Source organism: Tannerella forsythia 92A2 (assembly GCF_000238215.1).
In the GTDB taxonomy this organism is placed as follows: domain Bacteria; phylum Bacteroidota; class Bacteroidia; order Bacteroidales; family Tannerellaceae; genus Tannerella; species Tannerella forsythia.
Genome location: NC_016610.1, coordinates 1786792 through 1902134 on the forward strand (window position 1 = coordinate 1786792; position 115343 = coordinate 1902134).

General features: G+C 46.7%; 92 protein-coding genes, 2 tRNA genes and 2 pseudogenes (2 of these 96 only partly in view). 43 read left to right on the plus strand and 53 right to left on the minus strand.

The window, feature by feature from the left end:
• Positions 1–871: the 3' portion of a Fe-S cluster assembly protein SufD gene (sufD, locus tag BFO_RS07310; protein ID WP_041590766.1), read on the plus strand. It extends 473 nt beyond the left edge of the window; 871 of the gene's 1344 nt are visible here — the last part of the coding sequence; its start codon lies off the left edge, out of view; the stop codon is at positions 869–871.
• Positions 872–968: 97 nt separating this feature from the next.
• The gene (locus tag BFO_RS07315; protein WP_014225021.1) at positions 969–1442 is read left to right on the plus strand and encodes a hypothetical protein; all 474 of its coding nucleotides are present in this window, start codon (positions 969–971) and stop codon (positions 1440–1442) included.
• A gap of 6 nt (positions 1443–1448) precedes the next feature.
• Here the strand turns inward: BFO_RS07315 and BFO_RS07320 are convergent, their stop codons facing one another.
• The 8 genes and pseudogenes from BFO_RS07320 to BFO_RS07355 all read right to left on the minus strand — a co-directional run bounded on the left by BFO_RS07320 (position 1449) and on the right by BFO_RS07355 (position 8679).
• The gene (locus BFO_RS07320; protein WP_041590768.1) at positions 1449–2468 is read right to left on the minus strand and encodes an AI-2E family transporter; all 1020 of its coding nucleotides are present in this window, start codon (positions 2466–2468) and stop codon (positions 1449–1451) included.
• A 70-nt stretch (positions 2469–2538) separates the two neighbouring features.
• Positions 2539–3300 (minus strand): annotated as a pseudogene (locus BFO_RS07325) (prephenate dehydrogenase); the annotation flags it as partial.
• Positions 3301–3312: 12 nt separating this feature from the next.
• The gene (locus BFO_RS07330) at positions 3313–4383 is read right to left on the minus strand and encodes a bifunctional 3-deoxy-7-phosphoheptulonate synthase/chorismate mutase type II (RefSeq protein ID WP_014225024.1); all 1071 of its coding nucleotides are present in this window, start codon (positions 4381–4383) and stop codon (positions 3313–3315) included.
• Positions 4384–4417: 34 nt separating this feature from the next.
• Positions 4418–5626 carry a pyridoxal phosphate-dependent aminotransferase gene (locus tag BFO_RS07335; protein WP_041590769.1) on the minus strand — a complete coding sequence of 403 codons (1209 nt, stop codon included), beginning with the start codon at positions 5624–5626 and terminating at the stop codon, positions 4418–4420.
• Positions 5601–6443: a prephenate dehydratase gene (locus BFO_RS07340; protein WP_014225026.1), complete on the minus strand. Its 843-nt coding sequence runs from the start codon at positions 6441–6443 to the stop codon at positions 5601–5603. The genes BFO_RS07335 and BFO_RS07340 overlap by 26 nt, the downstream gene beginning before the upstream one ends.
• Before the next feature lie 291 nt (positions 6444–6734).
• Positions 6735–7490: an SDR family NAD(P)-dependent oxidoreductase gene (locus BFO_RS07345; protein ID WP_041591200.1), complete on the minus strand. Its 756-nt coding sequence runs from the start codon at positions 7488–7490 to the stop codon at positions 6735–6737.
• 170 nt (positions 7491–7660) lie between these two features.
• Complete coding sequence (locus BFO_RS07350; RefSeq protein ID WP_014225029.1) at positions 7661–8095, minus strand: Hsp20/alpha crystallin family protein; 435 nt, start codon at positions 8093–8095, stop codon at positions 7661–7663.
• Positions 8096–8472: 377 nt separating this feature from the next.
• A complete protein-coding gene (locus BFO_RS07355) occupies positions 8473–8679 on the minus strand; it encodes a hypothetical protein (protein ID WP_014225030.1) in 207 nt (68 codons plus the stop codon).
• Between the two features lie 161 nt (positions 8680–8840).
• On the opposite strand from BFO_RS07355, the gene BFO_RS07360 reads away from it, so the two are divergent.
• From BFO_RS07360 to BFO_RS07370, 4 genes are all read left to right on the plus strand, one after another.
• A complete protein-coding gene (locus BFO_RS07360; RefSeq protein WP_014225031.1) occupies positions 8841–10043 on the plus strand; it encodes an aminotransferase class V-fold PLP-dependent enzyme in 1203 nt (400 codons plus the stop codon).
• A 116-nt stretch (positions 10044–10159) separates the two neighbouring features.
• Positions 10160–11857: an alpha/beta hydrolase-fold protein gene (locus BFO_RS07365; protein ID WP_014225032.1), complete on the plus strand. Its 1698-nt coding sequence runs from the start codon at positions 10160–10162 to the stop codon at positions 11855–11857.
• Positions 11858–12052: 195 nt separating this feature from the next.
• Complete coding sequence (locus tag BFO_RS14975; protein ID WP_014225034.1) at positions 12053–12226, plus strand: heavy metal-binding domain-containing protein; 174 nt, start codon at positions 12053–12055, stop codon at positions 12224–12226.
• Between the two features lies 1 nt (position 12227).
• Positions 12228–12830 (plus strand): ribonuclease HII, encoded by a 603-nt coding sequence (locus BFO_RS07370; RefSeq protein ID WP_014225035.1) that lies wholly within the window; start codon positions 12228–12230, stop codon positions 12828–12830.
• A 2-nt stretch (positions 12831–12832) separates the two neighbouring features.
• Here the strand turns inward: BFO_RS07370 and BFO_RS07375 are convergent, their stop codons facing one another.
• The 21 genes from BFO_RS07375 to BFO_RS07475 form a co-directional block, all read right to left on the minus strand.
• The gene (locus BFO_RS07375; RefSeq protein ID WP_041590770.1) at positions 12833–13261 is read right to left on the minus strand and encodes a SufE family protein; all 429 of its coding nucleotides are present in this window, start codon (positions 13259–13261) and stop codon (positions 12833–12835) included.
• A gap of 12 nt (positions 13262–13273) precedes the next feature.
• Entirely contained in the window at positions 13274–14275 is a 1002-nt protein-coding gene (locus tag BFO_RS07380) for a M20 family metallopeptidase (protein ID WP_014225037.1), read from the minus strand.
• A gap of 12 nt (positions 14276–14287) precedes the next feature.
• A complete protein-coding gene (locus tag BFO_RS07385) occupies positions 14288–16069 on the minus strand; it encodes a gamma-glutamyl-gamma-aminobutyrate hydrolase family protein (RefSeq protein ID WP_014225038.1) in 1782 nt (593 codons plus the stop codon).
• Between the two features lie 77 nt (positions 16070–16146).
• Positions 16147–18105, minus strand: coding sequence for a DNA topoisomerase (ATP-hydrolyzing) subunit B (gene gyrB / locus BFO_RS07390; protein WP_014225039.1), 1959 nt, complete (start codon positions 18103–18105; stop codon positions 16147–16149).
• A gap of 229 nt (positions 18106–18334) precedes the next feature.
• Positions 18335–20521 carry a peptidase domain-containing ABC transporter gene (locus tag BFO_RS07395; protein WP_014225041.1) on the minus strand — a complete coding sequence of 729 codons (2187 nt, stop codon included), beginning with the start codon at positions 20519–20521 and terminating at the stop codon, positions 18335–18337.
• Positions 20522–20525: 4 nt separating this feature from the next.
• On the minus strand, positions 20526–21761 hold the full coding sequence (locus tag BFO_RS07400) for an HlyD family efflux transporter periplasmic adaptor subunit (protein WP_157755349.1): 1236 nt from the start codon (positions 21759–21761) through the stop codon (positions 20526–20528).
• 139 nt (positions 21762–21900) lie between these two features.
• Complete coding sequence (locus tag BFO_RS16105) at positions 21901–22575, minus strand: glycosyltransferase family 25 protein (protein WP_014225043.1); 675 nt, start codon at positions 22573–22575, stop codon at positions 21901–21903.
• Positions 22565–23695 carry a glycosyltransferase family 4 protein gene (locus tag BFO_RS16110; RefSeq protein ID WP_231964436.1) on the minus strand — a complete coding sequence of 377 codons (1131 nt, stop codon included), beginning with the start codon at positions 23693–23695 and terminating at the stop codon, positions 22565–22567. Before BFO_RS16110 ends, BFO_RS16105 begins: the two co-directional genes overlap by 11 nt.
• A 126-nt stretch (positions 23696–23821) precedes the next feature.
• Positions 23822–24556: a hypothetical protein gene (locus tag BFO_RS07415; RefSeq protein WP_014225046.1), complete on the minus strand. Its 735-nt coding sequence runs from the start codon at positions 24554–24556 to the stop codon at positions 23822–23824.
• A 7-nt stretch (positions 24557–24563) separates the two neighbouring features.
• Positions 24564–25064 (minus strand): hypothetical protein, encoded by a 501-nt coding sequence (locus BFO_RS07420; RefSeq protein WP_046472585.1) that lies wholly within the window; start codon positions 25062–25064, stop codon positions 24564–24566.
• 37 nt (positions 25065–25101) lie between these two features.
• On the minus strand, positions 25102–25449 hold the full coding sequence (locus BFO_RS16115; RefSeq protein WP_244262894.1) for a hypothetical protein: 348 nt from the start codon (positions 25447–25449) through the stop codon (positions 25102–25104).
• Positions 25450–25456: 7 nt separating this feature from the next.
• A complete protein-coding gene (locus BFO_RS16120; RefSeq protein WP_244262895.1) occupies positions 25457–25981 on the minus strand; it encodes a glycosyltransferase family 2 protein in 525 nt (174 codons plus the stop codon).
• Complete coding sequence (locus tag BFO_RS14425; protein WP_014225047.1) at positions 25978–28194, minus strand: glycosyltransferase family 4 protein; 2217 nt, start codon at positions 28192–28194, stop codon at positions 25978–25980. The genes BFO_RS16120 and BFO_RS14425 overlap by 4 nt, the downstream gene beginning before the upstream one ends.
• 489 nt (positions 28195–28683) lie before the next feature.
• Positions 28684–28884, minus strand: coding sequence for a hypothetical protein (locus BFO_RS07445; RefSeq protein WP_041590772.1), 201 nt, complete (start codon positions 28882–28884; stop codon positions 28684–28686).
• A 217-nt stretch (positions 28885–29101) separates the two neighbouring features.
• Complete coding sequence (locus BFO_RS07450) at positions 29102–30847, minus strand: erythromycin esterase family protein (protein ID WP_014225049.1); 1746 nt, start codon at positions 30845–30847, stop codon at positions 29102–29104.
• Between the two features lie 159 nt (positions 30848–31006).
• Positions 31007–31576 carry a hypothetical protein gene (locus BFO_RS14980; RefSeq protein WP_014225050.1) on the minus strand — a complete coding sequence of 190 codons (570 nt, stop codon included), beginning with the start codon at positions 31574–31576 and terminating at the stop codon, positions 31007–31009.
• On the minus strand, positions 31573–32772 hold the full coding sequence (locus BFO_RS14060; protein WP_244262896.1) for an erythromycin esterase family protein: 1200 nt from the start codon (positions 32770–32772) through the stop codon (positions 31573–31575). Before BFO_RS14060 ends, BFO_RS14980 begins: the two co-directional genes overlap by 4 nt.
• A gap of 2 nt (positions 32773–32774) precedes the next feature.
• A complete protein-coding gene (locus BFO_RS16125) occupies positions 32775–33404 on the minus strand; it encodes a hypothetical protein (RefSeq protein WP_244262897.1) in 630 nt (209 codons plus the stop codon).
• A 124-nt stretch (positions 33405–33528) separates the two neighbouring features.
• Positions 33529–33600: transfer RNA gene (locus tag BFO_RS07465), tRNA-Glu, on the minus strand.
• 71 nt (positions 33601–33671) lie between these two features.
• Positions 33672–33926, minus strand: a complete 255-nt coding sequence (rpsT, locus tag BFO_RS07470) for a 30S ribosomal protein S20 (RefSeq protein WP_014225051.1) — start codon at positions 33924–33926, stop codon at positions 33672–33674.
• A gap of 39 nt (positions 33927–33965) precedes the next feature.
• Positions 33966–34037: transfer RNA gene (locus BFO_RS07475), tRNA-Glu, on the minus strand.
• 315 nt (positions 34038–34352) lie between these two features.
• Between BFO_RS07475 and BFO_RS07480 the strand changes: the two genes are divergently transcribed.
• The 6 genes and pseudogenes from BFO_RS07480 to BFO_RS07505 all read left to right on the plus strand — a co-directional run bounded on the left by BFO_RS07480 (position 34353) and on the right by BFO_RS07505 (position 46855).
• Positions 34353–35357, plus strand: coding sequence for a FecR domain-containing protein (locus BFO_RS07480; protein ID WP_161794934.1), 1005 nt, complete (start codon positions 34353–34355; stop codon positions 35355–35357).
• Positions 35358–35393: 36 nt separating this feature from the next.
• The gene (locus BFO_RS07485; protein ID WP_041590774.1) at positions 35394–38684 is read left to right on the plus strand and encodes a SusC/RagA family TonB-linked outer membrane protein; all 3291 of its coding nucleotides are present in this window, start codon (positions 35394–35396) and stop codon (positions 38682–38684) included.
• Between the two features lie 35 nt (positions 38685–38719).
• Positions 38720–40443 (plus strand): annotated as a pseudogene (locus BFO_RS16405) (RagB/SusD family nutrient uptake outer membrane protein).
• A gap of 150 nt (positions 40444–40593) precedes the next feature.
• The gene (locus BFO_RS07495; RefSeq protein WP_014225054.1) at positions 40594–44166 is read left to right on the plus strand and encodes a SusC/RagA family TonB-linked outer membrane protein; all 3573 of its coding nucleotides are present in this window, start codon (positions 40594–40596) and stop codon (positions 44164–44166) included.
• A gap of 35 nt (positions 44167–44201) precedes the next feature.
• Positions 44202–45689 (plus strand): RagB/SusD family nutrient uptake outer membrane protein, encoded by a 1488-nt coding sequence (locus tag BFO_RS07500; protein ID WP_080561794.1) that lies wholly within the window; start codon positions 44202–44204, stop codon positions 45687–45689.
• A gap of 32 nt (positions 45690–45721) precedes the next feature.
• Complete coding sequence (locus BFO_RS07505) at positions 45722–46855, plus strand: TlpA family protein disulfide reductase (protein WP_231964071.1); 1134 nt, start codon at positions 45722–45724, stop codon at positions 46853–46855.
• Positions 46856–47178: 323 nt separating this feature from the next.
• On the opposite strand, the gene BFO_RS07510 is transcribed toward BFO_RS07505, so the two are convergent.
• From BFO_RS07510 to dnaE, 3 genes are all read right to left on the minus strand, one after another.
• Positions 47179–47592, minus strand: coding sequence for a Fur family transcriptional regulator (locus tag BFO_RS07510; RefSeq protein WP_014225057.1), 414 nt, complete (start codon positions 47590–47592; stop codon positions 47179–47181).
• 157 nt (positions 47593–47749) lie between these two features.
• The gene (gene trxA, locus BFO_RS07515) at positions 47750–48064 is read right to left on the minus strand and encodes a thioredoxin (protein WP_014225058.1); all 315 of its coding nucleotides are present in this window, start codon (positions 48062–48064) and stop codon (positions 47750–47752) included.
• A gap of 29 nt (positions 48065–48093) precedes the next feature.
• A complete protein-coding gene (dnaE, locus tag BFO_RS07520) occupies positions 48094–51879 on the minus strand; it encodes a DNA polymerase III subunit alpha (RefSeq protein ID WP_014225059.1) in 3786 nt (1261 codons plus the stop codon).
• Positions 51880–52047: 168 nt separating this feature from the next.
• Between dnaE and BFO_RS07525 the strand changes: the two genes are divergently transcribed.
• The 3 genes from BFO_RS07525 to BFO_RS07535 all read left to right on the plus strand — a co-directional run bounded on the left by BFO_RS07525 (position 52048) and on the right by BFO_RS07535 (position 54367).
• Complete coding sequence (locus BFO_RS07525) at positions 52048–52647, plus strand: porin family protein (protein ID WP_041590775.1); 600 nt, start codon at positions 52048–52050, stop codon at positions 52645–52647.
• A gap of 92 nt (positions 52648–52739) precedes the next feature.
• The gene (locus BFO_RS07530) at positions 52740–53837 is read left to right on the plus strand and encodes a hypothetical protein (RefSeq protein ID WP_014225061.1); all 1098 of its coding nucleotides are present in this window, start codon (positions 52740–52742) and stop codon (positions 53835–53837) included.
• Between the two features lie 68 nt (positions 53838–53905).
• On the plus strand, positions 53906–54367 hold the full coding sequence (locus BFO_RS07535; RefSeq protein ID WP_041591207.1) for a methylglyoxal synthase: 462 nt from the start codon (positions 53906–53908) through the stop codon (positions 54365–54367).
• Positions 54368–54379: 12 nt separating this feature from the next.
• Here BFO_RS07535 and BFO_RS07540 read toward each other — a convergent pair whose 3' ends face one another.
• Positions 54380–55204, minus strand: a complete 825-nt coding sequence (locus BFO_RS07540; RefSeq protein ID WP_041591208.1) for a tetratricopeptide repeat protein — start codon at positions 55202–55204, stop codon at positions 54380–54382.
• 198 nt (positions 55205–55402) lie between these two features.
• On the opposite strand from BFO_RS07540, the gene BFO_RS07545 reads away from it, so the two are divergent.
• Positions 55403–55993: a 30S ribosomal protein S16 gene (locus tag BFO_RS07545; RefSeq protein ID WP_041591209.1), complete on the plus strand. Its 591-nt coding sequence runs from the start codon at positions 55403–55405 to the stop codon at positions 55991–55993.
• Between the two features lie 115 nt (positions 55994–56108).
• Here BFO_RS07545 and trxA (BFO_RS07550) read toward each other — a convergent pair whose 3' ends face one another.
• Positions 56109–56528 (minus strand): thioredoxin, encoded by a 420-nt coding sequence (trxA, locus tag BFO_RS07550; RefSeq protein WP_231964139.1) that lies wholly within the window; start codon positions 56526–56528, stop codon positions 56109–56111.
• A gap of 153 nt (positions 56529–56681) precedes the next feature.
• Here trxA (BFO_RS07550) and BFO_RS07555 point away from each other — a divergent pair, with 153 nt between their 5' ends.
• A complete protein-coding gene (locus BFO_RS07555; protein WP_041590777.1) occupies positions 56682–57881 on the plus strand; it encodes a THUMP-like domain-containing protein in 1200 nt (399 codons plus the stop codon).
• On the opposite strand, the gene BFO_RS07560 is transcribed toward BFO_RS07555, so the two are convergent.
• From BFO_RS07560 to BFO_RS07595, 8 genes are all read right to left on the minus strand, one after another.
• Positions 57865–59778 (minus strand): RecQ family ATP-dependent DNA helicase, encoded by a 1914-nt coding sequence (locus BFO_RS07560; protein WP_014225068.1) that lies wholly within the window; start codon positions 59776–59778, stop codon positions 57865–57867. The genes BFO_RS07555 and BFO_RS07560 overlap by 17 nt on opposite strands.
• A gap of 6 nt (positions 59779–59784) precedes the next feature.
• Positions 59785–61509, minus strand: a complete 1725-nt coding sequence (gene recJ / locus BFO_RS07565) for a single-stranded-DNA-specific exonuclease RecJ (protein ID WP_014225069.1) — start codon at positions 61507–61509, stop codon at positions 59785–59787.
• A gap of 230 nt (positions 61510–61739) precedes the next feature.
• Positions 61740–62228 (minus strand): DUF456 domain-containing protein, encoded by a 489-nt coding sequence (locus tag BFO_RS07570; protein ID WP_014225071.1) that lies wholly within the window; start codon positions 62226–62228, stop codon positions 61740–61742.
• A gap of 51 nt (positions 62229–62279) precedes the next feature.
• Complete coding sequence (fmt, locus tag BFO_RS07575; RefSeq protein ID WP_014225072.1) at positions 62280–63257, minus strand: methionyl-tRNA formyltransferase; 978 nt, start codon at positions 63255–63257, stop codon at positions 62280–62282.
• 1004 nt (positions 63258–64261) lie between these two features.
• A complete protein-coding gene (htpG, locus tag BFO_RS07580; protein WP_014225075.1) occupies positions 64262–66322 on the minus strand; it encodes a molecular chaperone HtpG in 2061 nt (686 codons plus the stop codon).
• A 119-nt stretch (positions 66323–66441) separates the two neighbouring features.
• Positions 66442–69006 carry an ATP-dependent Clp protease ATP-binding subunit gene (locus tag BFO_RS07585; RefSeq protein WP_014225076.1) on the minus strand — a complete coding sequence of 855 codons (2565 nt, stop codon included), beginning with the start codon at positions 69004–69006 and terminating at the stop codon, positions 66442–66444.
• A gap of 146 nt (positions 69007–69152) precedes the next feature.
• On the minus strand, positions 69153–70424 hold the full coding sequence (locus tag BFO_RS07590; protein WP_014225077.1) for a hemolysin family protein: 1272 nt from the start codon (positions 70422–70424) through the stop codon (positions 69153–69155).
• Entirely contained in the window at positions 70415–71623 is a 1209-nt protein-coding gene (locus BFO_RS07595; protein ID WP_014225078.1) for an L-serine ammonia-lyase, read from the minus strand. Before BFO_RS07595 ends, BFO_RS07590 begins: the two co-directional genes overlap by 10 nt.
• Before the next feature lie 78 nt (positions 71624–71701).
• Here BFO_RS07595 and pheS point away from each other — a divergent pair, with 78 nt between their 5' ends.
• The 6 genes from pheS (at position 71702) to BFO_RS07635 (ending at position 79379) form a co-directional block, all read left to right on the plus strand.
• Positions 71702–72724, plus strand: a complete 1023-nt coding sequence (gene pheS / locus BFO_RS07600) for a phenylalanine--tRNA ligase subunit alpha (protein WP_014225079.1) — start codon at positions 71702–71704, stop codon at positions 72722–72724.
• Positions 72725–72766: 42 nt separating this feature from the next.
• The gene (nth, locus tag BFO_RS07605; RefSeq protein ID WP_014225080.1) at positions 72767–73420 is read left to right on the plus strand and encodes an endonuclease III; all 654 of its coding nucleotides are present in this window, start codon (positions 72767–72769) and stop codon (positions 73418–73420) included.
• A 108-nt stretch (positions 73421–73528) separates the two neighbouring features.
• Entirely contained in the window at positions 73529–76357 is a 2829-nt protein-coding gene (locus tag BFO_RS07610; protein WP_014225081.1) for a M16 family metallopeptidase, read from the plus strand.
• Positions 76358–76958: 601 nt separating this feature from the next.
• Positions 76959–77954 (plus strand): STELLO glycosyltransferase family protein, encoded by a 996-nt coding sequence (locus BFO_RS07625; RefSeq protein ID WP_014225084.1) that lies wholly within the window; start codon positions 76959–76961, stop codon positions 77952–77954.
• Positions 77955–78148: 194 nt separating this feature from the next.
• Positions 78149–78244, plus strand: coding sequence for a hypothetical protein (locus tag BFO_RS16650; protein WP_394330005.1), 96 nt, complete (start codon positions 78149–78151; stop codon positions 78242–78244).
• Between the two features lie 133 nt (positions 78245–78377).
• Positions 78378–79379 (plus strand): hypothetical protein, encoded by a 1002-nt coding sequence (locus BFO_RS07635; protein WP_014225085.1) that lies wholly within the window; start codon positions 78378–78380, stop codon positions 79377–79379.
• A gap of 171 nt (positions 79380–79550) precedes the next feature.
• Here the strand turns inward: BFO_RS07635 and BFO_RS07640 are convergent, their stop codons facing one another.
• From BFO_RS07640 to BFO_RS07655, 5 genes are all read right to left on the minus strand, one after another.
• Entirely contained in the window at positions 79551–80759 is a 1209-nt protein-coding gene (locus tag BFO_RS07640; protein ID WP_014225086.1) for an ROK family transcriptional regulator, read from the minus strand.
• A gap of 242 nt (positions 80760–81001) precedes the next feature.
• A complete protein-coding gene (locus tag BFO_RS07645) occupies positions 81002–81355 on the minus strand; it encodes a MarR family transcriptional regulator (protein ID WP_041591212.1) in 354 nt (117 codons plus the stop codon).
• A 17-nt stretch (positions 81356–81372) separates the two neighbouring features.
• Entirely contained in the window at positions 81373–81831 is a 459-nt protein-coding gene (trxA, locus tag BFO_RS07650; protein ID WP_014225089.1) for a thioredoxin, read from the minus strand.
• Positions 81832–81839: 8 nt separating this feature from the next.
• Positions 81840–82040 (minus strand): hypothetical protein, encoded by a 201-nt coding sequence (locus tag BFO_RS14990; protein WP_014225090.1) that lies wholly within the window; start codon positions 82038–82040, stop codon positions 81840–81842.
• Between the two features lie 15 nt (positions 82041–82055).
• A complete protein-coding gene (locus tag BFO_RS07655) occupies positions 82056–84500 on the minus strand; it encodes an FAD-dependent oxidoreductase (protein ID WP_014225091.1) in 2445 nt (814 codons plus the stop codon).
• Between the two features lie 371 nt (positions 84501–84871).
• Here BFO_RS07655 and BFO_RS07660 point away from each other — a divergent pair, with 371 nt between their 5' ends.
• The 11 genes from BFO_RS07660 to folK all read left to right on the plus strand — a co-directional run bounded on the left by BFO_RS07660 (position 84872) and on the right by folK (position 95628).
• On the plus strand, positions 84872–85624 hold the full coding sequence (locus BFO_RS07660; protein ID WP_041590778.1) for a hypothetical protein: 753 nt from the start codon (positions 84872–84874) through the stop codon (positions 85622–85624).
• Entirely contained in the window at positions 85621–87369 is a 1749-nt protein-coding gene (locus BFO_RS14435) for a S8 family serine peptidase (RefSeq protein WP_014225093.1), read from the plus strand. Before BFO_RS07660 ends, BFO_RS14435 begins: the two co-directional genes overlap by 4 nt.
• A 235-nt stretch (positions 87370–87604) precedes the next feature.
• Positions 87605–88141 carry a shikimate kinase gene (locus tag BFO_RS07670; RefSeq protein WP_014225095.1) on the plus strand — a complete coding sequence of 179 codons (537 nt, stop codon included), beginning with the start codon at positions 87605–87607 and terminating at the stop codon, positions 88139–88141.
• Positions 88142–88200: 59 nt separating this feature from the next.
• A complete protein-coding gene (locus BFO_RS07675; RefSeq protein ID WP_014225096.1) occupies positions 88201–90060 on the plus strand; it encodes a 2-oxoacid:acceptor oxidoreductase subunit alpha in 1860 nt (619 codons plus the stop codon).
• Positions 90061–90064: 4 nt separating this feature from the next.
• A complete protein-coding gene (locus tag BFO_RS07680; RefSeq protein WP_014225097.1) occupies positions 90065–91078 on the plus strand; it encodes a 2-oxoacid:ferredoxin oxidoreductase subunit beta in 1014 nt (337 codons plus the stop codon).
• A 312-nt stretch (positions 91079–91390) separates the two neighbouring features.
• Entirely contained in the window at positions 91391–92269 is an 879-nt protein-coding gene (locus BFO_RS07685; RefSeq protein ID WP_014225098.1) for a cell division protein FtsX, read from the plus strand.
• 24 nt (positions 92270–92293) lie between these two features.
• Positions 92294–92548 carry a DUF3098 domain-containing protein gene (locus BFO_RS07690; RefSeq protein ID WP_014225099.1) on the plus strand — a complete coding sequence of 85 codons (255 nt, stop codon included), beginning with the start codon at positions 92294–92296 and terminating at the stop codon, positions 92546–92548.
• Positions 92545–93357: an undecaprenyl-diphosphate phosphatase gene (locus BFO_RS07695; protein ID WP_014225100.1), complete on the plus strand. Its 813-nt coding sequence runs from the start codon at positions 92545–92547 to the stop codon at positions 93355–93357. Before BFO_RS07690 ends, BFO_RS07695 begins: the two co-directional genes overlap by 4 nt.
• 11 nt (positions 93358–93368) lie before the next feature.
• Positions 93369–94088, plus strand: a complete 720-nt coding sequence (gene truB / locus BFO_RS07700; RefSeq protein WP_014225101.1) for a tRNA pseudouridine(55) synthase TruB — start codon at positions 93369–93371, stop codon at positions 94086–94088.
• A 14-nt stretch (positions 94089–94102) separates the two neighbouring features.
• Complete coding sequence (gene queA / locus BFO_RS07705) at positions 94103–95152, plus strand: tRNA preQ1(34) S-adenosylmethionine ribosyltransferase-isomerase QueA (protein WP_014225102.1); 1050 nt, start codon at positions 94103–94105, stop codon at positions 95150–95152.
• Positions 95149–95628, plus strand: a complete 480-nt coding sequence (folK, locus tag BFO_RS07710) for a 2-amino-4-hydroxy-6-hydroxymethyldihydropteridine diphosphokinase (protein WP_014225103.1) — start codon at positions 95149–95151, stop codon at positions 95626–95628. Before queA ends, folK begins: the two co-directional genes overlap by 4 nt.
• 22 nt (positions 95629–95650) lie before the next feature.
• Here the strand turns inward: folK and BFO_RS07715 are convergent, their stop codons facing one another.
• A complete protein-coding gene (locus BFO_RS07715) occupies positions 95651–97264 on the minus strand; it encodes a DUF4139 domain-containing protein (RefSeq protein WP_014225104.1) in 1614 nt (537 codons plus the stop codon).
• Positions 97265–97805: 541 nt separating this feature from the next.
• On the minus strand, positions 97806–100109 hold the full coding sequence (locus BFO_RS07720) for a TonB-dependent receptor (RefSeq protein ID WP_167536505.1): 2304 nt from the start codon (positions 100107–100109) through the stop codon (positions 97806–97808).
• Between the two features lie 481 nt (positions 100110–100590).
• Here BFO_RS07720 and BFO_RS07725 point away from each other — a divergent pair, with 481 nt between their 5' ends.
• The 3 genes from BFO_RS07725 (at position 100591) to BFO_RS07735 (ending at position 103265) form a co-directional block, all read left to right on the plus strand.
• Positions 100591–101841, plus strand: a complete 1251-nt coding sequence (locus BFO_RS07725) for an MFS transporter (RefSeq protein WP_014225108.1) — start codon at positions 100591–100593, stop codon at positions 101839–101841.
• A gap of 204 nt (positions 101842–102045) precedes the next feature.
• Positions 102046–102435: an Ig-like domain-containing protein gene (locus BFO_RS07730; RefSeq protein WP_014225109.1), complete on the plus strand. Its 390-nt coding sequence runs from the start codon at positions 102046–102048 to the stop codon at positions 102433–102435.
• Between the two features lie 53 nt (positions 102436–102488).
• Positions 102489–103265: a porin family protein gene (locus BFO_RS07735; protein WP_041590781.1), complete on the plus strand. Its 777-nt coding sequence runs from the start codon at positions 102489–102491 to the stop codon at positions 103263–103265.
• Here the strand turns inward: BFO_RS07735 and BFO_RS07740 are convergent, their stop codons facing one another.
• The gene (locus BFO_RS07740; RefSeq protein ID WP_140230695.1) at positions 103266–103949 is read right to left on the minus strand and encodes a hypothetical protein; all 684 of its coding nucleotides are present in this window, start codon (positions 103947–103949) and stop codon (positions 103266–103268) included.
• 75 nt (positions 103950–104024) lie between these two features.
• Here BFO_RS07740 and BFO_RS07745 point away from each other — a divergent pair, with 75 nt between their 5' ends.
• From BFO_RS07745 to BFO_RS07765, 5 genes are all read left to right on the plus strand, one after another.
• Positions 104025–105206, plus strand: a complete 1182-nt coding sequence (locus tag BFO_RS07745) for a MalY/PatB family protein (RefSeq protein ID WP_014225113.1) — start codon at positions 104025–104027, stop codon at positions 105204–105206.
• A 74-nt stretch (positions 105207–105280) separates the two neighbouring features.
• Positions 105281–105826, plus strand: a complete 546-nt coding sequence (locus tag BFO_RS07750) for an RNA polymerase sigma factor (RefSeq protein ID WP_041590783.1) — start codon at positions 105281–105283, stop codon at positions 105824–105826.
• 10 nt (positions 105827–105836) lie between these two features.
• A complete protein-coding gene (locus BFO_RS07755; protein WP_014225115.1) occupies positions 105837–106211 on the plus strand; it encodes a hypothetical protein in 375 nt (124 codons plus the stop codon).
• Positions 106212–106361: 150 nt separating this feature from the next.
• On the plus strand, positions 106362–108167 hold the full coding sequence (rpsA, locus tag BFO_RS07760) for a 30S ribosomal protein S1 (protein WP_014225116.1): 1806 nt from the start codon (positions 106362–106364) through the stop codon (positions 108165–108167).
• A gap of 249 nt (positions 108168–108416) precedes the next feature.
• Positions 108417–109274: an enoyl-ACP reductase FabI gene (locus BFO_RS07765; RefSeq protein WP_014225118.1), complete on the plus strand. Its 858-nt coding sequence runs from the start codon at positions 108417–108419 to the stop codon at positions 109272–109274.
• A 105-nt stretch (positions 109275–109379) separates the two neighbouring features.
• On the opposite strand, the gene hcp is transcribed toward BFO_RS07765, so the two are convergent.
• Both hcp and typA read right to left on the minus strand, forming a co-directional pair.
• Entirely contained in the window at positions 109380–111026 is a 1647-nt protein-coding gene (hcp, locus tag BFO_RS07770; RefSeq protein ID WP_014225119.1) for a hydroxylamine reductase, read from the minus strand.
• A 254-nt stretch (positions 111027–111280) separates the two neighbouring features.
• A complete protein-coding gene (typA, locus tag BFO_RS07775) occupies positions 111281–113089 on the minus strand; it encodes a translational GTPase TypA (RefSeq protein ID WP_014225121.1) in 1809 nt (602 codons plus the stop codon).
• Positions 113090–113238: 149 nt separating this feature from the next.
• On the opposite strand from typA, the gene rpsO reads away from it, so the two are divergent.
• Positions 113239–113508: a 30S ribosomal protein S15 gene (gene rpsO / locus BFO_RS07780; RefSeq protein ID WP_014225122.1), complete on the plus strand. Its 270-nt coding sequence runs from the start codon at positions 113239–113241 to the stop codon at positions 113506–113508.
• A 135-nt stretch (positions 113509–113643) separates the two neighbouring features.
• Here rpsO and BFO_RS07785 read toward each other — a convergent pair whose 3' ends face one another.
• Positions 113644–115343: the 3' portion of a KamA family radical SAM protein gene (locus tag BFO_RS07785; protein WP_014225123.1), read on the minus strand. It continues 391 nt past the right edge of the window; only the last 1700 of its 2091 coding nucleotides appear in the window; its start codon lies beyond the right edge, outside the window; the stop codon is at positions 113644–113646.

The following is a 115343-nucleotide window of genomic DNA, read 5'->3' on the forward strand; positions in this document are numbered from 1 at the left end:
TTATGTACCTCGGGGCGTCCACGTCGAACGCCCCGTACAGTTGATTAATATCTTCCGTAGTACGGTCGACCTGATGGCGAACCGTCGCGTGCTGATCATTATAGAGCCGCATGCATCGGCCAGATTGCTCGTCTGTGACCATAGCATGGATGATGTTAAATTCCTTGCTACTCAAGTGGTTGAAATCTTTGCTGAAGAAGGGGCATTCTTCGATTACTATGACTTGGAAGAAAGCTCGGCTTCGACTACGCGTTTTTCGTCGCTCTATGTCGAACAGGCTGCTTCGTCTAATGTCTTGGTTAACGGTATCACGCTGAATAACGGACTGACCCGTAATAATTACCGGATTCGTCTGAACGGCGAAGGAGCGGAAGCGACGCTTTGCGGAATGGCCATTGAAGATCGTGATCAACAGGTGGATACGTACACCCATATCACGCATGTTGTACCGCATTGCACCAGCAACGAGTTGTTTAAGAACGTCCTTGACGAGCGCGCAGTAGGTGTTTTCAGCGGGCGGATATTTGTGAATGAAGGCGCGCAGAAAACAGAGGCTTACCAGACGAACCGTAACATGTGTCTCACCTCCGATGCCCGTATGTACAGCAAGCCGCAGCTCGAGATTTATGCCGACGATGTGAAATGTTCGCATGGCATGACGACCGGTCAACTTGATGAACAGGCGCTCTTCTACATGCAAAGCCGTGGTCTTCCTTACGAAGAGGCGCGGATGATGCTCAGCGTCGCTTTTATGTCGGATGTGATCGATCATGTGCGTCTCGACGCCTTAAAAGACCGTCTGCACCTGCTTGTCGAAAAACGCTTCCGCGGCGAACTGGCCCGATGTGCCGGATGCAGATACGGAAACTGAAGCATTTATATTCTTTACTATTTTTACTTCTTCCCCCTTTGTCCGGATAATGACGTTCTGTATAGGGGGGGGGAGGATTACAAAACACAACGAACAGATGAAAACATTTTTTAAAACTACCTTTTTGCTTCTGCTCACTCTGGTATTGTTGATCCGTTGCGGAGGAAGCGAGCCGAAGCATTTTTCTTATACTTATGTGCTGGAGAGCACCCGAACGTACCGGCTGTCACTATCGATAGACAGCGAGAGGCATTACGTTGTAGAGAAGCAGAACATCCGTTTTGAACAGTACGAGCCTTACCATGCGGAAGGGACACTGACCGACGGGGAATATGCGCGATTTAAATCGTTACTGGCTAAAAGTAAACTTTTTGATATGAATGACTCATACGGATTCGAGAAAGAGCCGGATCAGCCTGTTGCCGATATGATTTACCAAATTGCCTGTCAGGCGGACGGACGCGAAAAATTTATTTCGATCCGTCATACCGAAACGATGACCTTTTCCCGTCATTTTACGGAGCTGCTGAAATATACGAATGAGTTTATCAGCAACCAAGTAAAAGAATAGCGGCTATTACATATTGCCTTTGTCCAGATACTCGGTTTTAAACATTTTGACAAGCAGGAAAAAGATAGAGAGCAGCAACGGGCCGAAAATGATTCCCCAGAATCCGAAAACCGACAGGCCGAAAATCACTCCGAAAACCGTGATGAGGGGGTGTGTATCGGCCAGTTTTTTCTGAAGGATAAAACGGATGACATTGTCGATGTTCGTGAGGATGATGGCGCAGAAAGCTCCCAGTCCGATAGCGTTCGTCCAGTCGCCGACCATCATCAGATATACCACGATCGGCACCCATACGATGCCGGTGCCGACGATAGGAATGATGGTTGAAAAGCATGTCAGAAAACCGAAAAGTAAAGCACTCGGCACACCGAATATCAGATATCCGATATAGGCGATGAGACCTTGTATGATAGCGAGTAGAGGAATGCCGATAGCATTCGACCGCACCATAACATATACTTCGCTGGTAATATTCTTCCTGTTTTCAGGGCTAAATGGCAGCAGTTCGTAAAAATACTGTTCGATCGTCCGGAAATTAAGCAGGATAAAATACAAGAGGAAGATCAGTACGACAACCGTCACAACCATACTGCTCATCTGGCTGATAAGGTATTGAATAACGGTGCTGATATAGCCCGTGGCTGTTGTCAGGTTTTCGGACGAGAACAAATCGTAGCCGAATCGTTGCCGGAGTTGAATCTCGAGGTTTTCAATCATCTTTTGCAGGGATGAAATATCCATGTCGATGTTTTGTACCTTTCCCAACAGTGCCCGGATCATAAAATAAAGCGGAACCGTAATGACAGCTGCCACTTCGAACAGAATAAGGATCGTGGCCAGCACATGATTCATCTTTTTCTTTTCCGTCAGGTAAATCATTTGCCGGCGCACCATCACAAAGATGGTAAAAGCTCCCAACAGTCCGTTTACAAACATCCACAGTTCCTTAATAATTACCCATCCCAATAACAGGATCAGGATACCAAGCGAATATTTCCAATATTTTTCTTTTCCTGTCGAAGCCATCTTTTTTTATAATGTTAAGCCGCATAAAGATAGAAAGTTTTTCCGGTTGCAGACTTTCTCTAGTCGATTTTTTGCGGAGACGCGCCAAATAGCCTCGCATCGCTTCCGTATCGCGTTCGGCAATGATTTTCTGTAATTCGTCCAGTTCGCGCTGAATACGGTCGATCTGTCCGGGTGTTCGCGGGTTAAACAGGATTTCAGTCAGCAGATAATCATCTTCGGACAGCACGCCTCGAGCAATCTTCATGTGGCGTCTGAAAGTCGTTCCCGGCGCATCCTGATGTACCATCGTTGCGACAAAAACAAACGTCGAAGCAAAAGGAATCCCCAACGAGTAAGCAACGACTTTATCATGTTCCTCAAACGTGTATTCAAAGATATTCAGTTTCAGTTTCTCATATAAGTCTTTGAAGAAAATTTTGCCAAGATGGTCGCCTTCGGAGATGATGATGGCATTCTCCTGCATCAGGTTACCAAGGTTCGCAAAGGTCGGCCCGAACATCGGGTGGGTAGAGACGTACGGAAAACCGCAGTCTTTGTAGAACTCCAGCAGGTTGGTTTTCACCGATGCGATGTCGGAGATGATACAATAGGGTCGGAGATGCGGCAATACGCTTCTGAATGCGTCGAGCGTGTGGGTCAGGGTGACGCAGTTGATGACCATCTCGGGGGCAAACGCGTCGATCTCGTCGACCGATTGCATACGCAGGGCATTGTAGATAAAACGCATCCGCTTCGGGTCTTGTTCGAGTACGGCCACCTCATGGTCGAAACTCAGCAGGTCGGTAAAGAAAGACCCCATCTTTCCCGCGCCTAAGATCAATATTTTCATTGTCTGTTCAGTCTATTCGTTCATGACAATCATTTGCTGACGTACCGATTCCTCATGAATTTCTTTCAGGACAGCCTGCACGAAATCAGGATTCAGATCCATTGCTACCCCGGCCTTGGTGCGATTCTCCAGAATCTCTCCGTAGCGCGGTGTTTGCAGTATCGGCATACGATGTTCTTTCTTATATACTCCAATCTCCCGGGAGATACGCATCCGTTTGGCCAACAGTTCGAGCAGATTCTCGTCGATCCCGTCGATTTGTCGGCGCAGTTCGTACAGGTTTTCGGTCGTTTGGTTTGACTCGCGGATGACGAGCAGGTTCAGCACATAATCCAGCACTTCGGGGGTAATCTGTTGTGCCGCATCGCTCCATGCATGGTCCGGGTTGCAGTGCGTTTCGATGATCAGTCCGTCGAAGTTCAGGTCCATCGCCTGCTGACAGAGCGATGCAATCAGTTCGCGTTTACCGCCGATATGGCTGGGGTCGCAAATGATGGGCAGGTTTGGCATACGGCGACGCAACTCGATAGCAATATGCCAGAGCGGGAGGTTACGATACATCTTCTTGTCGAACGAACTGAACCCGCGATGTACCGCTCCGATACGGTGGATACCTGCTCCGTAAAGGCGTTCGATGGCGCCGATCCAGAGCTCCAGATCGGGATTGACCGGGTTTTTAACCAGCACGGGGATGTCAACGCCTCGCAGCGCATCGGCCACATCCTGCATGGCAAACGGATTGACTGCCGTCCGTGCGCCGACCCATAAAACATCGACTCCAGCCTTTAAGGCTTCAAAAACATGGTCTCTCGTGGCCACCTCGGTAGCCACATACATGCCTGTCTCCTCCTTTACTCTCTTCAACCATGGCAGTCCAATGGTACCCACTCCTTCAAAGCCTCCCGGTTTGGTGCGGGGTTTCCAGATGCCTGCGCGAAAGATGCGAATACCGATCGCAGCTAATCCTTTAGCCGTAGTCAAGACCTGTTCTTCGGTCTCGGCGCTGCACGGCCCGGAAATCACGAGCGGACGCTTGTCTTCGATCCCCGGTAATAAAATAGATTGTAAATTTAATTCTTCCATATAGTTTATTTTTTTTGTTTATCTGTGTGTTATGTTATTGTTTCCATCTGTTGTTGATTCGTTCCAGCGCCTCAGTCAGCTGTTCCTCTTTACAGCAGAGCGAGAGCCGGACATAGCGTTTGCCTGCATTGCCGAAAATAAATCCGGGCGTGATAAATACGTTGGCTTCACGGAGCACACGATCCGCCAATGCTTCGCCGCTCATTTCCCTATCGGCTATCCGTCCCCAGAGGAACATACCAACCTGTTGCTCGTCGTATGTGCAATCCAGCGCCTGCATGATCTGTCCGGCCAGTTTGCGACGACCACGATAGATGCGGTTCATCTCAGCGTACCATGCCGGCGGTGCGTTCAACGCTTCGACTACGGCCGATTGCATCGGGCGGAACTGGCCTGAATCGACGTTGCTCTTCACTTTCAGAATCCATTGTACAAACTGCGCATTCGACATCAGCATGGCCATACGCCATCCGGGCATGTTGTGCGCTTTACTCATCGAGTTGAGCTCGATAGCGATTTCTTTGGCTCCTTTTACGCGCAGGATGCTGCGCGGATGATCGTTGAGGATGAAGCTATATGGATTATCATGGCAGATAACGATTCCGTGGCGACGGCCAAAAGCGATCAGCTGTTTGAACAGAGCCTCGTCTCCGTCGGCACCGGTCGGCATATTCGGGTAGTTTGTCCACATCAATTTAATGCGGGTGAGGCCGCTGGCTTGCCGCTCGGCCACGATCTGCTCCAGCGTGTCGAAGTCGGGCTGCCAGCCGTTCGACACTTGTAATTCGTAAGGGATCAGATCGGCTCCGACAAGCCGGCTCACCGAACGGTATGTCGGATAGCCGGGGTCAGGCACGAGCACACCGTCACCCGGATTGAGGAAAGCCATAGAGATATGCAGAATCCCTTCTTTCGAGCCGATAAGCGGCAGGATTTCCGTTTCCGGATCTGCCTCCACGTCGAACCATCGCCGATACCATCCGGCATAGCTGTGCCGCAGTTCGGGAATGCCTGTATAGGGCTGGTAACCGTGTACGTCCGGGCGGCATGCTTCGCGACAGAGCGTGGCGATCGCCCCGTCCGACGGTGGCAGGTCGGGGCTTCCCACGCCGAGGCTGATCACACGCATACCTGCGGCATTCATCGCGGCGACCTCTTTCAGTTTCTTTGAGAAATAATATTCCTGCACGCTGTCCACACGCGTGGCAGGCATAACATCATATACCTTGTTTTCCTTCTGCATATTCTCCTAAAATTTTCAAATCCTTCGTCAGCGGCATAATCGCATCCAGCGCCTGTTTGTAGCGTGGATAATCCGAGAACGTCAGATTGACGTAAAACAAATATTCCCATTCGCGCCCGATAATCGGCAACGACTGTATTTTCGACAGATTCATATCATAGAACGAGAGAATCGTCAGGACTTTCGAGAGGCTGCCGGCCGTATGTGGCAAAGAGAAAACGAGCGAAGCCTTGTTCTTCGTCACTCCTTCAAGGAGTTCGGAAGCCATCGGCGGGGTGGCCACGGCCAGAAAGCGCGTATAGTTGCGTTTGTTCGTCTCGATGCCTTCGGCCAGCACCTCCAGACCGTACATATCGGCTGCCCGACGCGCACAGATAGCGGCATGACCGTGCATTTTCTCCGCGGCGATCCGTCGTGCACTGCCCGCCGTGTCGTCCATCTCGACGAGCTTGACATGCGGAAGCGTCGCCAGAAAATCATCGCATTGCATCAGGGCGATCGGATGCGAATTGATTTCGGTAAGGTCGGACATGTTCGTCCCCGGAAGTGCGGCCAGTGAGTGCATAATACGTAATTTATACTCTCCCGTCACCACGCACCCGCTCTGTCGAATCAGATCGTGATTCTGCAACAAACTTCCGGCAATCGTGTTCTCGATCGCCATGATTCCGACCGTCCGTTCATCGGACGTGACTTTTCGCACAAGCTTCTTAAAGGTCTCGCACGGTACTAACTCGATCGGCTCGTCTTCGAAATATCGATGTGCCGCTACATCATGATACGAACCGGCTATTCCCTGTATGGCAATTTTTCTCATTCTTTATGTTTATTTTTTTCTTCATGTTCGCAACATCAAAAAAAAATCCCGCCACTCACATGGCAGGACCTTTTTCTAAATGGCAATACCCTAAGGTACTTTTTTCGTTTCTTACACACATCAAGTCCTGCCTTTATCTCTACCAAGATAAAAGTAATAATACTTGTGAGTGTAAAATCGTTTCATTTTTTTGTTCACATAATCATATCATGTGCAAAGATACGGCGTCTTTTTTAACATGCAAGAAAAAAATGCTTTTTTTTTGCTCGGATATCAAAATAGAGAAGAGGCCTACGTATGTCTTTGATCGGTTGACGAACGGTTGCTGATTCTTAACCGTTCCCAGATGCGTTGCGGAACAAGTCGCCAGAAGAAGACCAAAAGACGGTAGCGCCAGTCGATGACGACGACGCGTTTACGCTTTTCCAGCGTATGGACGATATGTCGGGCCACAGCTTCCGGTCGCATGAGCATCGGGTATTTCTTTGGGTCGTCGAGTATGGCCGTATCTACAAATCCGGGTCTTATATCCGTGAAGATAATGTTATCCTTTTGTAAATGCGTTAACTGTGCCAAAGCGTCAATATAGGTGTTTTGAAAACGTTTGGAGGCCGAATAAGCCGGTGCGCTCCCCAATCCTTTCGTTCCCGCAATCGAGCTGATGACAGCGATATGCCCACCGCCGTTGTTGCGAAAATAACGATAGGCCGCTGTAACCATACGGATAAATCCGGAGACGTTCGTCGCCGCCGTCCATAACTCGATATCTTCTTGCAGGGTCATGTTCTGTCGCCCGACGCCCGAAGAGAGAAAGAACAAATCCATTCCGCTCATTGCTTCGATCAGCCGATGTAAACGCTCCGGTGCGTCGTCGCGTGTGATATCGAGTATCTGTATTGTCACCCGTTCCGGATTCAGCGCTTGCAAACGCGCCAGCTCGGCCTCGCGACGGCCGGCCACGCCAAGTGACCAACCGCGAGCGAGCAAGAGTTTTGCCACCTCCAGTCCCATGCCGGAAGTGGCGCCTATCACAATCGCTCGTTTCACTTTTGATAAATAATAAATCATTTCCATGAATCCGCCCTGTCGGGCTGCGATTCATTTCATGCGGCTAAGTTAGTGAACTTTCAGCATAACATAAAAAAGCCAATGTGCGATTTTGCGCACATTGACTTTTATTAACTAATATCATGCTCCGTTATTCGACGGGGTTGCAATCAACCGATTTCGATTGTCCGCTCTACCTTGTGAGTCTCTTCGTGCGAGAGTTTGGGCAGATCGATATTCAGCACACCATTTTCTACTTTTGCACAGATTTTGTCTTTGTCCACATCGTCCGGCAGAATCATCGCCTGCTGGAACTTCGAGTACGAAAATTCGCGACGCAGATAGCGTGCATCCTTATTCTCTTCACTCTTTTCGCTCTTTTTCTCCATCGAGATCACCAAATGGTTGTCTGCATCAATATTGATGTGAAAGTCTTCCTTCGTCATGCCCGGGGCTGCTACTTCGACCGTATAACGGTCTTTCATTTCCTTTACGTTGATGGCAGGTGCCGTTGCGTTCGTACGTCCCATCCACTCATGTTCAAAAAAGTCATTGAAAATGGACGGTAACCAATCGTTCTGATTTCGTCTAATCAAAGTTGTCATTATTCAATCCTCCTATAATTTAATGTTCTTTTTTTTTGAAGTCCGGCTCATCATTCTTACTTATGATTCCCGACCTTTTTGGAGATCGTTGTCACCGTATCTGCTGAATCGACTTCATCAGATAAGACACAAAACGCATACCATCGTATGCTTTGTGTCAAAATGGCGCATTCTGCGCTAAATAAGTAATAGATATATGACAAAATGGCGCTTTGATTGGCTGCCCGTAATGCGTGTCAACATACTTGCATCCGCATCGCAGAGCGACCTCTTGCCATTCTTTCAAGGGAAAGAATATCAAGGGGGCCAGACACGAAGAAATAAAAAAAAAGAGTTGTCTCAGTATGAGACAACTCTTTTGATCTATGAGAAGATCATCACTTTGCTTCTTTTTTCTTGGAGCAGCATTCATCTTTCTTCTTGTCGCAAGCTTTATCTTTCTTGCAGGCTTCCTTGCCTTCCTTCTTGCAGCACTTCTGCTCTGTCTTTGTGCACTCTTTCTTTTCTTTCGTGTCCTGTGCATTGACAGAAACACCCAATGCCATGGCAGCAACAATGGCTGCGCTCAAAATCATTTTCTTCATCGTTCTGTTATTTTAAAAGATTAATACCGGGTGCAAAGAAAAAAGATTTTATGCTTCGTCCTACCTCAAGCGCTTAAAAATTAAATATCTTTATTTCATATACACACATTTTTCAAGGTTGGAGAGATACTGCTTTCAGCAGGGAATGCTATCTTTGCGTCATGTTAGAGACAGCATCCATCCGAAACGATTTTCCGATTCTGCAGCGCGAAGTATACGGCAAGCCGCTCGTCTATCTCGACAATGCGGCCACGACCCAAAAGCCTCGTTGTGTCGTTGATAGAATTACGGAAGAATATTATTCCGTGAATGCGAATATCCATCGCGGTGTTCATTTTCTCAGTCAGCAGGCTACCGAAGCGCATGAGGCGGCTCGCGAAACCGTACGGGCATTCTTGAATGCCCGTTCTTCGGCCGAAATTCTTTTTACACGAGGTACAACCGAAGCAATTAACCTTGTTGCATCAAGCTTTTCACGTGCTTTTGTAAAGCCCGGTGACGAGGTGATCGTCTCCGTCATGGAGCATCATGCCAATATTGTTCCCTGGCAATTAAACGGATTGAAAATAAAAGTGATACCGTTTAATGAGTGCGGTGAACTCGATCTGGAAGCATTTTCCCGGTTGTTTTCCGACAGGACGAAGCTCGTAGCTGTCACCCAGATGTCGAACGTACTCGGGGTGATCAACCCAGTGGAGGAGATTGTGCGGATAGCCCATCAGCACGGGATACCTGTCCTTATAGACGGCGCGCAGGCGGTTGCCCATCAACCGATCGACGTGCAAGCGCTCGATGCGGATTTTTATGCTTTTTCCGGGCATAAAGTCTATGGGCCTACAGGCATCGGCATACTCTACGGAAAGGCGGAATGGTTAGACCGCCTGCCGCCTTATCAGGGAGGTGGGGAGATGATTCAAAATGTGACGTTCGAGCACACGACGTTCAATGAACTTCCGTATAAGTTTGAGGCCGGCACTCCGGATTACATCGGCAGCACGGCGCTGGCCGAGGTGTTGAGGTATATACAGGCCATCGGACTTACCGAGATCGCGGCGCATGAATATGAACTGCTTTGCTATGCTACCGATCGGCTCGATGAAATAGAAGGCATGCGTATCTTCGGACGTACCGAACATAAGAACAGTGTTGTTTCTTTTCTGGTAGGCAACATACATCATTACGATATGGGTATGCTGCTCGACCGTCTTGGTATTGCTGTTCGTACGGGGCACCATTGTGCACAACCGCTTATGCACGCACTCGGCATCGAAGGGACCGTCAGGGCGTCGTTCGCACTCTATAATACAAAAGAGGAAGTGGATGTACTCGTCGAAGGAATCCAACGCATCCGAAAAATGTTTTGAGCCCCAGCAATAGTAAACGTTCTGTTTTATAAGAGGATTCAGGAAATGCATATAGGGAAAATGATATAAAAAACAGAGAGGAAAAAGACGATAAACTTAAATAAATCTTATATGATATGAAACTTCAAGTGGCAAAGTCTGTTGTTGTGATTTTAGGTTTGTTCAGTATCCCGTTGTATGGGCAAGAGAGTTATTCTGTTCTGATACATAAAGCATATAATGTGATGTGGAAAGAAAAGGACATGGATGGTCATAAAAAAGCCCTTAGGATGTATGAAGATGCTTTTGAACTGTTTCCTGATAGCATCGATACATCTGAATTGAATGATGCATCAATTCTGGCTGCATGGTTGAATGATCATGATAAGGCTTTCAAATACCTGAATGCTTTCGTTACCATGAAGACAGCTAAAAATGGATATCCCAGTTGGAAGTATGTAGTAGGGAATGATTCTGAAGTTGATTATAAGAATTTACTTGATGATCCCCGATGGATCACGGTGAAAAATATAGCACTCAAAGATAAGGCCTTGTTTTATGACAAATTGAGAGGGGAAGAGGAAGAATTCTACGAAATGTGTAAGATTGATTTGGAGCGAATAACAGACCCGATGGTTTTATATGATAATATACGGAATTATCATCCGTATAAATTAAAACAGAAGCAAGATTATTCGCTTACATTTCAAATAAATGATTCTGCAAGAACCTCTTTTTTTATCCATTTGCCGCAGAATTATAATCCAGAGAAAAAATACCCTCTTTTATTTTTTCTTCATGGTGCCGTACGGGGAAATCGTTTGGCAGATTTTCAACTTGCATCATGGGTATTATTTGATTGGAACAGGTATTACACAAAATACGCGGCCTTGAACGATGTTATTCTGGTTTTTCCTCGAGGTAGTAAGGAGTTTAACTGGATGGTACCCGATGATGGTTTTTTTATGGTTCCGGCGATCTTGCATCAGATTAAAAAGGCAATTAATGTAGATGACAATAAAGTATTTATCTCGGGACACTCCAATGGGGCAACGGGTTCATTCTCGTACTTGATGAAGCACCCCTCTTCATTTGCCGGATGTTATGGATTCAACACCTATCCGAAAGTCTTTACTGGGGGGACTTTTATAGAGAATATAAAAAATCGCTCGTTTATAAATTTCTCGACAGACAAGGACTATTACTACCCTCCCTATGCGAATGATCAATTCACACAACTGATGAAGAGCATGAATCTTGATTATAAGGAATATCGATATGACGGTTTTCCCCATTGGTTCCCCCAATTTGATGACTCGGAACCTGCGTATCGAATTTTATTCTCAGACTTGGTAAAACGGGAAAGAAATCCTTTTCCAAAGGAGATTTCTTGGGAGTTTGATGATGATTGTTATGGAACGATCGACTGGCTTTCCAATATAAAATTAGATACATTGGTGGAACGGAAGAGCTGGCATAAGGAGTTGAATTTCAAGATTGATAAATGGTTGAAGTATGACAAAAACGATAGCATAATTGTTTATAATGTAGATAGAAAAGCCTTTGACTTTCCTCGTAAATCAGGTAAGATCAAGGCTGAGTACGGTAATAACGTTTTTCGAATAGAAACTTCTTGTATAACTTCTTTCTCGGTAAATATCTCCCCTGAAATGGTGGATATGAAAAAGAAGGTACAGATTTATGTAAATGGAAAATTGCGTTTCAGCAAACAGGTTGGATATGATCGGGATTTTATGTTATGTAGTTTTAAAGCCAACCGGGATAGAAGTCAAGTCTGGGTGAATCAGATAGATGTGTTCATAAACCGTCATTAGTTTATCTGAATGAATTTGTAAGAATAGAAGTGATGAAAATTGCTGAATTAAAACAAGTTGATAATATGTTGTTGGATTGGTCATATTATTATCTCTTGCCAATAGAACAAGATTGTTTTTGGATGGATATACGGATATTCAATCGAAACCGTTTAAAACATGATTTGCTGTTAAATCTATTTATATAAGGATGTTATGATACTGACAACAACCCCTTCTGTCGGAGGACAAACAATTACCCCGTATCGGGGCATTGTGAGCGATGAAGCGATTATCGGTGCTCATATTTTCCGCGATTTCTCTGCCTGCATTACCGACCTTGTCGGAGGGCGGTCGAATGCGTACGAAAAGGTTTTAAGAAAAGCGTAAGATGCTTCAACCATACCTCAAAGAAGGACGCCTTGAGGCGGGATGCGACGAGGCTGGCCGAGGGTGTCTGGCCGGGGCTGTCTATGCGGCTGCCGTGATCCTGCCGCCTGATTTCCGCAATGAGCTGTTGAACGACAGCAAGCAACTGACGGAAAAGAAGCGTTATGCCTTGCGACCGATCATTGAGGAAGCGGCGACGGCTTGGGCGATCGGTATCGTAACACCCGAGGAGATCGACCGGATGAATATTCTGCGTGCTTCGATTTTAGCGATGCATCGCGCCATCGACGGGCTGAAAGTAAAGCCGGAATACCTGCTGATCGACGGAAATCGTTTTCATCCGTACCCCGGCATTCCGTATGAAACGGTTGTCAAAGGTGACGGGAAGATGATGAGCATCGCCGCGGCTTCGATCTTGGCTAAAACGTATCGCGACGACTATATGAACGCACTCGCCGGGAAATATCCGGCATATCATTGGGAGAAGAACAAAGGCTATCCCACCGAAGCGCATCGTGAAGCCATCCGTTGCGCAGGAACGACACCTTACCATCGCAAGAGCTTTATGCTCCTGCCGCCTGCACAGCTCCGTCTGGAATTGTAAAATCAGGCCTGATTCGCTTGAGCGCTGAATGCCAAAGCGTACATTTTCATTTGTTTCAGCATCGCGACGAGGCCGTTGGAGCGGGTAGGGGAGAGATGTTCCTTCAGTCCGATGCGGTCGATAAAGTACAGATCGGCATCGAGGATTTCCTGCGGCGTGTGATGAGACAGTACCCGTATGAGTAACGAGACAATACCCTTCACAATCACCGCGTCGCTCTCACCCTGAAAGATCACTTGGCCATCGGTGTAATCGGCCTGCAACCATACGCGACTTTGGCATCCTTCAATCAGGTTGCTACTTGTTTTGTATCGACCGTCAAGCGTTGGCAGCGCATTGCCCATGTCGATCAGTAAGGCGTACTTATCCATCCAGTCGTCGAACACGGAAAATTCTTCGATCACTTCGTCCTGTATCTCATTGATCGTCACCTCAGTCAATTCTTAATGATTATAAATCACATTCAAGATCGTCTCGCCGACGGCCTTTAATGTTTCACGGTCGATGTTCTCCATCGTATCATTCTGCGTATGCCAGTAAGGACCGAAGCCCGATTGGGTATCCGGATCGTAATTGATGATGTCCAGACAGGGAGTGCGAAGTCCTTGTATTACATATTGATGGTCGTCGACGATCGCTCCGCCCTGCGCGTTGATGAAATATTTTCCGTAGCCCAGCTCGCGTGCGGCAGTCCAGACTTTTTCCACATATCTTGCGGCATATTGTACGGAAGTGCTTTCCTTATAAAAGGTAGCGCCGCGCGAGCCGACCATATCGAGCAGAATACCGAACTCGGCCTTGTAGTTGGGCACATGCGGGTTCTTAGCCCAAAACTGTGATCCGAGACACCACGTGTCGGGCTTGTATTCGTCAACAAATTCCGGTGTACCGTAGTCTTCCGCATCAAAAAACACGATATCGATTCCGATAGCAGGCGCCTTTGCCTGAATCTGACGAGCGATTTCGAGCAGAATGCCAACGCCGCTACCCCCGTCGTCGGCCCCGTCTATCGGTTTACGGTGATTAGCTTCGTCGGTGTCGTGATCGGCATAAGGACGGGAATCCCAATGGGCGAAAAGGAGTACGCGACGTGACTTTTCGGGCTGGAATGCTCCGACGATGTTTTGGGCCTTTAATTTCTCGCCGTTGTATGCCGTTAGTACGGCTTCCTGCACATAAACTTTCGCTCCGTGACGATCCAGCTCTCCCGCCAGATAATCGGCGCATCGTTGGTGTGCTTCCGTGTTCGGCACACGCGGACCGAATGCTACTTGTCGTTCGATATAGGCATAGGCACTGTCTGCATTGAACGTCGGCGCTTCTATACGCTTATCCGTGTCGGCAGGTTCCGTAGTTTCCTCTTTTGTCGTATTTTTCTGACCGCAACATGACAGTATCAGACTGCCAAGTAATACTCCTGCATATTTATTGATCATTCTATCCATGATGATGGTCGATTATTTTATCCCGTTTTGTACTTCACTCATAACTCTCATCAGGTTACCTCCCCATATTTTGGCAATGCTTTCGTCGTCCAGTCCCTCGGCAATCAGACGCATTGTGATTTGCATCAGTTCGTTGGCGGCACGACAGCCTGTCAGCTCGCCGTCGCCATCGAAGTCGGACCCGATGCCTGCGTAATCGATCCCGACCAGATCAATCACATGCAGGATATGCCTGATAGCATCGCTCAACGAGGCTTTATCCGGTGATTCGTTGATAAATCCTTTATAGAGGCAGATTTGCATCACGCCTCCTTGTTGTGCTAATGCTTTGATCTGATCATCGTCGAGGTTACGGCGATGATTGCATAAAGCGCGGCATGACGAATGTGAGGCGATGATCGGGCGGGTGCTGTGCTCCAGAACATCGTAAAAAGTACGATCGGCAGCATGCGACACATCGATCATCATCCCGAGGCGATTCATCTCGGCCACGACCTCCTTCCCGAACGGACTGAGACCACCCCATTCCGCTTGTCCTGCGGCGGAGTCGCAGAGGTCGTTGTCGCCGTTATGACAGAGTGTAATATACGATACGCCCATCTGTCGGAAACGATGCAGGTTCGTCAGGTCTTTGCCGAGCGCATAGCCGTTTTCAATCCCTAAAAGAATGGCTTTCTTGCCTTCGTCTTTTAGCCGTCGCAGCTCATCCGGACTCTGTGCAATGCCCATCTGATGCGGGTAACGTTTGGCCTGTTCGATAACTTGTGTAAGCCGGTCCGTCGCATAATCCGTCGCCTTCTGTAAGGCTGCTGCGTTCCGGTCACCCTGCGGAATATAGGCCACCATAAAAGCGGCATCAAGACGTCCTTCACGCATCAACGGAAGATTGACTTTGCCTCCTTCTTTGCGCCCGAGGTCGAATGTTTGAAAAATCATCGGCGTATCCGTGTGCGAATCGATCGTGATCATCTTGCGATGCAACGTTTTGGATCGGGCATATACCTCTGCCTGACGCACATGATAACGGAAGAGATTCAGCATCGTCTCGTTTCCCGATACAGCCATAGGCTCCGGGTGCCACTGCACACTGAAGATCGGGTATTCGGGATGCTCCATCGCCTCATTCACCCCATCCGGCGCCGTAGCCGTAGCTACAAACTCGGGTGCCGGATCCTTAACGGCCTGATGGTGGATGGAATTGACAGCGATTGAAGAGGATAACCGATGAGATGATGCCTCGCTGAAATGTAATGCTGCTTGCAGCTTGGAAAGAAACGGAGCTAACGTGACCGTATGTGTGGCGACGTCACGCGCCTCTTCCTGACTGTGTGGCAACGCCTCTTTCGAGAGTTGAGCATGAATATCCTGATAAAGCGTACCTCCGAAGGCGACATTGATCAACTGATGTCCCCGGCAAATTCCGAAAACAGGTACTTGATGATCGAAAGCAAGCTTCAGCAACAGAAAATCGTATTCGTCACGGCAAGCGTCCGTATCGCCGAGCTCGGGAATCGGTGCTTCTCCCAGATATTCGGGATTTATGTCGCCCCCTCCCGAAAAAATCAGTCCGTCGAGCTCCTCTACGATCGAACTAAGCGTATGAATATCGGTGATGACCGGGATCAAAATGGGAGCGCCGCCGGCCATTACGACGGATTGGAAGTAAGGTTCTGCAATACACGAAGTACCCTCTTTCCGGTTGGCCGAGATTCCGATTTTCGGCAGACGGTGCAAAGGAACGGCCGATGCCGCACACGCTACCTTCTTATATAATGTATCGAGCAAGACAGACATAAACGATATGTTACGGAAACCGGATAAAAGAGGGCAAATCCGTGAAAAGAATTGCCCCCGTATGTTTTAATTTTTAATTATGCGTCGATGTTGGCATACGTTGCATTCTCCTCGATAAAGTCACGTCGCGGAGCCACATCTTCTCCCATCAGCATGGCAAACGTCGAGTCCGCTTCCACCGCATTTTCTATCGTGATCTGCTTTAACGTACGATTCTCCGGATTCATCGTCGTGTCCCATAGCTGATGATCGTTCATCTCTCCCAGACCTTTATATCGTTGCGTATGTATCTGACTCTCATTTCCTCCACCATACGTGTCGATAAACTTCTGGCGCTGCTGCTCCGTCCAGCAATATTCTTCGACCTTGCCTTTCTTGCAGAGATAGAGTGGGGGAGTAGCCAGATAGACGTACCCTTTCTCTATCAAGCCGCGCATACGACGGAAGAAGAAGGTCAGAATCAGCGTGGCAATATGGCTTCCATCGACATCGGCATCGGTCATGATGATGATCTTTTGATAGCGCAGCTTGCTTAAGTTCAGCTCTTTCGGGTCGTCTTCCGTTCCGATGGTGACGCCCATGGCCTTGAAGATATTTTGAATCTCTTCACTATCAAAGATGCGGTGCTCCATCGCTTTTTCCACATTCAGAATTTTCCCGCGTAATGGCAGGATGGCCTGAAAGTTACGGTCTCTTCCTTGCTTTGCAGTACCGCCGGCCGAATCTCCTTCGACAAGGAACAGCTCGCATTCCGCCGCATCTTTCGATGAACAGTCTGCCAGTTTGCCGGGCAATCCTCCGCCCGAGAACGGCGACTTGCGCTGTACCATCTCCCGCGCCTTACGAGCCGCCTGGCGCGCCGTAGCCGCAAGAATTACCTTGTCGACAATGGCCTTGGCCTCTTTCGGATGTTCCTCCAGATAGTAACCCAGCGCTTCACCTACCGCCATATCGACGGCACCCATCACTTCGTTGTTTCCGAGCTTCGTCTTCGTCTGTCCCTCGAACTGAGGTTCGGCGACCTTGATCGAAATGACGGCTGTCAAGCCTTCGCGAAAATCGTCTCCCTGAATCTCCACTTTCGCCTTTTCAAGCAGCTTTGAATCTTCCGCATATTTTTTCAACGTGCGTGTCAAACCACGACGAAAACCGGAGAGATGCGTTCCTCCCTCAATCGTGTTGATGTCGTTCACATACGAAAAGACACTTTCGTTATACGAGGTGTTGTACGTCATTGCCACTTCGACCGGAATCCCTTGTTTCTCTGTTACGATATGGATCACATCATGAATCATTGATTCTTTCGATTTGTCGATGTAGCGAACAAACTCTTTCAACCCTTCGTTCGAATGGAAAACTTCCGATTTGAACGATCCGTCTTCTTTCTTCTCCCGCTTGTCGGTTAGTGTCAGATAAATGCCGGCATTCAGGAACGCCAGCTCACGCAAACGATTGGCTAAGATGTCGTATTTGTACTGGGTAACGGTGAAAACCGTATCATCCGGCTTAAACGAGATGATGGTGCCGGTACGGTCGATCGTACCCGTCTCACGGATATCTCCCAGCGGCTTACCCTGCGAAAATTCCTGTATGTAGATTTTTCCGTTGCGATGTATTTCTGCTTTCAAATGGGAAGAAAGCGCATTCACACACGAAACACCGACACCGTGCAATCCTCCTGAGACCTTATAGGTTCCCTTATCGAATTTGCCGCCGGCATGAAGCACTGTTAATACGACTTCAAGCGCCGACTTGCCCTCTTTCTCGTGATAATCGACCGGTATGCCTCGCCCGTCGTCCGTTACGCAGATGGAATTATCTTCGTTGATTACGACCTCAATGTTTTTACAGAAACCCGCAAGCGCTTCATCAATCGAATTGTCTACGACTTCATACACCAAATGATGCAATCCTTTTTCGCCCGTATCGCCGATATACATGGCGGGACGTTTGCGCACCGCTTCCAAACCTTCGAGTACCTGAATATTTTTCGACGAATATTCCTTACTCGCAGCTCTTATTTCTTCGTCACTCATTGTGCTTATATCTTTTTAATAAATCTAATGTAAAAGGCTAACAAATGTAGTTGTTTTTTTCAAGACAGGAGGGCGTGTATGTGGTAAAAAGTATTAAAAAACGCCGGAAGGGCAATGAAATGCGGTTCTTCCCGAAAAGGCAGTCTGTAGAGAAATCGAACCCCTCTTTTGAGAATGAGAATCTCGTTTTCAAAAAAGAATCTACTTGAAAGAGTTTAGATGATCAAACTTATGAAATTTGCATTTGCGACGATACCAACTCAAAATAATGTCCTCTTTTCTCCATAAGAGTTTTGTGATTACCTGCTTCCACGATAAAACCTTTGTCGAGTACAACAATTTGATCGGCATTGCGAATGGTGCTTAGCCTATGGGCTATTACCACTACGGTACGTTGTTGAAAGGCATTATTCAGCGCATCCACAATTTTACGTTCGTTGATGCTGTCTAAGGCGTTGGTCGCTTCGTCGAGAAATAGAAATTTCGGATTCTTGTACAAGGCTCGAGCGATCAGCAAACGCTGTTTTTGTCCGCCACTCAGTCCGCGTCCGGTTTCGCCGACGATCGTTTCAAAACCTTTGGGCATGGCGTTGATCTCATCTTCAATTTGAGCGATCCGGCACACTTCACGCAGCCAGTCGTAGTCAATCCGATCGGCATCTAAGACAATATTATTCAAAATGGTATCGCTAAACATCTTTCCATCTTGCATTACTACACCGCACAGATTTCGCCATTGATGAAGGTTAATAGCATTTACGTTCATCGTGTCCATTTTTATTTCTCCGTAGCTGGGTTTGTAAAGCCGTACCAGAAGTTTGAGCAGTGTCGATTTTCCGCTTCCGCTACCTCCTACAATTGCCGTAATCTTGTCCTCCGGTATTTGCAGGTAGATATTTCGTAATACCAAAGGCGAATTTTGAGTATATTGAAAATGGATATTCTCCAGGCGGATCGTTTTCTTTTCGGGCAGAATGGAGGTGTTGCCAATGGAAAGCAGTTCTTCTTCGTCTTCCAATTGACGAATCTCATTGATACGCAAAAAACTGATTTTAGCGTATTGCACACCCACGACAAAGTTGATAAACTGTACCAAAGGTCCGTTGAGCATTCCGATAATAAACTGCGTGGAAATCATTACCCCAAATGTGATATCGCCCTTGATTACCGCCATGGCACAGAAAAAGACAATGCCCATATTTTTGATGCTTTCGATAAATTGAGCGCCCAAGTTCTGTGCGTTGGTTATGGCGAGAACACGCTTATTGACGTGATAGAGCCGGGCTTGAATCTCTTCCCATTTCCAACGGCGATATTTCTCATAGTTATAAATCTTGATATCCTGAATGGCAGAAACCGTTTCTACCCAATAGCTCTGATTGCGGGAGAGCAATTCAAAATACTCCCAGTCCAATTTCTTTCGGATACTCAAAAAGAGTAATACCCAGCAAACATAAAGAATGGAGCCTGCTAAAAAGATATAGAAAATAATGGCATTGTAAATCAAAAGAATGATGGCAAATATCACAAATGTGAAAGTCGAAAATATCAATGCCAGCGAATTGTTCATGATAAAACTTCGGATACGTTCGTGGTCTTGCGCCCGTTGAAGAATATCGCCCATCAGTTTGTTCTCGAAAAACGTAACGGGCAGTTTCATCAGTTTTATCAGATAATCCGAAATCAGGGCAATGTTTACCCGTGCCGTGATATGAAGCAAAATCCAATCTCTCAATACATTGAATATCATTACACTCAATAATATACTGATATTTCCGATCAATACCATATGGATAAATTTTACGTCCGAAGTCCTGATTCCCACATCAATGACCGCTTTGGAAATAAAGGGAAGCATTCCCTGCAAAGCGGTAACTACGAGCATAATAATGAATATCAGCCCGAAGTTGTGTTTGTACGGAAAGAAATATTTCAGAATGCTTGAGAAGCTGTTTTTCTTCTGTTCCCGTTCGGCTTTGCTGTCTTTGAACTCGGCTGTAGGTTCCACAGCAAGCAGCACGCCTCGCTTTTCGCCTTTCTGATACCAGCCTTGCTTAAATTCCTCGTGGCTGTATTTGATGCGTCCTTTGGCGGGATCGGAAACCCAGATGTGTTTTTTATCGGAATGATACACTACCACGAAGTGGCTGTTTTTCCAAAATAGAATGGCCGGAAAGGGAATGCTGTTTACCACATCGTTTATGGTACATTTGATGGCGAGCGTGCGAAGCCCGATACTTTCGGCGCCGGTGCTGAGGTCGAGCAATGAAACACCTTCCTTGGTAATGCCGCACCGATCGCGCATAAACTGCAGGGAATAAAACTTACCGAAATGTTTGGCAATAATTTTCAGAGACGCCGGACCGCAGTCTTGCGAATCCATCTGATATTCTACGGGGAAACGGTGGAAAAACATGGCCTTATTTTTCTCCTTTCGCTTTTAAGTTGTCAAACAACCTTTCAATTAGTCGTTTGCGTTTGGTGATAATTTCTGCTGTTCCTTTGCTCTCAAAGTCGAGGGGTAGCGTTTTTCCAAAATTCGTTACCGTGCCTTCAGGAAATGAAATAATCACGAGATATGCATCTACTTCTCCTTTGGGTGTTTTCAGTTTGTTGGTAATGCGAGAAACGGATTTTACAATACCTTTTATCAATCCGTATTCATCGTAAGGATAGTTGTTGATTTTTACGTTGGCAGATTGACCAATTTTCACTTTTCCGGCTCCAAACGAAGGTATGATCACTTCACCTAATATGTTGTTTTTATCGGGAATAATGGAAAAAAGTTCTTGTCCGGTCTGTACAAAACTATTGTCCCGCCAAAAACCGAGATATTCCAATTCGCCCGCAGTAGGTGAATATTGCAGATAACGTTCTTTCCAAAGATTGATGGCGTTTGAAAGCTCGTTTTTACGTGTGATGTAATCGGAATAGGCTTTTTCTCCGGTTTCGGTTTCTTCCAGCAGAATACGCTGTATTTCGAACTGATTGCGGCCTACCTCCGATTGTTTCATCAGTTTGTTGCTCTGCAGATTTAAGAGTGTCTGTTGTAGTGAGAGATGAGCGGTATGCTGCTGTTGATATTCCTGTTCGCTGATGGCTTTGGCGACGAGTAATAAACTGTCTTTCCTGAGTTGATCGGCGGAAGTGCGGAGGATTTGTCTTTTGAGTTGAATTTCATTGTCGAGATTGGCTATTACGGCTCTATCTGCAAGGATTTGCTGTTGCAAGTTTTGGCGCATCGTACTGTAAATAACGGAACTCAGCATACGCTCGTATTGAAGATAGGCAAGCAGAAAAGCATTGTAAGCAGAACTGACTTCCCCGAGTATCAGCGTATCGGGTAAGGATATTTTAGCGGAAGCGTCTGCTTTCAAAAGGTTGAGTGCGGTATCCACCCATAGAATGTGCTTGTAGTCTGCACCACTCTCCAAGTAGGAAATTACATCGCCTTTTTGCAATTGGGATTTGTTGGTTTTTAGCAAACGGATGCGCCCGTTGCTGTTGGCGACCAAACGAACGGGAGCAGTAGTAGCTGTTACCGAAATTTGTCCGTCGACCGTGTCGGGATATCGGATCAGAAAACCCAACAGCAAGATAACACTCATCAGCACACCGACACACAAAACGACCCATTTTACCCAATAGGTGGGCATACGATCGATAATGGCTTGTACCTCTTCGGATTTTTCGCCGATTTCGTCTGGTTCGCTTCGTTCATCCGGGAGTAGTTCCTCTCTTCCTGTCGGAATGAACGAGGAGGGCGGCGTGTCTTGTATGTTTTTGTTGCAGTCGCTATTTGTCATTCTTCTCCTGTCTGAATTTATGTGCTACGTGATGAATGGTTCTCAATCGGTAATCGGATTGCTGAAAAAGGTGATTTACCAATCCTGAAACATCATTATTACTACGTGTAACATCGGAATAGCCAAAATCTTTTTGAATAGAGATAAACGGATAGAGTACCATTTTATCTTTAGCAAGAATGGATAAAACCCCGTCAGCCGTATCGGTATCTTTAAAATCATAATCCAATATCTTTTGAAAGAGAGGCTTAAAGATGACCATAAATTGCGTACTCCAGAACCAATCTACCCAATAACGGTTGGTAGCAACGGGCACAGCCGCTCCAAAACCGCCGATGCCGCCGGAAAGGAGTTCAGAGCCTTGTTCGTTGGCTTGGATCATATTTGCCCAAAGGTACGTTTTGCTGTATGCGGATGTGAATGTATGATCGTCTTCGCAAATGATCATTATATCATCCTCATTATCTTCTGCCATCCGCACCGCTTTTACCATACTTTGCCAAAGCCCGATGGTTCCAATCGGATGTTTTACGGCTTCGATCCATGTAAGCTCAAATTCCGGCTTTCCGTGAAATTGCTCCTCTATGTGCTTTCTCCGTTCGATACGTTCTTTGAGATTGATGACGTAAACGGGAAGGTAAAAATCATCTATGCTATTCGCCATTTCTCCTGTTATAATTTACCACCGTTTCTTCTAAGATTTTATTCACTTTCTCTCCCCACACTTCCCAATTTAAGCGTGTTTCATATTCTCGGCGAGAAGATTCGCGCAGCTTTATATAACCGTCTTTATCGCTGAACACTGATTTTATTTTGTCGGCATAATCTTCTGCCGTGGCATTGGGTGGCAGTAAAAAACCGTTTTTACCTTCCTTTACGGGCTGACTCACCCCGCCTACATTCGCTGCGATGCTAGGGACTCCGTAGGCGGATGCTTCACAAAAAACGATACCGAATGCATCGAATTCCGTGGGAAGCACTAAAAAATGTGCTTCTTTAAGGATGTTGCAAAGTCTTTTTAGATGTTCCGGCTTGGATTTATCTAAAAAAGGAATAACTGTCACATCCTTTATTTCATCGTAAGGTTCTTGAGGGGTTGAACCGATAATGGTAAGCGTACATTGTAACCCCTTGGATTTTAATTTTCGATATGCCATGAAGACTTTATCTCCCCCCTTCTTTTTCCAATTTTTCCCGATGAATACTAAATTGCAAGTATCTGTTTGTATGGAAATTTTATAATCCGAAGGAGCAGGGATATTCGCACCGAATTCTACAACATGAATTTTATCAGACGGACAGTTATAATCATAAACAGCATTTTCTTTAGCCCATTCGGATGAAAATATTATATGATCCGCTCTCTCAATCATTTTTTCTTCTAAATTGTCCGCCATAGCTTCAAAACGACTGGATGGTACCTTCATGTTTTTTTTAAATAATCGAAAAGTCGAATCCCCAATATAAATTACCGGAATATTTACCGTTAGATAAGCACCGAAAAAATAATCACGAACAATTATTATATCGTATATATATCTGTTTATTCTTTCGGAAAGTATCCTTCCGAAAACAGGAGCATAGTATTCTGGAAAAAAATCTCCTTTAAAATGAAACTGTCGAGATGAGTCAACGATCTCTTTCCCTATCCATTCAATGGAATAATTTCTTTTTAGAATTTCTACAATATAGTACAATGTCCCAGACCAATTGCCAATTTTGTATGGATCAAGCATGGACAGGAATGCTATTTTTTGTTTTGTTGAGGTAATGAATTTTTTCAATATTCTACTTTTTGTGTTCAAAAGTGGCATTGCTTATAATAAGACAAAAACAAGATGGCAATCAGATGTTTTTATGTGAATAAATATTTTTTAGGGGGGATTTAACCGATAAATTTACTCAAGTTGCTATAAATCTCTTTTTTTATCTGTCTCATCCATTTCTTGAAATATAAACATTCCTTTTAACTCGGAAAGATATTTGTCAAAATCTACGATGCTTTCTTCCGTCATAAAAAAGTAGAGATACAGAGGTATATTATATTTTCCAACTATTACAACTCCTTTGCCGTAACGATAGATATTTTGGCAATACTCGCCTTTGAAATTTAATGGATAAACGAACATAGACACTCCATTAAAAATAGATTTTGCCGTATCAACAGGATAATATGTAACTAGCATTTCTGCATCTTTCATTTCTTGTTTTGTACGAGAACGAAACTTTTTCCCCATTTCAAATCTAGCAGCTATGCGAGAGAATATATATTCTTGTGCGACTTCATTTTTATATGGAATAGGTAATTTTTTTCCTTCCATGGGATTAAAAGCAGGGTCAATGGCCACTTTGCATTTTCCATCCTTATGAGATAATATTCCATTTCTCATGTTCATCTCATTTCGCATAGGACATGAATCATTACCGAATACGTAAGCTAACGTATCCGATACTACAACCCATTGCTCTTTAGGATGGTATGTGATATGATTTTTTTTTAGAATGTTCCAGAATTTGTCATACTTCAATTTTGAAATATGATTTTCCTTTATAAGCATAGAATTTTTCTCCTGGATATCCTGTGCGTATAGTTGCCAACCGAATGAATGAATGGTAAGCAGTATTAAAATTAGGCTTCTATTCATGATATGTTTATTTTACATTTACGACAAACGCACCAGATGAAACATCTGATCGTTTTATCACGAATTCTCCCTCTTCTGGGTTTTGAGGGTCAAACACTACCATATTCCCTGATTTATCATATCTTTTGATTATCACGGCATGACTTGATGTACCATTACCAGACCATCCTGGAGTTGTATTGGGGTTAAATACTAGAATTTGACCACTACAATAACCTTCTTCTGAGCCACTAAAAAAGTTAGATGCAAATTTTTTATGATCATGTCCGTTCCCAGAGAAAGCATAGTTGTTTTCATCAAAATTATCTCCATAATAGCCACTTGCTATTGCCATAGCAGCATCGGCATCGTAATCAATCCCACAGCTTTTTAAGTATGCAATACACCTCCACCAACAATCGTTAGTATCATAACCTCCAATATAGGTCATTTGTAATGCTTCACTTAATATTGGCATTCTTTTTGCCAATTCGTCCAGACTTGATTTTGTTAGTTTCTTTCTTGCCATATAAAGTTAAATTTTAAAATTAGTGAATAATTATCAGTTAGGGTGATAGTAGTCTGCTTTTGTTTAGGTGAAATATTTTTTGAAATACTTCTACTAACCCGTTGAAAGGAACCATCTCTTTTTCCCGAAGTTTGTCCAATGCTTCAAATATAAGCATTAATTCCGGAAAGTCATTTTTATTTTTCTCGATCAAATAATATAAAACCTCCAGCAATATTTTTTCTGAAGTTTTTATTTGTTCCTCTCTTTTTTTTTGTGTTATTTGGGTTTCTGAAATCCGATAATAGAGTAGCGGCTGGGATTCCACATAAAATATTCCACCTTTTTTGGCTATTTCTATCCAGAGTTTATAGTCTTCGGCATAGGGATAATTTTCATAATGCAACTTGTTCTCAATCAGGAATTTTTTTTCGTATCATAACCGTGGGGTGAAATACAAAATTTCCCTGCAGAAAAGCAAGCAAAGGATATTTCACCAGACTGCAGAGAGAGTGGGCAATCCTCTCTACAGGTACATTTTTCCAAAATTGTTTCATCCATGTACTACAGACAGTTATGCTTGGCTCTGTTTCCATAATGGCATGCTGAATTTTAAGTCTGTCGGGGTGCATTTTGTCATCGGCATCCATACGGGCAATATATTTTCCCTGTGCCTTGCTTATACCCAAGTTCAGAGAACTGACAAAATCATGACAATTCTCAATCATGATAATACGTTTATCATCATACGAACGGATAATATTACAAGTATTGTCTGTGGAACCATCATCTACTATAATGCATTCGAAGTCTTTAAATGATTGGCAAATAATGCTGTCAATAGAATCCCTGATATACATCTCAGCGTTGTGAACCGGTAATACAATTGAAACGGCAATTTCCGTGTTTTTTTTCCGTCTTTCTATCTTGGTCTTCATCTTTCCATTTGTTTATTTAATGACACCAATTCTTTATACACTTGTACCGTTCTATGCATCATTTGCTCCAGATTAAATTTTTTCTGATATAGTTTTCGGACATTATGGCTTAATCGATTCTTTAGTTCATGGTCATCAATAAGACGTTTTATTTGCTTTGCCATCATATCAACGTCTACTGAAAGTCCCAAAACTGATGAGAATTTAGTATGGACTTTTAAAGCATTCTCTTCATCTGTAAAAATCTCATCCAGGCCATCGACAGCCGTAGTTACTATCGGCAATCCAAACATGGCCATCTCTATCGCGACATAACTTGCCTGTTCTTGCAAAGAAGCTATTATTCCAATATCACTTTTTACATATAATTCTTTTAGTTCATCAAAGGAAATTCTACCTCTTACATCAATATTTAAATCAGGGTAATCACTCCTTACCTCTTTTTGAAATACAGAACTGCAAGTTCCGGCAATTGTCAACATAACCTTGTACTTTTGTTGTTGCACTATTTTCAATGCATTCAATACATATTCAATTCCTTTACTTTCGTTTACCACACCCACATATAGACAATAAAATATATCAGACTTTGTTTTTTGTTTTCGTTTTGAATGGTTGAAATCGTCTATACCATTGGGTATCACTTGGATATTTTTGGTGTGATGGCGGATACAATTTTTTAGAAAATCTACGGCAGAATCTGTTACGCACAGCAAAGCATCAGGAGCTGTGTATGATTGTAATTCACAATTGTTCGTTACATAGGTTTCTGGATTTGGACTACTTTTTTGTCCGTTATTCAGATAGGTGTGTTTATACAATTTATTGAAACGTTCTTTGTCGCTGTTATATAGGTCTTTCCAAGGAATGCAGTGCAAATGTGTGATGATTTTGCATCCTGTTTGTTCTCTGATATAGACCGCCAAATCAATCAAATTGAGTGTATGTAGATGTATAATACAATTTTTTTTTCTGTCGAAGAGGTGTTTTGTTAGCCGGTAAACTTGTTCGTTGTATTTCCGTAGCCAAAAACGCTCAGATATTATTGTATGGTATTGTTGTGGGAGTGGGATAGTGCATTTGATGTAATGTCTCGTTGTTTCTTCTTTCGGAAAAAGCAGTGTGTTGTCATTTCTCAGATGTATCCAGTGAGTCTTTATTTCTAGAAAATTCCGTAATCCTCCGATAAGCGTACCTATATATCTGTCCACACCCGATGTGTTGGCAGCATGTGACATGTCAATAATATATAAATTAATGGAGGCCATTATAATAAGATTGATGTTTTTTATTGCATGAGTCAATAGTTGGCCGATTCCCTGTCCATAACCTGCGACAAAAGCTCCCGGCGGAATATGCTTTAATAATATTTTTTCCAATTCGTTTTCTTTATTGATGGTTAGAGAGAATAAAGAATTGTAATTCCTTGCTGGTTTTGAGCTATCTATATGCTCTGTTAAAATGTAACTTTCCACAGAATCCAAACAAGAGAACAGTTTGTTCTCATTAATCACATCCTTATATTTTTCGAATGTATCTAATTTTTCCATGTAGTACGCTGTATTATAAGAACTCATTATTCGGTTATTCCTGTACAACTTCGCATAATCGTCCAAAATTACATGTGAATAATCAGTGTAATCACACTCATAAACCGTTTTTAGATAGGTCTCAAATCTTTTTAAAACTGCATTTTTATTGTAAGTATAGTTTATATCATTAAAATCAAAAAACTGAACAGAAAAATAGAGCTCGTTTGCTTCGAAAATATGCCTGATTATTTCGTCAATCCGTTTGTCTTTGGGATAAATCGATTTTACAGAAGTCCAAAAATAATTCATCCGCAGAGCTTGAAATAAAAAAACAGAATTTCCTTCCGATTTATCAACTTCTTCAATTATTTTGTTATACTGATCGGTAAACAATTCGTCAAAATCGGCCTCTATAAACTTGTTCTCTATCAAATATAACAATACATAACCAATTCCCGACAATCCGTGTTCAAAACTTATATTCTCTGTTTTACTAGTCAAAGATTCTTGTAACAAATCAAAAGCCTGCTCTTCGATATACTCATCTTGTAAATAACGTGCCACTTCAAATAATGTCAATGCAATGCCTGCTTTGCCGCTGTAAAGTCCCGAAGAGTTTATAGAACAAGCATTGAGAAGCATGTAATCAACTATTTTTCGTATCGTTGCCTCGTTAATCATGGATGAGTGTTTTGTGTATTCTGATTCGAGGTTTTTACGCACCCAAAATGAACCATATACGTATTTATATATGTATTTGACCCCATTGGTATCGTTTTATGTTTGATTCTAATCATGTTACAATTACAAATAGATTAAGATATGGATCATATCGGATCACTTGCCCCAAAAATAAGAATAATTTTTCTATTGTACTTGCGTATTTGTAATATTTAACATTGTAGATTGAGTTTGCTTCACCGAATATCAGTGTGTCGGGGATTGGGATTCGGTTTATTTTATTGTTGTTCATCTTATTAGTGGTCGAGTCTGTCCGTAAAATATGCCTGTAATTCGGATTCCTTGAATTATATTCCACAAAGAGTTGTAAAAAATCCGTTTCTGTCAACCCGAAGTTTTTTGTTTCCATATTTCTCATGTATACCGTCTCCAAAATAACGGTCAGCATCCTTTGGATAAGAGCATGAAGAAGCTCTCTTAGCAACTTCATCACGTTTTTCGTAAATAGCATGCTGCAGTCCACGCGGCTCCCGTATCAGGCCGTTTTGCCCTGATATTATAAATACGCTCTATCTCATCCCACACAAGGCTGTCGCCCAACCTTACCCACCGGTTATCTTTGGGGAGTTTGTCAAGAGAGGACTTGATGAGATCCGGACTCAGCTGCTTATGTTGTGAGCTAAGCTTCATCCGGTTTTGTTTTAATATGCAAATTTGCAGATTTGTTCTTAAATGAGCAACTGTTTTCAAATATATTATTTTAATCGTCAGTAGTTTAATTGGCAAAATGGGTTATTCGGTAAACCCTACTTAAAGTTTGCAACAAATGGTAGGTTGTTCCTGACCAGTTGTTTATATCGTATGGATTTAATGTAGTTAAAAAGGCAATATTCATCTTCAATCCTATTTATTTTTTATTTTTTTTTAACGCATCTTGGAAGGCATTCATTATGATTACGTTCGTATTTAATTCGGGTTCTCCAAATATCTTTTTTTTCTTTATGGGATATACTTGTTTAATAAAAATAGCTCCGTCCATTCTTGCTTTGGGCATCATGTATTTGAATTGGTTTTTAATATACATATTCCCTATATATCTGGTTTTAAATATATCAGCGCAATTCATTTTCTCTGTGGATAAAAAAGAAGAGTACCCATAGCGCTCATCATCCATTAAATACTCCAAACTACCTCGCGTTGGAGACTGCAATGATTTTATTTTAAAATGGAATCGAGAATCTGAGGTTGATGTCAAAAAATCTCCTTTACTGGTTATCAAAGCAATACAGCTGTAATCGTCTTTGTATTTGTTTTTCATATAATACCCTAGTGTATTATGGCTTTCAACACTTAGAGTATTTTCTATGATACCCTGATAAGCCACGTGTCCGAAATGGCAAAATAAAGTGGCGGTTTCGTCTGGCTTTAATAGATGGTTAACCATAAACGCTGTATTTTGATACATCCTTTCGTCTCGATTTATAAAGTTGTAGTAACTATCTGATTTATTATTCAACAAGACCAGACAATGTCGCATCAATTCAGATTCATCTTCTGTTAGCATATTCTTAAAGCCCTTGCTGGCATCAAATATGGCGATAATTTCGTCCAACGATGGTCCGGTATATACCAATAATTCACATATCCTTTTTAAATTTTTGTCTTGCTCGGTTATATTAAGGGTGTAAAAGAATTTAAACAAATCCAACTTGCTTTGTAGTTGGATATAATTTACGTCAATTCCCCAGAAAAAGACTTTCTTATCTGAGTGTGAATTATGTCTCTTTATCCATTCTATTAGCGATAAGAAAGAGCTTGAGAATAACGATCGGTCAAAATAAGTGGAAATACTGTCTATTTTGAAGTTGGAGTCCTTCTCAATATATCTGTTTATGTAGAACGAATTCTCAAAAGGTATCTCTAACAGAATCAATCTACAATTATTATGAATAATCCTGTTTTTGATTATATCAATGGCTATATCATTCATTGTTTCAGTGCCGTGAATGGTTTCTCCTATGGCTAATATTTTTCTACTCATAAAAGGAAGGTGATTTCGGTTCTTGTCATCAATAGGAATGATATCCTCTTTCTGCAATGACATTTTAATCCCTTGGTCTTCGGTTTCAAGCTTCCCTATGTTTTTTTCGTTTATAAAAAGATTTAGGTTATTTATCCATATTTTTGCGCTATTTTTTGTATCTCCTTTCGCTTCTATCGATAAATTAAGGAACGCTGCTTCCATTAAATCTACCGATAGAGTTTCTGTAGTCCATTCTTCATTTAATGAAAGATAAAGAGTATCTATTGATATTATTTTTTCGCAATCGCCAATAGTGATTAATTTCAGGTATAATTCACTACCGTTTTCTATTTTATAGTTGATTTTAATCAAAACTTTGGAGCGGAAACCTTTTTCTTGAAAAAGAGGTTTAGAAAATCCGCAAATTCCTGTTTTCTCGCCAATTGTCTCTAAGAGGATGGAGGGTACGGTTGTGCTGTCAATCTTTGATTTTAAAAAAGGGTGGTTTTTGCTCATAACCCAATGATAAGTTAAGAGACTGTTATTTGATTGCTGTGCACAGGAATGGCACTGCATTAATAATAAAAAAAACAGCAAAAATATAAGAACTGGTCTTGTCTTAATTGTCATTATAATTTAATCTCTTAGAGTTTAACTCCTCGCTACTTGCAGCGAGAAGTAAAAATTATTCCTCTATAAACTACCCGTCCAAAAGCGGGCGAGTAGTTCATTTAATCAATTCGCGGACAACAATCTCACAATAATTTTATGAGGTTGTTGACAAGAAACTCAATTCCAATTTCCATATGGCGTATGTATTGTTCTTGATGTTATAAAAGAACCATTATTTGCGTTATAGATCGAGAATCTTATGGCGTTTTGTCCAGACAAGTCAGTTTTTACCACTGTAAATGCTTCTGAATTTGTATAGCCCTGGTCCAATAAGGTCGCTTGTAATTCTCTCATCATGTTTTCAAGTCGAGTCCCGAATTGATCAATCATCTGAGACAGTCCTGGTATAATACTCAATCCTGTATTTGCCCAAATATCTGCTTCGGAAATAGATTGGTTACATTGGTTACGAATAAAATCAGATAAATTCATATAATACACTTGTGATGTTTGCCCTGGATAAGTTGAATTCCCATGAATATACACATCATTGGCTACATACCCTATCCCTTCTACGTAACCTCCATTCCAACTGTTACTGTTGAGCATGGTGTTATACTCATATTGGGTGTAGGGATTAGCGGATGTCCCATCCCCTCCACCTACGTAGTGCATTTGGGATGCTTCTTCAATTACTGGCAATGTTTTTGCCAACTCATCTAAACTTTTTCTGGTCAATTTTTTCATTGTCTTTTAATTGGAAGTGATTGTGAAATCTTAATACGTTTCTGTATCTCATCGATTTTTTTTTGTCTCTGTTTTGTTTTTGCCATGAATAGATTAGAAATTTCATCAAGAGAAATTTCTTTTTTATCTATACTATCGTAATCTAAGTTTTTTATGAAAAATATTCCTTTATATCTCTGATATAGATTAAAAGGATAAAACTCTTGGGGCATATGATGGCTACCTTTGAATCGTGACAAGATCAATCGGTTAAATTCAGGGGTCAGTGGGATGTAAAAAATATTCTCGTCGAAAGTGCTTAGGAAAGACTCCATACTGTTAAAAGGAAGCTTGTGTAAGAACGTCTTTTGCTGGTTATAATGTTGATCATATGCGATGCCGGTGTCTTCGCCTGTTAAAATCAGAAGAGGTGAATAAGCATCGGAATACTGTTCTTGCATATAATATCCGAAGGAGGTACACGGTACGGCAGGAAATGTTGAAAGGCGATTGATATGTATCGCATGTCCGTAGATGATCGTTTTTACATTTTCGGCGCTGGCATATTTGTCGATAAGAAACTTGGCATTTGCAAACATGACAGAATCTCTTCGGATAAATCGCTGTATGGGGTTATCTCCAATTTCTCTCGAAAGAGTCAAGATGTGAGAAATGACATCGACTTCTTCGGGTGTAAGCACTTTTTGAATCTCGTTTTTATGAGCTTGAAGGAAAGAGCTGGCTTCCTGCCAGTCCGCTTCCATTAATAAAAGGGAGAATTGGTCCAATTCCGGAATTTTAGCTTGCTCGTTAAGCCGCGTTACAAAGTCAAAGATATCTACGGCCGAATTTTGAGTCGGTGAATAAATGGGGTTGTAATCGGAACCATACAGTCTCACCTTCGATTCGTCTGTTTGTTTCGAGTTGAAAAGGCGTAATTTATCTAAGAAATCAAACAAGTGAAGCGTGGATTTACCCGCCAGAAACAAAGAGTCCAACGTATAACGGCTGTCTTGTATGTATCTGTTGCATGCCAATGAAACTTCCAAAGGCATTTCTAAAAGGACCAATCTGGCATTTTGTTGTTCCGCCGTTTGAAGGATACACTCATATCCTAATTTTTTGATTTCGTCATTTCCATGCATGGATTCTCCCAGACCGATAATCTTCTTCTTATTTATTTCGTTGATCTGATCCAATGGGAGTCTCTCATCCATCGCTATTGGGGTGTATGTGCGTGCGTCTTGTGCCGTAAAGGGAGATAGAGTTCGGACAAGGAAGCTTCGATTGGCTTGCCATCCAACCATAGATTTAATTTTGAGAGGGCGATATAAGCCGTTGAGTCAACGACTCCTTCGGCATTTATTCGGATATTCAGCAACTTCGCATTTTTTACCATTATATCTTTCGATACGATACGTAAAGCAGTATCGGGTATAAATTTTAGTGTGTCGGAAAAAATGACTTTTTCTTCCTCATTGATAGCATCTAAGGTAATGGAAATTTGCCTGATGTTTTTTCCTTTCGACTCAAATTCAACCGTCGCTTGGTTTGCATTGCAAGGGGGAAGCAGGATTCTTTGTTTGAGTTCCGTTTGCAGCCGATTTAAAAAAGGGTGTCCTTTTTGATACATCATGGCAAATAGAGGACGATCTACTCCTTTCACACCAACGGGAATTGTGTAATTGAGATATGCCGCATTTTGCTGCCAATGATAAACAATCGAGGAGTCTTCCTGCATTCTGAATTCCAAGTCATACATTTTCGTGTATGTCTTATGCTCTGTTTTTGATGTGCAGGACATACCATAAAGAGCCCCAAAGAGTAGAATAAGAAAGTGTACTTTCATGTTATTTTTTTATATCATTTCCTTATTGAAACCAATATTCAATAGGTCTAAATGGTTTGTAAGGGGGGGGCAGGCGTAATAGCTACTCTAATCCTACAGTCTTCTTATCTTTTTTTGTTATTTGTAGCCCGTAGGGGAATCGAACCCCTCTTTTGAGAATGAGAATCTCACGTCCTAGCCGATAGACGAACAGGCCATTAGCCAAAGAAAGCCGGACATCGACCGTCCGGCTCTTTTATTTTGCTTTAGCAAAAAATACGGAGATGATTACGCCAGAGCGTTTATATGCTTCGCCAGCTTTGATTTCAAGTTGCCGGCTTTGTTTTTGTGGATCACATTGCTTTTTGCCAGCTTGTCAAGCATCGAACAAACTTTCGGATACAATGCCTCCGCTTCTTTTTTGTCTTCGGTAGCACGTAACTTTTTTACGGCATTACGCATCGTCTTAGCACCATAGCGGTTACGTAAGCAGCGTGTTGCTGTCTGCCGAATCCTTTTTATGGATGATTTATGATTTGCCATCGCTTTTTTATTTTATCTTATTCTTAATTCTTTGTTCTGTAGCCCGTAGGGGAATCGAACCCCTCTTTCAAGAATGAAAATCTTGCGTCCTAGCCGATAGACGAACAGGCCATTAATCTTCTGAAAGAACTATATTTATCCATTTTTATGATAGCTATAGTGCCTTTTTTGCGAGTGCAAAGATAAAGACTATTTTTAATCCTGCAAAATTTCTGCTTTTTTTTTGCAATCTGACAAATGTGTGGAGTTTAAATGATTGAATGTGAAATGATCGTTTGGGTGTGCAACGCTTGCTCGGTGGGAGCGGGGGAGCGCTTTGCTTTGTGTTCGATGTTCATACGAAATAATTTTTTTCGTCTTTATTTTAAACGCAACCCCTCATGGATGTGTATGTATATACATAAAGAAAAGCTGATGGAAAACAAGATGGACGAATTCTTACTGCGGTACTTTGCCGGAGAGTTGGATAAAACAGAGGAGAGGGAGTTGCTCGATTGGTTAAATCGGGACGATGAACATAAGAAGACGTTTCGGAGAATCGCTGATACGTGGGCGGTGGCGCATATCCCGCTTTTTGTCGGACGGTTGAAGGCGGACGGCCCGATGTTGCCCCGGGCACGTAGGAATATTGTGATGCTGCGGAAACGTTGGACGGGCGTAGCTGTGGCCTGCATCATATCGGTTGCGATCGCGCTTTCAGCCTTTTGGGTGGGGAAGCAATTCGGCAATGCATCTCCCGATATGTTTTATCGTACCACGGTTCCTGCAGGTTCACGGTCGGAGGTAACACTGCCTGACGGTTCTGTCGTATGGGTCAATGCCGGCTCTTCCTTGACATACCGTGAGGACCGTCACGAGCAAATGCGCAGCGTAGTGCTTGAGGGCGAGGCATACTTTGAGGTAAAACCTGATCGCAAGAGACCGTTTATCGTCGAATCGGGGGGCATGCAGGTGCGGGTGCTGGGTACTAAGTTTAATGTTAAGGCATATGGTGATGAGGAGACGGTCGATGTCGTATTGCTTTCGGGTAAAGTAGCCGTCCGGCTGAACGAACGCGGGGAAGAAACGTATGCGCTCTCACCCGACGAAAAGCTGACCTTTCACCGTGAGACGCATCATATCGAAAAACACCGCGTAGAAGGACGTGATTACTGCGCTTGGAAAGAAGGACGGATATGTTTTGACGAACAACCGTTCACGAAGCTGGTCAAAACACTGGAACGATTGTATAATGTCCGTATACAGGTCGATAGTGAACAGCTAAAAATGGAAAGTTTTTCTGGCAGCTTCCTCCAGACCTCCTCGCTCGATGAGATTCTGCGTGAAATAGATATGGAGCACCGATATGATTGGTCTCATGATCATACGGGAGCGCTTGTTATTCGTGACAGATCGCTGTTTTCAGAAACGATTGAAGGAGGTGTCAAATAAACAAATATTAATAATTACATTTTTAAACTAATATCTATGAATCAAAGCAAACAAAGAAAACGGCGCAGACAGCTGGCTACCGGTATGTTACTGACGCTTATGCTATGCGTGTCCGGTGTATTGTCTGCCTCTCCGTTGCAAGTGCAACGGATGTCTGTTAAATTAGAAAACGGAACTTTGCGCGAGCTTTTCCATCTGATCGAAGAAAAGTTCGACTATTCGTTCTTGGTCCGTAACAACGACATCGACTTAAGCGAGCGTCTTACGCTTGATGTAACCGATCAGCCGGTAGAAAACATCTTGACCGATGCCCTGAAAAAGCAGGATGCAACTTTTACCGTGAACAATCAGCGGATTATGGTGTATAAAGCTCATACAACCAGGGTTTTGCCGGTTGTCCAGGCGGCTCAGCAGGCTGGTAAGGTTACTGGTACCGTAGTTGACGCGATGACCGGTGAGCCAGTAATCGGCGCCAATGTCACGGTAAAGGGAACGACGGTAGGTACGATTACCGATATCAATGGCCATTTTTCACTTGAAGCTCCCGAAGGAAGCGTATTGGTCATTTCTTATATCGGATATTTGAGTATTCAACAGGTTGTGACCAAGGCCCCAATGCAAATATCTCTGCGCGAGGACACACAAGCACTTGAAGAAATTGTGGTTGTCGGTTACGGTGTGCAGAAGAAAGAAAGTCTTACAGGAGCTTTACAAACGCTCAACAATGAAAAACTGACGAATATCACGACGCCTTCGGTACAAAACATGCTGAATGGTAAAATACCGGGAGTATTTGTAGCCCCAGGTGATGGTCGTCCCGGATCGGCCGGACGTGTCATTATTCGTGGTAAAGCATCGATCAATGGAGAGACACAACCTCTTTGGGTGATTGATGGGGTCATCGTCGGCACAGAACCGGGTACTACACTTAATCCTAATGATATCGAAACAATGACAGTGTTAAAGGATGCCGCTTCCACTGCCCTTTTCGGCTCGCAAGGTGCCAATGGCGTGATTGTCGTTACGACGAAAAAGGGATCGGCCGACAAGCTGACTGTCGATGTGTCAGCCAAATTCGGGTTGAACAATTTAGATAACGGTAAATTAGAAATGATGAATGGTGCAGAGTTATACGACTATTACAAGTCGTTTTCGAATCAGGAGATGATCTCATTTCCCCGCTGGAACGAAAACTTGCGCAAGAGTGATTACAACTGGTGGGATATCGCGACACAGACCGGAATGGTGCAGGAATATAATGCTTCGGTATCAGGAGGAACCGAAAAATTGCGCTCTTACTGCTCGTTCGGGTATTATGACGAGAAAGGTGCAGTTATCGGATACGACTATAAAAAATATTCTTTTCGTTTGCATACGGAATTAAAGCCAATAAAATGGTTGACCATTAAACCTTTGATTTCTGGAACGAAGAGAGATATCGATAATCGGGAGCGTTCGGTTTCAGCTATGTACTCTTATTTACCTTGGGATAGTCCCTATTTGGAAGACGGGAAACCAACTCCTCCTCAATCAAAGACGTGGGTAAACAGTACCGCAACAAATTATCTGTATGATCTTCAATGGAACAAAGGTGCGTCAGTGACTTATACATTTATGGGAAATTTGGATTTTGATATTCGTATCACGGATTGGCTGACATTCGCTTCAGTCAATAATTATTCCTATACGCAATATGAAGATACATATTTAACTGATCCACGGTCGTATGCCGGCTCAGGGGTAAAAGGGCGTTTGACTGAAGAAACACAAAAAACGGAACGGAGATATACCAATCAGATTTTACGCTTCAACCGTAACCTTGACAAGCATGCTTTCAATGGATTGGTAGCGTATGAATACAACGACTATCGTTTTAAAACGATTGAAGCAGATGGTACCGGATTCGTACCCGGATTCGAGGTGCTTAATGTCACGGCTAAGCCGGAGAAAGCGGCCGGATATATTTTGGAAAAAGTAAAACAATCCTTTCTGTTTAATATGCACTATGCATATGACAACAAATATCTTGCTCAAGTATCGTTCCGTCGCGATGGAGCCTCGAATTTCGGAGACAGTCAGAAATACGGAAGCTTTTTCTCCATCAGCGGAGGGTGGAATATCGAGCGTGAAGCTTTTATGGATTACAGCTGGTTGAATCAACTTAAATTACGTGCCTCATACGGAACGACAGGAAACGATCCGACCTCGCTTTATCCACAATATGACTTGTATGCCGCTAATTCCACATATAATGAAACGCCGGGGGCCTTGATTTATCAAATCGGAAATAAAAATCTGACTTGGGAAAAAACGTATACGCTTGATATCGGACTTGATCTGGCGGTGTTCGACCGGTTGCGTATGTCGCTGGACTTTTATCATAAATATACTGATAACGTGTTGTTCAGCAGACCTGTTTCCGGCTTGACCGGAGTCACCAGCGTATGGCAGAATATCGGAGAGATGAGAAATAGAGGCGTAGATATTTCGATGGGTGCGGATATCATCAAAACAAAAGATTGGCAGTGGAGTGCCGACTTCAACATGGGGATCAACCGCAATAAGATTGAAAAACTTTATGGCGCTCCTAACCCGACGACAGGCGAGCCACCGGTTCTTATCAACAGCTCTTTGGGAGGAATAGCCGGTAGCATCAACGGTATTCTGAAACCAGGTTATGATGCTGATACATATTACGGTCGTGAGTGGGCTGGCGTAAATCCGGAAAATGGAAAGCCTCAATGGTATATGACTGATAAGAAAACAAACGAACGTATCCTTACCGAGTCTTATGCAGAGGCGGACGAAGTGATTTTAGGACGTTTCTCGCCCGATTTCTTCGGTGGATTTTCCACACAGATGAGTTGGAAGAATCTTGATTTCGATGCCGTGTTTGGCTATTCTGTCGGTGGTAAAATTTACCATTATTCACGTTCGGAATACGACTCGGACGGAGCTTACACGGACAGAAACCAAATGAGACTTTACAAAGGCTGGAATCGTTGGCAGAAAACAGGAGATGTGGCAACCCATCCATTGCCCGCATATAATAATCCTTCCAATTCCAATAAGGTATCATCACGTTTTATAGAGAAAGGAGATTATCTGAAACTGCGCAGCCTCACCCTTGGATATACATTGAATCTGCCCCAATGGCAGATTTCGGCGTTGCGTTTATTCATCTCGGCAGAGAATGTATTTACACTTACCGGTTATTCGGGGGTTGATCCGGAAACTCCGGTTAATAAAGATGGAATTAAAAATATTACCATCAACCCCTATCCGAATATACGTAAATTTATATTTGGAGTGAATTTTACCTTATGAGCAGGAATACCAAGATCAATAAAAATTCAGTTACAATGAAAAAGATAATATCAATGCTAATCATGGCAACTTTCTGGACATTTACGGGATGCGATATCGAGCGATTTCCATATACGGATTTGTCTGCAGATGAAGTGAAGAAAGACCCGGAAGCTTCGCTTGATGCATTACTCAACGGAGCCTATGCACAGTTGAAAAAATGGTCGGACGTGATGCACCGCTGTGGAGAGTATGCAGGAGATAACATCATGATACGTGGAACATCTACCGACGCATTTTATGAATTTATTTCTTATTCGCGCACCCCCAATAATTACCGGCTACAGTCGTTTTGGGATAATAGTTATAAAGCCATTGCACAGACCTCCAATATTCTCAAACTTGTTGACGAAGGGATCAATAAAGATATTGATAATAAACTCGGAGAGTGTTACTTTATCCGTGGTTTTCTCTACTTCTATCTTTGCCGTGCATACGGTAGACCATACTATCAGAATCCGGAAACGAATCTGGAGTACCTATCGTAAACGGTACGCCGGATGATATATTAGGCCCTCTTCCCGATCGTTCCAGTGTGCAAAAGACGTATGAACAGGCTATTTCGGATTTGAAGAAAGCGGCTACGCTGATAACGAAGAATAACGGTGCTACCTACGGATCAAGGGAAGCGGCATGGGCTTTGCTCTCACGTATCTATCTTTATATGAGCGGTACATTTGACCATCCTAATGCCGAATATGCAAAACTTGCCGTTGAGTATGCCGATAAGGTGATTCAATCGGGTGTGTATAAAATGCTGGATCGTGCTGATTTTATGAAGTATAACACTTTTACACCCGAACAGAATAAAGAGACTATTTTTGCCATTAAGCGTGTGGCTTCCGAATTTTCGGGCTGGGATCACTATTACGGGATAGGAGGAATGTATGCCAATATTGGCGGTATGGGATGGGGCGAAATGTATGCCAGTGCAAAATATATTGCATTGCTTGATGAAACCGGGCGTAACGACTGGGCGAACAATAAAATTGTGGATGCACGTGCTGCATTTATTGAACCGCAGTATGTGAAGGACGGAAAAAAGGTGTTTCGCTTTATTAAAAAAGTATATAATAGTCAGGGGGTACATACGAATTACAACTATGTGCAGGCCGAAATAAAAAACAGTGCTGATAATTCGACGCTTACCTGTACCGAAAATACCGAAACGTATACACTCACTCCTGTCGATCGGGAGCAGGGCATTTGGTCGATTCAATACAAAGACGGGAATACATATACGGGGGTGATTGATCCGGAGATGAAATTAAATCGCGTCTATCCCATGTTTTATGTTGTCAAATGTTCGCGCGAAGGGGAGGACTCTCACTTGCATTCTCCGGTTATTACCCGTTTGGCTGAGATGTACCTGAACAAAGCTGAAGCAGCGGGTAAGTTGGGCGATTATGCAATGGCGCTGAATGCCCTTAATATTGTGCGTGAGCGTTCGTTGCCGGGTAAAGGCTACGATGCTTTAACGGCAGAAAATGCCGAAGCACGTATAGAGAAAGAGCGTACTCTCGAATTGGCTTTTCAGGCCGAACGCAGTTACGATGTCTACCGAAACGGCCATTCGTTGACACGTCACTATCCGGGGCCGCATAATGCACTGGAAGAGATCCAGCCTAAAGATTATCGGACGGTCTATTTCATTCCTCAGAATGCCATCAATGCTTACCCGGAAGGAAGCAAACTGACACAGAATCCGACATCAAATTAGCTGGAAGTAAAATAAGAGCCATATCAATAGCTGTTTATTGAGACAGTTTCTTCAAGGCGTGCCGGAAGAATTAAGATACAAGGCACACTTTCTTTTCTGTTTTTTTACAAAGTATACATATTAATCTTTACAAAACAAAAAATAGTATCTATGAATCAGAACAAACAAAGAAAACGGTTCAGACAGCTGGCTGCCGGTATGTCGCTAGCGCTTATGCTATGCATGTCCGGTGTATTGTCTGCCTCTCCGTTGCAGGTGCAACGGATGTCTGTCAAACTGGAAAACGGAACTTTGCGCGAGCTTTTCCATCTGATCGAAGAAAAGTTCGACTATTCGTTCTTGGTCCGTAACAACGACATCGACTTGAATGAGCGTCTTACGCTCGATGTAACCGATCAGCCGGTAGAAAACATCCTGACCGATGCCCTGAAAAAGCAGGATGCAACCTTTACCGTGAACAATCAGAGGATTTTAGTGTACAAGGCAAATGGAAAACAACCCCGGAGTTATCCGGTAGCATCTTCTTCTTCTTCTCCGGCGCAGCAACAACAGGGGAAGGTTGTGATAAAAGGAAAGATTATCGATGAATCCGGTGAACCGTTACCCGGGGTATCAGTCTATACGAAAGATATGACATCCGGCACGATCAGCGATCCGGACGGTAAATTCAGCCTGCCGGTTAACCATGCGAACGACAGTGTTTACTTTTCCTATGTAGGTTATCGTACCGAGCGTATTTTAGCTCAATCGTACCGAAACAAGAACGTATTGATTAAACTCGTATCCAACGCCGTTCAAATGAGTGAATTAGTTGTTGTTGCTTATGGGTCCACCAACCGTAAAACATTTACCGGATCGGTTTCAGCCCTTACGGCGGATGATATTCAGCGGAACAAATCGAATAATATATTAAGCAGCTTGCAAGGTACGATTCCCGGGCTTCGACTCGAAAATAAGTCGCAACGAGACGGACGAAGTCAGCCGCATATAGTTATTCGAGGTGCTTCCTCGATTAATTCGAGTATCTCTCCGCTTTATATTATTGACGGAGCGCCCAGCGATGCCATCGAACAACTGAATCCTGACGATATTGAATCGGTCTCGGTGTTGAAAGACGCGGCGGCTATTTCGCTTTATGGGGCTCGGGCAACGAATGGTGTCATCCTGATTTCGACGAAACAGGGGCGTCGAAATACGCATCAAAAAGCATCCGTGAGGTATACGGGACAGATCGGCTTTTCCAATCGTACAGGGAAAGATTACAAGATGGTATCTCCGAAAGATTACTATGAACTGTCGTGGGAGGCGTTGCGTAATGGTGCAGAAGATAATCCGGGATTACTGACGGCCGGAGGGAAGAAATACGCGTCGGCAGCTGAATATGCGACCTCGGAATTGCTGAATGTCTTCGGATACAATGCTTATGATAAGGCACAACCGGTAGGGCTGGACGGTAAATTAGATCCGTCGGCTAAGCTGCTATGGTGGGAAGATTATAGCGAGAGCCTGATCAAAACCGGTTTGAAGCACGAACATACGTTTAATATCAATAACGCAACGGATAAGCTCAAATATTATATTTCGGCAGGATACTTGAATCAGAAAGGGTTGAACCCCGGAAACGGAGGGTTTGACCGTTTTACGGCTCGCACGAATCTCTCGTACGAGATTAACCGTTATGTCACGGTGGGAATTAATCTCGGTATGAGTAACTCGACCACCAAGACGAACAGTATCAACAACGGATATGCTGATTTCGCCACATATGCCCGCCTCACACCGGGGCTGTACCCGTTGTATAAACGCAATGAACAAGGAGAGCTTGTCTATGATGAAAATGGGCAGCGGGTATTGGATTTCGGAAACGGTCCGGCCAATATTTTAAACAGCAGACGACCTAATGTTACTTCACAGGAAGGAGGATGTAATCCTTTAGGTACATTGGATTTAGATAAGAGCAGATATAAAAGTCGGTATTATTTCACGAATTTCTTTGTCGATGTCAATCTGTGCGAAGGGCTGAAATTCAAAACTTCTTATTCCGGAAATACGTCGTATTCCGACAGTAAATTCTACCGGAACAGAACGATCGGAGAGAGCAAAGGAAAAGGGCTTCTGATTGTCAATACCTCACAAACGACGCATTGGACGGTAAACAGTATATTGAGTTATGACAAAGCATGGGGAAGCGATCACCGCCTTCGTTTGCTGTTAGGCTCCGAAATCAACGAAAGAGCCAACTCCAGTGTCAACGCTTCTGCCACAGGCTTTGCTTTTGAAGGAATGGATGAGCTGGTAAACGGATCGACCATTGTGAAACCTGCTTTGGGTGCAGGCTCTTCGTCATCCGACCGTTTGGTGGGCTTCTTCTCTCGTGCGGAATACGACTTGTATAACCGTTACTTTTTTTCGGCCAGTCTCCGACGCGACGGCTCTTCCCGTTTCCATCCTGATACACGTTGGGGGAACTTCTGGAGTGCCGGCGCTTCGTGGATCATCAGTCAGGAGAAGTTTTTGCAGAACTGTAAATGGCTGTCACTTCTAAAGCTGAGAGTCAGCTATGGTACGTCGGGGAATATCGGGACGAATGACTATCGTTCCTATTATGCTACCGGATACATGTTCTTGGGAACTCCCGGAGTGTATATCTCCGAATTAGCCAATAAAAACCTGAAATGGGAAATCAATAAGCAACTCAATGTCGGGATAGATGCGGCCTTTGTCAATGATCGTATCCGTTTGACGCTCGACTGGTATAACCGGCAGACCGATGATCTCTTTTATAATGTCCCGCTGTCGCCTTCGATCGGATTTAAGCAGGTGCTCCGTAATATCGGAAGTTTGAGAAACAGAGGACTTGAATTGTCGATAACGACTCGAAATATCCAAACGAAAGATTTTGAATGGACGACGAACTTTAATATCTCCAACAATAAAAATGAGATTCTGGCGTTAAATCAAGACGAGTTCATTACCGGAAACCGTATCTATAAGGTGGGACAAAGTACTACCGAATTTTTTATCCGTGAATATGCCGGCGTGAATCCCGAGAACGGAAAGCCGCAATGGTATATTGACGAAGTAAGTACACAGACAGGAGAAAGAACGGGGAACCGGGTGACAACGGAAAATTGGAATGAAACAGTGATTAAAACGATTAAACTCGATGACGGATCGACCAAAACAGTACGCAATCTGGGACGTTATTCCGTTGGGAATTATACGCCTACCATCTCCGGAGGACTTTACAATACGTTCCGGATCGGAAATTTTGACTTGGGGATTTTAGTTAACTACTCGCTGGGTGCCAAAATTTTGATGGCCGACTATGCCCCACTTACCAATTCCGGAAGTAGTACCGTCAAATTGTTCCATCACGACATGCTGAACCGTTGGCAGAAAAAGGGCGACGTGACGGATATTCCCCGATTGACAACTACGAGTGTCAATAATTACACCGGCTCTTTTTCATATACCTCCACATTCTATATGCGTAGTGGAGACTATTTGAAGTTGAAGACCCTGCATTTGGGGTATATGTTGCCTTCGAAAATGAATAAAGCGCTGCATATTGCCGGCGCCCAATTTTATTTACAGGCCGATAACGTATGTTACTTCAGTGCCGAACAGGGGTTTGATCCGGAGCAGGTATCAGGGGGGGTTGTCACAAACAGTTTCCCTACTTTATCTACCTATTCGGTCGGGGTCAAACTTGATTTTTAATCCATCTGGTATATAAATGATTAATTGATAATAAGATGAAAACTATATTAAGACGATTGAATCGTCGAAATGTGCCCTCTATCATGGTGCTTGTCGCTTGTCTCCTGTTGGTGCGGTGTAATGATTTTTTAGATGTGATACCGAGGGATAAGGTATCATCCGATATTGTATTCACCTCTTACGAGTCGGCAACAACCGTGCTCGGCGGCGTGTATGATCATATGACCTATTCGGCCGAAGGATTCATGATTAAAGCCCAGAGCTTAGGTATCCATAACTTTATTTTGGCTGCCGATATGATGGGACAGGATATTATTCCGAAAAACTTTTCCGGGCAGTTTCAAGGTGATGACTATAGCTTCAGCACTCGTACGATGGAGAAAGATCGTCCTTCCTTCTTTTGGTTCTATTGTTATACCCATATCAATGTGCTGAACGACTTGCTCAGTCACATGTCCAAAATGCAGGGAACGACGTCCGAGAAAAAACAGGTGGAAGGGGAAGCGCGGGCCTTGCGTGCCTATCATTACCTGTTGCTGGTACAATGGTTTCAGCAAACCTATCTGCTCAATCCTGAGGCTCCCGGTGTACCGTTATACCTCGAACCGACGATTGATCCCAAAAATAGGGAAAGTATGAAAGCGGTGTATGAGGCGATTACGGCAGACCTGCAATGGGCCGTTGAAAACCTTCCCTCCGGCCGGCGCAAGGATTCGAAATATGTTGTCTGCAAAGATATGGTGAAAGGCTTGCTTTCACGTGTCTATATGGAGACGGGTGATTACGAAAAAGCGGCCGTATTAGCCAAAGAATTGGCCGAAGCGTATCCCTTAATGTCGAATGATGAATATAAGCAGGGTTTTAATAATGTATCTGTTTCCGAATGTATATGGGGCTTGCCTGCTTCCGCAAAAAATACGAATGCCAACTATTCGCTGCCTACAGTCTGGAGTCATCCGCGTAAGAACAAACGCTGGTCGATGGAGTTTGTTTTCCTGAACAGTGACTTCGTCGAATTGTTTGCAGAGGGAGACGTGCGGAAAGAACTGATTCAGCTCAATCCGAAGACGGAGGAAACCGGAAAATATCCCGAGCGGAAATATATATCTTTTAAGATTATGGACCCGGATGAAAACGACAAGTTGCCCGATGTGCTGTTGATGCGGAGCAGTGAGATGCTTCTGATTGCTGCCGAATGCGCAGCCAGACTGAAGAAGGATACCGAAGCGCAACAACTCCTCTTTAAGCTGCAGCAGACACGCTACCCCGCTGCCGTGAAAACAACGGCTACCGGCCAAGCGCTGATCGATGAAATCTGGACGGAGCGACGCAAGGAACTCTACGGTGAAGGCTTTGCACTTCTTGATCTCAAGCGTTTCCGCAAGCCGCTCGTAAGGAAGGGACTTCATACCATCAAAAGGAATGATGCCGAAGGAATATTGTATCCTGCTGACAGTAAAATGTTTACCTTGCAAATACCTGAAGGAGAAATTCAGACAAATAATATCGAACAAAATCCCTAAGATAATTATATAAAATTTTAAACATGAAGAAAATGAAGAAAAAATTGATCGCATTGATCTTTGTATTGATGGCAATGCCATTGGTGCATGCGCAAAAAAGTGAAATTACGGTAAAAGGGAGCGTTAAGTTCCCGGATGACAAATCCAAAATTCGGATTTTTTATGCTGACAAGTTCGATGAAGTCGTCATCGATTCATTTGAAGTAAAGGCAGACCATACTTTTGAGAAAAAGGTAACACTCCCTTTCCCCGGTATCTACTATATCGATTGTCAGAAATGGGAATACCTGGAATTTTGGGGTGAAGATGAGAACATCGAAGTGCACTTCAGAGGACAGGATACGGCCAAAATAAAGATCAAAAATCCGCTGTATGAGCATATCGTAAATCCCGGAAGAAACAATGAATTGATGAATTTGCAGAACTATTTTGACCATATGGCCTATCAGGGAATGATTAGTGCAGGTAAAGAGGTCTATCAAGCCGGGAAAAGCACTTGCGATGAATGGAAAGAATACGTAAAAAAAGCGTATGACAGGAATGCCGAAACAAGCGAGGAATACATCAAATACCTTGTACGTTATTACGGAGACCGGAACAGCGCTATTTCTCTTCTATACAGGTTGAAGGATGAAGAGTTAAAAAACAGCATTCTGACTTATTTTCAAAAAAACAAGCCGGATTACATTCCCTATGTGAAGTATGTAAAGGAGGAGGAAGAAAGACTCAGTCAGGCAGCCAAACTGGAAGCCGGGAAGATTGCTCCGGGCTTCAGTTTCCCCACACCGGACGGTAAAAAAACACTCGGCCCTGAAAATTTCAAAGGAAAATATCTTTTGATCGATTTCTGGGCATCTTGGTGTGGCCCTTGCCGGAAAGCTATCCCGCACCTGAAAGAGGCTTATGCGAAATACAAAGCACAAGGGTTCGAAATCTTATCCGTATCGATCGATAGGAAAGAAACGGACTGGAAAAAAGCATTGAACGAAGAAAAGATGCCCTGGTCACAAACGTGCGCACCTAATTCAGGGAAAGATATTATGAGCACCTATCAGTTCAGTGGCATACCTCATTTAGTGCTGCTTGATAAAGACGGAAAAATCATCGAGAGAGGAATTGTCGCAACGGAATTGGACGAAACATTAGCGAAAATAATCGCGGAATAGTCCGGAGATGCCCCCTCAAAAAGGATGGGTTTTCGAAAAAAACGTCAAGAAAGAGAACATGATGATTCATGGTCAACCGTTATACCGGGTACTCATAGAGGGAATAAGATAAGATAGCAAAAGGAGCAGGGAAGATTTGGAAAACTTCCCGCTTCTTGCTTCTGATTCGTGGCGATAAACCTAACCCTCTCATTTCCCGTGCCGATCCCCTTATCTTTTACCACACGCACAGAAATACCTCTAACTCCTTAGAACCATCGGTATTCCGTATTTTCCAAAGGGGCTTCTTTTTTAGCTTCTTGGGGCTTTGTCGACCCCAATGCTCAAGGAGTCCGCTTCGACTTACATTCGGCACACAAACCTTTTACATTCACATAGGCTTCATCGATCGAGAAATCCGTATTTTGGGGGAGTAAATGATGAATTTCGGGCAGTGGAATATCGATGATGCATCCGCATGCCTTACAACGAAAATGCCCATGTGTTTCCATCACACTGTCGAACCGGGCATTTTTCTCATCGATGTCAATCTGCATCGCCGTTCCCTGTTGAACAAAAAGTTTCAGCGTGTTATACACCGTTGTTTTCGACAGTGTGGGAATCTGCGGCAACAACTCCGTATAAATCTCATCCACGGTCGGATGGGTATGATGCTGAAACAGATATTCCATAATAGCTATGCGCTGAACAGAGGGCTTAATGCCATGCGCCAGTAAATATTGTTGCGTCGATTTCATACCGTCCAGTTCATCTTATTTTTTTATAATGGACACAAAAGTAAGGCAAAAAAAGAAGCCCATCAAATATATCGAAAGCATTTTGGACCCCATAGAACAGAATCCGGGTAAACGCCGGAAAAAAGCGCTACCCGGATTCTTCATAAAAGCAATTCAATCAAAGAAGTTTATCAATCTTTTCGGCCAGTGCACCTTTTTGCGCAGCACCTACCTGCTTGTCGACAAGCTGACCATCTTTAAAGAGTAAAATCGTAGGAATGTTGCGAATTCCGTATTCCGAAACCACCTCGTCGTTCTCATCGACATTGACCTTCCCGATGGTAACGCGGCCTTCGTATTCGGTTGCCAACTCATCGATGATGGGACTCACCATCCGGCAGGGGCCGCACCATTCCGCCCAAAAATCCAATACCACAGGTTTCCCTGCATTCAATACTTCTTTGTAATTTGCGTCTGTTACTGTTAATGCCATAACTCTTTTGTTTTTAATTGGTTGAAAAATTATTTATTGATCGTAAAATCTAAATGATCCGAGTCGTTGATAAAATTCAGCAACTCTTGCGTAACGTTCAGCCTGATGTCACGCGACGAGAAATGCAATGCCACATGATCGCTTCCGGCGACGTTGAAAAACAACTGTGTCTTGCCCGGATTACTTTTTATTAAAGTGGACAGTTCGCTGATTATTTGCTTGTTCAAATCGTCGATCGGAATGGAGATACTGAGCGAATGAATCAGCGAGTCTTTCACGTCATGCAACAGTTGGATCGAGTTGATTTTAAAATCAAGCTCTGCTTCTTTCCACCTTCGCGGCTGAAGCTCCGCCTTTATATAAAGATAGAGTCCTTCCTTGCCGTACTTGCTGAAATTAATATAATTGTCGCCGAAAAGCGGCATCTCTCCGCTGCCCGACATATCTTCGATCTTGATGATGCCGTAAGGCTTCCCGGTCTTCGTGAGTCCCTCCCGATACCCCGTCACGATACCGCCAAGCAAAAGTTCCTTGTTCTGAAACTCTTCCCATTCGCGGCTGTCCACATCCTTCATCGTCATGTTGCAGACATGGTTCAGGATGATGCGGTATTCATCGAGCGGATGTGCAGACAGATAGATGCCAATCAGTTCTTTCTCTCTGTTAAGCCGTTCCAGCACACTCCACGGCTCACACTTCGGGATTTCGGGACGTGCAATCTGTATCGCATGATCATCACCGAACAGCGAGGCGGACGACATCTGTTTATCCGTCTGATATTTCATTCCGTAACGTATCACAACGTCAATAAAGGTCTCCCCCTTTCCACTCGGAGTAACGAGCGGTTCGCGCGGTATACTCAAGGTATCGAATGCACCTGCCAGAGCCAAGCTTTCAAATGCTTTCTTGTTGCATGCACTCAGATTAACCCGTTCGACAAAATCGTAAATATCCTTATAAGGCCCGCGCTTGTCACGTTCCTCGATAATCGCCTGAACAGCACTTTCTCCCACTCCTTTAACGGCCACGAGTCCGAAACGGATATCTCCCTTCGTATTCACCCCGAATTTACGGTGCGACTCGTTGACGTCAGGACCCAGCACTTTAATCTTCATCGCCTTGCATTCGTCCATCGCCTTCGTAATTTCTTTGATATTCGAAAGGTTCCGACTCAGTACGGCGGCCATAAACTCCGACGGATAATGAGCCTTCAGATACGCTGTCTGATAAGCGACCCATGAATAGCATGTCGCATGACTTTTGTTGAACGCATACGAGGCAAACTTCTCCCAGTCAGACCAGATTTTCTCAAGTGTTTTTATATTATGCCCGTTTTTTTGGCCGCCGTTAAGGAATTTACTCTTCAGCTCATTCATCTTGTCAATCTGCTTTTTTCCCATGGCCTTACGCAACGTATCGCTTTGCCCGCGGGTAAAGCTGGCGAGCAACCTCGAGAGCAACATGACTTGTTCCTGATAAACGGTAATTCCGTATGTATTTTTCAAATAACGCTCCATCTCGGGAATGTCGTAGGTGATCTCTTCCCGACCATGCTTACGCGCGATAAATGCGGGAATATAATCCATCGGTCCGGGACGATAGAGCGCATTCATCGCGATCAGGTCTTCAAATTCGGTCGGTTGCAATTCCTTCAGATACTTTTGCATGCCGGCAGACTCGAACTGAAACGTCGCGACGGTCTTTCCTTGACAGAACAGATCGTAAGTCCGTTTGTCATTGATCGGAATCTTATCAATATCAATGGCCTTACCGGTCGTCTGCTTGATATTTTCGATCGCTTCTTTAATGATCGACAGTGTTTTCAGGCCAAGAAAATCCATCTTGATCAGCCCCGTTTCCTCAATGACCGAACCTTCATACTGCGTAACGAGCAAAGTCTCTTTCGTTTCCTTGTCTTCGGCCGTTGCCACAGGCACGATATCGGAAATATCCTGCTGTCCGATAATCACACCGCAGGCATGCACACCTGTATTCCGCACATTGCCCTCCAGCTTTTGAGCATATTTTAACGTGTCGCGCAGGATGGGATTCGTGCTGTTGGCTGCCTCCTTTAACTCAGGTATGGCCTCAATGGCATTCTTCAGCGTTAGCTTCTTATCCGGTATTTTATCCGGTACCAGCTTGGCCAGACGATTTGATTCCTTCAGAGGCAGTTGTTGCACCCGCGCCACATCTTTCAGCGCCAGCTTGGTTGCCATCGTGCCGTAGGTAATGATATGCGCTACGCGCTGCTGACCGTATTTTTCCGTCACCCATTTCAGAACCTCCCCACGCCCGTCGTCATCAAAATCGATATCGATATCAGGCATAGAAATACGATCGGGATTAAGGAAACGCTCGAACAGTAAATCGTATCGGATGGGATCGATATCGGTAATTCCCAAGCAGTATGCGACGACCGAACCGGCGGCCGAGCCACGTCCCGGTCCGACGGATACGCCCATCTCCCGGGCGGCTGTGATGAAATCCTGTACAATCAGGAAGTAGCCGGGGAACCCCATTCTTTTAATCGTTTTCAGTTCGAAATGAATACGTTCCTTCGCCTCTTCCGGTATGTTTTCGCTGTAGCGGTTCGGGCTCATCGCCCGTTTAAGGGTCAGATGCTCGAGGTAGTCCGCTTCCAGCTTGATACGGATCACCTTCTCATAACCGCCGAGACGCAGATAATTATCCGTTACTTTACCATCGGCATCCGTCTCATTAAATTCGTCCATCAAGTCTTTGGCCGTATATTTTTCGCGATACGCCTCTTCCGTACCAAACGAAGGATCAATTTCGAAGAAAGGCATCAATGCCGGTGAGTCGATGGAATACAGTTCCACCTTGTCAAGAACTTCAAGCGTATTGCTCAGGGCTTCGGGTACATCGGCAAAAATCGAGTTCATCTCAGCCGTACTCTTCATCCACTCCTGTTTGGAATACCGCATTCTTGCCGGATCATCGAGGTCTTTGCCGGTGCTGAGGCAGATCAGGCGATCATGCGCTTCGGCATCGTCTTCATTCACAAAATGCACATCATTCGTTGCAATGATTTTTATGCCGTGCTTACGTGCCAACTCGACCAAGACTTTATTGACTTCCACTTGCTTTGGATAAGTGCTTTGGTCGGCATTTGGGGCATGCGTTTCGTGACGTTGCAATTCCAGATAGTAATCATCGCCAAAAAGGTTCTTGAACCATAGCACCGAAGCTTCGGCCTCTTCTTTCCGATCTCGCATGATCAACTGCGGGATTTCACCTCCAAGGCATGCGGAACAGATGATGAGCCCCTCATGATATTTTTCAAGCAGCTCCTTATCAATGCGCGGATTGCGATAAAACCCTTCCGTCCATGAGAGCGAGACCATCTTAATTAAGTTCTTGTATCCTTTCAGATTCTTCGCCAGAACAATCAGATGCCATCCTCCGAGATCTTCTTTAGCCGTCTTGTTAAAACGCCCGTTCCGTGCACAATAACACTCACAACCTAAGATTGGTTTAAAGACTTCTTTTTTTTTCGCATGTATCTTCTCCGAAAGTTTTTGCATGCGATCCGTTTCTTCAGGCGTCGGATGATCTTTATCGTTTAACTTCCGAAGTTCGTTTTCGCAATCTTTAATTATGCTAAGATGTTTGCTGTTTTTCTTCTGAACCTTATTGTAAAATTCTTTGATGCCAAACATGCTTCCGTGATCGGTAAGCGCCATGCCGGGCATTCCATCGCCCTGCGCCTTTTCGATTAACGCATCGATGGAAGCTTGTCCGTCAAGTAGTGAATACTGCGAATGTACATGTAAATGAACAAACGGTACCATAAATTTTACATTTTACGCAATAATGATGATTAAATTCAAATTCGATTCAAAGATAAGCGATGTTTCGGAAGCCGGCAAGAAATTTCGTCATTACTCGTTTTTTTTAGCAATAAATAGGTCGCATCTCAAAAAAAACAGTACTTTTGTTTGCAAATCAGATGGAAGAAGATGAGAAAGGGAGGATTTATACTGATGATGTGCCTGCTTTCGTGGGCGATGGAAGCCAAGATTACATGGGGGGTCCGGGCCGGTTTGTCATACAGCTCATTGACGCAGATTGTCGACGAAGAGGTCACGTATGGAGGCCGGTTAGGGTTCGGTGTGTCCGGGCTGGCCGACATTCCGCTTTCGCGCAAGTTCTCTTTATGTCCGGAACTTGTATTCATCAATCAAGGAGGATCATACGATTATACGTATTTCGTCTATAATGACAAGAAAGAAGGGCGACATACATGCAACTATTACTCGCTTCAACTACCTGTTAACTTAGTGTATAAGATCAATCTCAGCAACTGGCAGATGGGCGTTCAAGCCGGCCCGTTTGTCTCCGTTTCCACACGAGAGCGGGAGCGACACAAATGGAAAACCCGCGACTTCAGACCGTTCGATATCGGTGCTGGAACAGGACTATATGTCGAGCACCGGCACGTTTTCTTCTCGGTCTATGCCCAAACGGGATTTATCGATAAGTTACGGGAAAAACAACCTTTCGAATCGCAGATTTATCAAAACGACGTGACTTTCTCCTTCGGTTACCGGTTTCGATGACTCCGGCCTCAGGTTGAAAATCTTTTAGGCCCTAAGATCGATCGCGCTGGACAAAATTATTACGATTATTCAAGAAATTAAACAGACATCCCGTGAAAAAGTTATTCTTCTTATCCGCCATATTAGGTTGTGTACAATGGGTTATAGCGCAAGACACCGGTCATTTTCCGTCTTTCGATCGTGTCGAAGATATATGCTATTGCGCCGTGCAGTTTCTACATCCCCGTCAGGTTGTTAAAAACAGCAACAATTACGAGGTTTTATTGGCGTTGCGCCGCCCAATGACACTTGAGCAGCTTGCTGCCACCGGTATCTCACACAGCGAAAACCAAATCCTGCTCTTACAGTCGCAACGTCTGATCGAGCGCGATGGCAACATGTACCGGACGATAATCCCCATACTCGACAGTCTGCATACAAGCGCCTTACGAACCGATTCATACGAGACCGGAAAAATACTTGTCCCCGAAATTGTCGACGACTGCCGCAATCTGGTCGAGCACCTTTCGTCTGAAGGCATGCCCCATCATGCATTCAGCATCCTTTTCTCTTACGTCCTCGACGGAAAAATCTGGAAAGTCATGGAAAAAAAAGAGATGGTAACCGGACGCAACAAAGAGAGTCACGAATCGTGGGAGGGCAATTACTGGATACTGTACAACAAGCGAAAAGCCCTGCAATGCGGAACAAATACAATGAGCGTGGGCGGAAAGTATTCGGTCAAAATCAATTGGTCGGACGGCCTGATTCGTTTGGCACACCCTCTTTTCAACTCGAAGAACCTAAATAATTTTCTGAAAGAAATCGATGCAAACGATAAGGTTTCCGAACCTTCCGCATTCTCATTTTTTACGGAAATCGGAGTGATCCGTCCGGATGGTTCCATCAACATCCCGATTATTGAAGACTCCGATGCAAACCGCATTCATGCGTTTGCCGAGACGATTAGCAACAAACTTACGGAAGCGCTGCAAACAAAGGTCGACATCGAAGCCATCACACATAAATACGGCTTTGCCGACACGCATGAAGCCATGGTTATTTTCTATCACGAAGTCATGTGGGATATCCTCAGCGAATTGGTGGAACGCGGTGTGGTACGTCAACCGGCCGTCTTTGCTTCTCCTCAAACCGCCAAGCTGTCTGATGTGCGCGATCTATGCTTCCTGCTCCGTGAGAATCACGAGTAGCGAGCTTCGCCACAACGGAAAATCACTACATTTGTCGCGCGTAAGAATACATAAAAACTGACGATATGATGAAAAAGAAATTGACAATTGCGCTTGTAGCGCATGATAACCGCAAGGTCGACATGATCGACTGGGCTGTCTTCAATGCCGATTTTCTGGCTGCACACAACCTCGTTTGCACCGGCACGACCGGCACGCTGATTCGCGACGCCTTTGAACGGCGGGGCATCGAATACAGCAATATCCGCTGCATGCACTCGGGCCCGATGGGAGGAGATACCGAAATTGCCGCCATGGTGGTACGCAAGGAGATCAATCTGGCCGTCTTCCTGATCGACGACCTCAATCCGCAACCGCACGAAGCCGACATCCAGATGCTCCTGCGCCAGTGCCGCGTTCACAACGTACCCATTGCGTGCAACCGTTACAGCGCCGACCTGATGATTACCAGCAGCCTTTGGGACGATGACGCGTATGAGCCGATGGAACCGAAATATGCTCCGTTTAACCGTGAGAACTATCCCGTATAAAGCGGGATATTGCTAAAAAGTCATTTTGATCAGTTCGTCGATAACGGCCTTGTCATAACCCAGCTCGAGCGCTTTTTTGAAATCGATCGCGGCCGACTCTTTCTCAAATTGCGCGAGTTTAATTTTTCCGCGCAAGACGTATAGATGTGCCGGCACGTCGTTCGTCTCGGCAAAGATCTTGTTAAGGTCGGCCATGGCGCGTGCATTTTTTTTCATCCGAAAATACAGCTCGGCACGTTCCTCGTAATACTGCAGAGGAGTTCTCGACTTTTCGATCAGGTAGCTGAGGATCGCTTCGCTGTCTTCATAATTACCACGCGCTTTATCAAGCAAGGCAAACCCGAAACGCCCTTGCTCCGACTCTTTGTCGATCGACATGATCTTCTCGAAATCTTCGTCGGCCAGCATATAATCTTTCGCCTCTATATATAACATCCCGCGGCGGTAATACGCATCGAGATCGAGTGGATCGAGCAGCAGCAACGCCTGATAATCGCTCAGCGCCTTTTCCGTTTCACCCATCTCGACATAAAGCTCCGCACGGTTCGAAAGGATCAGCTTGTTCTTCGGTTGCAGGCTGAGCGCAGCCGTATACGACACGAGCGCCTCATCCGTTTTGCCTTGCTGCCGCTGGATCGTTCCCAGATTCGAGAGCAGGGCGAAGTTATTCTTATTGGCCGGTTCGGCATGCATGGCGGCCTTCAGCGCCTCTTCGGCTGCCGGCAAATCGCCTCGGTCCGCATATTCGTAACTCTTGCGAATCATCTCTTCATACGTCTGCGCCCGCAACGTTCCCACCATGAGCAGCAGTCCGAGCGCCATGCTCCATATTTTCATCTTCATACCTGTTATTTCCGTTTTATCGTCGCAAAGCTACAATAATGGGACGTAATTTCGTGTTAAACGCCCCTTATATTATAAATGATCAACCGAAAAGCCTTGGATTTTTCTGTCGGAAGAAGCGGCGGTATAAAAAAAATGCGTATCTTTGCCGCTCAATTTTTTACGAACAAAGTTTTATTTAATTATTCAAACATGGCAACAAGAATTAGATTGCAAAGATTCGGTCGTAAAAGCTACGCCTTTTATCAGATCGTTATTGCAGACAGCAGGGCTCCACGAGATGGAAAGTTTATTGAAAGGATCGGTTCTTATAATCCGAACACCAATCCTGCCACAATAGATTTGAATTTCGATAGAGCTTTGTATTGGTTACAGACAGGTGCGCAACCGACCGACACGGCGCGTATGATCCTCTCGCGCGAGGGGGTGTGCATGAAAAAGCACTTGCTCGACGGTGTAAAGAAAGGCGCATTCGACGAGGCAAAGGCCGAGGAGAAATTCCAGTCGTGGCTGACGGAGAAGAAGCTCACTTTGCAGAAAGTGAAAGATGCCGAACGCGAAAAGTCGAAAGCCGTAGTGAAAGCGCGTTTGGATGCGGAAAAAGAAGTGAACAAGGCAAAAGCGGAAGCTGTAGCGAAGAAAAAAGCGGAGTTGGCTGCCGCCGCCGAGGCTAAAGCCAAAGAGGAAGCTGCTGCCGCCGCTGCGGAAGAGGCTGTAGCTGCCGCACCGGCCGAAGAAGCTCCTGAGACGCCTCAGACCGAAGAAGCTCCGAAAGCCGAATAAATCCGTTTAACACAGAAAATAAAAGGAGGACATTTTTCATTTGAAAATGCCCTCTTTTTTGATGGTTCGCCTGTCGAAATGCGACCTTTTCCCCACCACTTCGCTTTGGGCTGACTCAATTCTTCTTCTCTAATAGAAACTCATCGATATATTTTGCCAGTGTCTCTTTCGGTTGCAATCCCATACTGGCTTGCGGTTTACCCTGCATCGGGACGAATAACAGCGTTGGAAGACTGTTGATCCCGAAAGCCGACGCCAATTCCTGCTCCTTGACGACATCCACTTTGTAAATCACAATGTCATCTTTGTACTCGGCTGCCAGTTCCTTCAATATCGGCGCAACACGTCTGCACGGCCCGCACCAGTCGGCATAAAAGTCGATGATACACGGTTTGTCCCCTTCATACTTCCACTCCGAAGCATTCTTTTCGTAGTTAAACACCTTCGCCAGAAAATCGGCTTTATTCAACACAATCACTTCGCCCGCTGCCGATGCGTTGCCGGAACGTGCCGTAGCATAAAATGCAAAAAACATCAGCGAAAGGATCATCGAATATTTCATTTTATTCATACCTGTAATTTTTAATGTTTATCCTCTATTTTATTTCAGTGCAAAGATAAATGACAATTCATCAAGTTTCAATGCACTGTGACGAATAAAAAGTGTTTTTTGTTTATTTTTGCACTTGTGGAACTGACAGAAACGATGCGAAGATTTATTCGCGAACATGCGGCAGACGATGTGCAGCGATTATTACTTTCGGCAGCTCAATACCCTTCGATCGATGTGCCTCATGCCGTCACGCAGATCGAAGCGCGACGCGTCCTGAAAGATAAGATGCCGGTCTGGCATGCCTGTGACGAGTTGATTTTCCCTTCCAAGCTGGCAGCCGAGCAATGTTCGTCTGCACGAACGGCACAATACAAACTCCGGCTGCTCGAAGATGAACGGCATCTTTGCGACCTGACGGGAGGATTGGGGGTAGACAGTTACTTCTTTGCGAAGCAGGTGAAACAGGTATGCTATGTAGAGCGTGACAAGGCCTGTTTCGACGCGGCGATACGAAACTTCTCCGTCCTTTCCGCAAAGAATATCGAAGGACGCAACGAAGAAGCCGCACACGCCTTGTCGGAGCTTACGGCAACGGACGTCTTTTATATCGATCCGGCACGGCGCGGCACGGGCAACCGAAGAATGTTCGCCCTGTCCGACTGTGAGCCCGATATCGTACAGCTTCTGCCGGCGATGCTGCGCAAGGCTCCGAAGGTGATTGCCAAACTTTCACCGATGCTCGACTTGAGTCATACGCTGGCACTGCTGCCCCAAACGACCGATGTGCACGTCGTGTCGGTCAAGAACGAATGCAAGGAACTGCTGTTCGTACTGCGACGGGGAAACGCGGCAAAGATACCCCGTATACATTGTATAAATATCATGACAGATTCTTCGGAACAGGCTTTTTGTTTTACTCCGGCCGAAGAACAGGCTACTCCCGTCTTACCGGCAAAGTCGGCAGGAGCTTACCTGTACGAACCGAATGCTTCGATCCTGAAAGCCGGCGCCTACAAACAAACGGCTCTGCGTACGGGCGTCCGTAAACTGCATGTAAACAGCCATCTTTATACATCGGACGAGGAGGTATTCGATTTTCCGGGGCGCAGCTTCCGGATCGAAGAAGTGCTCCCTTTCAGTGGGAAAATATGCCGGACCATCGCGCGGAATATTCCGCAAGCCAATCTGACGGTGCGTAATTTCCCGCTGTCGGTCGAAGAATTGCGCAAGCGAACAAAGATCACGGATGGCGGAGAAATCTATCTTTTCGCCACGACGCTCGCCGACAATCAAAAAGTGCTTATCCGTTGTACGAAGCTCAGTCAGTTCCCTTAACAAACGAAATGTATTCGTCCTTCAAGTGAAATTGGTCGTCATGATCGAGCAGGAAGCGTAAAGCTTGCATGTTTTTTTCCTGTTCCAGCGGCAAGAGACGGGCCAGTTCGAGGACGCTTCCGGGCTTTTCGCCCAGCATCTCGATCAAGGCTCGACGAATCATATTGAACTCCCACTGTGTCAGCCCAGATTGCGTTTTTCTCAGGCAGATATCGCATCCCTTGCAATCTTCAGCATCTTTCTCCCCGAAATAATGAAGCAGTAAACGGGTGCGGCAATGATGCTTCTCATTCAGATAACCGATCACCCGATCGATACGCTCCCGATCGCGTTTTTTACGCTCCTCGTAAGCAAAGGCAGGGATATGCAGATGCACAATCTCTTCACGAGTGCGTGTAAACGTAATCTGCGGCACCTTTTTTCGAGGGACATAACGGATGATACCGGCTTTCGAGAGTGCGACAAGGCAATGATATACATGCTCCGCGGTCGTATGGGCACGGGTAGCGATGAATGTTTCGTCGATAAAAACATAATCCGCAAAGAGTCCGGTATAAGAACGCAGGACGGCACGCACCACGTTGTCCGTAAGCTCATCTTGACGCAACGCCTGATAAAGTTCTTCGCGGGTAATGAGAAAGATCATACGCGAGGCGTTATCGGGCTCTTCGACATATTCAATATAACCGGCCAGCTCGAGGATTTTCAGGGCATGATGGACTTGCGTAAGAGAGAATTTATAGACAGTACAAAATTCGGCAATCGAAAAATCATGTGTAGTAAAAAGCCCGAACCCCGAAGCAATCTGGAAATAATATCCCAACGACTCATAGACACGCGCAATCACTTCTTTGTCGGGATACTCGTCGGTAATGCGTTTGTTCAGTTTCGTTATATCGGACGAAGCGCAGAGCACCACGGCATAGGCACGCTGTTCGTCGCGTCCGGCACGTCCGGCCTCCTGAAAATATTCTTCGAGCGATCCCGGCATATCGATATGCACGACCAGACGGACATCAGGCTTATCGATTCCCATCCCGAAAGCGTTCGTCGCAACCATCACGCGGCACTGATTATTCTTCCACGCGTTTTGACGCTCGGTCTTCACCTCGCGTTTCAGTCCGGCATGAAAGAACTGCGCCGATATACCCTCCTGCCGAAGAAACGCGGCCAACTCCTGCGTGCGTTTCCTGTTACGCACATAAACGATGGCTGACCCCGGCACTTTATCAAGCATATAGAGCAGCGTCTGCAACTTGTCTTCACATGAACGGACAACGTATGACAGGTTTTTGCGTACGAAGCTCTTGCGGAACACATTCTTTTTGCGAAAACAAAGTTTCTCCTGGATATCCTCGATCACTTCGGGAGTAGCCGTAGCTGTGAGCGCCAGCACGGGAACCTCGGGGAACAGCTCCCGTACGGAAGCAATGTTCAGGTAAGAAGGCCGGAAATCATATCCCCATTGCGAGATACAATGGCTCTCATCTACGGCCAGCAGGCAGACATTCATGGCACGCAGTTTGCTTCTGAACATCTCGGAGGCTAACCGCTCGGGCGAAACGTACAGGAACTTGTAATCTCCGAAGATACAGTTACCGAGATGCGTACCGATCTCTTCGCGCGTCATGCCGGTATAGACGGCGGTCGCTTTGATTCCCCGCTGACGGAGGTTATCCACCTGATCCTTCATCAGCGCAATCAGCGGGGTGACGACTAAACAGAGCCCCTCCATACCAAGTGCGGGCACTTGAAAAGTCAGCGATTTACCGCCTCCGGTAGGCATCAGCCCGAGTGTATCCTTACCGGCACAGACCGAATGAATGATCTCTTCCTGTAAGGGGCGAAACGAGGTATACCCCCAATACTGCTTTAATATCTCATGGTGGCGATCCATGAGCAATCACAACTCCGAGGGTCGAATATCTTTTACCATTAACTGGATGGTCGTATTCCCGTTGTACGTATTCTCCTCGATGGTATAGCACAAGTCGAACGGGTTCATTGCTTTGACATAGTTGGCATGCGTACTCATCCCGAATGCGATGGCGTGAAGCGGCCCTCCTCCTTTCCCGTCGATGATTTCCAGTTTCAGGTGTTCGAGTTCCTTCCCGACACAGCGGCTCGTTCCGTAGTCCTGCACACGCAGGGAGCAGAAGACGGGCTTTTCGTTATCCGGACCTAAAGGGTTCATCTTCTTCAGCTCGTTCACGAAACGGGGCGTGATATGTTTCAGGTCGATGACGGCATCGATGTCGATTTGCGGAGTCATCTGTTCGGGCACGATATCTTCGGCCGCCAGCTTCATGAAGCGGTTGGTGAACGCCTCCAGATTCTCTTCGCGCAGTGAAAGTCCCGCGGCATAAGTATGCCCTCCGAAGCTCTCCAGCAGATCGCGGCATCCCTCGATGGCTTTATAGATATCGAATCCGACGATGGAGCGTGCTGAGCCGGTTATCAGTTCCGACGACTTCGTCAGCACAACCGACGGACGATAATACTTCTCCGTCAGACGCGAGGCGACGATTCCGATTACCCCCTTGTGCCAGTCGGGGTTATACACTACGATGCCTTTCTGAGTTTCGATGTCCTGAATTTCTTCGATGATCGCATTGGCTTCATCGGTAATCTTCTTGTCGAGTTCGCGCCGGTCGTCGTTATACTGGTCAATGCTTTCGCTTCGTTCGTTCGCCTCGTTCATATCTTTCGAGAGCAGCAATTCGACGGCCTCGCGTCCGTTCATCATCCGTCCCGAGGCATTGATGCGTGGTCCGATCTTAAAGACGATGTCGCTGATCGTTATCTCCTTGCCGGCCAGTCCGCAGACGTTGATGATGCCTCTCAGTCCGAAGCTCGGGTTGTTATTGAGCTGGCGCAACCCGTAGTAAGCGAGGATGCGATTTTCGCCCGTGATCGGTACGATATCGGACGCGATACTGACGGCCGTCAGTTCGAGTAAATTTTCGAGCTGTGTGAAAGGGATATCGTTGCTCTGGGCAAACGCCTGCATGAATTTGAATCCCACGCCACATCCCGAGAGATGTTCGTAGGGATACTGCGAGTCGGTACGTTTGGCATCGAGCACAGCCACGGCGGCCGGCAGTTCGTCGTCGGGCATGTGATGGTCGCAAATGATGAAATCGATGCCCCGCTCATTGGCGTAGGCCACCTTGTCGATGGCTTTGATACCACAGTCGAGCGTAATGATCAGCGAGATGCCGTTTTCGACGGCATAGTCGATGCTTTTGTACGAAACACCGTAGCCCTCGTCGTACCGATCGGGAATATAAAAATCGATTGTCGACGAGTAGGGTCTCAAAAACTTGTAGACGAGCGATACAGCCGTTGTACCGTCTACATCATAATCCCCATAAATCAGAATCTTCTCTTTGTTTCCTAACGCTTTGTTGAGCCGTTTCACGGCCTTGAACATGTCGGGCATCAGAAACGGGTCATGCAAATCGTTCAGGTTCGGTTTAAAGAATTTCCGCACTTCACGGGCAGAGGCGATGCCGCGTTGCACGAGCAACAGGCAGAGGGTGGGACTAAGTCCCAGCTCGGCAGCTAACTCGTCGCGTTTGCGTAAATCTTCTTCTGTATGGGGTCGAATACTCCATCTGTTTGTCATTATATATTGTTTTTATTTTTTTCAAGCATGCAGTAACAGAATGAACGATGATCGCTACATAGTGCGACAGGTTCAGAAAATTACTATTGGCTGTAAAAATACAACGAATAAATGACATAACATGGTCATCGCCGAAAAAATAAAACGGCGCACATTTGTTTTTTGAAAAAAAAAGATTTGTTTCTCTTTTTTGCAGTCGATCGAAAAAGAAAACGAACGTGCAAAAGAAATCAGAAAAACGCTGCAATAAAGCAATAGATAAACCATCCGCAGACACCGATCTTACATATCGTACCGAGCAGAAAACCGACAAATGCGCCGAATCCGGATTTTACAGCCTCTCTGATATGGCGTCGTCCCAACAACAGTTCACCCGCTATCGCCCCGACGAAAGGGCCGATCAAAATGCCCCACGGAGGAAAGAAGAAAACACCCGCTAACGTACCTACAACACATCCCCAATTGCCCCATCGGCTTCCATTCCATTTTTTCACGCCCCAGATCGGCAGTAAATAGTCGAAAGCTATGGTGAGCAATACCAGCATAAACCAGACAATCAGCTGTGTGGTGGTAAATTCTACGCGTTCGGTAAAGTGCAGCAGAAGCAATCCTCCGTACGAGAGTGGTGGTCCGGGCAACACGGGGAGTAGACTGCCAATCAGTCCTCCCAACAAGCAAACGGCTCCGAGGATGATTAACACAATCTCTAATACCATCATAATCTTTTGTATTGAAGGGTTGGACGAAACAACGACAGATTTGTCAACGGCCTATTCCACCCTCGTGTCCGAAAGTGCGATTCCGTTCAGAAAATCGCTCGCCGCCATCCGTTTTTTGCCGGCTAACTGTACTTCTTTGACGCGGATAAACCCATCTTCGGCGGCAATATCGAGGTGTTTTTTACTGTCGGTACGGATCGTTCCGGCTGCGAGCCGATGGTTTTCCATCCTCTTCTCGGTCGCAAACAGTTTCAGTACGGAGCGACGGCCGTCAGGCAAGACGAGCTCAGTCCATGCTGCGGGATAGGGGGAGAGGCCGCGAACAAAGTCATACACCTTAGCCACAGGCTGCTTCCAATTTATGCGACACGTATCTTTAAAAATCTTCGGGGCGGGGCGCAGCTCTTCTTCGTCGGTACAAAGCGTCTCCTGCGGTCTGGTTTCGATCGTGCCGCCGGCTTCGATCAGCAGATCAACCGTTTCAATCACCAACTGTGCTCCGGCGTCCATAAGCGCATCGTGCAGGCGTCCGGCATCGTCGGTTTCGGCCACGGGCAGTCGGCGACGACGGATGATGTGTCCGGTATCGATCTCGTGCTTAAGGAAGAAAGTCGTCACTCCCGTTTCCTTCTCGCCGTTGATAATCGCCCAGTTGATGGGTGCCGCTCCGCGATATTGCGGCAAGAGTGAGGCATGCAGGTTGAACGTGCCCCGGGGCGGCATCGCCCAAACCGCCTCGGGCAGCATCCGGAAGGCGACGACGATCTGCAAGTCGGCCCGCAGAGCACGCAACTCGCGGATGAACCGCTCGTCTTTGAGGTTTTCGGGCTGCAAGACAGGAAACCCCTGCGAAAGGGCATATTGCTTGACGGCCGAAGCCTGAAGCACACTGCCATGGCGTCCTACCGGTTTATCGGGCATGGTGACGACTCCCACAACGCGGTAGCCGCCCTCGACAAGGGCACGCAGACTGGCTACAGCAAACTCGGGCGTACCCATAAATACTATTCTCAGGTCGTTTTTTTCCATACGTTTTCTTTTTATCCGACGACGCAAATGTACGCGATAATTTTTAATCGCAGATTCCGCAATAGAAGAAATAAGAATGGAGGGGGGTGAGGGGTTTAGGTGTTGAATTGTTTGCTGAACGCTGACTAACTGAATGCTGAACGCTGACGATTATGTCAGGCCTTCAGCCCTCTGAACAAGGTATGGGCATTACGAACGCCGCCTTTGTCATTCCGAACACCGTGAGGAATCTCGCCCCGGAAAAGGAGAGAGATTCATCGCTTCGCTCTGAATGACAAATTAATGGTTAATTGTCAATTGTTAATTGTTATGCCGGTTATCCGAACACAGAGGGACATCCCCCCAGCCCCCCCTTCAAAGGGGGGAAGAGCGAAAGCGAAGGGGGATGTTACCCCTTCAAAGGGGGAATGCAGTGCGGTCAGCATTCAGCCATCGGTATGCCACGTAGGGGCGAACCATCTGTTCGCCCTTTTTTTGTGTGGTGTCGGGTTTGTCCGAACGCCCTCGGCGTTCGGACATGGGCCTCGGGCGGTGAGCCGACGGAGCAGCGAGCAGGGCGAAAGAAAATCAGGCTGTCCGAAGCGAAGCGAGTTACCTGATTTTCCGGCCTGCAAGCGTCACGAGGGCGTGCGAAGCGCACGAAGCCTTGATCTTTTGGTTACTTTTGGGTCAAGCCAAAAGTGACAGAAAGAGATTCTTCGCTTCGCTCTGAATGACAAATTAATTGTTAATTGTTATGCGTGGTACACGGTATCCGAACGCAGAGGAACATCCCCCCTCCCCCCCTTTGAAGGGGGGGGAGGGGGAAGCGAAGCGTTGGGAGAAAAGCGAACACAAGGTTCGCCCGCTACGCGGCATTTCGTTCGGTAGCCTAATACCGTTCCGTCCGGTAGCCTAATGTCGATTCATTCGACAGCCTGCTCCATCAAAAAAGGAGGGCTTCCCTGTCCGGTTTCGCCCCCCTCTCTTCTTCCTGATCTGTCGGACGGTTCACTTCTTCCGGATTACCGAATCAGATCGACACTTCGGCGGATGAAGCGGCTCAACGCTTCCCCTTTGAGCAATCCGTTGCCGAGCAGGGCAAGGTCGATCAGTTGGCCGATGATCGGATTGCCGGCGGCATATTCGGCCAGAATGGCATTCTGTTGTCCGCGTAACTCGGTAAGTTTCCGGTTCGTATTCGTCAAGTCCTCTTTTTCGGAAGCCGTAATTTCGTCCTCTTTCTTTTTGTTTTGCGCTTCACGCAAGTCGCTTTGTCGGGCTTCCCATCCCTTGATATCGTTCCGAACAGGCTGTAACTTTTCGGCACATGCCTTTTCTTCGTCGGCCAGTACGGACTGAATCAGGGCATGATCGGTGTTGAGTACGAGGTTGTAACTGTCGGGCATCTCTCCGTAGAACGACATGCCGGGCTGCATAGCCGACATTTCGCGCATCCGTCGCATGTATTCGCTTTGCGTAAGCATCACCGGGTTAGCGCTCGGGCCTAAGGCCTCGAACGAGACGGTAAATTCAACCTTGTCGATCCCGGGCAACTGGCTTGTGAAGATTTCCTGCAACGCCTCCTTCTGGCGGTCGTCGAGGTGAACCGTGTTGCCGTCGGTTTTACGGATCAGGCGGTCGATCGTATCACTGTCGACGCGCACGAATCTCGTTTTCTCGAGCTTCTGTTCCAACTGACTGATGGCATGCACATCCAACTGTCCGTCCATAACCAGCACGCTGTAACCTTTATCTTTAGCTGCCTGAATGTAGCTGTACTGATCGTTCGGATTCGTGGTGTAGAGATACGTCAGGAAGCCTTCCTTATCAGTCTGGTTTTCCTTGATCAACTGCTGATATTCGTCGTGCGTATAATATTGGTCGTCTACGTCTTTGTACAATGCGAATTTGGCGGCGCGTTCGTAGAATTTCTCGTCGCTGAGCATGCCGTACTGGATAAAGAGCTTGAGGCTGTCCCATTTCTCTTCGTACTGCGGACGGTCGTTCTTGAAGATTTCTTCGAGACGGTCGGCCACTTTCTTGGTGATATGCGCCGATATCTTCTTCACGTTCCGGTCGCTTTGCAGGTACGAACGCGAGACGTTGAGCGGGATATCGGGCGAGTCGAGCACGCCGTGAAGCAGGGTCAGGAACTCGGGCACGATGCCTTCGACCGAGTCGGTGACAAACACCTGATTGCAATATAGCTGAATTTTGTTTCGATGCAGGTCGATGTTGCTTTTGATGCGCGGGAAATAGAGGATTCCCGTCAGATTGAACGGATAATCCACATTCAGGTGAATCCAGAAGAGCGGTTCGTCGCTCATCGGATAAAGCTCCCGGTAAAACGTCCGGTAATCTTCGTCGTTCAGTTCCGAGGGTTTGCGTACCCATGCCGGCTGAGTGTTGTTAACGATCTGATCCTCGTCCGTATCGACGTATTGACCGTCTTTCCACTCCTGCTTCTTTCCGAAGACGATGGGGACGGGCAGATAACGGCAATATTTGTTCAGCAGCGAGGTGATCTTGCTCTTCTCGAGAAATTCCTTGTTTTCGTCGTCGATAAATAAGATAATGTCTGTGCCGCGATCGTCTTTTGTCGTTTCCGTCATCTGATATTCGGGCGATCCTTCGCAGCTCCATTTCATTGCCACAGCGCCGTCTTTATACGATTTGGTAACGATCTCGACCTTTTTGGCCACCATGAACGACGAATAGAATCCCAGTCCGAAATGTCCGATGATGGCAGACGCATTGTTCTGATACTTCTGCACGAACTCTTCGGCGCCGGAAAACGCGATCTGGTTGATGTACCGTTCGATCTCTTCGGCCGTCATGCCGATTCCGCGGTCGGAGACGATGAGCTTGCCGTCTTCGATACGGATGCGCACGGACAAGTCGCCCAGTTCGCCTTTGAAATCGCCGACCGACGATAAGGTCTTCAGCTTTTGTGTCGCGTCGATTGCGTTAGACACCAGCTCGCGGAGAAAAATCTCATGGTCGCTGTACAAAAATTTCTTGATAACGGGAAAGATGTTTTCGCTTGTAACACCGATATTTCCCTTGGTTTCGTGATTTGCCATATTGTTTATTTTCGTTTTTTTATTGTTTTCTCTATAGTCTCTTGTCCGGACAAAAAAAATGCCAGACCCTTCATGTCCGACATTTTGTCTGTCTGCTTATACGCAACGCCGATCGTGCTTCACGCCTTTTTGATTTCGTGTGTCATTTTGTCGGTTGCCTGATCATGCCCGATTACGATCGTATCACCCGGCGTCACATCTTCCTGCAGAAGGATGCCGGCCATCTCGTCTTCGATATATTTCTGGATCGAGCGTTTCAGCGGCCGTGCACCGAACTGGACATCATAGCCTTTCGAGGTGATGTATTCCTTCGCTTCGTCCGTAATTTCCAGACGGTAGCCGAGCTCGTCGATCCGTCGATAGACTTCTTTCAGTTCGATGTCAATAATCCGGTGAATCGAGGTTTTGTCCAGCGGATCGAACATGACAATATCGTCGATACGGTTCAGAAATTCGGGTGCGAACGACTTTTCCAGCGCTTTACGAATCACGCCGCGCGAATAATCTTTGTCCATCAGCCCCTGTCGCTGCGGATGGAAGCCGATGCCCCGTCCGAAGTCTTTTAACTGGCGCGTCCCGATATTGGATGTCATGATCAGAATCGTATTTTTGAAGTCAATGCGGCGTCCGAGGCTGTCGGTCAGCCGTCCCTCGTCGAGCACCTGAAGCAAGAGGTTGAACACGTCGGGGTGCGCTTTCTCGATCTCGTCGAGCAGCACAACGGAATAGGGTTTGCGACGCACCTTTTCGGTCAGCTGTCCGCCTTCTTCATAGCCGACGTATCCCGGAGGTGCTCCGATAAGACGCGAGACGGCGAACTTTTCAAGGTACTCGCTCATGTCGATTCGGATCAGCGCATCGGGTGTGTCGAACAGGAACTCGGCCAGTTTTTTGGCCAGATGCGTTTTGCCTACTCCCGTAGGTCCTAAGAACATGAAGGTGCCGATGGGTTTGTTCGGGTCTTTCAGTCCGACGCGGTTACGCTGAATGGCTTTAACGATCTTTTCTACGGCTTCATCTTGCCCGATGATCTTTTCCTTGAGCAGTGCCCCCATGTCACGCAGTCGTATGTTTTCCGTCTGTGCAATACGTTGCACGGGTACTCCCGACATCATCGCCACCACCTCCGCCACTTGCTCGGCATCGACCGTCTCGCGATGTTCCTGCATCTCTTCTTCCCATTTATGCTTGGCCGCTTCCAGTTCGATGATGTATTGCCGTTCGGTATCGCGATGGCTTGCCGCCAGCTCAAAATTCTGCGATTTCACAGCCGCTAGTTTGTCATTTCGGGTCGCTTCGATCTTCGCTTCCAGCTCTTCGATATGCCGGGGTACGACAATGGTCGAGATATGCACGCGTGATCCGGCCTCGTCCAGTGCATCGATGGCCTTGTCGGGGAGATTGCGGTCGCTGATGTAGCGTTCCGTCAGTTTGACACATGCTTCAAGCGCCGCATCGGTATAGATCATATGATGATGTTCTTCATACCGTTCCTTGATATTTTTGAGAATCTGCAAGGTTTCTTCGGGGGTGGTCGGGTCGACGAGCACCTTCTGGAAACGGCGTTCCAATGCTCCGTCCTTCTCGATGTTCTTCCGATACTCATCGAGTGTCGTAGCGCCGATACATTGCAGCTCACCCCGTGCCAATGCAGGCTTAAGCATATTGGCGGCATCCATTGAGCCCGAAGCCGAACCGGCCCCGACAAGCGTGTGGATTTCGTCGATGAACAGAATGATATTCGGATTTTTTGTCAGCTCGTTCAGTACGGCCTTGATGCGCTCTTCAAACTGCCCGCGATACTTCGTTCCGGCCACGATGGAGGCCATGTCGAGGCTAATCACCCGCTTGTCGAACAGGATGCGCGACACCTTGCGCTGAACGATGCGCTGTGCCAGCCCTTCGACAATCGCCGATTTCCCGACGCCCGGCTCGCCGATCAGCACGGGATTGTTCTTCTTCCGACGGCTCAGAATCTGTGCCAGCCGTTCAATCTCCTTCTCGCGTCCAACGATCGGGTCCAACTTTCCTTCGGCAGCCGCCCGCGTCATATCCGAGCCGAAATTGTCGAGCACCGGCGTATCGTTCGACACTTTCTGCGAAGTGCCGGCTGCGCCGCGCACCATGCCTCCCGGTGTCGACTGCCCCGAGGAAGACGAAGAATACGACGATGAAAAGGCATCGTCTTCTTCCTCATCATCGTCGGTAAACCCGTCGCGAACTTCTTCGATCTCCGCGATATCGATATCGGATTCACCGCTCACGCGACCGTAGACGGCGTGATAATCAATACCCGTTCGTCCCAAAATCTGTGCCGCCGTATTAAACTCCTCTTTCAGGAGTGCCAGCAGCAGGTGTTCGGTTCGCGTACGTTCGCTTTTAAAGATCCGGGCTTCGAGCATGCTCATGCGCAATACACGTTCGGTACTTTTGCTGATGGTAATATCATTGAGTGGCATTTCGCCCGTTTCATACGTATTTCGTATTTCGTGTTCGATCTCTTTTTTGATCTGTGTCAAGTCCGCATTCATCTCCTGAAGAATGGTTACGGCGTTCCCATTGCCTTCGCGCAGCAGGCCCAGCATCAAATGCTCCGGACCAATGTAGCTGTTCTGTAAACGAGCAGCCTCTTCGCGACTGTATTCAATCACGTCGATCACTTTTTTTGAATAATTGTTCTTCATACTTCTCATGCTTCGTCTGTGCAAAGTTAGTAATATCTCCCAATATGTCATACAAATTTTATGCCAAAACTCAACTCGGCCTCCAACAGGGTGAAGCCAGCTGGGCGAAAAAAATTTTTTTCGTTCGGAAGAAGAAGAGATTCCTGCTATGCATGCTTACGCACAAGCACCTTGTCGATGCGGGCACGATCCATATCGACAATCTCAAAGTCGAAACACTGCCAACTGAACGTCTCGCCCGTTTTGGGAACATGCTCGAGCAGCTCAAGAATCAACCCGCTGAGGGTATTGTAGTCATAGTCGGCATAGAGGTCGGCCATGTCAAAGTATTCGAGGAAGTTATAGAACGAATACTGCCCGTCCACGAGCCATCCGTTACCTCCGGCACGTTCTCTGATTTCAGGTTCTTCGTCGACGTCGGGTAGCTCGCCGATCAGCGCTTCGACGATATCCTTAAGGGTAACAATTCCCTGAATGCCGCCGAACTCATCAGTAACCAAACCATACTTAACCCGCGCACCTTTAAACTGTTCGAGTGTGTTATAGACGCTCTGGTTTTCGGGCACGAAGTGAGCGGGACGCAACACCTCCGAGAGCGAAAAGCCGGGCCGATCAATCTTCCCGAACAAGTCTTTGAGGAACACCACCCCGATAATGTTGTCAAATTTTCCGGCAGCTACGGGATAGACATTAAAGAGATGGTCTTTCACGGTCTGACGGATCGTATCGAGAGGCTCTTCAGTATTGAGCCAGATAAGTTCGCTGCGATGGGTCATGATCGAACCGACGTCACGGTCGCCCAACGTAAATACGCGCTCTACGATGTCTTGCTCCACATCCTGCACCTCGCCGCTGTCGAACCCCTCACGAACGATGGCTTTTATCTCATCTTCGGTCACTTTGTTTTCTTCGGGGCGATTCAGGCCGAAAAGGATCATCAGTCCGCGTGTGCTTTTGGAGAGCATCCATACAACGGGCGATGCGATTTTTGACAGTACATTCATCGGTCGGGCAACGAGCTTGGCCGCCTGTTCGGCAAAGTTCATACCGATACGTTTGGGCAGCAACTCGCCCAATACCAGCGTGAGGTATGTCACAAGTACGACAATCGTCAGTTTTGAGATCGCCAACGCATACGGTGCAAGCGCCGGCATGCTTTTCAGCACCCTTGCCAGGTCGGCAGCAAAGGCCTCACCCGAAAAAAGCCCCGTTAAAATGCCGACGAGCGTAATACCGATCTGAATGGTCGACAGAAACTTATCCGGGTTATGCGCCAATTCGAGAGCCGTCTGAGCCGACTTTTTTCCTTTACGAGCCTCCGATTCAAGACGCGCCTTACGCGCCGAAACGAGTGCGATTTCGGCCAGAGAGAGGCAACCGTTCAGTAAAATAAGTCCCAAAATGACGACTATTTCCATGGTGACAAAGGGCTGCTTTTTGCCAGCCCGCCTTCGGCCGTTTCTTTATACAGGCTGGGAATATCGTGTCCCGTTTCTTTCATTACCTCGACCACACGATCGTAGCTGACACGATGGTTGCCGTCGGAATAGATCGCATAAACGTTCGCATCGAGCGCCCGGGCCGCCGCTACCGCATTGCGCTCGATACAAGGCACCTGTACTAACCCGCATACGGGATCGCACGTCAGTCCCAGATGATGCTCCAGCGCCATCTCAGCCGCGTATTCGATCTGCCCCGGCGTACCGCCGAAGAGCTGACAGGCTGCAGCTGCAGCCATGGCACAAGCCACACCTACCTCTCCCTGACAGCCGACTTCGGCACCCGAAATCGAGGCTTTCTCCTTGGCGATGTTACCGAATAACCCGGCTGTAGCTAACGCTCTCAATATCCGTATCTCACGAAAATCGTGCGCCTTGTAAAGATGATACAGCACCGCCGGCAAGACTCCGCTCGACCCGCAGGTGGGGGCCGTTACGATGCGTCCGCCCGAAGCGTTCTCTTCGGAGGTGGCCAGCGCATACGCATAGATGTTGCCACGCGAATTGAGACTCCCGGTATAGCCCTTGGCCTTGACGTAATAGGTGGCAGCCTTGCGACGCACCCCGATACCACCGGGCAAAACTCCCTCGTTATTGAGACCGCGATCTATCGCTTCGCACATCACATGCCAGACCTCCTTCAGGTAATCCCAGATTTTCGGGCCTTCACACCGCTCGACATATTCCCAAAAGGAGCAGCCGTCAGTCCTGCACAATTCAAGAATCTCTGCAATCGCCGTCAACGGATAGATGTCGTTCTCCATATGCTTCGTCTCCTCATTCGCCAATGCCCCGCCTCCGACACTGTAAATCGTCCAGCAATCTTTTACCTCCCCCTCCGAAAGAGCTTCAAACAGCATCCCGTTCGGATGAAAAGGCAAAAAGACCTCGGGTCTCCAGATTATTTCGGTGGGTGCAACCGGTTCCAACACCTCGAGGATCGCCCGATCGGTCATGTGCCCACGACCGGTCGCTGCCAGGCTGCCATACAGCGTTACTCGAAAATACGATACTCCTGAAGTGCGTTCCAGAAACAGACGGGCTGCCTTCTGAGGCCCCATGGTATGACTGCTTGAAGGTCCGTTTCCTATTTTATAGAGTTCTCTTAACGATTTCATATTTCTCTTTCGCGGCGCAAAGATATAAATTTATTTTTTACCTTTGTCGGCTGAAAAATAATCAGTACGCACGATAAGATGATTGAAAAAATTAAGGCGCTGATGCAGGAAGTAGAACGCCTGAAAGCTGATAATGCCGAAGAGTTGGAAGCGTTACGTATCCGATACTTGAGTAAGAGAGGAGAGATTAACGCCTTGATGAACGATTTCCGAAATGTGGCGGCCGACCGGAAACGCGAGGTCGGACAGTCCTTGAATGAACTGAAAGAAATGGCCCAACAGAAAATCAGTCAATTGAGAGAACGGTTTGAACAGACAGCCGAGAACTCCGACTTCTATGATATGACGCGCACGGCCTATCCGATTCCGCTCGGTACACGCCATCCGCTCTCGATTGTGCGCAAAGAAATATGTGATATCTTTGCACGACTGGGATTTACCATTGCCGAAGGGCCGGAAGTGGAAGATGATTGGCATGTCTTCTCGTCGCTCAACTTTGCCGAAGATCATCCGGCACGCGACATGCAGGACACCTTCTTTATCGGACATGCGCCCGATGTATTGTTGCGCACGCATACCTCGTCGGTACAGACAAGGGTCATGGAGAGAACCCCTCCCCCCGTGCGTATCGTCTGCCCCGGACGCGTTTACCGTAATGAGGCGATCTCAGCACGAGCCCACTGCTTTTTCCATCAGATCGAAGGACTGTATGTAGACCGTGACGTCTCATTCGCCGACCTGAAACAGGTCCTGCTTTTCTTTGCGAAAGAGATGTTTGGAGCCGATACGCAGATCCGCCTGCGGCCGTCTTATTTCCCGTTCACAGAGCCGAGCGCCGAGATGGATATCACATGTCACATCTGTGGCGGCCAGGGTTGTAACATCTGTAAACATACCGGATGGGTAGAGATTCTCGGTTGCGGAATGGTAGACCCGAATGTGCTCGATCTGTGCGGTATCGACAGCCGCACTTACTCCGGATATGCCTTGGGTATGGGAATCGAACGAATCACCATGCTCAAATACCGGATCAACGACATCCGCCTGTTTTTTGAAAACGACCTTCGGTTCCTGCGTCAGTTTGAGGCGGTTCATTATTAGAAGAGTCTCGCATGGATACATGATCGCTTATTTTTCGTAACGATGAGAAAAGAAGAACGATACAAGGGGGTCATCGGATGGTTCGAGGAGCATATGCCCGTTGCCGAGACGGAGTTGAAATATACCGACCCGTTTCAGTTACTGGTCGCTGTGATTCTCTCGGCACAGTGTACCGACAAGCGGGTGAACATGATTACCCCCGCCCTGTTCGAAGTTTTTCCTACGGCCGAAACGATGGCCGCCGCCTCTCCCGAAGAAATCTTCGAATACATCAAAAGCGTTTCTTATCCGAACAATAAGTCGAAGCATCTTGCCGGTATGGCACGGATGCTGGTTTCCGATTTCGGCGGCAAGGTGCCTTCCGATACGGACGAGCTGCAAAAGTTACCGGGCGTCGGTCGTAAAACAGCCAATGTTATCGCCTCAGTACTCTTCGATCAGCCACGCATGGCCGTCGATACTCATGTGTTTCGTGTGGCTAATCGCATTGGGTTGACTTCTATGAGCAAAACCCCGTTAAACACCGAAAGGGAGCTCGTTCAACATATTCCCGAGCATCTGATTGCCAAAGCGCATCACTGGCTCATCCTCCACGGGCGTTACACTTGCATTGCCCGCCGCCCTCAATGCGAACGCTGCGGACTGACACCCTGGTGCAGGACATACGCGCAAACAAAAACCGTAACCGGTAATTAACCTAATATTAACGTTGAGATTGCGTAAGATAACATTCCGTTAACATGAACATTCACCCTCCATTTATACCTTTGCCGAAGTTTTTTTAACAGATAAAATTCAGAACAGATGAAAGCACATTTCAAACACATGATGCTCCTGCTTGCTTTCTTTGCAAGCGCGACTACACTCAGGGCTCAGCAGATGCCCCCGATCCCCGTGGACAAAGAAGTACGTGTCGGTCGGTTGGAAAACGGACTGACGTATTACATCCGCGCCAACAAACGCCCCGAAAACCGGGCTAATTTCTACATCGTACAACGCGTAGGCTCCATTCTGGAAGAAGAAAATCAGCGCGGTTTGGCACATTTCCTCGAACACATGGCCTTTAACGGTTCCAAGAACTTCCCCGCAGGCGATGACGGCAAAAACATGATCTCGTATCTCGAAACCATCGGCGTGAAATTCGGGGCTAACTTGAACGCCTATACGAGCATGGACGAAACGGTTTATAACATCAACGATGTCCCGACAACCACAGCAGGAGCCGTAGACTCATGCCTGCTGATCCTGTATGACTGGTCGAATACCCTGCTGCTACGCGAGAAGGAAATCGATAAAGAACGTAAGGTGATTCACGAAGAATGGCGTACGCGCCGTAACGCCTCACAGCGTATGATTGACTCCATCGCTCCGGCCATCTTCAAGGACAGTAAGTATGCCCATCGCATGCCGATCGGGCTTATGAGCGTGGTCGATCACTTCGAACCGCAGGCACTGCGCGACTATTACCATAAATGGTATCGCCCCGACTTACAAGGAATCATTGTCGTGGGAGACATCGATGCGGAGGAGATCGAGCAAAAAGTAAAAAACCTCTTCGGCAGCATTCCCAAACCGGAAAATCCGGCCGAACGGGTCTATGAACAAATACCGGACAACGATGAACCGATTGTTGCCATAGCCACCGACAAGGAGCTTCCGAACAACAACGTGATGATCGCTTTTAAAAGAAAGATTATACCTGCCGACCGAAAAACGACGATGGATTATCTCGTATTCCGATTTGCCACGCAAATGATCAGCCGAATGTTGAGCGACCGTCTTCAGGAAATGTTGCAGCAGGAAAATCCGCCGTTCGCCTTTGCGACGGTCATGGACGGTTCTTTTTACGGCGTACATGCCAATGATGCCCTGCAATTGATCGGTGTAGCCCGCCCCAAAGAAGCGGAAATCACCATTGCAACACTACTGCGCGAAACGAAACGCGCCCATGATTTTGGCTTTACCGAAGGCGAGTACGAACGTGCCAAAGCGAACTATCTGAGCGGAATGGAAAAATTGTACAACGAACGGGAAAAACAACTCAACGGCTTTTATGTGCAGAAATACATACAGCATTTCCTCAAAAACGAACCGATCCCTTCTATCGAAGACGAATACAACACCATGAGTCGGATGATCGTACCCAACATCCCGGTGGAAGCAATCAATCAAATCATGCAGCAGATCATCACCGATAAAAACAGAGTGGTCGTTCTGATGGGCAACGAAAATGAAAGAGCGACTTATCCGTCTCTCGACCGGATACGCGAAATCATACAAGAAGTAGACCGCGAAAAGTTGGAAGCCTATACCGACAACACCGTGCAAGAACCGCTCTTGGCACAACTCCCCCCCAAAGGCAGTATCACGAACGAAACGACGGATGTTGAACGGGGCGTAACGGTATGGACACTCTCGAACGGAGCAAAAGTAGCGGTCAGAGAAACCGATTTCAAACAAGACGAAATTCTGATGTCGGGCTTTGCCTTTGGAGGAACGTCTGTCATCGGGAACGAACATCTCGCCGAAATCAAACTGATGGATGATGTCGTTCCGGAAGGAGGGTTGGGCAATTTCAGCGCTACCAATCTTAAAAAAGCCTTGTCAGGCAAACATGCCGGCGTAAGTACTAATGTCGATCAATACAACCAGAATGTCAATGGCACAAGCAATGTTAAAGACTTGGAAACAATGATGCAGTTGCTCTATCTGAGATTTACGGCTATCCGTAAAGACGAAACGGCATATAAATCGATTGTTGGACGCCTGAAAGGGCTCTTGCCGATGTTAACGAGTAACCCCGATTTCGTTTTCGGCGACTCGCTGACAAGTACGATCTATATGAACGATCCGCGCATGTCTATCCCAACCGTCGAAGAAATTGAGAGTTGCAACTACGACAATCTGCTCGAACTGTATCGCGCCCGGTTTGCCAATGCAGCTGACTATACGTTCTCTTTCGTGGGGAATGTCTCTCCGGCTCAGCTCAAACCGCTGGTAGAGCAATATATCGCCTCACTGCCGGGTACCACCGCCACCGCCATGTACGATAAAAACCGTACCCCCGAACGCAAAGGCATATACAATAACCATTTTATGCGCAAGCTCGAAACCCCCAAAGCCACAACAGCCATCGTATATTCGGGCGATATGGTATACAGTCCCGAAAATATCATCTGTCTGAGCGCTCTGTCGCAACTCTTCCAGATGGAGTTCACAGATAAGATTCGCGAAGAAAAGGGTGGAACATACGGCGTGCGCGTACAAAGCGATGCCCGAAAGATTCCTTCCGAAGGCTTCTCTCTCCAGTTCAGATTTGACACCGATCCTGCCCGACGCACGGAACTCGTCAATGCCATCAACGATGTAACCCAACGATTACGAACGGAAGGCCCCGATGCCCAAATGTTGCAGAAGGTCAAAGAATATATGCTGAAACAGCATGCCGACAACCTGAAAGAAAACAGGTATGCCCTCCGAAACTTGCAAGAGTATCTGATTCACGGCATTGACCGCGAGAAAAACTACGTCAAACACGTAAACAATCTGTCAATCGCATCGCTGCAACAGTTCACCGACGAACTGCTGAAACAGAATAACCGCATCGAAGTATCGATGAGCAGCCAAGAATAATTTTCCGTAACAAGGAAAGCCCCGAAAGGCCGTCCCGCTTCCGTACGAACGAGACGGCCTTTTCCATGTAGCCGATGCGAGAGCTACTCCCTTCCAATCGAAAGCAGCCTATTATTCCCATTTATTCCCATTCGTCAATTCCGGATACAAAGATATGGACATATTTTTTCATGCTGAAAGAATCGATTTCGTATTATTTTCTACCTTTGCACCGTATCATTGCAGTTTTTGCCAATGCAACAAATAAAAAAATGAACATTGAAAAAAAGACGTTATTTTCCATACGTAACTGGATCCTCCGGACAAACAAGCCTGTATGGGGTTATTCGTCTGTAAAAGGTTTAACCTGTGTTTTTTAGAGAATCATCCGGATTACGTTTTTATGCCGTGAAGTTATTTATATAAATTCGAATATGTTATTTAGTTATGCCGTCATCATCCCTATGGCCAACGAAGAAAACGATTTTGAATCGTTCGTTTCGATTTTAAAGGATGAATTAGATCGTATAGGTTCCGGATCGGTTTATTTTATCGTAGATAAAGTATTGTTTTATTATTTTTTCAAACGTTTAAAATTCCAATCCATTGATATAAAAGAGCAATGAAAAATACTACTTTAATCATTACGTCTATTGCTTCGGATAAACATCCGGTGCTCAGTCGCTTTGCTCAAGAGGCAGCCTTACATTCGGTTCGCTTTATGGTCATCGGGGATAAAAAAAGTCCTACCTTTCATCTTGACGGGTGTGATTTCTTTTCCATTGAGAGACAATGTGTGATGCCTTACACGTTGGCTCGATTGTTGCCGTTTGGTCACTACGCACGCAAAAATCTTGGCTATCTTGAAGCGGCACGGCACGGTGCAGAAATTATTATCGAAACGGATGATGACAACTATCCGGAAACCTGCTTTTGGAGAGAACGAAATAAAATGGTCACTGCGCATTGTCTGAAAGAAAAAGGTTGGGTAAATATGTATGGATATTACACCCGCAGCATTGTATGGCCTCGTGGCTTTGCACTTGAACATATTCAAAGCGAGCTTCCGGAATTGGAACCGTTGCAAAAAATATTGGCTCCCATCCAGCAAGGTTTGGCAGATTTAAATCCCGATGTCGATGCTATTTACCGCTTAACACAACCCTTGCCGGTAAGTTTTCAAAAAGAACCCAAACGTATTGCATTAGGACATGGAAGTATCTGCCCGTTCAACAGCCAAAATACGACATGGTTCCGCGAAGCCTTCCCTCTCATGTATCTGCCTTCGTATTGCAGCTTCCGGATGACTGATATTTGGCGTTCATTCGTGGCACAGCGAATTGCATGGACGTGCGGTTGGAATATTTTGTTTCATGAAGCAACAGTTTGGCAAGAACGAAACGAACATGCCATCATCAAAGATTTTAAAGATGAAATTTCAGGATATTGCAATAACCGTGAGATTATGGATAGACTTATGCAATTGGACCTGAAAGAAGGAGTAGAGGCTATACCCGAAAATCTGATACGTTGTTATCGTGCATTCGTTGAAATGTCATTAATAGAAGAAAAGGAACTGACTCTTCTTGATGCATGGATTACAGACATAAACAGTTAATTCTATTATGAACAGACGAGATTGTTGAAATATAGATGATCCTTCTTGGCTAAATGAAGAGTGGCAGTAAGTTGGATGCGATCTTCAGAAACTTGATGATAGGCGAACACAATGAATTGAAGAATCGATATATGGTTGTGAATCCCCCGTCAGAAAACTATCTGAATCCTGCCATGAAAGAAGGTCTTGTTACGATGCTCTACCCTAACAGTCCGAGACCCCCTCGTCAGAAATATCTACTGACAGTAAAAGGATTAGCTGTTTGTAATTCAAAGCAGACGGTAAGGTGATAGTAAGAGATGGAGAATAAAAGGGATCGTTTGGGGGCTGATTGCAAACCTGTGTGATCTTTCGATGGGCGAGGTGGAAGAAGGTGTTGGGATTTGAGATCCTTCTTATTAAAATTGCATTAATAATTGATATATGATGGATTTAAAAGGTGTATTTACGGATAGACATTATCAGGACTGGCCAAGCTGGCATATTGTATATGAATGGGAAGATGAATTGTCTCATGCGCTACATTTACCGTTAAAAAACAGTCCGGAAGGAAGCAAACATGTTTTGTATAACATGTTTAAACATATTGATCATAAGGTGTTTAATGGTGGAGTTGGCCGTATGATCGCAGATTGGGGCCATAGAGACAAGGGCTGTTGTCTCTATTTTGAAATGTGTGCCAAACGATATAAAAGCTTTTCCAACAGCCGGAGAACGATTCCGGTGATTATCGATTTTTGGGATAAAGAGGGTATAGAGCGTTTTAAAAAATTATATGCAGACTGTCCGTATCTTCTGGTTACAAGTCTGGAAGTGCTCAATTTCTTAAAAACAAATCAGGTAAGAAACAACTTGATCCATTTTCCAATGACTTTACCTTCTATGTACAGATTAAATCCGGCACAATCGTTCGATAAAAAGATCGATATCATATTGGCCGGCAGGAAGAATCCTGTTCTTTGGAATTTTCTCAAACAATATGAGGCTGCACACCCGGACGTTGAATATCTTCATCAGATACGGAAAGATGGGGAGTTATATTATGAGAGTAATAAAAAAGGCATTGTCGGGAAGTTTCACACACGTCGGGAATACATGAATCTGTTGAAAACGGCGAAAGTCGCATTTTATGCAACTCCCGGTATGGATGGAGGGGAGCGACGCACAGGAGGTTTTAATCCTGTTACCCCGAGACTCTTCGAATTACTTTCCGGCGGTTGCCACATTATTGCACGGTATCCGAAAACAGTAGAAACGGACTATTATCGGTTAGATGAGATCTGCCCTTCAATCACGACTTACCCTGCTTTCGAAAGTCAATTGAGCAATGCCTTAAAATCCTCTCCGCCCACAGAAGCGAATGCTGCGTATTTAAAAGATTTTTATACGTCGATCAATGTTGAACTTTTAAAAAAGATGATGTAAGGCAGGATGTTACGAATACTGAAGAGATACAAAATCTACCGTATCCATCGGTTTTTTCTTTCCAGTTCGTCTGACAGTTACTGTGGGGGTAAATGCTCTTTCTTTCTTCTTCGGACCTCTCCGTAGAAAAATAGCCTTTATCCTTTGAATTACAAGTTTAAAACCAGCCTTTTAAATCAACCCCAGCATTTTGCTGCGCGAGAGGAGGCAGGCGCCGATCACGCCGGCGCGTTCCTGAAGACGGGAGAGCTTGATCTCCGTGTCCTGACTGACAAGATTCAGGGAGTATTTTTTGATGGCGCTTCGGATGGGCAGGCGGATATAGTCGCCCGTTGCGGCAAGCGCACCGCCGAGCACAACAAGCTCGGGGTTGAAAATATTGATCAGTCCGGCGATGCTTTTTCCAAGGTTCAAGGCGATCTGTTCGAGGATGTCGATACATAGGACATCTTCTTTCTGAATGGCCTCGATAAGATCGGCCAGTGAGATGGGTTCGCCGCTTTCGAGACGTGGTGCCAGAATGGAACTGCTTCCCTGTTTATGCCGTTCTACAAGATGTCGGTAGAGCGCTGCTCCCGAGGCCTCAGTTTCCAAGCATCCTTTTTTGCCGCAATGGCAGAGGATCTCGTTATCGAAGAGGCAGAAGTGCCCGAATTCGCCGGAGAATCCCGATTTTCCGTAATAGAGGCGACCGTCGACGATGATGCCGAGTCCCAGCCCCCACGTCAGGTTCAGGAAGAGGACGTTCTTTTCTCCCTGTACGACTCCCTGCATGTATTCACCGTAGGTCATTGCCCGCGAGTCGTTCTCGACATAGGTTTTGATGCCGAGTCTTTCTTCGAAAAGTTCGGCGAGCGGCTTTTCTTCGAAATAGAAGATGCTGTAACTGTAGCCCGACATGGGGTTGACCCGTCCCGATATGTTTACGCCGATGGCCAGAATTTTGGAACGGGGGACGGGCAGCACATGGATGAACCGGAGGATGATCTCGCACAGAACGTCTAATGCTTCGCGTGTATTTTCGAGTTTATAGGAGATGTTTTCGTTCATTCTGAGGCGCCCGCCTTTGAAGTCGACGGCTGCCAGATGCACGCGGTCGCGCATCACGTCGACCCCGATAAAGTAACCCGAATCGGGATTCAGTCCGTAGATGTTCGGTTTGCGTCCGCCATTCGTGTCCTGCTTGCCGAAGTCCAGAATATAACCGTCTTCCTGCAGCTCGCCGATAAGCTTGGTGACCGTCGGTATGCTCAAATCGATCTCTTTGCACAGTTCGGCGATTGTCGTATCGCCATTGGCAATATAATGCTGAATGATTTTCTTCTTCAGCATCTCGGTTCGGTTGTTACTTTCGGCTGTAATTAAAAACTTCGTTCCCATAGATTTCGATTGTCGTGCAAAAGTAAATACTTTATTGCCGACGTACAATTTTTTTTTCGGATTATTCAGCCGGATTTTCGGCGGGACATCATTGGTCGCGGGGCTTTTCGGCTTCTTTCGTATGGGGCGTGTGCCGGTTCTCCTGTAAAAAAGGCCTTTACGCCGGTCCTCATCGTTGGAAACCGGTGCAAAGGCCTTGGAGTATAAGTGTGGATAAGATTGGCTGTTTTCCGTCCTCTTGTTTACGAAGCGATGATTTCGTTCAGGAACTCCGGAATCTCCACCTCTTCGCAACAGATCGATGCGATTTTCTCGCGTCCTTTTTCCGTCAGGGCAAAGTACATCTGTCGTTTGTCTGTCGTGCCAAGGATGCGGGTAATCAATCCTTTCTCCTCGACCGAGGTGATGACTTTCGACGTGTTCGATGGGGTCAGTCCCAATAACTCACCAAGTTCGCCTGACGACAAACGTTCCGATTGGTGAAGGGAGCAGAGAAGCATCCCTTCGTTCAGGCAAATCCCGTGGCGTTTCACGAACCGTTGTTCGAAAGCGATGATGCTTCGCTGCACGTCCCTGATTTTGCATAGCTTCTCCATGTTTCCCGACATCGCACTTACTTTTTCAGCAGGATTCTGTCGATGGCATTCTTCAGTTCGGCTTTTCCCATGGCGCCCATGCTCATCTGAGGCTGTTCGTTCATTGGCACGAACAGCAACGACGGGATGGAACGGATGCCGAAGGCTGCGGCCAGCTCTTGCTCTTTCTCCGTGTTGATCTTGTAAATTACGATGCTGTCGCCATATTCGGCCGCCAGTTCTTCGAGGATCGGAGCAATCATTTTGCACGGACCGCACCAGGATGCATAAAAATCGATCAAGGCCGGTTTGTCACCTAAGTATTTCCATTCCGACGGGTTCGTTTCATAGTTCGCTACTTTCGTCAAGAATTCCGCTTTTGTTAATTCTACTGTTTTCATTTTTTCTTCGTTTTTAGAATGATTATGTTTTGCTTCTTTGTTGCCGCAGGCGATCATCGCCACCGAGGCAAATAAAATTAAAAATAATTTATTCATTGGAGTGATTATTTAGATGGTTTGTTAAACATGCCGAGTAACAGGCCGCCTGTGATGGCTCCCCAAACGACACTGCCCATGGGAGATGCCGTGATGGGGCAAGTGCCACTTGCACAGCCGACAAATTTCCAATACAAGAATCCTCCCACACCTCCCAACAGGGTGCCGAGCAGGGTAAGTCCGTACTTTTTTAATAATCTTGTTTCCATTGCTGTAGTTGTATGTTATATGAATAAGTTGACGTTGGCGTTTTCCGCGCGTTCCATGTAAGTGGCTACTCCGCCTACGGTGACTTCGTCGAGCAGCTCTTCACGTTTCACGCCCATCACATCCATCGACATTTGGCAAGCGATGAACTCTACCCCGTGATCGATGGCTTGCTGACGCAACGTCTCGAGCGAGTCGATGCCTTTCCGCTTCATGATATGGCGCATCATCTTGTCGCCGATCCCGAACATGCTCATCTTGGAGAGATGGAGCTTCAGAGAACTGGACGGCAGCATCATCCCGAACATACGTCCGAAAAGCTCTTTTTTGACCTTGGGCTTCAATACTTTTTTGATGACATTCAGCCCCCAGAACGTAAAGAATATCGTTGTTTTATGTCCCGTGGCGGCGGCTCCTCCGGCCAGCACGAACGTGGCCAGTGCCTTATCCAGATCGTCGCTGAACATGATCAGGGTTTTCGACTTGCCCTCGCACGACGTCACCGTCCGGCAAGCCTGCGCTCCGCCTTTCTCGATGACAACCGTATATTTGCCTTTCTCGTCTGCGATCGATATCAGACGCTGCCCCGTTGTATTGCACCATGCCTGCGCATCACGGGCAAACCCCGGGTCGGTGGCCGTCATTTCAATGCGTTCGCCTTCGCCGATCGAGTCAATGGCCTGTTTAAGTTTCATCACCGGCCCCGGACATTGCAGCCCGCAGGCATCGATCCGGATGACCTTAACGTCATTCTCCGTCTGAGTCTCCATGTCGATATTAGCCTGTGAGGGAGCCGGTGCCGGTTGATCGGATAAGGGTGCGACGGCGGCGGAATACGTCTTGTATCCTCCCGATAGGTTTTTTACTCGCGTGAAGCCATGTGCCCGCAGGATTTGTTGCGCCAGATAACCGCGAAGCCCGACGGCGCAGAACGTATAAATCTCTTTGTCTTCAGGGAGTTCGTCGAGACGGTCGCGCAAATCGTCAAGTGGGATATTTACCGCACCTTCGATCGATCCGAACGCGTATTCTGTCGCTGTACGTACATCAAGCAGAAGCACTTTGTCACGGTCTGTCCGAACGATATCGCGCCATGAAACGACGGGCATCGTCCCGCTGACGATATTATTCGCCACGTAGCCTGCGATGGCTATCGGGTCTTTGGCCGACGAGAACGGTGGGGCGTACGTATGTTCTACTTTCATCAGATCGTAAATCGTACCGTCGTTTTTGATCAGCAACGCAATCTGATCGATGCGTTTATCCACCCCTTCATATCCTGCCGCCTGTGCACCGTAGAGCTTACCCGTTTCAGGGTGAAACGTGAGTTTGACGGTCAAAGGCAATGCGTCGGGGTAATAGCTTGCGTGGGAGACGGAATGCGTTGTGGATTCGGCATAAACCATCCCCAACTGTTTGAGGCGTTTGCCGGCCAAGCCCGTCGAAGCGACCGTCAGATCAAAGACTTTTGCGATCGACGAGGCAATCGCGCCTTCGTATCTCGCAACATTCCCGAAGACCATGTTGTCCGCCACGATCCGTCCTTGCCGATTGGCCGGGTTGGCGAGAAAGTTCAGGTAAGGCTTACCGGTCAGAGGATGAGGATATTCGATCGCATCTCCGACAGCATAGATGTTTTTCACCGATGTTTCGAGGTATTCATCTACCCGTATGCCTCCTGTCTCGCCAAGAGCTATTCCGGCTTTCTTCGCTAATGTGGTACGAGGACGGACGCCGATGGAGAGTATCACCATATCGGTCAAAAGCGTTTGACCGCTCTTGAGAAAGACTTCGATCTTGTCGCCCTTACGTTCAAAGCCTTCGACGCTCTGCTCCAGGAAAAGCGATACTCCTTTTTGCAGCAGATGCTGATGAACATGTGAAGCAATCGAAAAGTCGACGGGCGCCATCACTTGGTTCCCCATCTCGACGACGGATACATGCGCCCCCGTTCGATGCAGGTTCTCAGCCATCTCCAGACCGATAAATCCGGCTCCGACAATCACTGCGTTTTCGATCTTGTGCGAAGTGATGTACGTTTTGATCCGGTCGGTATCTTCTACATCTCGAAGCGTGAAGATCCCTTTGCTGTCGATCCCTTTCAACGGCGGACGGATGGCCGACGCTCCCGGAGAAAGCAATAGTTTGTCATAGTTTTCCGTGTAGGAAGAGCCGTCTGCACGCCGTACGGTCACCGTCTGTCTTGACGGATCAATGGCCACGACTTCGTTTTCAACCCTTACGTCGATTTTAAACTGACGACCAAACGATTCGGGCTTTTGCACAAACAGTCTTTCACGTCCTGCAATCGCACCGCCAATGTAATAAGGTAATCCGCAGTTGGCATACGAGATGTATTTCCCTTTCTCAAGCAGTACGATCTCCGAAAACTCATCGATGCGTCGAATCCTTGCTGCTGCGGTTGCTCCTCCCGCAACTCCACCTATAATAAGGTATTTCATATTCTTTCTAGAATAAATTTTCTCCTATATGTTGTTTTATTATGTTCCAATGGAAATAATGGCGCAAAGATAAAACTATATTTCCGATAAAACAAATTTCCAACGGAAAATTATTCATTGATTAGATATTTGCTTCGAGATTGCTAAATAAATATAAAAAACACAAAATCCTAAGGGCTTTATAGAGGGTTCGTTTTTTATTTATACTTTCGAAACATTATTAATTTTAAATCAGTAAAAAAATGGAAACGAACGTTAGAATGAGAACGGATAGTAGATATTATCAAGTTCAACGAAATTTGCGAATATGCAGTTGTTTTAAGGTTTTCTTTTTTAAATATTTTTGTTTGTTATTATCTTTAGTTGTGGGTATGTCTTGCAGGAAAGAAGACGGTCCGGACAAACAGGATGATGGCATCAGGATTGAAAATCTGGATACGAGGCTGCGGATAGCAGTGCCCGATAGTCTTGATCCGGATGTCGAGAATTTATGGCATGCCAATACCGGAAACATACTGGTATACTACCCACCGTTTAATATTTCCTATATGGGCAGGCCATATTCTTATAAGGGCAAAGCCTTCTTCGGCTATATGGATGAGCAGGGAGCGATTATCGAGTGCGAAGTGAAAAACCTGCCGGAATCCGTAAAGGACTGGAAAGCAGAGTTGGTGTATGATACTGGATTCGGTACGATTCGAGAAATCAATGTGCGGATGAACGGGGTTGTTCGGCTTGATACGGCCGGGCAGGCAATAAAACGAGGTATGCTGGAGTTGACTTCATTGGAACCGTCAGGGGGTAAATCCAAATCCGTATTGCAGCGGGGATTATATTTTCTCACATACCCGAGTCAGGACGAAAGGGTAAAGGTTGATTTTGTCAATGAAAGAGAGGTCGTATTTTTTTCAAAAGGGTACTATCATTATGAAATTCGTGAAGACAAACATACGATTGTACTGAAAGATACTGTTTCAGGAAAAGAATGGGAATATTTTTTCCATGTGATAAATGACTACGAATTTGAATTTGAGTATCCTTCGGGCAGTGTTTTAGAATATCCGAGGTTTCGGATTTTGACTTTCAAACATATAGATAAACTACACAAAAAAGTAAAGCTATGAAACGATTATATCTATGTCTATTTGTTGCACTTCTTGCAACGAGTCTGTTTGCTCAATCGGATTTTTTCTATTCGAAAGATGGGAAAAAAGAGGTATTTAAGATTCGAAAAGACCTCGTTGTCATTAAGACGAAATCGCAGGATTTGCAGGACCGGGCTATTCGGCAATTCAAGTTCGAATCGTTGGATAGGCTGTCCGACGGTTGGGTAAAAGCGAAGGTCGACCCGAATCGATTCCGGGATGAAGAACTTATGCGATCCGATAGGGTAGAAGATGTCTATTATATGTTGGAGTATAACAATACTGCACAGCTTGCTTTATCCAACAGTATTTTTGTCAAGCCCCGCGAAGGAGAAACGATAGAAAACGTAATCCGGAAAAGCGGATTATCCGGTAAAATCAGAAAAAATGAACTGATTTTGCCGGCATCGGGAATATCTCTACTGACGTTAGACTGCAAGATGAAAGATATTCTATCCGTATGCCGTAAGGTATATGAAACGGGAACGGTCGATTTTGTCGAACCCAATTTTTATATGGAAGCGATGTTGGGCAATACGTACTGGCCTCAACAGTGGACATTCAAAAATACCGGACAGACTGGTGGAATCCCCGGAATCGATATCAATATCGAGCCTGCGTGGAGAATCACCAAAGGTAACGGTAATATCAAGATTGCCATTGTCGATCAAGGTGTTGATTTAACGCATCCCGATCTGGAAGCCAATCTGCTGAAGTATCTCGGATATGATGCTACCGGAGGTAATTCCAAAGGAAGCTATACGGGTAATGACGGTCACGGCACATGGTGTGCCGGAGTGGTAGGCGCAATCGATAATTCCATCGGAGTGGTAGGCGTTGCACCGAAATGCAAAATGATACCGATAAGAATATTCTCAGATAATTATGTAATAACGCCTGTTCAAATAGATATTAATGTGAGAGGGCTTAGACATGCTTACCAATCCGGTGCTGATGTTATCAACAATTCATGGGGACTTAATAGCTACAAAAGCCCTACTCATGATGCCGTTATTAGCGAATGTATTCTTCGGGGAAGAAGCGGAAAAGGATGCGTAGTTGTTTTTTGTTCTCATAATGATGGAAAACCTCGGGTACGCTACCCTGCCAATCTTCCGAATGTAATGGCTGTAGGTTCCGTGGATAATAAAGGGAGACGCGTAGGGAGTTCCAACTACGGTAAAGACCTGGATGTGGTCGCTCCTGTTGGCCCAGACGGAAAAGAAGATGCGGCTATAAGAGTCTATACAACCGATTTACAAGGACCTAAAGGCACCAATACGGCGCCCGGTCCTGCAGGTGATTATCGCCATGGTTTTCGGGGTACTTCGGCTGCCTGTCCGCAGGTAGCGGGGATTGCCGCATTGATTTTGTCCGTTAATCCGCATCTGTACGAACATGAAGTCCGGAGTATTATCGAAATGACATGCCGTAAACTGGACCGTTATGAGTTTAAAGAGACGCCGAACCATCCCAACGGTTCCTGGAATAATGAGGTGGGGTACGGCTTGGTAGACGCCGAAGCCGCCGTCCAAGCGGCAAACTGTATCTATAATTTGGCGAATAACATATCGTCCAACCGATTTGCCCGGAGCTGCGGTTCCGGTTTTACATTGCAGAATGTAACGGTCTCTAATCGTGCAAAATTGACGGTCAAATCGCCTGAAACGTCCGTTAGCGGAACATTTGAGGTGAATTCAGGTTGTTGCTTTGAGATAAGATAATAAAAGGAGATAACAGGAACTCGTGTTCGGAGAATTTTGAGGGTGTGTCAAAACGCTATGTTTGGGCACACCCTCTTTTAGATGTGTAAATTCCTCCGGACTTTATTTAGCCTGCTTGGTGCTGTTCGAACAGACTGTTGTGACCGGATTTAATACGGTTGCTCTGAAGATTATTTGCAGAGCAGGCTTCTTTTAAGATTTATTTTCTACCTTTGTCCCCGAAAAAGTCAGTAGCATGAGACGCATTTTCCTGATTGGCTACATGGGAGCCGGTAAGACGACGATGGGCAAAGAGCTTTCGAAGCAAAGCGGATTGTCATTTATTGATCTCGATCACTTTATGGAGGGGCGATATCGTAAAACGGTTCGACAGCTTTTTGAAGAGAAGGGAGAAGAGACGTTTCGGCAAATCGAGAAAAAGGCCTTGTATGAAGTGGCTGATTTTGAAAACGTGGTTATATCTACCGGAGGAGGGACTCCGTGTTTTTTTGACAACATGGCATACATGAATTCGATCGGGACGACGGTCTACTTAAAGGCTTCACCTCAAGGGCTGTCCGAGCGTCTTGAACATTGCAGACCGAATCGCCCTTTGTTGAAGGGACTTTCGGGAGAAGGCTTGATGAATTTCGTCGCAGAATCATTGGCGCAGCGTGTGCCTTTTTACGAGCAGGCACACATTACGTTCGATGTAGAAGTATTGGTCACCGAGCATCACGTCATAGCACAAGCATCGAAGCTTCAAGAAATGATCGACACACGCTATTCGTAAAATATATATCCATATAATTATACTTTATTCTGAAAATATTGAACAATATTTAAATTGTCATGACAGAACCAACCAAAGTAACGACACTGGATCATGTGGTGATCCGTTTTTCGGGAGATAGCGGTGACGGTATGCAACTTACCGGTACGATCTTCTCCAATCTGTCGGCCATCTTCGGGAACGATATCTCCACGTTCCCCGACTATCCGGCCGAAGTGCGTGCGCCGCAAGGCTCACTGAGCGGTATTTCCGGCTTTCAGGTACATCTGGGAACAAAGAAAGTTTACACTCCCGGTGATAAGGCCGATGTACTGGTGGCCATGAACCCTGCGGCGCTTAAGGTTAACGTGAAGAATCTCAGACCGGGTTCGATCGTAATCATCGATTCCGACTCGTTCACGACGAGAGACCTTGAGAAGGCGGAGTTTAAGACCGAAGACCCTATGGAGGAGCTTGGTCTGACGAATGTGCAGGTCGTTTCCGCACCGATCTCGACCATGGTACGTGACGGACTGGCCGAATTCGGATTGGATAACAAATCGGCCTTGCGCTGCAAGAACATGTTTACGCTTGGGCTGGTTTGCTGGCTGTTTGATCGTCCGTTAGATCATGCAATGACCATGCTTCAGACCAAGTTTGCTAAAAAACCGGATATCGCCAAAGCCAATATCAAGGCTCTGACCGATGGATATAACTACGGAAACAACATTCATGCCTCCGTTTCGACTTACCGTATCGAAGGATCGAAGCAGAAGCCCGGCATTTATATGGATGTGAATGGAAATAATGCTACTTCGTACGGACTGATCGCTGCTGCCGAAAAAGCGAACCTTCGGTTGTTTCTCGGGAGCTATCCGATTACTCCCGCAACCGATATCTTACACGAACTGTCCAAGCACAAGAACCTTGGCGTCATCACCGTACAGGCCGAAGACGAGATCGCCGGCATTTGTACGGCGATCGGTGCCAGCTTTGCCGGCTGCTTGGGGGTGACATCGACCTCCGGTCCCGGACTGGCGCTCAAGAGCGAAGCCATCGGGTTAGCCATGATTGCCGAGTTACCGTTGGTGGTCATCGACGTGCAGCGCGGAGGCCCGTCGACCGGTATGCCTACCAAGAGCGAACAGGCCGACTTGATGCAGGCGCTTTACGGACGAAACGGAGAAAGCCCAGTCGTTGTACTGGCTGCCTCGACTCCTACCGACTGTTTCGATATGGCCTATTGGGCCGGTAAGTTGGCTGTGGAGCATATGACTCCGGTCATTCTGCTGACGGATGCGTTTATTGCGAACGGTTCTGCCGCCTGGCGTATCCCGGATTACCTGAACGATTATCCGGAAATCAGACCGAACTACGTGGAGAATTACAGGAATCCCGAGCCGTGGAAAGCCTACCGGCGCGATAAGAATACGCTTGTCCGCTATTGGGCAGTGCCCGGAACCGAAGGGTTTACGCATCGTATCGGCGGGTTGGAGAAAGATTACGATACCAGTTCTATCTCGACCGATCCCAGGAACCATCAGAAGATGGTGCAGACACGTCAGGGGAAAATCGACAAGATTGCAGATTATATTCCCGATGTCGAAGTGTTGGGCGATCAGGATGCCGACCTGCTGATCGTAGGCTGGGGCGGCACGTACGGTCATCTGCATGAGGCGATGGACATTCTGCGTCAGAACGGCCATAAGATCGGACTGGCTCATTTCCGTTTTATCAACCCGTTGCCTAAAAATACGGAGCAGATCCTGAAACATTATCCCAACGTGGTGGTCGCCGAACAGAATAACGGACAGTTTGCCGGCTATCTGCGGAGTAAGATCAAAGACTTCAATCCGCATAAGTTTAATCGTATCAAAGGACAACCCTTTGTTGTATCCCGTTTGGTTGAAGAATTCACGAAAATTATGGAGGGCAAATAAAATGATGAATACAGATTTGAAATATACTCCCAAAGATTATAAAAGCGATCAGTATGTGCGCTGGTGCCCCGGATGCGGCGATCATGCCACGTTAAACTGTCTGCACAAGGCCATGGCCGAAGTGGGGATACCGCCCCATCAGACGGCCGTGATCTCCGGTATCGGCTGCTCGTCGCGATTGCCGTATTATATGAATGCGTATGGCTTTCATACCATTCACGGCCGCGGCGCCGCCATTGCGACGGGGGTGAAAACGGCACGTCCCGATCTGAGTGTCTGGCTCGTCACCGGCGACGGAGACTGTCTGGCCATCGGAGGAAATCACTTCATCCATGCCATTCGACGTAATGTCGATCTGAATATTGTGTTGATGAACAATAAGATCTACGGGTTGACGAAGGGACAGTATTCTCCGACCTCCGATCGTGGATTCGTATCGAAAAGTTCGCCATACGGAACAGTGGAAGATCCGTTTATTCCCGCCGAGCTGACATTGGGTGCCCGCGGCCATTTCTTCGCCCGTGCGCTTGATGTGGACCTATCGAACCTGACGGATACTCTTGCGGCATCCGCCCGCCATAAAGGAGCATCCGTTACGGAGGTGCTTGTCAATTGCGTCATCTTTAATCATGGGATCCATCGGCAGGTTTCGGACCGCGAGGTACGTGCCGAGAAGACGATTTTCCTGCGCCACGGCGAAAAGATGCTCTTCGGCAAAGACAATCAGAAGGGACTTGTGCTTGACGGCTTGAAGTTGAAGGCGGTGACACTTGGAGAAGACGGTTATACGATCGACGATATCCTTGTTCACGATGCGCACGAAAGAGATAACACGTTGCACATGATGCTTGCTATGATGAGAGACGAGATGCCTTTAGCACTCGGTATTATCCGCGATGTAGAAGCACCGGTGTACGATGAGTCCGTACATCGGCAGCTTGCCGATGTACAGGCTAAGAAGTCTCCCCGAACACTGCACGAGATGTTGATGACCGGCGAGACGTGGGAAGTCAAGTAAGTCGTTGTACTTAGATAAGACAGGAAAAAGTCGCCCCTTAAGACGAGGAGGCGACTTTTTTTAATGCCATACAGAGGGTCGGTAGGGAAGAGTAGGCGGAAGCATCAGGAGTTCTTCGGCCAATCGCCCACGATAAAGATGGGGCAGGCCATTATGTATGAGATGTCGAAAACTGCGAAAAGTTTAGGATGTTCGCGTTAAATAATACTAACATATTGTGTTGTTCCGCAAATAAATCGTTCTTTTGCACTAAAATTGGGTAGGTCATATCCTGATTACCTCCCAATGGTTGCAGAAATAACGTACAGGAGCATGACAGCAAGCAAGAAGAAAGCGCCGATTTCGTTTTTCAACTCCCGCCTGATTTCCGTCATAAGCATTGCACTCGCATTGTATATGATGGGTCTTTTCTTTATATTCGGGCTGATAAGTAAAGAATTGTCGGTTTATATGAAGGAGAACATTGCGTTTTCCATCCTCCTCAAAGAGGACATCAAAGAGGCTGATATCCGGCAAATGGAGAGGCAGTTGAATGCACAACCGTTCATCAAGAGCGCGAAATACATCTCGAAGGAGGAGGCGGCCCGGGAGATGGTCGCCGAATTGGGAGAAGACCCGCAGATGTTTCTTGGAATTAATCCCTTTCAGGCGTCGATGGAGGTAAAGTTAAAATCCGCCTATGCCAATCCGGACAGTTTGCAACAAATTGAAAAGAAGCTCACTTCATATACGAATGTGTCGGAATTGCTGTATCAGAAAGATATCATGCAGGTGGTGAACAACAACGTCCGGCGTATCGGCCTGGTATTGTTTATGCTGATAACGATTCTGGTTCTGATTTCGTTTGTATTGATTAGCAATACCATCCGGCTGTTGATTTATTCGAAGCGTTTCTTAGTGTACACCATGCGGCTCGTCGGAGCCACCCCGGCGTTTATCCGCCGGCCGTTTATCCGCTATAATATTGTCAGCGGACTGATTGCCGGCGTACTGGCAATAATGATGCTGATGGGTACGTTGTATTATCTGGAAGGTGAACTTGCCGGATTAGAGCAAATACTGCGCGGTGAAGGGTTACTTATTGTTTATGGTGCGGTGCTTGTGTTGGGGATCGTGCTGGCGGTATTGGCAGCCTGGTTTGCCGTAAACCGCTATATGTATATGGCTGTAGGAAAAATGTATTATATTTAAACAGAAGGATATATTAGAACAAACATGAAAGATTTTGCATTTGGGAAGAGCAATTTTATCTGGGTCGGAGTTTCCGTCTTCTTGATTATTGTTGGTTTCGCTCTGATGAGTGGAGGCGGGTCGAAAGACGGCATCTCTTTCAATCCTGAGATTTTCAGCAAACAGCGTATTGTTATTGCCCCGATCGTGACGATGGTCGGATTTATACTTATGGTTTTCGCTATTTTGAAAGGGGATAAGAAAACCGCGGAACATAAGGACGAAACCCTCGGCGAATGAGCTGGATCGAAGCGATTATTCTCGGGATTATTCAGGGGCTGACGGAGTTTCTGCCGGTCAGCAGCAGTGGGCATCTGACCATTGCCGGTACATTGTTCGGGATGAAAGACGGTGAAAAGATTCTCGCTTTCACCACGTTGCTTCATGTGGCTACGGTATGCAGCACCATCGTTGTGCTGTGGGGAGAGATCACAGACCTGTTCAAAGGTTTTTTTTCGTTCCGGCGCAACGAAGAGACGTTGACCGTTGCGAAGCTTTTGCTCTCTGCCGTACCGGTCGGTATTATCGGACTGTTTTTTAAGGATCAGGTCGAGGCCGTATTCGGGCAGGGGCTGTTTATTGTAGGGTGTATGTTGCTGCTTACCGCTGCCTTGCTGCTGGTATCGTATTTGACCAAGCCTGACGTGCGGAAAGATCGAATCTCGTTTCGCGATGCCTTGATCATCGGAGTGGCGCAGGCTTGCGCCGTTATGCCGGGCCTCTCGCGATCGGGTGCGACCATTGCAACGGGCATAATGCTCGGGAACAAGAAAGAGCGGGTAGCGAAGTTTTCGTTTTTGATGGTACTCATCCCGGTCTTGGGCGAAGCCCTGCTCGATGTGTTGAAGATGCTTAAGGGCGATGAGGTCTCGGCTTATGCGACCATGTCGCCGGTAGCGATGTTATGCGGTTTTGCGGCGGCTTTCGTTTCGGGGGCTGTTGCCTGCAAATGGATGATCGGCATCGTCAAGCGGGGTAAGCTGATCTATTTCGCTTATTATTGTATGGCTATCGGAACGCTGGCCATCATCTATTCATTCTTTAAATAAACGAGGCTGCGATGGATTTTCTTGCGGGTGAAATCGTATGTTTTGACAAGCCGTTGGACTGGACATCGTTCGATTTGGTGAACAAGTTCCGCTATCTGCTATCCCGCAGGCTGAAGGTTAAAAAGATCAAAGTAGGACATGCCGGGACGTTGGATCCCAAGGCGACGGGGGTTCTGATTGTCTGCACGGGGAAGGCGACGAAGCGTATCGACGAGTTCCAGTATCAGACGAAGGAATATGTGGCGACTTTACAACTGGGGGCGACTACTCCGTCTTTCGATCTGGAGAAGGAAATCGATTGTACTTATCCGACCGGACATATCACGCGCGAGTTGGTCGAGCAAACGTTGACTACATTCGTGGGCACGATCCGGCAGGTACCGCCTGTTTTTTCGGCCTGCAAGGTGGGGGGGAAGCGCGCTTACGAGCTGGCACGCAGAGGCGAAGAAGTCGCCTTAAAAGCAAAGACGCTTGTTATCGACGAGTTGGAACTGCTGGAATACGCGCTTCCGGTCATCAAGATACGGGTAGTATGCAGCAAAGGAACGTATATCCGTGCGTTGGCACGCGACATCGGGATAGCTCTCCGTTCCGGAGCGCATCTGATCGCCTTGCAACGTACGCGTATCGGTGAGGTGACCCTCGACTGTTGCATTCGTCCCGAAGAGATGGAGACTTTTCTGGATCGTACGCTGGCAGAGTTGTCTCATCCGGTTGAATCATCGAATTAAAATAAAATAATCATATGAAACTCTCAAACTTCAAATTCAATTTGCCGCCGGAATTGATTGCGGCGTATCCGGCACCGCACCGCGACGAGTCTCGTCTGATGGTCTTGCATCGGGATACCGGAAAGATCGAGCATAAGGTCTTCAAAGACCTCCTCAAATATTTCGGCGCCGGCGACGTGTTCGTGATGAACAATACACGGGTGTTTCCGGCTCGTTTGTACGGCAATAAGGAAAAGACCGGTGCTAAAATCGAAGTCTTCCTGCTTCGAGAGCTGAATGAGAGCATGCGTTTGTGGGATGTGCTGGTTGATCCGGCGCGTAAGATTCGTATCGGCAACAAGCTTTACTTCGGGAAGAATGACTCGATGGTAGCGGAAGTGATTGACAATACCACTTCACGCGGACGGACGTTGCGTTTCCTCTACGACGGCACGCACGAAGAGTTTGTCAAAGCACTGTTTGCTTTGGGCGAAACGCCGCTGCCCAAATATATGAACCGACCGGCCGAGCCTGACGATGTAGAGCGTTATCAGACCATTTTCGCTACGGAAGAGGGCGCTGTTGTCGCTCCGGCTGCAGGGCTGCATTTCAGTCGTGAGTTGATGAAGCGGCTTGAGATCAAAGATTGCAACTTCGTTTATCTGACCGTACATTCCGGCTTGGGCATCTATCGCGAGATTGACGTCGAAGATTTGTCAAAACATAAGGTCGATTCCGAACAGATGATTATTAACGGCGAAGTGGTGGAGGCCGTTAACAAGGCCAAAGGCAACGGTCGCAAGGTATGTGCCGTGGGTACCTCGGTGATGCGTGCCATTGAGACGGCGGTCGGGACAGACCGTAACCTGAAAGAGTATGACGGATGGACGAATAAGTTTATCTTCCTGCCTTACGAGTTCAGTATTGCTAACGCGATGATTACGAACTTTCACATGCCGCTCTCTACGTTGCTGATGATGACGGCCTCGTTCGGTGGGTATGATCTGACGATGGAAGCCTATCAGACGGCTATCAAGGAGAAATACCGTTTTTGTGCTTACGGCGATGCCATGTTGATTTTATGACGACGGGCGACGCACAGACAAACCATGTTTACTTGAGTTTAGGCTCCAATCAGGGGAATAAGCGAAAAAATATGATTACAGCATTGGCACTGTTGGCCGAAAGGGCGGGAGATATTACCCTTTCGGCTTTTTATGAGACCGAACCGTGGGGGTTCGATTCGGACCATACGTTCCTCAACGCCGTGGCATACCTGCAAACGACACTTTCGCCTACAGACCTGCTGGTACTTACGCAGCAGATCGAACGCGAGTTGGGACGTACGGTCAAAAGCGAGAACCGCATTTATCATGACCGTCCGATCGATATCGATATCTTGCTGTACGACGATTTAGTGTGTGAGACGCCCGAGCTTACCGTTCCCCATCCGTTGATGCACCGACGGCGGTTTGTGCTCGAGCCGCTGGCCGAGGTAGCGCCGGCACTCCGCCATCCGGTATTGCATCGCACGGTCGACGAGCTGCTTCACGCCCTGTGACACAGTCGCGACATGACCGTCGTTACAGATTCAGCTGCATCCCTTTCGGGTATTTCACGCTGTAACTGATCTGATAGCTTTTCGTCTCGCCCGGTTGAAACGTATCTTCCCACGTGAGCACTCCCGTATCCGCCTTGTTCGTTGTCGGCGGGGTTGTTTCTTTCAACAGTTCTACTTCGATATTTTTCTGTGTCGAGATCGGATACTGATCTTTGAGCGTCAGTTTGATTTCTTTCTTCTGGTTGTTTTTAACGGTGATTTTGAAGGTGAACACTTGCTTCACATCCGATCCGAAAAGGCGCGTACTGCTGAAATCCTGCATCTTTTCCCGTTTCACGGAGATGCGCTGATCCGTGCCGAGCGTCAGTGTCATGTTCTGCAGCGTACCGGAGCCATCGATATACGTTTCGCCCAGATACATATCGTCGTACGAGATCATCGCCTTGCCGCTTGGCAGATCCAGCTTCTCGCTTTCCGTCAGTTCGGCGGTGAGGTACGTGCGGGTATCTAATTTCGGCGCCGCATAGAAGCGGTAAGTGGCGTTGGCTTGCTGTACCCGCAGGTCGATATTCTGTTCTTTGCCATTACCGGGGATGGTGTAGGGCAGGTCGATGGCATACGTCGTGACCAGCGCATTTTCGTCCACCGTCAGATAGTCGTCTACCGTTGCTTCGGCTTTGGCTGCCGAGGGCTCTTCTGCCGCCATCTCCATGTTTGCTTTCTCGGCGTAGGTGTTTCGTGCGGACGGCTGGCTACGTAGCATCGGCATGGGAGACCATTCGCGCAGAAACCATGTGTTGAATAGTGGAGCGACTTGTTCCTTGCCGGGCGCTCCTGTCGAGAGAGTCAGCTTCACACGTTTCCAGTCGACGCCCGTCGTCTGGCGTACCCGTGCTTTCGAGACGATCTGTACCGGGTGCTCGATCGATTCCACATGCAGATGGTAATAAGGCGACCAGCCGGCCGCGAACGTGCAATAACTCACTGCCAGCCGGCTCTTCATGGCCGATGGCGCAGTGAGGCTCAGCTTCAGCGCACCTGTCTCGTGTCCGCCGGCCTTCAGCTCACCCGTGATACGTGCGATGTCCGCTTCGAGGTGTTTCTTTTCTTCTTCACGCCTGATCAGCAGGGTCTCGATCTCAATGTGCTTGTCCTTGAAATATTCCATGCTTTTCGACAGTTCGTCGAGCGTCATGCCCTTTTCCTGCGAAGCCATCTTCTGGGTCATGCCTTTCTCTAGTAGTTCCAGCATCTGCCGGTGCACACTCATCTCAATGTCGATCTGCTGCCCTTTCTTTTGATACATCACCAGTGAGTCGCGCAACTTCCGGAGCACCGGATCAGAAATATGCTCCGATACATGTGCTGGCACGAACTCGTATGCCGAGATAACAATTCCCGCTCCGGCACGTATGTTCAGACTGCCGGCATCGATCTGGGTGCTCAACCCTTCAATCCATACTTCATTCTCGCCTTGCGTTAAGGCTATTTCGGCCGAATGTTTCAGTTCGGCTCCATGGAAAAAGACCGTTACCTCGTCTAATTTTGATCGGACCGTCTTTCGTTCATTCGCTTGTGTTTCCATCATCATATTCATCATAAAAATCGCGGTTAAAATAATTCCTGCTGTTCTCATTTTTTACTTGTTTTTTTAGGTATTCTTAACGTTATGCAAAGTTACACGATAATTTTGAATTTCTTTGGATTATTGAATGAATTCTTGTTCTGTTGGATGGTTGGTCTGTTTTTGAAGAACGAAAAGGCCTTCGGGTATTTTATTTGTTGTTGAGGTGTTTAGTCGTTGAATGCTGACGGCTGACTGAAACCTTGCGGTTTATTCCTTACCGCAAAGGAAAACGCAAAGAACCGCGTTTTGTCATTCCGAACATAGTGAGGAATCCCGCGAGGAAAAGGAAGGAGATTCTTCGCTTCGCTCTGAATGACAAAAGACGATGCAACAATTCAACAACAAACACCCGCAGGGTAACAAACCTCCCACAGGGACTTGTTCTTCATTTTTCCCTTCTTCATCGTTTCTGTATGACAAAAAAATGTTTCCTTTGCAGTCAAGAACAACAACAAACGAAAACATGAAACACAGACATTCACTGGTGGGGCAGGGCTATATGCTGCCATTTGTGCTGATTACTTTTTTCTTTTTTTCAATTGTAATCCTTTCATAGATGAAATATGGCTGAAAGCGTAATATTTCTCCCGGGCTCGGGCAACCATTGAATCGTATTCTCAGCTGCTTTGGCATATCGTTTATCAAAAATATTGTCTATATTCAACTGCAAAGTCCAATTTTTATTATAACGATAGCTAACCATAATATTTCCGACAAATGCAGGGTTGAACCACATCTCGTTAGCAAGATCAGCATACGACTTGCTGGAGTAGTCAAATCCGATTCCCAAACGGAAAAGATGTTTTATCGAATTATTATTGAAAAATATCCACCCAAAAGCCGTATGAACAGGTGAATATGGCAAATAATTCCCCTTCATTTCCGATTTTGAAATGGATGTACTGGAATATTCTCCCACCCGAGAAGTTGTGAAAGCATAACCTCCCCGTAAACTGAGATATGTTACGGGAGAGTATGTCACTTCTGTTTCAAAGCCATCCGAGTTAACCGTACCAACTTGTCCAATCACACTCTTGCCTTCTGTATTCTTTCCCAACTTTTGTACAATATTCGTCTTTCGGATATGAAAAGCTGACAATTCGAGTAAAAAAACATCATTGATTTTAGAATGAAGGCCTATTTCATATTGCATTCCACGCTCCGGGGCATATATTTTTCCTGTCGAACCGGGTTCTATGATATTTCCTTTATTATCAACATAAATATAACTTTTGTCTCCAATAGTCCTTATCGGTCTAAATGAATTGGAAACGGAAGCATAGATTCTGTTATTTGCAGCAAATTCATAAATCAATCCGAACTTATATGTCAAGGCATTGTCTGGAAGAATGTATTCCATGCCCTCTTCTGTGACGGTACGATGGTTGGTCTTATTGTTTTTTACCTTCCTCCTGAATAGATTATAACGCAATGCAAGCATGACGGACCAACGTTTATTCAAAGCAACCTGATCAAACAATGAAAGAGAATGATAATATTCCTTAACATTTACTCTGTTTGTAAATTTGGCCTCCAAATATCCAGGGTTGGCTATCGGATGATAGATAGACATCGCCGTCGTCGTGGCAGGTCCTGAAAAATTGCTGCCTTGCCATCTCTGCAAATACATATAAGAGAAATCATGACCGAACGATACAAGATGATTTATTCCCCATGTATCCAAACTCCCCTGTATTTCTATTTGATTGCCTATATAATAATTGTCATAATCAAAATGAAACGGCTCACGAATAATTGAATCAATACTGATATACCTTTTTTCTTTGCCGTTTAGATAATAATGCTTGTAACGTCCGGAAGTTTTGCTTGTCAAATGTGAAAACTCTTCCGACTGTAAGTAACTCAATGTATTATATGATAAGCCGAATATATTTCGCAACTTCCATTGGTCTGAAAACGTATGTTCCCAGATGTTTGTCGTTGAGAGATGTTTATCATTCAAATGATCATCTACATAGGTGAGATTTGTTTTCTTCAGATCGACCCCTTCAGGAATGTCACCAATCGAATAAATTTTCTTTCCGCTTTCATCATATATATCGTTGAAAAAGCGTGGAATACCAGGATCAGTATGCACTCTGTTATCATATGCTATCGCAGAAAAAGAAAACTTATTCCTGATATTGGGACGAAAATCTAATGCCAGATAGATATTATGAGATTTTTTGTCGTTTTTTCTCCATCCGTCGCTTTGTATACCGGTATAATCGATTCTAAAATTAACTTTTGACGATAAGGAACCGGAAGCACCTAACTGAGCGGTATACGTATTCCAACTGCCGAAAGCGAGCCTTGCATCCATTGAGGCTGTTGCCGACGGCTGGTTGTAAATAATATTAATGATACCGCCAATAGCAGAATGGCCGATCATTGCCGAGGAAGGCCCTTTGAGTACCTCAATCCGATTAACTCCGACAAATGATGAAGTGGGAGCACAAGAATAAAACTCAGACCTTTCGTCTCGAATACCATTCGATAACAACACAACACCATTGAGGCCTCTAGTACGAAACATATGAAATCCTCCGTAATTATTCATCACTCTTATCCCGGTCGTTGTTTTATTGATGTTGAGCAGATCGGTGATGTTTAGATCAGATAACACCCTGCCTTCGACAACAGACATCGTAAGGGGCATTTCCGATAGTGCAACAGGCAGTTTAAGCAGACTTGTTTTGCGAATGTGACGTCCAACAACCACATGTTCCTCCAGATGGATAACAGTATCCTTCTCTTCATCGAATTTCAGATTGTTTTCCGAATCGGTTTGCCCATGTACAAAAGCAAACAGGCATGTCGAAAAAAACAGACATAAAAAAATTTTCTTTCTCATAACATTATTCATATAATAAACAAAAGATTCGTGTGTCCGCTTATGCATCCGCGCTGATCATCTGCAAAATAAAAATGGCTAACAGAACATATCAGCAGTTGAAAACGGCGAATTTACATAAAAAACGCGATATTTAAGCCAATGGAGATAAAAAAACGAGGAGTGTAGTTTCTCCTTAGCCAATGAACCATTTACGACACCCCCAGAGGTGGTACTTCAAACGTAAGGGGTGATTATGACCGACCGTCTTAGGTAGAAATATGTATATCTGTCACTTAACGTGTGACATGAAACTATTTAGGACAATATTGCGTCTCTACGGGTAAACTGACTGCCGGATGCTGAAAATCGACTGCTGACGACTATCCCAAAGGATTTTAACCATCCCATACGACTTTTCTCTTCGTTTTTCGCTTCTTCATCGTTTACGTATGACAAAAAAATGTTTCCTTTGCAGTCAAGAACAACAAAAAACGAAAACATGAAACACAGACATTCACTGGTGGGGCAGGGCTATATGCTTCCATTTGTGTTGATTACTTTTTTCTTTTTCCTGTGGGGATTTGCACGGGCGATTCTCGACGTGCTCAATCCATTTTTCCAGGAGACATTCCAAATCAACAAGACGCAGGCATCGCTGATTCAGTTCGTCACCTATCTGGCATACTTTCTGATGGCTGTGCCTGCCGGCATGATGATTCGCCGGTACGGTACCCGTAAAGGTGTCGTTGTCGGGCTTCTGGCTTTCGGCGGGGCAGCACTGGCTTTTGTGGCGAGTCGTTTCTTCGGGCCATACATCTTTCGGTTTTATCTGTTGCTGTTGTTTGTCATCGGTTGCGGGCTGGCCTGTCTTGAGGTGGCTGCTAATCCGTACGTGACATTGCTCGGCGATAAGGAGACAGCTGCCGGACGCATCAACCGGGCGCAGTCGTTCAACGGGCTGGGGTGTATTTGCGGGTCGTTGCTGGGGGGCATCTATTGTTTTTCGGGCGAAAATCCGAACATCTCGATCCCGTACATAGGTATCGGGGCGATTGTGTTAGTGATCGCTGTCTTGTTTTCGCGGGTGAGGTTGCCTGAATTTGTTATAGAAGACGAAGGTTCCGCTGCGCGCTCTCGTCCGACGAAAGGGCTGAGTGCCCGACCGCTGTTTCTTTTCGGTCTTTTTGCGCTGTTCTGTTACGAGATTGCCGAGATCGCCATCAACTCATTCTTTATCAATTATGCGGTCGAGAATCACATGGTTGAGTGGTTTACCAACTTTATCGCCACGCATTTCGGGATGAATCTTCACCCTAAGTTTATCGCCTCCATCGTGCTGTCGGTCGGTCTGCTACTTTTTATGCTCGGTCGGTTTGCGGGCAGTATGCTTATGCAACGTATGCGTGCCGAGCAAGTCCTGTTCGGTTGTGCCATCGGGACGGTGACGATGACCACCCTTGTGGTGATGGATATGCACGGAGTCTCTTTCGTGGCCTCGATCCTGATTTTCGTTTTTGAATCGATTATGTTCCCGACAATTTTCGCCTTATCGATCAAAGGTTTAGGAAGCCTTACGCAAAAGGCGTCAGCTATCTTGATGATGACACCTGTCGGCGGAGCCATCGGTACGGTACTGATGGGAATGGCTGCCGATATGCACAACATGACGTTCTCGTTTCTTGTGCCCTTGACGGCGTTTGCGGTAATTTTGATTTATACCGTCGTTCTTTTGCGGAAGAAACCGGAATAGAACGGGGATTCAGTCTGACAATCAGTCCGGATGAAGACTTTATCGAAAGAATAAAAATCAAAAATAAATACATATCGACGGGTAAAAAACGTTAATACATCCCTGCTTCCTCCTCGAAAAGATGTATTTTTGTCGACGATCCAGGTTATCATTCTTAGTGACATAGAAAGGGTCACGTTATATATTTACATTTATCGAAACATAATGAAAACTGCTTTTCACCCATGGATGCTTCTTGTTGTCGTCATGCTTTTAAGCGTGTCGGGAGTTTATGCGTCCGTGATCGTTCCCAACGATGCCGCGAACCGCAATGTGACGTGGAGCGGCAACCATGAATCGATGGCCCTGGTCGATAACGATGGCAAGGTGTATGCCAGCAGGGCGGGTGAGGCGGAAACATCGGCATGGAGCGACTATGGCCGGCTGTACGTTACATCGCCGGTGAAGGAGGTGATTGAAGTGTATGCCCTGACAGGCGTAATCGTTTATCGTGCAATGAAACAGCCGGGTGAGACGGTCTTCGATCTGAACGTGCCGCGCGGCATCGTCATCGTGAAAGGCTCGTCGGGCTGGGTACGTAAAGTGAAACTCTGAATGAGTTGATTGGATTACTCTTGAGCTGTTTTAACCTCTTTCCCGATACCGAAATGACAAAGATATATATGGTTGCTTTACTATCGTTTTGTGTATGGATCATCCATGCGCAGCACGATCGTAGTGCAACCGTTCTTCGTTCTGCTGCCAAGGGACTGGAATATGAAGTGAAGGCCGGGTTTCATATCGGGGGGGCATCGCCGTTGCCCTTGCCGCACGAGATACGTGAGATCAGTGGTTATAACCCGACATTAGCCATCCCGATCGAAGGGACGGTGACACAATGGTTGGGTAAGCAGAGGAAATGTGGCGTGACCGCAGGACTGAAATTAGAGAATAAAGGGATGATTACTTGCTCGCGTGTGAAGAATTACCGTACCGAGATTATCGGCGACGGGGGAGAGAAAGTCAGCGGGCGCTGGACGGGATATGTCAAGACTAAAATGCGTACTGCGTACCTGACAATGCCTCTGCTGGCTGCTTACCGGCTCGATGAGCGCTGGGTGATACGCGGCGGCGCTTACGTCTCTTATCTGACCGAGGGCGACTTTTCCGGACACGTGTACGACGGCTACCTGCGAGAAGGCGACCCGACCGGTCCTAAAATTGAGTTTAAGGACGGGCGGATCGCCACCTACGATTTTTCCAACCGGCTGCGACATTTCGTATATGGCGCTCAAATGGGTATCTCATGGCGCGCCTTCAAGCATTTCAATACGTTCGCCGATCTCTCGTGGGGCTTGAACGGTCTGTTTAAAAGCGATTTTGAAACCATCTCATTCGCTCTGTACCCCATCTATCTGAATGCCGGATTCGGATATGTCTTTTAATCAATTGGCCGCTTTGGTCAAAGTCAGACCGATCTCGATTTTCGTCGATTTTTCCAACAGGTTGGGGAGTTCCTTGGCTATAAGAGGCTTCGCATAGTCCGGAATACTTTTGACCGATGCCAACAGGACAGGCAGCACATTGCGTAATGCCTTAACCGTTTCCGTGTCGAGATAGAAGCGGGTAGAGGAACCATTCGAGGTATAATATACGGGTATCCCGGCCTTAAACAGCACTTTGATAGCAGCCAATTTCGTAGCATCAAGACCTTTCATTTCCGCGAAAACCTTGTCTGCGTCCGGATGCAACAGGATTTTGTTAGCGACTTTTGTGTTGTATGTCGCATAACCTTTGGCCGCCATCCATTCTTTCGAATCTTTTTTCTTATATGTGGCTTCAATTTTTCCATCGGCCGTGAACGTAACGTCTTTCAGCCCGGCCTGTACGAGTTCGTTCAGGGTCGGAGTCATCATGGCAGTCAATTGCTTGACCGTAAGTTTGATCTTTCCCGCCTCAATCACGACATTGTCCGGAGCTTCCCACACGATATCCATCGGCATTTCTTTTACATTCCATTTACCCGCCAATTCGAATGGCTTCTTGTCGTCATTTTTGTTACATCCGCTGAAAATGCCCATCGTACATACGAGCATACAGCAATACATTAAAAAACTTTTTCTCATCATTCTTCTGTTTAGAGTTAAACTTGGTTTTTTTATCGGGACAAAAGTACTACATTTGCCGGCAAAAAAAATCTTTTTATGAAACGTTATGACTTTGATGAAATTATTGAGAGAAAAGGTACGGATTGTATCAAGTTCGATGCGTTGAAAGAGCATTTCGGACGTGATGATCTGATGCCGTTTTGGATTGCCGACACGGATTTTCGCACGCCCGATTTTATCATTGATGCGCTGAAGGCACGATGCGAACATCCGGTTTTCGGGTATACATACCCGTCGGACGAGTATTACAACAGTATTATTGATTGGGTGCGTGACCTGCACGGGTGGGAGATTCGTCGCGAATGGCTTTCGTATATTCCCGGCATCGTCAAAGGGTTTGCGTTTGTACTCGACCATTTTACGCACAAAGGGGATAAGGTCATCATCCAACCGCCGGTGTATCATCCGTTCCACTTGGTGCCCGAAGCGATGCATCGCGAAGTGGTATATAACCCGTTGCGTAAAACGAACGGCTCGTATGAAATGGATTTCGATCACCTCGAATCTGTCATCGACGAAGGCTGCAAAGCCTTGATCCTTTCCAATCCGCATAACCCTGCCGGTATCGTCTGGCCGAAAGAAACGCTGCAAAGGCTGGCTTCGATCTGTGCCAAACACCATATTCTCGTTATTTCGGACGAGATTCATGCCGAAATGGCCTATCCTGCGTTTACGCATCATCCGTTCCCGACCGTGTCGGACGAAGCGGCGGCATGCAGCATCACTTTCACGGCTCCCAGTAAGACCTTTAATATTGCCGGCATCGTGTCATCCTACGCTATCGTACCCGACGATAAGCTGCGCAAGGAGTTTTACTCGTTTCTTGAATCGGGCGAGTTCAACCATGGAACGATTTTTGCCTACACGGCTACCATTGCCGCTTACCGGCATGGTGCGGAATGGCGTAGGCAGATGCTGGACTATGTGTCGAAGAATATAGATTTTGTGGAAGCGTATCTGAAGCAACATATTCCGCAACTCAGCATATATCGGCCACAGGCATCGTTTCTTATCTGGCTTGACTGCCGAGGGATGAAGTTGAAACAGAAAGGGCTGGTCGACTTCTTTGTGAATGATGCCGGACTGGCGCTGAATGACGGATCGATGTTCGGTTCCGGGGGAGAAGGATACATGCGTCTGAACGTAGGTTGTCCACGTGCTACACTCGAACAAGCGCTGGAGAGACTGAAAAACGCCGTGAAAAAGAGGATGGGTTAGGGTTATCTCCTTCAGGTTGAAGGCGAATTGACTGGTAACTGTAACCTGTCCCCCCGATGTGCGTCCATAACGGTATGGAACAGTGGAGCGACATGGAATATGTTGAAAAGGTTCAGGCCGGGGATGCGGAATATTTTGCTCCGCTGCTGGAACGTTACAGTCAGCCCGTCTTTTCGTTATTGGTGCGGATCGTAGGCAATCGTGAAGATGCGGAAGAGCTGACCCAGGATGTGTTCCTGAAAGTATTTCGTTCGCTCTCCTCATTCCGGCGTAACAGTAGCTTTGCGACGTGGCTCTACCGCATTGCCTACAATACGGCTGTTTCGGCGACACGCCGGCCGAAGCGCGAATGGATGTCGTTTGACGATTCCGGGATGGAGCGTATGGCGGAAGAGACATCGGACGATGAGGCGGACGAAGTCTTCAATGAGGAACGTCAGCAGCGACTTGAGCAGGCGCTGGATCAACTTCGGCCGGGTGATCGAGCGCTGATCCTGCTTTATTACCAGCAGAAAAAAACGATGGAGGAGATTGCGAAGATTACGGGACTGACGCTGTCGAACGTGAAAGTGAAGATGCACCGTATCCGCAAGAAATTAATGGATCGCGTAAAAAAATAGAAAGGATTGAATGATGGAACGAATAGAAAAAGACCGTTTGAATGATTGGTTTGCCCGGCTGCCGGATAAGAAGCTTCCGGCGGACTTTCAGACCCTCCTCATGGAACGCATCCGGCAGGAGGCACTGCTCCGTGCCGAACGCCGCAAAGAACGCTTGAACCTGTTGGGGATGGGTGTCCTGATCATATCTCTCCTGGGCGGCCTTGCTGTCCTGTTTTTCTTTTTGGGCATTTCATGGCAATGGCCGCAGTGGCGGATATCGCTCCCCGAGATGTCTACTTTCTTGTTTTACGCATATATCGGAGCATTAGCTTTTGCACTTTGGATGGCCGATACCGCTTTCCGAAGATATTACTGCAAAAAATACCCGCACGAGAGCACATGAAAAAAATTGAAATTCAAAGATTTTCTTCCGAGAACGGCTTCCTCTTCGAAAAAAAGCATTATCTTTGTCCCACTTTTTCGGATTATTTTTAGTGAGTAATAAATAGATTGTCGAACTTTTAATTAAAAAAAACGGAGTATTAACTTTAAAATGGAGAATTTAAAAAACATTGTCCCTGACGAAAACTTCAATTGGGAGTCGTACGAAAAGGGAGATTTAAACACGGAGGTAAAAAAAGACGAACTGGTCAAGACCTACGATGAAACCTTGAATACCATGAGAGACAAGGAAGTCGTAATCGGAACCGTGACATCACTGAACAAACGTGAGGTGGTGGTTAACATTGGTTTCAAGTCGGACGGTGTCGTACCGATGTCCGAGTTCAGATATAACCCGGATTTGCAAATCGGCGATGAAGTGGAAGTTTATATTGAAAATCAGGAAGATAAAAAAGGGCAATTGATTTTGTCGCACAAGAAAGCGCGTGCGGCTCGTTCGTGGGAGCGGGTCAACGAAGCGCTTGAAAAAGACGAAATCATCAAAGGTTACGTTAAATGCCGTACAAAGGGCGGTATGATCGTCGATATCTTCGGTATCGAGGCTTTCCTGCCCGGCTCGCAGATCGATGTGAAGCCAATCCGTGACTATGACGTATTTGTCGGCAAGACGATGGAATTCAAAATCGTGAAGATTAACCAGGATTTCAAGAACGTCGTCGTGTCGCATAAGGCGCTGATCGAGGCCGAGCTCGAGCAGCAAAAGAAAGAAATCATCTCGAAGCTCGAAAAAGGCCAGGTACTCGAAGGTACGGTCAAGAATATCACATCTTACGGTGTGTTTGTCGACCTTGGCGGCGTGGACGGGCTGATCCATATTACCGACCTTTCGTGGGGACGTGTTTCGCATCCGGAAGAGATTGTTCAACTTGATGAAAAGATCAATGTTGTAATTCTTGACTTTGATGATGAGAAGAAACGTATTGCGCTCGGTCTGAAACAACTGACTCCGCATCCGTGGGATGCACTTGATCCGAGCCTGAAGGTGGGAGATAAGGTGAGTGGCAAAGTTGTGGTGATGGCTGACTATGGTGCCTTTGTAGAAGTGGCTACGGGGGTAGAAGGATTGATCCACGTGTCGGAAATGAGTTGGACTCAACATCTGCGCAGCGCACAGGATTTTATGAAGGTGGGCGACGAAGTAGAGGCTGTGATCCTTACACTTGACCGCGAAGAACGCAAAATGTCGCTTGGCATCAAGCAGCTGCGCGAAGACCCGTGGGAACATATCGAACAACGCTATCCGACAGGCTCGAAGCATACGGCCAGAGTGCGTAACTTCACCAACTTCGGGGTATTCGTGGAGATCGAAGAAGGCGTAGACGGATTGATTCATATCTCCGACTTGTCGTGGACGAAAAAGATCAAGCACCCGAGCGAATTTACCCAGATCGGAGCGGATATCGATGTGCAGGTACTTGAGATCGACAAAGAAAACCGTCGCCTGAGTCTTGGTCACAAACAGTTGGAAGAAAATCCGTGGGATGTTTTTGAGACCCTCTTTAACGTAGGTTCCGTACATGAAGGTACGATCATCGAGATGCTCGAAAAAGGTGCAGTCGTTTCATTGCCTTACGGGGTGGAAGGATTTGCTACGCCGAAGCATTTAACGAAGGAAGACGGATCGTTGGCCGTATTAGACGAGAAACTGCCATTCAAGGTGATCGAGTTCAATAAAGACGCGAAACGCATCATCCTTTCGCACAGCCGTACTTTTGAAGACGAACAGAAGAGTTCGAGAGGGGGTGAAAGAAAAGCATCAAAGAACGTCGAGACGGTGAATAGTCCGGTGATGGAAAAGACTACGCTGGGGGATATTGAAGAGTTGGCGGCCTTGAAAGAAAAATTGGGCGAGAAACCTTCGGCCGCGGCCGCCCCGGAAGAGCCGAAAGCCGAATAATCTTATCACAGGTTTTATCTTGAAAAGAGGCTGCCTCCATCTTGAAGCAGTCTCTTCTTTTTCTCTTTTGGGCAATAAACGACGTCTGAAAACATCCTCTTTTTTAGTACTAAGGTCCATGGCTTCGGCGAGCGACGGTGCCGGGTTGAAGTATCTGTGCCGGAAGGAGGAGAGGAACGGAACGGGAGGCCGTTTGTTGCATTGGCGTTCTTTCACTATCTTTGCCTCGGATTTTAATAGGAAAAGAAAATGAGTCATCATTTATTAAAAGGGAAAAGAGGAATTATCTTCGGAGCATTAAACGATATGTCCATTGCCTGGAAGGTGGCCGAGCGTGCCGTCGAAGAAGGGGCAAGGATTACTTTGACCAATACGCCGGTGGCAATTCGTATGGGCGAAGTCAAAGCTTTGTCGGACAAGTTGCAGGCAGAAGCGATTCCGGCCGACGCCACGAGTGTGGAAGATTTGGAAGAGGTCTTTTCACAGTCGGTGAAAATTCTTGGCGGTCCGATTGATTTCGTGTTGCATTCCATCGGTATGAGTCCGAACGTACGCAAGAAACGTACGTATGACGATCTCGACTATGATTTGTTGTCGAAGACACTCGACGTCTCGGCCATCTCATTTCATAAAATGTTGCAGGTAGCCAAGAAGCAGGAGGCCATTGCCGAGTACGGATCAATCGTGGCGCTTACTTATGTGGCGGCACAGCGTACGTTTTTCGGATATAACGATATGGCTGATGCAAAGAGTTTGCTCGAGTCGATTGCCCGCAGTTTCGGTTACATCTACGGACGGGAAAAGAACGTGCGGATCAATACGATCTCGCAATCGCCCACGTTGACGACGGCCGGGAGCGGTATCAAAGGCATGGATCACTTGATGGACTTTGCCAACAAGATGAGTCCGCTCGGCAATGCGACGGCCGACGACTGTGCGAACTACTGTATCACATTGTTCTCCGACCTGACCCGTAAGGTGACGATGCAAAACCTCTATCACGATGGCGGATTCTCAAGCATGGGTATGAGCCTGCGCGCCATGAATCAGTACAGCAAGGGGCTCGAAGAGTATACCGATGAGAGCGGAAAAATCGTTTACGGATAACGCATGCGGCGTATTCGGACGGTCATGTCCGGAAAAAGCATGAGAAAGCCGTCTCGACCGAAAGGAAGAGACGGCTTTCTTGCTATTGTGTTCTCTACTTTCTTCTCAGATGCAGAGCTTCAAATCTTCCTCGACGGTGGTGATACCGGCAAGGCCAAACGTATGGACGAGCACTTGCGTTACACCGGGCGAGAGGAAAGCCGGCAGTGTGGGGCCGATATGAATATTTTTCACCCCGAGACTGAGTAAGGCGAGCAATACGATAACGGCTTTCTGCTCGTACCACGCGATATTGAACACGATCGGAAGGTCATTGATATCGTTCAGTTCGAACACTTCTTTCAGTTTCAGTGCCACAACGGCCCATGTATAACTGTCGTTACACTGTCCGGCATCGAGTACGCGGGGAATACCGTTGATGTCTCCCAGATTCAACTTGTTATACCGGTACTTTGCACATCCGGAGGTGAGGATAACCGTATCTTTGGGCAGACCTTTCGCATAATCCGTATAATATGTACGGTGGGGGAAACGTCCGTCACATCCACTCATAACCACAAATTTGCGTAATGCGCCTGACTTGATGGCTTCGACAATCCGGTCGGCCAGTTGCAGCACCTGACGGTGTGCGAAGCCGCCGATAATCGTTCCGCTCTCGATCTGAACAGGCGGTTCGCATTGCTTGGCGATCTCGATGATTTCGCTGAAATCTTTTTCTCCGCCGGGTCCTGTGTGGATGTGTTTACAGCCCGGATAGCCGGACGAGTTGGTCGTAAACATACGGCTTACGTACGTGTTTTTAGGCAAGGGTGGCACAATGCAGTTGGTGGTGAAAAGAATCGGCCCCTTGAAGGTCTCGAACTCCTCGCGTTGTTTCCACCATGCGTTGCCGTAATTGCCTACGAAGTGTTTGTACTTCTTGAATGCCGGATAATAGTGCGCGGGTAACATTTCGCTGTGCGTATAGACGTCGACGCCTGTACCTTCGGTCTGTTTGAGCAACGCTTCCATATCGTGCAGGTCGTGTCCGCTGATCAGGATGCCGGGACGGTTGCCCACACCGATGTTTACTTCCGTCATTTCCGGGTTGCCATATGTCGAGGTATTGGCCTGATCGAGCAAGGCCATCGTCTTGACCCCCACCGACCCCGTCTCAAGCACGAGGGCCGTAAGCTGTTCGCCGTTGAGTTCACCAATGGTTATGTCGCTCAGCGCACGTTCCATAAACGCATAAATCTCGTCGTCTTCATATCCCAGACGCATGGCATGCTCGGCATAGGCAGCCATTCCTTTAAGACCGTAAATCACGAGTTCTTTAAGCGAACGCACGTCGGCATTCGTCTCGCGCAAGACTCCTTCGACAAATCCTTTCTCTTCATACTCATCGACTACGGGAGCCCATACCACCTCTTCTGCATCGTACGGAGGCAGTCCCGCCTCGGCAACCTGTTGTTTCAGTTTGTCCCGCAGCGCGAAAGCACGTTCTACCCGAGCACGGATGCTCGCCTTGTCGAAATTCGCATTCGTGATCGTCGAAAACAACGCGTCGACCACCAGATGGTCGACTTCACGTTCTGTTTCCTTTCCGGCCCGGCGGAGGCCGGTAGTTAACACCCCGATGCCGCGAACGGCAAACAGCAACATATCCATCATGGCAGAGAGATCGCTCTTCTTACCACAAACACCCTGAACCGTGCAACCGGTCCCCTTAGCCGTTTCCTGACACTGGAAACAAAACATCTTAGCATCCATATCCTTCAATTTTTTTACATGTAACATCAATAAATTTCATGATGCAAATATCCGGATAGGTCTGTTCTTCAAATGTCACTTATGTGACAGAGCTGTTTTTTTATTGTTTTTTGTGAGAGAAATGCCCATACGTCTTGCGCAGACGTTCGTCAAGTATCCGAAAGTCTTCGCGAGCTTCACAAATCTCTTCAACGGCGATCGAACATCTCCGCGCACCCCACGCGATATTCGTTTTTTGCCCCGACATGTTTGGTTTATTCTGCCACCGCTTTTTGCTGCCGCTTGCGTTCGTTTTCGTCAAGGAGGATTTTGCGCATGCGCATAAAGTGAGGGGTCACCTCCACGTATTCATCGGCCTTGATGTATTCGAGCGCATCTTCAAGGCTGAAGACGGTTGGGGGGGCCAGCCCCACCTTCTCGTCCGAGCCGGAAGCACGCATGTTTGTCAGTTTTTTCGATTTGGTGACGTTCACGACCAGATCGCCTTCTTTCGTATGTTCGCCGACTACTTGTCCGGCATACACCTCTTCGCCTGGTGCGATGAAAAATCGTCCGCGCGACTGCAGGTTGTTGAGTGCGTATGCAAACGCATTGCCGGTTTCCATCGCAATGATGGAGCCGTTTTGGCGACGCTCGATAGGTCCTTTCCACGGCTGAAATTCGAGGAAACGATGTGCCATGATGGCTTCGCCGGCCGAGAGAGTAAGCACGAGGTTGTTCAGCCCGATGATGCCGCGCGAAGGAATGGTGAAGACGAGAAAGACACGCTCGTTCTTACTCTCCATCGACATCATTTCGCCTTTCCGCTTTGTCACCACATCGATGATTTTGCTGGCGCATTCTTCGGGCAGATTCACCGTCAACTGTTCTACCGGTTCGTGTTTAATGCCATCGATCTCCTTGATAATCACTTGCGGCTGTCCTACCTGCAGCTCGTAGCCTTCGCGGCGCATCGTCTCAATAAGCACCGACAGATGCAGTACCCCGCGCCCGAACACGTTCCATGAGTCGGCCGACTCCGTCGGTTCTACGCGCAGCGCGAGGTTTTTGTCCAACTCCTTCGTGAGGCGTTCGAAAATATGGCGCGACGTAACAAACTTCCCATCTTTGCCGAAGAACGGAGAGTTGTTGATCGTGAAGAGCATCGACATCGTCGGCTCGTCGATAGCGATCGTCGGCAACGCTTCCGGCTCGTTGGCGTCGGCAATCGTCTCGCCGATCTCGAAGCCTTCCACCCCGATCACGGCGCAGATATCACCGGATGGCACGGCTTCTACCTTTTTGCGCCCTAATCCTTCAAACACATCGATCTCCTTGATCTTTGAGCGCACGAACGAACCGTCACGCTTGCAGAGCATGATATCCTGTCCTTCAAGAAGCTCACCGCGATGGACGCGCCCCACGGCGATTCGTCCCACGTATTTGGAGTAATCGAGCGAAGTGATCAACATTTGCGATGCTCCACGAAGGGTTTCCGGCTCGGGAATATATTGAATGATGGCATCGAGCAACGGATAAATATCTTCTGTCGGTTGCTGCCAGTCGTCCGACATCCATCCCTGCTTGGCCGAACCGAAGAGGGTCGGGAAGTCGAGCTGTTCTTCTGTGGCGTCGAGGCTGAACATCAGATCGAAGACCATCTCCTGTACCTCCGACGGACGACAGTTGGGTTTATCGACCTTGTTGATGACCACGATCGGCTTCAGTCCGATCTGAATAGCTTTTTGCAGGACGAAGCGCGTCTGCGGCATCGGTCCCTCGAACGCATCGACAAGCAGCAGGCAGCCGTCGGCCATATTGAGCACCCGCTCCACTTCGCCGCCGAAGTCGGCATGCCCAGGCGTATCGATGATATTGATCTTGTAATCCTTATAGTTAATGGAAACGTTTTTGGCGAGAATCGTAATCCCCCGTTCGCGTTCCAGATCGTTACTGTCTAAAAACTGATCCGGTTCGGCCTGTCCTTCGCGGAAAAGCTTACCGGCCAGCAGCATCTTGTCAACCAGCGTCGTCTTGCCATGATCCACATGGGCAATAATAGCGATATTTCTAATTTTTTGCATAGATAACCTGTTACTTTCGGGGGCAAAAGTAAGCATAAAAATTCAGCGACGCGAAAAAAAAAGAGGTCGGAAACGTTTGTTTGTCCGAATAAAAGCCCTATCTTTGTAGCCGCTTAAATAAAATGGTATTAATTTATTCAAAGTAGAACATGTATTTAGATTCAGCAAAAAAAGAAGAGATTTTCGGGAAATACGGAAAATCGAAAGCCGACACCGGATCGGCGGAAAGTCAGATCGCGTTGTTCACGTACCGCATCAGTCATCTGACGGAGCACATGAAGAAGAACAAGAAAGACTTCAACACTTCGCGCGCATTGAAGATGCTCGTAGGGAAGCGTCGTCGTCTGCTCGACTACCTGATGAAGATCGATATCGAACGTTATCGTGCCATCATCAAAGAACTCGGCATCCGGAAGTAATCCGGACATCCGAACACCACGTATAAAAAAGCAACTGTCCTTTTGCGGGCAGTTGCTTTTTCGGTATAATTTGCTTTGAGCTGATTGTTAATTTTTAATGGTCAATGGTTATGGGAAAGTGAAAAACTCGGTTGGTCAGAGAACGCAATGGCTGTATTCCGGGGTGGTCCGGAGGTCGCTTTTCGGATAATCGTAGAGGGGGAAGCGAGATTCCGTCTTGCCTTCGGTAAAATGCCAGATGTCGGCGTAATGTTCCGGTTTCTCGCCCATTTTGTGAAGTTGGAGCATATACTGCAGGATGGATTTGTTCTCACGAATAAAGACCTTGCCGATGCGTCCGATCATGGGGCTATGTCTGCGCGTATGATCGTGATCAAACTCCAGCACTCGTTTGCCGTCGGGGGTGATGCCTGCCAGTGTGAAGGTCATGCTTTTGCCGATTCCGGGGAGGTTGAGTACGTTTCGGTCGGTTGCCACAAAAGGGAGGTCCCTTGCTTCGCAGAAGTGCCGGATAGCATCACCGCGGTCGTTGCTGTTGTGGAGGAGCGAGAGAAATTCGGCTTCGGTTTTGCGGTCAAGCTTGCCGAGCGCTTTCTCTTCCTGCTGTTCCTGCATCGAGCGGCTGTTAGGTGCAAATACAGCATAGTTCTCTTCAAACCCTTTCACGGAGAAGGTGTAATAGCAAAGCACGCCGAGCGCATTGAGGGTCTTGCGCAGTTTGGCTGTGTGTCCGCGACGCGAGGCAGCCACGTTGTAAACGAGTTGATTCGTAATGCTCCATCCGGTCGAGAGGATGCGGCGGAGGGCTTCGCGCGCTTCGGGGGTCACTTCGAGCGGTGACTGAAAATGGGTTTGGATGACAAACTGTTTGATCCCTACGGCCGATGCTTTGGCTTTGAATTCGCGCAGAATGGTCAGCAGCTCGTCATTGATCCGCATGGGCAAGTAGACCGGCAGGCGCGAGCCGAGCCGTACACGCTGCATCTCGGCATATTTCTCGCCGTTGGGGCGTTTCAGGTTCGCATTTCGTTTGTTTATCGCCATTTTGTAGACGGCATCGAGGATATGGCGCAGCGTTTTGTTCTGGCTCATCAGCGCATCGCCTCCGGTGATGAGGATATCTCTCAGTTGCGTATCTTCTTCGAAGTATTTCATTAGTTTACGTAATCGTATCTCCCAGCTTTCTTTGGGCTTGAGGTCTTCGAAGTTGAAATTCAGACGTTCGCTTTGGAAGTCGTACATGCGCTGACACGATGCGCACAGTCCGCCACATGCGCGTCCCATGGAGTCGGGGATGAGGATAGCTACTTCGGGGTAGCGGCGGTGGATGTTGTGTCCGTCGGGGAGTAACCATCCTGCGGCATTCGGTTTGCCGACCTCGATTACGTCTTCTTTCTCCCAAGCGCGTATCTTACCGTATGTATCGACAAGCTCGGGCGAGTACAGCACATAGCTGCGCAGCGTCTGATCGTCATAGCCCCGCCCGGTGGGATTCAGCAACGACAGGTAATAGGGCGTCACGAAGACCGGAATACCTTTCTCCCGCGCCTTGCGGTAGGTCTGCATCGTTTCTTCGGACAGCGTATGTCCCAGCATCCGGTTCAGTTCGTCGGCGTTCTTTACGGCAAACGTGAGGTGAAAACGATGGTCGTCCCACCATGTGCTCATGAGACACCGTTTTTCTTTGTCACTGCATCCTTCGGGAAAGACGTAACGGTTTGATGTGGAGTGCCGTCGTTCGATACGGTGGATAAGCTGTTCAATAATTCGTTCTTTGTTTTCACGTCGTATGGTGCGTACGTCTTTGCTCAGCCCGCTCGGCCAGCGTTTCATCC

Excerpts from the sequence above, each read along its gene's own strand:
- nth (WP_014225080.1), top strand. The coding sequence starts at position 72,767 with ATGAGAAAAGAAGAACGATACAAGGGGGTCATCGGATGGTTCGAGGAG.
- BFO_RS16650 (WP_394330005.1), top strand. The coding sequence starts at position 78,149 with ATGCTCTACCCTAACAGTCCGAGACCCCCTCGTCAGAAATATCTACTG.
- BFO_RS16120 (WP_244262895.1), bottom strand. The coding sequence starts at position 25,981 with ATGAAGACCAAGATAGAAAGACGGAAAAAAAACACGGAAATTGCCGTT.
- BFO_RS07495 (WP_014225054.1), top strand. The coding sequence starts at position 40,594 with ATGAATCAGAACAAACAAAGAAAACGGTTCAGACAGCTGGCTGCCGGT.
- BFO_RS07545 (WP_041591209.1), top strand. The coding sequence starts at position 55,403 with ATGGCAACAAGAATTAGATTGCAAAGATTCGGTCGTAAAAGCTACGCC.
- BFO_RS07445 (WP_041590772.1), bottom strand. The coding sequence starts at position 28,884 with ATGAAGCTTAGCTCACAACATAAGCAGCTGAGTCCGGATCTCATCAAG.
- BFO_RS07320 (WP_041590768.1), bottom strand. The coding sequence starts at position 2,468 with ATGGCTTCGACAGGAAAAGAAAAATATTGGAAATATTCGCTTGGTATC.
- BFO_RS07640 (WP_014225086.1), bottom strand. The coding sequence starts at position 80,759 with ATGGGAACGAAGTTTTTAATTACAGCCGAAAGTAACAACCGAACCGAG.
- BFO_RS07525 (WP_041590775.1), top strand. The coding sequence starts at position 52,048 with ATGAGAAAGGGAGGATTTATACTGATGATGTGCCTGCTTTCGTGGGCG.
- BFO_RS07750 (WP_041590783.1), top strand. The coding sequence starts at position 105,281 with ATGGAACAGTGGAGCGACATGGAATATGTTGAAAAGGTTCAGGCCGGG.
- BFO_RS07355 (WP_014225030.1), bottom strand. The coding sequence starts at position 8,679 with ATGAAGAAAATGATTTTGAGCGCAGCCATTGTTGCTGCCATGGCATTG.
- BFO_RS07415 (WP_014225046.1), bottom strand. The coding sequence starts at position 24,556 with ATGAATAGAAGCCTAATTTTAATACTGCTTACCATTCATTCATTCGGT.
- BFO_RS07480 (WP_161794934.1), top strand. The coding sequence starts at position 34,353 with ATGGACGAATTCTTACTGCGGTACTTTGCCGGAGAGTTGGATAAAACA.
- BFO_RS07360 (WP_014225031.1), top strand. The coding sequence starts at position 8,841 with ATGTTAGAGACAGCATCCATCCGAAACGATTTTCCGATTCTGCAGCGC.
- BFO_RS07335 (WP_041590769.1), bottom strand. The coding sequence starts at position 5,626 with ATGCAGAAGGAAAACAAGGTATATGATGTTATGCCTGCCACGCGTGTG.
- BFO_RS07595 (WP_014225078.1), bottom strand. The coding sequence starts at position 71,623 with ATGAAATCGTTAAGAGAACTCTATAAAATAGGAAACGGACCTTCAAGC.
- BFO_RS07380 (WP_014225037.1), bottom strand. The coding sequence starts at position 14,275 with ATGGATAGAATGATCAATAAATATGCAGGAGTATTACTTGGCAGTCTG.
- BFO_RS07610 (WP_014225081.1), top strand. The coding sequence starts at position 73,529 with ATGAAAGCACATTTCAAACACATGATGCTCCTGCTTGCTTTCTTTGCA.
- BFO_RS07685 (WP_014225098.1), top strand. The coding sequence starts at position 91,391 with ATGACAGCAAGCAAGAAGAAAGCGCCGATTTCGTTTTTCAACTCCCGC.
- htpG (WP_014225075.1), bottom strand. The coding sequence starts at position 66,322 with ATGGCAAATCACGAAACCAAGGGAAATATCGGTGTTACAAGCGAAAAC.
- BFO_RS07570 (WP_014225071.1), bottom strand. The coding sequence starts at position 62,228 with ATGATGGTATTAGAGATTGTGTTAATCATCCTCGGAGCCGTTTGCTTG.
- BFO_RS07340 (WP_014225026.1), bottom strand. The coding sequence starts at position 6,443 with ATGAGAAAAATTGCCATACAGGGAATAGCCGGTTCGTATCATGATGTA.
- BFO_RS07450 (WP_014225049.1), bottom strand. The coding sequence starts at position 30,847 with ATGACAATTAAGACAAGACCAGTTCTTATATTTTTGCTGTTTTTTTTA.
- BFO_RS07535 (WP_041591207.1), top strand. The coding sequence starts at position 53,906 with ATGAAAAAGAAATTGACAATTGCGCTTGTAGCGCATGATAACCGCAAG.
- trxA (WP_231964139.1), bottom strand. The coding sequence starts at position 56,528 with ATGTTTTTTGCATTTTATGCTACGGCACGTTCCGGCAACGCATCGGCA.
- gyrB (WP_014225039.1), bottom strand. The coding sequence starts at position 18,105 with ATGAGTGACGAAGAAATAAGAGCTGCGAGTAAGGAATATTCGTCGAAA.
- BFO_RS07315 (WP_014225021.1), top strand. The coding sequence starts at position 969 with ATGAAAACATTTTTTAAAACTACCTTTTTGCTTCTGCTCACTCTGGTA.
- BFO_RS07350 (WP_014225029.1), bottom strand. The coding sequence starts at position 8,095 with ATGACAACTTTGATTAGACGAAATCAGAACGATTGGTTACCGTCCATT.
- BFO_RS07735 (WP_041590781.1), top strand. The coding sequence starts at position 102,489 with ATGACAAAGATATATATGGTTGCTTTACTATCGTTTTGTGTATGGATC.
- BFO_RS07680 (WP_014225097.1), top strand. The coding sequence starts at position 90,065 with ATGAATACAGATTTGAAATATACTCCCAAAGATTATAAAAGCGATCAG.
- folK (WP_014225103.1), top strand. The coding sequence starts at position 95,149 with ATGACGACGGGCGACGCACAGACAAACCATGTTTACTTGAGTTTAGGC.
- BFO_RS07635 (WP_014225085.1), top strand. The coding sequence starts at position 78,378 with ATGATGGATTTAAAAGGTGTATTTACGGATAGACATTATCAGGACTGG.
- rpsO (WP_014225122.1), top strand. The coding sequence starts at position 113,239 with ATGTATTTAGATTCAGCAAAAAAAGAAGAGATTTTCGGGAAATACGGA.
- BFO_RS07675 (WP_014225096.1), top strand. The coding sequence starts at position 88,201 with ATGACAGAACCAACCAAAGTAACGACACTGGATCATGTGGTGATCCGT.
- BFO_RS07505 (WP_231964071.1), top strand. The coding sequence starts at position 45,722 with ATGAAGAAAAAATTGATCGCATTGATCTTTGTATTGATGGCAATGCCA.
- BFO_RS07330 (WP_014225024.1), bottom strand. The coding sequence starts at position 4,383 with ATGGAAGAATTAAATTTACAATCTATTTTATTACCGGGGATCGAAGAC.
- BFO_RS14060 (WP_244262896.1), bottom strand. The coding sequence starts at position 32,772 with ATGGATGAGAGACTCCCATTGGATCAGATCAACGAAATAAATAAGAAG.
- BFO_RS07385 (WP_014225038.1), bottom strand. The coding sequence starts at position 16,069 with ATGTCTGTCTTGCTCGATACATTATATAAGAAGGTAGCGTGTGCGGCA.
- BFO_RS07625 (WP_014225084.1), top strand. The coding sequence starts at position 76,959 with ATGAAAAATACTACTTTAATCATTACGTCTATTGCTTCGGATAAACAT.
- BFO_RS07745 (WP_014225113.1), top strand. The coding sequence starts at position 104,025 with ATGAAACGTTATGACTTTGATGAAATTATTGAGAGAAAAGGTACGGAT.
- BFO_RS07660 (WP_041590778.1), top strand. The coding sequence starts at position 84,872 with ATGTCTTGCAGGAAAGAAGACGGTCCGGACAAACAGGATGATGGCATC.
- BFO_RS07485 (WP_041590774.1), top strand. The coding sequence starts at position 35,394 with ATGAATCAAAGCAAACAAAGAAAACGGCGCAGACAGCTGGCTACCGGT.
- rpsA (WP_014225116.1), top strand. The coding sequence starts at position 106,362 with ATGGAGAATTTAAAAAACATTGTCCCTGACGAAAACTTCAATTGGGAG.
- BFO_RS07540 (WP_041591208.1), bottom strand. The coding sequence starts at position 55,204 with ATGAAAATATGGAGCATGGCGCTCGGACTGCTGCTCATGGTGGGAACG.
- BFO_RS07655 (WP_014225091.1), bottom strand. The coding sequence starts at position 84,500 with ATGAAATACCTTATTATAGGTGGAGTTGCGGGAGGAGCAACCGCAGCA.
- BFO_RS07560 (WP_014225068.1), bottom strand. The coding sequence starts at position 59,778 with ATGGATCGCCACCATGAGATATTAAAGCAGTATTGGGGGTATACCTCG.
- BFO_RS07725 (WP_014225108.1), top strand. The coding sequence starts at position 100,591 with ATGAAACACAGACATTCACTGGTGGGGCAGGGCTATATGCTTCCATTT.
- recJ (WP_014225069.1), bottom strand. The coding sequence starts at position 61,509 with ATGACAAACAGATGGAGTATTCGACCCCATACAGAAGAAGATTTACGC.
- BFO_RS07500 (WP_080561794.1), top strand. The coding sequence starts at position 44,202 with ATGAAAACTATATTAAGACGATTGAATCGTCGAAATGTGCCCTCTATC.
- BFO_RS07740 (WP_140230695.1), bottom strand. The coding sequence starts at position 103,949 with ATGATGAGAAAAAGTTTTTTAATGTATTGCTGTATGCTCGTATGTACG.
- BFO_RS07365 (WP_014225032.1), top strand. The coding sequence starts at position 10,160 with ATGAAACTTCAAGTGGCAAAGTCTGTTGTTGTGATTTTAGGTTTGTTC.
- BFO_RS14425 (WP_014225047.1), bottom strand. The coding sequence starts at position 28,194 with ATGATTAACGAGGCAACGATACGAAAAATAGTTGATTACATGCTTCTC.
- BFO_RS07690 (WP_014225099.1), top strand. The coding sequence starts at position 92,294 with ATGAAAGATTTTGCATTTGGGAAGAGCAATTTTATCTGGGTCGGAGTT.
- typA (WP_014225121.1), bottom strand. The coding sequence starts at position 113,089 with ATGCAAAAAATTAGAAATATCGCTATTATTGCCCATGTGGATCATGGC.
- truB (WP_014225101.1), top strand. The coding sequence starts at position 93,369 with ATGGATTTTCTTGCGGGTGAAATCGTATGTTTTGACAAGCCGTTGGAC.
- BFO_RS14980 (WP_014225050.1), bottom strand. The coding sequence starts at position 31,576 with ATGAAAAAATTGACCAGAAAAAGTTTAGATGAGTTGGCAAAAACATTG.
- trxA (WP_014225089.1), bottom strand. The coding sequence starts at position 81,831 with ATGAATAAATTATTTTTAATTTTATTTGCCTCGGTGGCGATGATCGCC.
- queA (WP_014225102.1), top strand. The coding sequence starts at position 94,103 with ATGAAACTCTCAAACTTCAAATTCAATTTGCCGCCGGAATTGATTGCG.
- BFO_RS07420 (WP_046472585.1), bottom strand. The coding sequence starts at position 25,064 with ATGGCAAGAAAGAAACTAACAAAATCAAGTCTGGACGAATTGGCAAAA.
- hcp (WP_014225119.1), bottom strand. The coding sequence starts at position 111,026 with ATGGATGCTAAGATGTTTTGTTTCCAGTGTCAGGAAACGGCTAAGGGG.
- BFO_RS07755 (WP_014225115.1), top strand. The coding sequence starts at position 105,837 with ATGATGGAACGAATAGAAAAAGACCGTTTGAATGATTGGTTTGCCCGG.
- BFO_RS07670 (WP_014225095.1), top strand. The coding sequence starts at position 87,605 with ATGAGACGCATTTTCCTGATTGGCTACATGGGAGCCGGTAAGACGACG.
- BFO_RS07395 (WP_014225041.1), bottom strand. The coding sequence starts at position 20,521 with ATGTTTTTCCACCGTTTCCCCGTAGAATATCAGATGGATTCGCAAGAC.
- BFO_RS07715 (WP_014225104.1), bottom strand. The coding sequence starts at position 97,264 with ATGAGAACAGCAGGAATTATTTTAACCGCGATTTTTATGATGAATATG.
- BFO_RS07370 (WP_014225035.1), top strand. The coding sequence starts at position 12,228 with ATGCTTCAACCATACCTCAAAGAAGGACGCCTTGAGGCGGGATGCGAC.
- pheS (WP_014225079.1), top strand. The coding sequence starts at position 71,702 with ATGATTGAAAAAATTAAGGCGCTGATGCAGGAAGTAGAACGCCTGAAA.
- BFO_RS16105 (WP_014225043.1), bottom strand. The coding sequence starts at position 22,575 with ATGGCGAATAGCATAGATGATTTTTACCTTCCCGTTTACGTCATCAAT.
- BFO_RS07695 (WP_014225100.1), top strand. The coding sequence starts at position 92,545 with ATGAGCTGGATCGAAGCGATTATTCTCGGGATTATTCAGGGGCTGACG.
- dnaE (WP_014225059.1), bottom strand. The coding sequence starts at position 51,879 with ATGGTACCGTTTGTTCATTTACATGTACATTCGCAGTATTCACTACTT.
- BFO_RS07400 (WP_157755349.1), bottom strand. The coding sequence starts at position 21,761 with ATGCCCACCTATTGGGTAAAATGGGTCGTTTTGTGTGTCGGTGTGCTG.
- BFO_RS07590 (WP_014225077.1), bottom strand. The coding sequence starts at position 70,424 with ATGGAAATAGTCGTCATTTTGGGACTTATTTTACTGAACGGTTGCCTC.
- BFO_RS07765 (WP_014225118.1), top strand. The coding sequence starts at position 108,417 with ATGAGTCATCATTTATTAAAAGGGAAAAGAGGAATTATCTTCGGAGCA.
- BFO_RS14435 (WP_014225093.1), top strand. The coding sequence starts at position 85,621 with ATGAAACGATTATATCTATGTCTATTTGTTGCACTTCTTGCAACGAGT.
- BFO_RS16125 (WP_244262897.1), bottom strand. The coding sequence starts at position 33,404 with ATGAAAGTACACTTTCTTATTCTACTCTTTGGGGCTCTTTATGGTATG.
- rpsT (WP_014225051.1), bottom strand. The coding sequence starts at position 33,926 with ATGGCAAATCATAAATCATCCATAAAAAGGATTCGGCAGACAGCAACA.
- BFO_RS07585 (WP_014225076.1), bottom strand. The coding sequence starts at position 69,006 with ATGAAGAACAATTATTCAAAAAAAGTGATCGACGTGATTGAATACAGT.
- trxA (WP_014225058.1), bottom strand. The coding sequence starts at position 48,064 with ATGGCATTAACAGTAACAGACGCAAATTACAAAGAAGTATTGAATGCA.
- BFO_RS14990 (WP_014225090.1), bottom strand. The coding sequence starts at position 82,040 with ATGGAAACAAGATTATTAAAAAAGTACGGACTTACCCTGCTCGGCACC.
- fmt (WP_014225072.1), bottom strand. The coding sequence starts at position 63,257 with ATGGAAAAAAACGACCTGAGAATAGTATTTATGGGTACGCCCGAGTTT.
- BFO_RS14975 (WP_014225034.1), top strand. The coding sequence starts at position 12,053 with ATGATACTGACAACAACCCCTTCTGTCGGAGGACAAACAATTACCCCG.
- BFO_RS07510 (WP_014225057.1), bottom strand. The coding sequence starts at position 47,592 with ATGAAATCGACGCAACAATATTTACTGGCGCATGGCATTAAGCCCTCT.
- BFO_RS07730 (WP_014225109.1), top strand. The coding sequence starts at position 102,046 with ATGAAAACTGCTTTTCACCCATGGATGCTTCTTGTTGTCGTCATGCTT.
- BFO_RS07720 (WP_167536505.1), bottom strand. The coding sequence starts at position 100,109 with ATGAGAAAGAAAATTTTTTTATGTCTGTTTTTTTCGACATGCCTGTTT.
- BFO_RS07645 (WP_041591212.1), bottom strand. The coding sequence starts at position 81,355 with ATGGAGAAGCTATGCAAAATCAGGGACGTGCAGCGAAGCATCATCGCT.